The 115,343-nt window shown below is 35.1% G+C and carries 109 protein-coding genes, 4 pseudogenes and 1 riboswitch (1 of these 114 cut by a window edge); of the genes and pseudogenes, 93 read left to right on the top strand and 20 right to left on the bottom strand.

Annotated features, from left to right (window positions below; genetic code table 11):
* The first annotated feature begins 124 nt into the window (after positions 1-124).
* The 3 genes and pseudogenes from MKY90_RS19355 to dpaB all read left to right on the top strand — a co-directional run.
* Positions 125-373 (top strand): YlmC/YmxH family sporulation protein, encoded by a 249-nt coding sequence (locus MKY90_RS19355; protein ID WP_050000361.1) that lies wholly within the window; start codon positions 125-127, stop codon positions 371-373.
* Positions 374-545: 172 nt separating this feature from the next.
* Positions 546-1,448 (top strand): dipicolinic acid synthetase subunit A, encoded by a 903-nt coding sequence (dpaA, locus tag MKY90_RS19350; RefSeq protein ID WP_002088148.1) that lies wholly within the window; start codon positions 546-548, stop codon positions 1,446-1,448.
* Positions 1,445-1,870 (top strand): annotated as a pseudogene (dpaB, locus tag MKY90_RS19345) (dipicolinate synthase subunit B); the annotation flags it as partial. The gene dpaA and the pseudogene dpaB, both read left to right, overlap by 4 nt.
* A 32-nt stretch (positions 1,871-1,902) precedes the next feature.
* On the opposite strand, the gene MKY90_RS19340 reads toward dpaB, so the two are convergent.
* The 5 genes from MKY90_RS19340 to MKY90_RS19320 all read right to left on the bottom strand — a co-directional run bounded on the left by MKY90_RS19340 (position 1,903) and on the right by MKY90_RS19320 (position 6,414).
* The gene (locus MKY90_RS19340) at positions 1,903-3,450 is read right to left on the bottom strand and encodes a recombinase family protein (protein ID WP_098167438.1); all 1,548 of its coding nucleotides are present in this window, start codon (positions 3,448-3,450) and stop codon (positions 1,903-1,905) included.
* Between the two features lie 102 nt (positions 3,451-3,552).
* Complete coding sequence (locus MKY90_RS19335) at positions 3,553-4,392, bottom strand: hypothetical protein (protein ID WP_341092375.1); 840 nt, start codon at positions 4,390-4,392, stop codon at positions 3,553-3,555.
* A 54-nt stretch (positions 4,393-4,446) separates the two neighbouring features.
* The gene (locus tag MKY90_RS19330; RefSeq protein ID WP_341092373.1) at positions 4,447-5,496 is read right to left on the bottom strand and encodes a hypothetical protein; all 1,050 of its coding nucleotides are present in this window, start codon (positions 5,494-5,496) and stop codon (positions 4,447-4,449) included.
* A gap of 42 nt (positions 5,497-5,538) precedes the next feature.
* Entirely contained in the window at positions 5,539-5,967 is a 429-nt protein-coding gene (locus MKY90_RS19325) for an ImmA/IrrE family metallo-endopeptidase (protein ID WP_098167441.1), read from the bottom strand.
* Between the two features lie 12 nt (positions 5,968-5,979).
* Positions 5,980-6,414 carry a helix-turn-helix domain-containing protein gene (locus tag MKY90_RS19320; protein WP_098167442.1) on the bottom strand — a complete coding sequence of 145 codons (435 nt, stop codon included), beginning with the start codon at positions 6,412-6,414 and terminating at the stop codon, positions 5,980-5,982.
* Between the two features lie 155 nt (positions 6,415-6,569).
* Between MKY90_RS19320 and MKY90_RS19315 the strand changes: the two genes are divergently transcribed.
* From MKY90_RS19315 to MKY90_RS19270, 10 genes are all read left to right on the top strand, one after another.
* Positions 6,570-6,758 (top strand): helix-turn-helix transcriptional regulator, encoded by a 189-nt coding sequence (locus tag MKY90_RS19315; protein ID WP_016092218.1) that lies wholly within the window; start codon positions 6,570-6,572, stop codon positions 6,756-6,758.
* Between the two features lie 52 nt (positions 6,759-6,810).
* Complete coding sequence (locus tag MKY90_RS19310) at positions 6,811-7,059, top strand: hypothetical protein (protein ID WP_071718869.1); 249 nt, start codon at positions 6,811-6,813, stop codon at positions 7,057-7,059.
* A 90-nt stretch (positions 7,060-7,149) separates the two neighbouring features.
* On the top strand, positions 7,150-7,737 hold the full coding sequence (locus MKY90_RS19305) for a sporulation sigma factor-processing peptidase (protein ID WP_098167443.1): 588 nt from the start codon (positions 7,150-7,152) through the stop codon (positions 7,735-7,737).
* Positions 7,738-7,750: 13 nt separating this feature from the next.
* A complete protein-coding gene (locus tag MKY90_RS19300; RefSeq protein WP_098167444.1) occupies positions 7,751-7,972 on the top strand; it encodes an RNA polymerase subunit sigma in 222 nt (73 codons plus the stop codon).
* Positions 7,973-8,153: 181 nt separating this feature from the next.
* Positions 8,154-8,438, top strand: coding sequence for a hypothetical protein (locus MKY90_RS19295; RefSeq protein ID WP_098167445.1), 285 nt, complete (start codon positions 8,154-8,156; stop codon positions 8,436-8,438).
* A gap of 278 nt (positions 8,439-8,716) precedes the next feature.
* On the top strand, positions 8,717-9,667 hold the full coding sequence (locus MKY90_RS19290) for a DnaD domain-containing protein (protein WP_098167446.1): 951 nt from the start codon (positions 8,717-8,719) through the stop codon (positions 9,665-9,667).
* Positions 9,664-10,986, top strand: a complete 1,323-nt coding sequence (gene dnaB, locus MKY90_RS19285; protein ID WP_098167447.1) for a replicative DNA helicase — start codon at positions 9,664-9,666, stop codon at positions 10,984-10,986. Before MKY90_RS19290 ends, dnaB begins: the two co-directional genes overlap by 4 nt.
* Before the next feature lie 2 nt (positions 10,987-10,988).
* Positions 10,989-11,177: a hypothetical protein gene (locus MKY90_RS19280; RefSeq protein WP_016512402.1), complete on the top strand. Its 189-nt coding sequence runs from the start codon at positions 10,989-10,991 to the stop codon at positions 11,175-11,177.
* Positions 11,152-11,514: a cell division protein SepF gene (locus MKY90_RS19275; protein WP_098167448.1), complete on the top strand. Its 363-nt coding sequence runs from the start codon at positions 11,152-11,154 to the stop codon at positions 11,512-11,514. The genes MKY90_RS19280 and MKY90_RS19275 overlap by 26 nt, the downstream gene beginning before the upstream one ends.
* 69 nt (positions 11,515-11,583) lie before the next feature.
* Positions 11,584-11,775, top strand: coding sequence for a DUF3954 domain-containing protein (locus MKY90_RS19270; protein ID WP_098167449.1), 192 nt, complete (start codon positions 11,584-11,586; stop codon positions 11,773-11,775).
* Between the two features lie 301 nt (positions 11,776-12,076).
* Here MKY90_RS19270 and MKY90_RS19265 read toward each other — a convergent pair whose 3' ends face one another.
* Positions 12,077-12,394 (bottom strand): hypothetical protein, encoded by a 318-nt coding sequence (locus tag MKY90_RS19265; RefSeq protein ID WP_098167450.1) that lies wholly within the window; start codon positions 12,392-12,394, stop codon positions 12,077-12,079.
* A gap of 178 nt (positions 12,395-12,572) precedes the next feature.
* Entirely contained in the window at positions 12,573-12,812 is a 240-nt protein-coding gene (locus MKY90_RS19260) for a hypothetical protein (protein ID WP_000063060.1), read from the bottom strand.
* Between the two features lie 170 nt (positions 12,813-12,982).
* Here MKY90_RS19260 and MKY90_RS19255 point away from each other — a divergent pair, with 170 nt between their 5' ends.
* Positions 12,983-14,113 carry a lipase family protein gene (locus tag MKY90_RS19255; RefSeq protein ID WP_098167451.1) on the top strand — a complete coding sequence of 377 codons (1,131 nt, stop codon included), beginning with the start codon at positions 12,983-12,985 and terminating at the stop codon, positions 14,111-14,113.
* The gene (locus MKY90_RS19250; protein WP_042516336.1) at positions 14,110-14,388 is read left to right on the top strand and encodes a hypothetical protein; all 279 of its coding nucleotides are present in this window, start codon (positions 14,110-14,112) and stop codon (positions 14,386-14,388) included. Before MKY90_RS19255 ends, MKY90_RS19250 begins: the two co-directional genes overlap by 4 nt.
* 194 nt (positions 14,389-14,582) lie before the next feature.
* Here MKY90_RS19250 and MKY90_RS19245 read toward each other — a convergent pair whose 3' ends face one another.
* Positions 14,583-15,173 carry an excalibur calcium-binding domain-containing protein gene (locus MKY90_RS19245; RefSeq protein WP_255256099.1) on the bottom strand — a complete coding sequence of 197 codons (591 nt, stop codon included), beginning with the start codon at positions 15,171-15,173 and terminating at the stop codon, positions 14,583-14,585.
* A 312-nt stretch (positions 15,174-15,485) separates the two neighbouring features.
* On the opposite strand from MKY90_RS19245, the gene MKY90_RS19240 reads away from it, so the two are divergent.
* The 25 genes and pseudogenes from MKY90_RS19240 to MKY90_RS19120 all read left to right on the top strand — a co-directional run bounded on the left by MKY90_RS19240 (position 15,486) and on the right by MKY90_RS19120 (position 41,084).
* On the top strand, positions 15,486-15,965 hold the full coding sequence (locus tag MKY90_RS19240) for an ArpU family phage packaging/lysis transcriptional regulator (RefSeq protein WP_088040028.1): 480 nt from the start codon (positions 15,486-15,488) through the stop codon (positions 15,963-15,965).
* On the top strand, positions 15,965-16,507 hold the full coding sequence (locus MKY90_RS19235) for a site-specific integrase (RefSeq protein ID WP_098167452.1): 543 nt from the start codon (positions 15,965-15,967) through the stop codon (positions 16,505-16,507). The genes MKY90_RS19240 and MKY90_RS19235 overlap by 1 nt, the downstream gene beginning before the upstream one ends.
* A 330-nt stretch (positions 16,508-16,837) precedes the next feature.
* Positions 16,838-17,119 (top strand): hypothetical protein, encoded by a 282-nt coding sequence (locus tag MKY90_RS19230; protein ID WP_098167453.1) that lies wholly within the window; start codon positions 16,838-16,840, stop codon positions 17,117-17,119.
* A gap of 325 nt (positions 17,120-17,444) precedes the next feature.
* On the top strand, positions 17,445-18,434 hold the full coding sequence (locus tag MKY90_RS19225; protein ID WP_341092353.1) for a GTP pyrophosphokinase: 990 nt from the start codon (positions 17,445-17,447) through the stop codon (positions 18,432-18,434).
* 626 nt (positions 18,435-19,060) lie between these two features.
* Positions 19,061-19,333, top strand: a complete 273-nt coding sequence (locus MKY90_RS19220) for a hypothetical protein (protein WP_341092351.1) — start codon at positions 19,061-19,063, stop codon at positions 19,331-19,333.
* Positions 19,334-19,368: 35 nt separating this feature from the next.
* The gene (locus MKY90_RS19215; RefSeq protein ID WP_341092349.1) at positions 19,369-19,797 is read left to right on the top strand and encodes a DUF2971 domain-containing protein; all 429 of its coding nucleotides are present in this window, start codon (positions 19,369-19,371) and stop codon (positions 19,795-19,797) included.
* A 42-nt stretch (positions 19,798-19,839) separates the two neighbouring features.
* Positions 19,840-20,070 carry a hypothetical protein gene (locus MKY90_RS19210; RefSeq protein WP_341092348.1) on the top strand — a complete coding sequence of 77 codons (231 nt, stop codon included), beginning with the start codon at positions 19,840-19,842 and terminating at the stop codon, positions 20,068-20,070.
* On the top strand, positions 20,067-20,402 hold the full coding sequence (locus tag MKY90_RS19205) for an HNH endonuclease (protein WP_341092345.1): 336 nt from the start codon (positions 20,067-20,069) through the stop codon (positions 20,400-20,402). Before MKY90_RS19210 ends, MKY90_RS19205 begins: the two co-directional genes overlap by 4 nt.
* Positions 20,403-20,526: 124 nt before the next feature.
* A complete protein-coding gene (locus MKY90_RS19200; protein WP_341092343.1) occupies positions 20,527-20,838 on the top strand; it encodes a P27 family phage terminase small subunit in 312 nt (103 codons plus the stop codon).
* Positions 20,835-22,502 carry a terminase TerL endonuclease subunit gene (locus tag MKY90_RS19195; RefSeq protein WP_341092342.1) on the top strand — a complete coding sequence of 556 codons (1,668 nt, stop codon included), beginning with the start codon at positions 20,835-20,837 and terminating at the stop codon, positions 22,500-22,502. Before MKY90_RS19200 ends, MKY90_RS19195 begins: the two co-directional genes overlap by 4 nt.
* Before the next feature lie 11 nt (positions 22,503-22,513).
* Positions 22,514-23,656, top strand: a complete 1,143-nt coding sequence (locus MKY90_RS19190) for a phage portal protein (RefSeq protein WP_445661551.1) — start codon at positions 22,514-22,516, stop codon at positions 23,654-23,656.
* Positions 23,656-24,390, top strand: coding sequence for a head maturation protease, ClpP-related (locus MKY90_RS19185; RefSeq protein ID WP_341092337.1), 735 nt, complete (start codon positions 23,656-23,658; stop codon positions 24,388-24,390). Before MKY90_RS19190 ends, MKY90_RS19185 begins: the two co-directional genes overlap by 1 nt.
* A 3-nt stretch (positions 24,391-24,393) precedes the next feature.
* Positions 24,394-25,551, top strand: coding sequence for a phage major capsid protein (locus MKY90_RS19180; protein ID WP_079246092.1), 1,158 nt, complete (start codon positions 24,394-24,396; stop codon positions 25,549-25,551).
* A gap of 5 nt (positions 25,552-25,556) precedes the next feature.
* Positions 25,557-25,850 (top strand): hypothetical protein, encoded by a 294-nt coding sequence (locus MKY90_RS19175; RefSeq protein ID WP_341092334.1) that lies wholly within the window; start codon positions 25,557-25,559, stop codon positions 25,848-25,850.
* A gap of 1 nt (position 25,851) precedes the next feature.
* Complete coding sequence (locus MKY90_RS19170; protein ID WP_341092332.1) at positions 25,852-26,205, top strand: phage head closure protein; 354 nt, start codon at positions 25,852-25,854, stop codon at positions 26,203-26,205.
* Between the two features lies 1 nt (position 26,206).
* On the top strand, positions 26,207-26,548 hold the full coding sequence (locus MKY90_RS19165) for an HK97 gp10 family phage protein (RefSeq protein WP_341092330.1): 342 nt from the start codon (positions 26,207-26,209) through the stop codon (positions 26,546-26,548).
* The gene (locus MKY90_RS19160) at positions 26,548-26,877 is read left to right on the top strand and encodes a hypothetical protein (protein ID WP_341092328.1); all 330 of its coding nucleotides are present in this window, start codon (positions 26,548-26,550) and stop codon (positions 26,875-26,877) included. Before MKY90_RS19165 ends, MKY90_RS19160 begins: the two co-directional genes overlap by 1 nt.
* Positions 26,878-27,471 (top strand): major tail protein, encoded by a 594-nt coding sequence (locus MKY90_RS19155; RefSeq protein WP_002088089.1) that lies wholly within the window; start codon positions 26,878-26,880, stop codon positions 27,469-27,471.
* Between the two features lie 6 nt (positions 27,472-27,477).
* Positions 27,478-27,840 (top strand): hypothetical protein, encoded by a 363-nt coding sequence (locus tag MKY90_RS19150; protein WP_341092326.1) that lies wholly within the window; start codon positions 27,478-27,480, stop codon positions 27,838-27,840.
* Positions 27,841-28,071: 231 nt separating this feature from the next.
* Positions 28,072-29,280: pseudogene (locus tag MKY90_RS19145) on the top strand (DUF2207 domain-containing protein); the annotation flags it as partial.
* Between the two features lie 260 nt (positions 29,281-29,540).
* Positions 29,541-31,943 (top strand): annotated as a pseudogene (locus MKY90_RS19140) (DUF2207 domain-containing protein); the annotation flags it as partial.
* Between the two features lie 41 nt (positions 31,944-31,984).
* Entirely contained in the window at positions 31,985-33,439 is a 1,455-nt protein-coding gene (locus MKY90_RS19135; protein WP_341092323.1) for a distal tail protein Dit, read from the top strand.
* Positions 33,436-39,663: a phage tail spike protein gene (locus MKY90_RS19130; RefSeq protein WP_341092321.1), complete on the top strand. Its 6,228-nt coding sequence runs from the start codon at positions 33,436-33,438 to the stop codon at positions 39,661-39,663. Before MKY90_RS19135 ends, MKY90_RS19130 begins: the two co-directional genes overlap by 4 nt.
* Positions 39,664-39,702: 39 nt before the next feature.
* Positions 39,703-40,128: a phage holin family protein gene (locus MKY90_RS19125; protein WP_341092318.1), complete on the top strand. Its 426-nt coding sequence runs from the start codon at positions 39,703-39,705 to the stop codon at positions 40,126-40,128.
* Positions 40,128-41,084, top strand: a complete 957-nt coding sequence (locus tag MKY90_RS19120; RefSeq protein ID WP_341092317.1) for an N-acetylmuramoyl-L-alanine amidase — start codon at positions 40,128-40,130, stop codon at positions 41,082-41,084. Before MKY90_RS19125 ends, MKY90_RS19120 begins: the two co-directional genes overlap by 1 nt.
* 383 nt (positions 41,085-41,467) lie before the next feature.
* On the opposite strand, the gene MKY90_RS19115 is transcribed toward MKY90_RS19120, so the two are convergent.
* The 4 genes from MKY90_RS19115 to MKY90_RS19100 all read right to left on the bottom strand — a co-directional run bounded on the left by MKY90_RS19115 (position 41,468) and on the right by MKY90_RS19100 (position 44,275).
* The gene (locus MKY90_RS19115) at positions 41,468-41,800 is read right to left on the bottom strand and encodes a hypothetical protein (protein ID WP_341092315.1); all 333 of its coding nucleotides are present in this window, start codon (positions 41,798-41,800) and stop codon (positions 41,468-41,470) included.
* A 172-nt stretch (positions 41,801-41,972) separates the two neighbouring features.
* Positions 41,973-42,740, bottom strand: coding sequence for a hypothetical protein (locus MKY90_RS19110; protein WP_159146992.1), 768 nt, complete (start codon positions 42,738-42,740; stop codon positions 41,973-41,975).
* Positions 42,741-42,802: 62 nt separating this feature from the next.
* The gene (locus MKY90_RS19105) at positions 42,803-43,663 is read right to left on the bottom strand and encodes a hypothetical protein (protein WP_176523465.1); all 861 of its coding nucleotides are present in this window, start codon (positions 43,661-43,663) and stop codon (positions 42,803-42,805) included.
* A gap of 54 nt (positions 43,664-43,717) precedes the next feature.
* The gene (locus MKY90_RS19100) at positions 43,718-44,275 is read right to left on the bottom strand and encodes a hypothetical protein (RefSeq protein WP_159146991.1); all 558 of its coding nucleotides are present in this window, start codon (positions 44,273-44,275) and stop codon (positions 43,718-43,720) included.
* A 400-nt stretch (positions 44,276-44,675) separates the two neighbouring features.
* Here MKY90_RS19100 and MKY90_RS19095 point away from each other — a divergent pair, with 400 nt between their 5' ends.
* The 35 genes and pseudogenes from MKY90_RS19095 to MKY90_RS18925 all read left to right on the top strand — a co-directional run bounded on the left by MKY90_RS19095 (position 44,676) and on the right by MKY90_RS18925 (position 86,554).
* Positions 44,676-45,554 carry an exosporium leader peptide-containing protein gene (locus MKY90_RS19095; RefSeq protein WP_341092312.1) on the top strand — a complete coding sequence of 293 codons (879 nt, stop codon included), beginning with the start codon at positions 44,676-44,678 and terminating at the stop codon, positions 45,552-45,554.
* Positions 45,555-45,656: 102 nt separating this feature from the next.
* Positions 45,657-45,845 (top strand): annotated as a pseudogene (gene spoVFB, locus MKY90_RS19090) (dipicolinate synthase subunit B); the annotation flags it as partial.
* Positions 45,846-45,994: 149 nt separating this feature from the next.
* Positions 45,995-47,041 (top strand): aspartate-semialdehyde dehydrogenase, encoded by a 1,047-nt coding sequence (gene asd, locus MKY90_RS19085; RefSeq protein ID WP_002014577.1) that lies wholly within the window; start codon positions 45,995-45,997, stop codon positions 47,039-47,041.
* Between the two features lie 23 nt (positions 47,042-47,064).
* Positions 47,065-48,297, top strand: coding sequence for an aspartate kinase (gene dapG, locus MKY90_RS19080; protein WP_033731191.1), 1,233 nt, complete (start codon positions 47,065-47,067; stop codon positions 48,295-48,297).
* A gap of 11 nt (positions 48,298-48,308) precedes the next feature.
* Positions 48,309-49,187: a 4-hydroxy-tetrahydrodipicolinate synthase gene (gene dapA, locus MKY90_RS19075; RefSeq protein ID WP_002014579.1), complete on the top strand. Its 879-nt coding sequence runs from the start codon at positions 48,309-48,311 to the stop codon at positions 49,185-49,187.
* 608 nt (positions 49,188-49,795) lie between these two features.
* Complete coding sequence (locus tag MKY90_RS19070) at positions 49,796-51,466, top strand: ribonuclease J (RefSeq protein ID WP_002014581.1); 1,671 nt, start codon at positions 49,796-49,798, stop codon at positions 51,464-51,466.
* A gap of 102 nt (positions 51,467-51,568) precedes the next feature.
* Positions 51,569-52,318, top strand: coding sequence for a translocation-enhancing protein TepA (gene tepA / locus MKY90_RS19065; RefSeq protein WP_002014582.1), 750 nt, complete (start codon positions 51,569-51,571; stop codon positions 52,316-52,318).
* Complete coding sequence (locus MKY90_RS19060; protein ID WP_002088064.1) at positions 52,315-52,518, top strand: YlzJ-like family protein; 204 nt, start codon at positions 52,315-52,317, stop codon at positions 52,516-52,518. Before tepA ends, MKY90_RS19060 begins: the two co-directional genes overlap by 4 nt.
* Positions 52,519-52,732: 214 nt before the next feature.
* A complete protein-coding gene (locus tag MKY90_RS19055; RefSeq protein ID WP_033731189.1) occupies positions 52,733-55,117 on the top strand; it encodes a DNA translocase FtsK in 2,385 nt (794 codons plus the stop codon).
* Between the two features lie 203 nt (positions 55,118-55,320).
* Positions 55,321-55,422: riboswitch (purine riboswitch) on the top strand.
* 233 nt (positions 55,423-55,655) lie between these two features.
* Positions 55,656-56,381, top strand: coding sequence for a GntR family transcriptional regulator (locus tag MKY90_RS19050; protein WP_002088063.1), 726 nt, complete (start codon positions 55,656-55,658; stop codon positions 56,379-56,381).
* A gap of 90 nt (positions 56,382-56,471) precedes the next feature.
* Positions 56,472-57,548, top strand: coding sequence for a BMP family lipoprotein (locus tag MKY90_RS19045; RefSeq protein WP_002190493.1), 1,077 nt, complete (start codon positions 56,472-56,474; stop codon positions 57,546-57,548).
* Positions 57,549-57,668: 120 nt separating this feature from the next.
* Positions 57,669-59,201, top strand: coding sequence for an ABC transporter ATP-binding protein (locus MKY90_RS19040; protein WP_012261536.1), 1,533 nt, complete (start codon positions 57,669-57,671; stop codon positions 59,199-59,201).
* Positions 59,194-60,255 carry an ABC transporter permease gene (locus MKY90_RS19035; RefSeq protein ID WP_098168957.1) on the top strand — a complete coding sequence of 354 codons (1,062 nt, stop codon included), beginning with the start codon at positions 59,194-59,196 and terminating at the stop codon, positions 60,253-60,255. The genes MKY90_RS19040 and MKY90_RS19035 overlap by 8 nt, the downstream gene beginning before the upstream one ends.
* Positions 60,252-61,211 carry an ABC transporter permease gene (locus MKY90_RS19030; protein ID WP_002190490.1) on the top strand — a complete coding sequence of 320 codons (960 nt, stop codon included), beginning with the start codon at positions 60,252-60,254 and terminating at the stop codon, positions 61,209-61,211. The genes MKY90_RS19035 and MKY90_RS19030 overlap by 4 nt, the downstream gene beginning before the upstream one ends.
* 210 nt (positions 61,212-61,421) lie before the next feature.
* Complete coding sequence (gene yfmF / locus MKY90_RS19025; protein ID WP_098168956.1) at positions 61,422-62,696, top strand: EF-P 5-aminopentanol modification-associated protein YfmF; 1,275 nt, start codon at positions 61,422-61,424, stop codon at positions 62,694-62,696.
* Positions 62,697-63,983: an EF-P 5-aminopentanol modification-associated protein YfmH gene (gene yfmH / locus MKY90_RS19020; RefSeq protein WP_098168955.1), complete on the top strand. Its 1,287-nt coding sequence runs from the start codon at positions 62,697-62,699 to the stop codon at positions 63,981-63,983.
* Positions 63,984-64,100: 117 nt separating this feature from the next.
* Positions 64,101-64,814 (top strand): elongation factor P 5-aminopentanone reductase, encoded by a 714-nt coding sequence (gene ymfI / locus MKY90_RS19015; protein ID WP_098168954.1) that lies wholly within the window; start codon positions 64,101-64,103, stop codon positions 64,812-64,814.
* Positions 64,815-64,890: 76 nt separating this feature from the next.
* Positions 64,891-65,139, top strand: coding sequence for a DUF3243 domain-containing protein (locus MKY90_RS19010; protein ID WP_000114449.1), 249 nt, complete (start codon positions 64,891-64,893; stop codon positions 65,137-65,139).
* A gap of 139 nt (positions 65,140-65,278) precedes the next feature.
* Positions 65,279-66,064: a DUF3388 domain-containing protein gene (locus MKY90_RS19005; protein ID WP_000574107.1), complete on the top strand. Its 786-nt coding sequence runs from the start codon at positions 65,279-65,281 to the stop codon at positions 66,062-66,064.
* 21 nt (positions 66,065-66,085) lie between these two features.
* Complete coding sequence (locus MKY90_RS19000; protein WP_341092301.1) at positions 66,086-67,021, top strand: helix-turn-helix domain-containing protein; 936 nt, start codon at positions 66,086-66,088, stop codon at positions 67,019-67,021.
* A gap of 63 nt (positions 67,022-67,084) precedes the next feature.
* Complete coding sequence (gene pgsA, locus MKY90_RS18995) at positions 67,085-67,663, top strand: CDP-diacylglycerol--glycerol-3-phosphate 3-phosphatidyltransferase (RefSeq protein WP_002014596.1); 579 nt, start codon at positions 67,085-67,087, stop codon at positions 67,661-67,663.
* A gap of 20 nt (positions 67,664-67,683) precedes the next feature.
* Positions 67,684-68,922, top strand: coding sequence for a competence/damage-inducible protein A (locus MKY90_RS18990; protein WP_033731186.1), 1,239 nt, complete (start codon positions 67,684-67,686; stop codon positions 68,920-68,922).
* A gap of 142 nt (positions 68,923-69,064) precedes the next feature.
* The gene (recA, locus tag MKY90_RS18985) at positions 69,065-70,096 is read left to right on the top strand and encodes a recombinase RecA (protein ID WP_002014599.1); all 1,032 of its coding nucleotides are present in this window, start codon (positions 69,065-69,067) and stop codon (positions 70,094-70,096) included.
* Between the two features lie 483 nt (positions 70,097-70,579).
* The gene (gene rny, locus MKY90_RS18980; protein ID WP_002014600.1) at positions 70,580-72,145 is read left to right on the top strand and encodes a ribonuclease Y; all 1,566 of its coding nucleotides are present in this window, start codon (positions 70,580-70,582) and stop codon (positions 72,143-72,145) included.
* 179 nt (positions 72,146-72,324) lie between these two features.
* Positions 72,325-73,119 (top strand): TIGR00282 family metallophosphoesterase, encoded by a 795-nt coding sequence (locus tag MKY90_RS18975; protein WP_002014601.1) that lies wholly within the window; start codon positions 72,325-72,327, stop codon positions 73,117-73,119.
* 149 nt (positions 73,120-73,268) lie between these two features.
* Positions 73,269-73,529 (top strand): stage V sporulation protein SpoVS, encoded by a 261-nt coding sequence (gene spoVS, locus MKY90_RS18970; RefSeq protein ID WP_000404341.1) that lies wholly within the window; start codon positions 73,269-73,271, stop codon positions 73,527-73,529.
* Positions 73,530-73,588: 59 nt separating this feature from the next.
* Positions 73,589-74,512 carry a dipeptidase gene (locus MKY90_RS18965; RefSeq protein WP_341092299.1) on the top strand — a complete coding sequence of 308 codons (924 nt, stop codon included), beginning with the start codon at positions 73,589-73,591 and terminating at the stop codon, positions 74,510-74,512.
* A 227-nt stretch (positions 74,513-74,739) separates the two neighbouring features.
* Positions 74,740-76,497, top strand: coding sequence for a 2-oxoacid:acceptor oxidoreductase subunit alpha (locus tag MKY90_RS18960; protein WP_016092174.1), 1,758 nt, complete (start codon positions 74,740-74,742; stop codon positions 76,495-76,497).
* Positions 76,484-77,350 (top strand): 2-oxoacid:ferredoxin oxidoreductase subunit beta, encoded by an 867-nt coding sequence (locus MKY90_RS18955; protein WP_002088040.1) that lies wholly within the window; start codon positions 76,484-76,486, stop codon positions 77,348-77,350. The genes MKY90_RS18960 and MKY90_RS18955 overlap by 14 nt, the downstream gene beginning before the upstream one ends.
* Positions 77,351-77,782: 432 nt before the next feature.
* Positions 77,783-79,312 carry a tRNA (N6-isopentenyl adenosine(37)-C2)-methylthiotransferase MiaB gene (gene miaB, locus MKY90_RS18950; RefSeq protein ID WP_033731185.1) on the top strand — a complete coding sequence of 510 codons (1,530 nt, stop codon included), beginning with the start codon at positions 77,783-77,785 and terminating at the stop codon, positions 79,310-79,312.
* A 3-nt stretch (positions 79,313-79,315) separates the two neighbouring features.
* Positions 79,316-79,747, top strand: coding sequence for a RicAFT regulatory complex protein RicA family protein (locus MKY90_RS18945; protein ID WP_002033698.1), 432 nt, complete (start codon positions 79,316-79,318; stop codon positions 79,745-79,747).
* 127 nt (positions 79,748-79,874) lie between these two features.
* Positions 79,875-80,417, top strand: coding sequence for an outer spore coat protein CotE (cotE, locus tag MKY90_RS18940; RefSeq protein WP_002014610.1), 543 nt, complete (start codon positions 79,875-79,877; stop codon positions 80,415-80,417).
* A 180-nt stretch (positions 80,418-80,597) separates the two neighbouring features.
* Positions 80,598-83,270, top strand: a complete 2,673-nt coding sequence (mutS, locus tag MKY90_RS18935) for a DNA mismatch repair protein MutS (RefSeq protein WP_033731184.1) — start codon at positions 80,598-80,600, stop codon at positions 83,268-83,270.
* A gap of 8 nt (positions 83,271-83,278) precedes the next feature.
* A complete protein-coding gene (mutL, locus tag MKY90_RS18930; RefSeq protein ID WP_033731183.1) occupies positions 83,279-85,213 on the top strand; it encodes a DNA mismatch repair endonuclease MutL in 1,935 nt (644 codons plus the stop codon).
* A 354-nt stretch (positions 85,214-85,567) separates the two neighbouring features.
* Entirely contained in the window at positions 85,568-86,554 is a 987-nt protein-coding gene (locus tag MKY90_RS18925; protein ID WP_215599412.1) for a choloylglycine hydrolase family protein, read from the top strand.
* A gap of 523 nt (positions 86,555-87,077) precedes the next feature.
* Here MKY90_RS18925 and MKY90_RS18920 read toward each other — a convergent pair.
* Positions 87,078-87,263: a hypothetical protein gene (locus MKY90_RS18920; protein WP_000461142.1), complete on the bottom strand. Its 186-nt coding sequence runs from the start codon at positions 87,261-87,263 to the stop codon at positions 87,078-87,080.
* 485 nt (positions 87,264-87,748) lie between these two features.
* Between MKY90_RS18920 and MKY90_RS18915 the strand changes: the two genes are divergently transcribed.
* Positions 87,749-90,532: a dynamin family protein gene (locus MKY90_RS18915; RefSeq protein WP_098168951.1), complete on the top strand. Its 2,784-nt coding sequence runs from the start codon at positions 87,749-87,751 to the stop codon at positions 90,530-90,532.
* Positions 90,533-90,631: 99 nt separating this feature from the next.
* Here the strand turns inward: MKY90_RS18915 and MKY90_RS18910 are convergent, their stop codons facing one another.
* The 3 genes from MKY90_RS18910 to MKY90_RS18900 form a co-directional block, all read right to left on the bottom strand.
* Positions 90,632-92,551 carry an LTA synthase family protein gene (locus tag MKY90_RS18910; protein WP_098168950.1) on the bottom strand — a complete coding sequence of 640 codons (1,920 nt, stop codon included), beginning with the start codon at positions 92,549-92,551 and terminating at the stop codon, positions 90,632-90,634.
* Positions 92,552-93,101: 550 nt separating this feature from the next.
* Positions 93,102-94,439, bottom strand: a complete 1,338-nt coding sequence (locus tag MKY90_RS18905) for an NAD(P)/FAD-dependent oxidoreductase (protein ID WP_098168949.1) — start codon at positions 94,437-94,439, stop codon at positions 93,102-93,104.
* Between the two features lie 304 nt (positions 94,440-94,743).
* Entirely contained in the window at positions 94,744-95,541 is a 798-nt protein-coding gene (locus MKY90_RS18900) for a cell wall hydrolase (RefSeq protein WP_098168948.1), read from the bottom strand.
* A gap of 381 nt (positions 95,542-95,922) precedes the next feature.
* Here MKY90_RS18900 and MKY90_RS18895 point away from each other — a divergent pair, with 381 nt between their 5' ends.
* The 10 genes from MKY90_RS18895 to MKY90_RS18850 all read left to right on the top strand — a co-directional run bounded on the left by MKY90_RS18895 (position 95,923) and on the right by MKY90_RS18850 (position 104,237).
* A complete protein-coding gene (locus MKY90_RS18895; protein ID WP_098168947.1) occupies positions 95,923-96,912 on the top strand; it encodes a phosphatidylinositol-specific phospholipase C in 990 nt (329 codons plus the stop codon).
* Positions 96,913-97,117: 205 nt separating this feature from the next.
* Positions 97,118-98,527: a glycoside hydrolase family 1 protein gene (locus MKY90_RS18890; protein ID WP_098168946.1), complete on the top strand. Its 1,410-nt coding sequence runs from the start codon at positions 97,118-97,120 to the stop codon at positions 98,525-98,527.
* A 30-nt stretch (positions 98,528-98,557) separates the two neighbouring features.
* Complete coding sequence (locus MKY90_RS18885; protein ID WP_098168945.1) at positions 98,558-99,265, top strand: GntR family transcriptional regulator; 708 nt, start codon at positions 98,558-98,560, stop codon at positions 99,263-99,265.
* A gap of 193 nt (positions 99,266-99,458) precedes the next feature.
* The gene (locus MKY90_RS18880) at positions 99,459-99,653 is read left to right on the top strand and encodes a hypothetical protein (protein WP_002014626.1); all 195 of its coding nucleotides are present in this window, start codon (positions 99,459-99,461) and stop codon (positions 99,651-99,653) included.
* 32 nt (positions 99,654-99,685) lie between these two features.
* A complete protein-coding gene (gene bshB2, locus MKY90_RS18875) occupies positions 99,686-100,366 on the top strand; it encodes a bacillithiol biosynthesis deacetylase BshB2 (protein WP_098168944.1) in 681 nt (226 codons plus the stop codon).
* Positions 100,366-101,163 (top strand): alpha/beta fold hydrolase, encoded by a 798-nt coding sequence (locus MKY90_RS18870; protein WP_063219192.1) that lies wholly within the window; start codon positions 100,366-100,368, stop codon positions 101,161-101,163. The genes bshB2 and MKY90_RS18870 overlap by 1 nt, the downstream gene beginning before the upstream one ends.
* A 67-nt stretch (positions 101,164-101,230) precedes the next feature.
* The gene (gene pdxR / locus MKY90_RS18865; protein WP_002033714.1) at positions 101,231-102,664 is read left to right on the top strand and encodes a MocR-like pyridoxine biosynthesis transcription factor PdxR; all 1,434 of its coding nucleotides are present in this window, start codon (positions 101,231-101,233) and stop codon (positions 102,662-102,664) included.
* A 33-nt stretch (positions 102,665-102,697) separates the two neighbouring features.
* On the top strand, positions 102,698-103,054 hold the full coding sequence (locus MKY90_RS18860) for a CidA/LrgA family holin-like protein (RefSeq protein WP_002014630.1): 357 nt from the start codon (positions 102,698-102,700) through the stop codon (positions 103,052-103,054).
* 23 nt (positions 103,055-103,077) lie between these two features.
* On the top strand, positions 103,078-103,749 hold the full coding sequence (locus MKY90_RS18855; protein WP_078204506.1) for an LrgB family protein: 672 nt from the start codon (positions 103,078-103,080) through the stop codon (positions 103,747-103,749).
* Positions 103,750-103,814: 65 nt separating this feature from the next.
* Positions 103,815-104,237, top strand: coding sequence for a YfmQ family protein (locus MKY90_RS18850; protein WP_002088014.1), 423 nt, complete (start codon positions 103,815-103,817; stop codon positions 104,235-104,237).
* Positions 104,238-104,299: 62 nt separating this feature from the next.
* Here MKY90_RS18850 and MKY90_RS18845 read toward each other — a convergent pair whose 3' ends face one another.
* Positions 104,300-104,989, bottom strand: a complete 690-nt coding sequence (locus MKY90_RS18845) for a Crp/Fnr family transcriptional regulator (protein ID WP_098168943.1) — start codon at positions 104,987-104,989, stop codon at positions 104,300-104,302.
* Positions 104,990-105,067: 78 nt separating this feature from the next.
* Between MKY90_RS18845 and MKY90_RS18840 the strand changes: the two genes are divergently transcribed.
* Positions 105,068-105,823: an HAD-IIB family hydrolase gene (locus MKY90_RS18840; RefSeq protein ID WP_098168942.1), complete on the top strand. Its 756-nt coding sequence runs from the start codon at positions 105,068-105,070 to the stop codon at positions 105,821-105,823.
* Between the two features lie 53 nt (positions 105,824-105,876).
* Here the strand turns inward: MKY90_RS18840 and MKY90_RS18835 are convergent, their stop codons facing one another.
* A complete protein-coding gene (locus MKY90_RS18835) occupies positions 105,877-106,290 on the bottom strand; it encodes a CBO0543 family protein (RefSeq protein WP_141507020.1) in 414 nt (137 codons plus the stop codon).
* Complete coding sequence (locus tag MKY90_RS18830) at positions 106,265-107,443, bottom strand: DUF2515 domain-containing protein (protein WP_002128677.1); 1,179 nt, start codon at positions 107,441-107,443, stop codon at positions 106,265-106,267. The genes MKY90_RS18835 and MKY90_RS18830 overlap by 26 nt, the downstream gene beginning before the upstream one ends.
* Before the next feature lie 467 nt (positions 107,444-107,910).
* Here MKY90_RS18830 and MKY90_RS18825 point away from each other — a divergent pair, with 467 nt between their 5' ends.
* From MKY90_RS18825 to MKY90_RS18810, 4 genes are read left to right on the top strand one after another with little or no spacing between them, the layout of a single operon-like run.
* Positions 107,911-108,897, top strand: a complete 987-nt coding sequence (locus MKY90_RS18825; protein WP_002142824.1) for a UDP-N-acetylglucosamine 4,6-dehydratase family protein — start codon at positions 107,911-107,913, stop codon at positions 108,895-108,897.
* Complete coding sequence (locus tag MKY90_RS18820; RefSeq protein ID WP_002128673.1) at positions 108,894-109,802, top strand: NAD-dependent epimerase/dehydratase family protein; 909 nt, start codon at positions 108,894-108,896, stop codon at positions 109,800-109,802. The genes MKY90_RS18825 and MKY90_RS18820 overlap by 4 nt, the downstream gene beginning before the upstream one ends.
* Positions 109,802-110,146 carry a DUF6572 domain-containing protein gene (locus tag MKY90_RS18815; RefSeq protein ID WP_170935245.1) on the top strand — a complete coding sequence of 115 codons (345 nt, stop codon included), beginning with the start codon at positions 109,802-109,804 and terminating at the stop codon, positions 110,144-110,146. Before MKY90_RS18820 ends, MKY90_RS18815 begins: the two co-directional genes overlap by 1 nt.
* 49 nt (positions 110,147-110,195) lie before the next feature.
* A complete protein-coding gene (locus MKY90_RS18810; protein ID WP_098168940.1) occupies positions 110,196-111,260 on the top strand; it encodes an undecaprenyldiphospho-muramoylpentapeptide beta-N-acetylglucosaminyltransferase in 1,065 nt (354 codons plus the stop codon).
* 107 nt (positions 111,261-111,367) lie between these two features.
* On the opposite strand, the gene MKY90_RS18805 is transcribed toward MKY90_RS18810, so the two are convergent.
* On the bottom strand, positions 111,368-114,088 hold the full coding sequence (locus MKY90_RS18805; RefSeq protein ID WP_141507019.1) for a putative bifunctional diguanylate cyclase/phosphodiesterase: 2,721 nt from the start codon (positions 114,086-114,088) through the stop codon (positions 111,368-111,370).
* Positions 114,089-114,514: 426 nt separating this feature from the next.
* On the opposite strand from MKY90_RS18805, the gene MKY90_RS18800 reads away from it, so the two are divergent.
* Both MKY90_RS18800 and MKY90_RS18795 read left to right on the top strand, forming a co-directional pair.
* Entirely contained in the window at positions 114,515-114,904 is a 390-nt protein-coding gene (locus tag MKY90_RS18800) for a VOC family protein (protein WP_098168938.1), read from the top strand.
* 224 nt (positions 114,905-115,128) lie between these two features.
* Positions 115,129-115,343 carry the 5' end (the start) of a histidine phosphatase family protein gene (locus MKY90_RS18795; RefSeq protein ID WP_341092273.1) on the top strand. It continues 361 nt past the right edge of the window, so the window shows 215 of its 576 coding nt (coding positions 1-215); its start codon is at positions 115,129-115,131; the stop codon falls past the right edge of the window.

Below are 115,343 nucleotides of genomic sequence, written 5' to 3'. Positions count from 1 at the left end.
ATTCATTCGCTTTCGGAAATAACCGTATCTCTTTTATATGAGATACGGTTATTTTTTTTATATATGCAGAATAAGTACTTATTATAGGATAACCTTCATAAAAAGTAGGATAGGGGGAGATTTAATGCGTTTAAGTGAATTAAGTGGCAAAGAGATTGTGGATTTAGAAAGAGCAGAAAAAATGGGAGTTTTAGGTCATGCAGATTTAGAAATTGATGAGAGAGATGGAAAAATACAAGCGCTTATTATACCTGCTGGGAAATGGGGAGGTTTTAAAAGAGAACAGCAAGAAGTGAGAGTAGAATGGAGAAAAATAAAGAAGGTTGGAAATGATATGATACTTTGCGATCTTACGAACCATTCAAGATCATAGTGAAAGATGACCATTTTGGTTGTCTTTTTTTTATCTTTATATAAAGAAGATAAATCACGTGTGCTTTTTGTTTTTCAATCACCTCAAACTCGTACATTACATATGATGTGGAGGAAAAAGAAAAAGTAGGCATTTTTCTTATAAATGAAAGAAAAAGAAGGTGAATTAGGGAATGTTGACTGAGATGCATATTGCTGTCATAGGAGGAGATGCACGGCAGCTAGAAGTAATTCGCAAGCTAGTCGAACTGGACGCGAAACTTTCATTAATAGGGTTTGAACAGTTAGATCATGGCTTCACAGGGGCAGCAAAGGAAAGTATACAAGATTTAAATTTCACTTCTTTAGATGCAATTATTTTGCCGGTTGCAGGGACGAATGCCAGAGGAGAAGTAGATACTATTTTTTCAAATGAGAAAGTTTCCATAACGAAAGAACAAATTGAAAAGACGCCAGAAAACTTCACTATATATTCAGGTATTGGTACACCTTACTTGGAAAATCTCGTAGCTACTACAAATCGCAAACTTGTAAAATTATTTGATCGTGATGATGTTGCCATCTATAACTCTATTCCGACCGTAGAAGGTACACTAATGATGGTTATTCAACATACTGATTACACAATTCATGGATCGAATGTAATGGTTTTAGGATTTGGTAGAACTGGTATGAGTGTTGCAAGAGCCTTTCAATCATTAGGAGCACATGTCAAAGTTGGAGCGAGACGTTCGGAACATATTGCTCGTATTACAGAAATGATGTTTTCTCCTTTTCATATGCAAGACATAGAGAAAGAAGTAGGTAATATCGATATTGTTATTAATACAATTCCGCATCTTGTTGTGACAGCGAATGTTCTTTCAAAAATGCCAGCTCATACGCTAGTTATTGATTTAGCTTCTAAGCCAGGTGGCACGGACTTTCGCTATGCGGAGAAGCGTGGAGTAAAGGCACTATTAGCACCTGGTCTTCCTGGGATTGTTGCACCGAAAACAGCAGGACAAATATTAGCGAATGTTCTTTCTCAGTTATTAATAGCAGATGCAATCGCAAAGGAGGATGATGAGAAATGAGTTTGAAGGGAAAACGAATTGGTTTCGGATTTACAGGGTCACATTGTACGTATGAAGAAGTTATGCCACATTTAGAGAAGTTAATTGCAGAAGGTGCAGAAGTACGTCCCGTTGTTTCTTATACTGTCCAATCAACAAATACTAGATTTGGCGAAGGGGAAGAATGGATTAAAAAGATCGAAGAAATAACCGGTTTTAAGGCAATTAATTCAATCGTTGGCGCAGAGCCACTAGGACCGAAAATTCCACTAGATTGCATGGTGATTGCACCACTAACAGGGAATTCGATGAGTAAATTTGCAAATGCAATGACAGATTCTCCAGTATTAATGGCAGCAAAAGCGACGCTTAGAAATGGGAAGCCTGTCGTATTGGCTGTTTCGACGAATGATGCTTTAGGGCTTAATGGAGTAAATCTAATTACACCAACAAGGTGACGACAAAGCATAAACGCTTATATGTCGCCATCTTGAGGGAGCTTAGGGTAAAGCACAAGTTCGAAATCATCGAGCCTTTGCCACTTTTCCTTTTTATAAACAGCCTTTTCTAAAACTGACTTTAGGAGGCTGTTTTTCTTTTTGGGATCATCTGTTTTAAAGTACAGATCAAGAACATGCTCCACTTGAGGTATTGTATCTTTCTTGACTTTTTCCTTCTTAATTTCTGTTTTAATTTCTTTCTTTAAGTTTTCCATTGTGGAAGTAATTTCAGTAATGCGATCAGAAATTACATTCGATCGTTCTAAAAACATATCGACAGTATAAACGCCGCGTTCTAATAAATCATGTAAATTATTTTTTTGTTTTTGGACATCCACTAATTCTTTTTCAAGCTTGCGTAATGCAGCTTCATTCATTTGAATAACTTGTGTTTCTTTTAATTTGTCATCTTGCTTATGTTTTTCAAAATCAGCTTTATAATTGATGTACCATTCTTTTAATGCCTCGAGTAAACGCTTCTCAATTAATTCAGTATAACTTGATTTGTTTTCACAGCCACGGTGTTTACAATCCATCGTTTCTTTTCGATTCTTTGGATAACGTTGTACCATACTGTAACCACATTTAGCGCATTTAATAATACCAGCCAATGGATTCTTTATTCCGTTCGTATTGTAGGGAATGTGATATCTTGAGTTTAATTTTTCTTGTACTTGCTCAAATAAGCTTTCGGGTATGATGGGCTCATGTTTTCCATCAGCAATAATCCAATCTGATTTATCTTGTCTTGCACAGCTACGTTTTACAGCATCAGGCCGTTTTACTTCTTTTCGCTTTTGCCATGTTACTTTTCCGATATAAACATTGTTTTTTAATATATCCAAGATGCTGTAGGGGTTCCATTCATTACCTAGCTTACTTTTGTAGCCAAGATCATTTAACTTGCTTCTAATTGCATTTGCTCCCATATCCTCATTTGCATACCAATCAAATATCATTCTTACAACTGAAGCTTCTTCTGGATTAATCGTTAAAGTACGTTCGCGCTTATTTAAGCGATGGATATCATATCCGAATGGTGCATGTGTACCAAGATAATTCCCGGCCTCTACACTGGCGACACGACCTCGTTGCATACGTCGTGTAATAATCTTTAACTCCTTACGAGCCATAAATGCTTCAAATTCGCTGTATTCTTCATCCCACTCATCATTAAGGTCATAAGTCTTCCTAGGCGTCATAATCTTCGTATTCGAGCGTTTAAACGTCTCTAAAATGATTCCTTGTTCTTTCATACCACCACGACCTAAACGGTCCATATCCATACAAAGAACAACATCATATTTGTTATCTTCAATTTCTTCAAGCAATGCTAACATCTCAGGTCGTTTCACTAAACTCTCACCAGAAACGATTTCCTCACGAACAGTTAAAATATTTAAGTTCATTTCCTTGGCAATTTTCAGCAGGGTAGAGCGGTGTTTTGCTAATGTTTCGCCTTCGCCGCGTGCTTCGGCTTCGAGATCCGCGCGGGATTTTCTTAGGTAGATTGCGGTTTTCATAGTTAGACCTCCTTGTTAATAGTTATTATACGGGAAGTAGATAAATAGTAGAAAAAATTAATAACAAAAGAAAAGCTCCAGGAAGGAGCTTAATAAGTTTTTTTAAGTTCTTTTATTATAAATTTTTCGATTTATCTTTTGATTAGTTGAGGAGAGTGCAAATTTATTATCCTCATCCTCATCCTCATCCTCATCCTCATGTTCTTTTTCTTTTTCATATTTTAGATAAATCTCAGCAGAAAAGTCGCATAAATAGAATATATCTTTGTCTGTAGAATCTTTAGGGAAACAAATAGTTCTCTTTTCATCAATTATATGCCCGTGGATTAACTTTTCAATTTTTAGTTTGTCTTCACTAATGGGCTTTATACGATACTTGATGGGCAACTTTTGAGCATTAATTTTGGAAAAAATAAAAGAATATAAGGAAACAAGTACTAAAGGTAAGAGTACTACTATAGAAAGATTATTTAGATCAACCTTGATATATGTTATTTGATTAAATACAAAGCAGTAAATTACTAATCCTAGTATCATGTTGAACATAATTAACAATATAATTATACGAGTAAATTTTTTGAACTTCTTCACAATCGCTGGACTTAAAAGTACAATTAAAAGTGAAATAAAAAAAAGTATAAATGACCAGAATAATAAATTATGGAAAAACCCTGACTTGGCAAAATCAACTTCATTAAATGAATAATTAAATGCTAATCCACTTCCAGCGAACAGGATAGTAAAGTATATTGCAGCTGTAAGGAAATGCCATATTTTTAAATTTACTTGTTGAACCTTGCTTAAAAAAAGTTTATTTATTTCATCTGTAGCTAATACTTGAATTAAACGCGTAGCTATAAAATAAGTTAGGGCAACTAAACCACTGACAAGCGCAACGAATCCTTGTGGAGATTTTAAAAAACTATCAATCCAAACGAGCAACTGTTATCCCTGCTTTCATAATAGTTTTATGATATTAATTATTTTTATAAAGAATTATTGAACAACAACAAATTGCGTGAAGAATGCCTTACGTTTTGTCTTATCATATACGTATGGATCATTAAATTTCTTGACCCAAGACTTGTCTTCAACTTTTAAATCTTCGATTTTAAAGCCTAAGTGTGAATTTAATGATTTTCTATCCAAATTGATATTGTATGTTTTCCCTTCAAATGGAAGAGTCATTTTTACAGCATTTAAATCTGGAAATTGTCTTAGTAATCTAGCAGGTTCACTTACAAATATTTTTTCAATAGCATCCCCTGTTGAAAAATATTGTTTATATACTTCTTCAGTAACGTTGCTATCTGCTTTTGCTGATTTATAAGATGCAAATGAATCATGGAATGTAATTTCAGCATCTTTATTATTAAGTTTCATATCCTTAATAAAATTTCCACCTCTGATGTTTTGGGCATAGGAAGTAAATTCTTTTTGTTTTTCTTCAGCCTTTTTTTGTTCCTCAGCTAATTTCTTCTCTTCAGCTTTTTGTTTGTCTTCAGCTTCTTTTTGTTCTTTAGCTTTTTGTTTCTCTTCGGCTTTTAGCTTTTCCTCAGCTTCTTTTTGTTCTTTAGCTTTTTGTTTCTCTTCGGCTTTTAGTTTATCCTCAGCTTCTTTTTGTTCTTTAGCTTTTTGTTTCTCTTCGGCTTTTAGTTTATCCTCAGCTTCTTTTTGTTCTTTAGCTTTTTGTTTTTCTTCGGCCTTTAGCTTTTCCTCAGCTTCTTTTTGTTCTTTATTTTTTTGTTTTTCTTCTGTCTTTAGCTTTGCATCAGCCTCTTTTTGTTCTTTATCTTTTTGTTTTTCTTCAGCTTTTAGCTTTTCTTCAGCTTTTTGTTTAGCGAGAATTTCTTGTTTTTCTTGTGGTGTCATGTTCATGTTAACTACAATTAATGAAATGATAGATAAAACAAAAGCTATACCTGTAAGCTTAAAGTATTTCTTAGTGGTTGGTTTCTTTTTTAAACGAAACACCAATGATGTAATTAGTAAAATAAACGTGGCTATCATTGCTATTGCGAATAGAAATGAGAAAAATATTTTCATCTATGTAACTCCTAACTTATAAAGTTGTATTTTAAATTCATATTAATAGGTTTTTAAACGAGCAAAATTTTCTGGAATTCCATAGATTTCAGCTACTTCTTGAATGGATAGATTAGTATCTTGATATTCAGAAATCATTTCATCAGGTAATAAGAGCTCGACTGCAAATGTATTTGCTTCAATCTCTAACCGATCCACAGAATACAGAGTTTTATTTCTTAAAAATGGAGTATTTGCTTTTGGGTGTAATAGGGCATGTCCAAGTTCATGAGCACACACAAAACGTTGAGTAGTTTCGTCGATTTGATTATTAATATGAATGAATTTAAAGCGTTTGTATGTGTTGTAAAAACCAAGAGTATTCCCAAGGTCTTCAAACAACACTATAATATTTTTTCGTCTAGCAATTTCAAATGGATTTGTTGTTTCATGCTTTTCTACGATTTTGAGTGCGTATTCTTTAATTTCCATTTCTCGCCCCGTTCAATCTTTTTTATACTTGTTTGGAGTGAATTTTTGTTTTGCTAATTGTTTTGCCATGCGCATTGAGTTCTCCAGAGAAATACGAATCATTTCTTTTGTATGGTCGTCTATTGGTTCTCCATCAAACATTAACGCTTCATCACTGTTTTCTAAATCCTTTAATGTTTTTTCTAGGTCACGTGCAATATCACGACTATCTTTTTTTGTTAAGTTAGGAAGTGTATTGGATACTCTTGATTCATCTTCTCTTCCTAATAAATAATCTGTTGTTACTCCTAAAACATTAGCTAAATCTTTTAGCATTTCGTTTGAGGGAGTACTATGACCATTCTCATAGTTACTAATGGTGCCTTTAGTTGTATTTACTTTATTGGCTAATTCTTGTTGAGTGAGTTTACGTGTTTTACGTGTTTCTTTTAATCTTTGTTTCAACATTTTTAGCACCTCCTGTTAATAAAAAGTACAAATATATTGTACATTATATAGATGAAACATCAAACTTTGTACAAGAAAATTGTACAAATGCATTTACGTACAAGAATCTTATACTTATAATAAAAGTACAAATAACTTATACAAGGAGCGAGACAGTGAACAAAAATATCAAGTTAATTAGATCCAGGAAAGAAAGTAAGTTAACGCAACAAGATCTTGCAGGTAGAATGCAAGTTACAAAATCTACAATAAGTAATTGGGAAAATGGCTATAGTAATCCAAATCTTGAAAAAGCTATAAGGTTGGCTGCTATTCTTGGGTGTGATGTAAAAGATTTAATTTGATGTATGTGAGTACAAGAATCTTATACTTTTTGACTAGGAAGTAGGTGAGAAAATGCCATCAACTAACATGGCAGTACCAACAGATCAGTCGCATAAACATATAAAAAGCACTTCAAGAGGTGACACCATGAGCCAACAAGAAGAATATGCGGCGACTTATGAATTCGGAAAAACGAAAGTCCATGTTGTGGCTCCTGAGCCAAAATCGCAAAAGGATATTGATAAACTCCTTCAAGCATATTACAAGGCTGGTTGGGCCATTATCAAAGAAATGCAAGTGAAAGAAAACATTGAGGAATAGTTCCTCTCTTTTTACATGAAAAATAGACAAGTTATATATGTACTAAATTCATTGTAACCATTTGAAAACTAAATATGGAGGCGAACAGATATGGGAACAAGCATATACTGCAATTCAGCAATAGGGGAATTATTACAGAATGCTAGAGAATGTTGTGAAAATGTTCAGCTGAAAACGAAGAAAGGACTATCTAGGTACCTTGGCATTACACATGAACGCTTAACTCGTATTGAATCTGGACTTTCTAAACCAGAATTTGAGCTTGCGATGGATTGGTGCCATGCAACAGGAGCAAAGTTGAATCAACAAGCGATTAAACATATTTATGGTGTTGGGTTACCGCCTACAGATCCACGTTTAACTCAAGATGTAAATCTACAATTGATGAACTACATTAAACAAGCTGAAGAGGGGATTATAGCAGCGAAGGAAATCATGAACTTACAAGTCGCAACAAGGTCATGGAAGCTTGATGAAAAAAAGAAACATGAATACGCAGTTCATGCAAAAGAAATCTTCGATACAATCCAAGCTACTCAATGTGTAGTACAAGCTCTTGAGCAAGTTCATTTTGGCATTATGGAACAAATACAAAGAAGTTGGTTGCAAAAGGCTATGGCGGAGAACGTTATTATTCAATCGGTGGATAGTTTAATGAATTTAACAAAGGTGCTGTAAAGGGGGAAGAAAAATGACAGTAGATTATAAGAAACCGAGTCTAAGAGAATATAAGGAATTAATTCGTTATGATGCAAAACTAACTGGTGAAATTAAAATAGCAGAATTACTTAATGAGGATTTAAAAACAGTGGAGTTAAAGCAAGAGAAGAAATTGTTGGGGATTCGAATCAAGATTATTGAAGCGTCATTCATTTTGAAACATAAATGGGCAAATAAAAAAGCTACCGCCTAGACAACAGTAGCTCTGAAAAATATCGTAAAGCAATTATAACATTATATAAATCATTTGGACAAGCCACTGTGCTTGTCGTTATGACCAGAAAGGGATTGTTCCTCCCATACCCCCTACAATGTTCCTTTCTGGTTGTAACGATGCGTACAGCATCAATTTAATTAGAAAGGAGATGTCATTCATGAATGATAAAAACAATCGTCTTCATGATCTAGTTCTTCCAGGGGATTTCTCATTCGCTAATAAACTTCATAACTGTATGGCTGCATGTATTCATAACATGTTTAATGCAGAATCAACCGAAGAATCAAATCACTGGGAAGAAGAGCTGGAGCGATGTATGAGGGAATTTAAAATGCTTCGTGATACAAAAGAGGAACATGAGGCATCGATGAGTTATCGTGTAGTGATTAAAGATTTAAGAGCAAGAGGAGTTAACGCTTCGTTAGTAACACGTAGAAAATAAAAAAGTCTATCACTTGGCAGAGTGATAGATAAATGGTCTTGCAAAGATCTTAGTATTAATTATATCAAATTAGCATTCGTATAACAACGGAGTGTGCCGTATGCTTTTAAACAAATCATCACATAGAGTGTTGCTGAACCCTAAAGTGTTTCAACAAGCAACATCAGAGCAACACCTAATTTACTTAGTAAAACAATATCTCAAAATAGGATACAAGAATTATCGCTTATTACGTGTAGAGGACGGATTCGCGATATGTAAACGGGAGGATGAATAATATGGCAGTTTATAGACCAGTACACGTTTCATTTTGGCAGGATTCATTTGTTTTAGATCTTACACCGGAGGAGAAGTATTTCTACTTATATTTGATGACAAACAGTAAGACGTCTCAATCAGGAATCTATGAGCTTCCACTTCGTATTATTGAAACTGATACAGGATACAATCGTGAAACTGTTATGAAGCTACTAGAACGTTTTGCTGAGTACGGAAAAATTAATTACAACCAAAAAACAAAAGAGTTGTTTTTAATCAACTGGTTGAAATTCAATCCGATTAAAAATGTAAACATTGAAAAGTGTGTTTTAAAAGAGATTCAATCTGTGAAGGACCAAGATTTTTTAGCTGATTTCTATGAAACATGTTTGCAATTAGAACGAGAACAAGATTTTAAAATTCCTCGTATTAAGGAGTATTTATCAGTCCGTTTGGAGGGTCTTATAAGGGGCTTCCAAGACCCTAGCAAGGAAGAAGAAAAAGAAAAAGAAGAAGAAAAAGAACAACAACAAGACGAACGCGCAGGCGCGAAAGAAGTTGGTGAGGTTAATCCAATTTCTTTTTACGAACAAAACTTCGGATTTATTACACCTTTTATCGCAGATGGTATTTATGCTTGGATAGATGATTTAAATGCAGAGCTAGTTATTAAGGCTATGGAGATTGCTTTAGAGAAGAATACGAGAAACATGTCTTACGTAAATACGATTTTAAGAGATTGGCATCTTAAAGGCTTTAAAACAGTAACTGATGTTGAGGCAGCTGATAAAGCATTTCGTGCTCAACGATTAACAAAATCGCAGCAACAAACACAAGCACCTGATCAACAAAAAGGTCTATCGGAATCTACTAAAAACGTAATACAGCAGCAACAAGCATGGGAGCAGAACATCCCAACAGAAGAAGAACTTGCAGTACTTAACCAACAGAATGCGTGGTTGGCCAAATGAGTAACGATATGATTCGTAATGTAGAAGCTGAACAAAGTGTTTTAGGTAGCATAATCCAAGAAGGTGATTTAATTAAAGATTGCCAGCTAAAGGAAAAACAGTTTTCTTTATCAACACACCAAGTGATTTTTAAAGCGATGAGAGAGTTGGAGGATGCTGAGGTTCCAATAGACCTTGTCGCTCTCATGGGGAAATTCGATGAAAGCTTTATGAATCAGATTGGCGGAATTGAATTCTTTGTAAACCTGACAGAAGTTGTAACAACAACTAAAAACTTCTCGTATCATGAAGGTTTAGTGATTGAAGCTTGGAAGATGCGACATGCTCAAGAGGTTGCTGGTAATTTATATAATCGTCTTCAGCATGAAAGAGATATGAGCGCTATTAGTACATCGATTGATGAATTAAGCGCCATTGAGGAGACGGGTTATTCAGATGAATTTAACCTAAAGGAAACCTTAGTCGATCTGTATAAGAACATGCAAATTGATGTAGGGGATTTAACCGGTATACCAACTGGTTATGACGACTTAAACAGAATGACCGCAGGATTGCAAGAAGGTGATTTAATTATTATCGGTGCCCGCCCTTCGATGGGGAAAACAGCATTTGTATTAAACATTGCATTCCATGCAGCAAGCGCTCATACAGCAACAGGGGTCTTTTCTCTAGAGATGGGCGAAGAACAGTTACTTAAGCGTATGATCTCAAGTACTGGGAATATAGATGCTACGAAATTAAAGAACCCTAAAAAGCTATGTAATTTAAAAGATTGGGAAAAGATTAGTCAGGCTATGGGCTTGATAAATGATTTACCATTAGAAATTTACGATAAAGCAAATGTAACGATGCAAGAGATTTACGCAAAGACTAGGAAATTAAAGCGTAAGTATCCTGATAAAAAGGTGCTAGTCGCAATTGATTACTTGCAGCTTATTGTAGGTGATCCGAAGCATAGAGGAAACCGCATGCAGGAGATTGGGGAGATTAGTCGCAAGTTGAAACTTATGGCACGAGAACTAAATGTATGTGTAGTTGCTCTATCACAATTAAGTCGTGCTGTTGAGAGCAGACAGGATAAACGCCCGTTACTATCAGATTTACGTGAGAATGGTCAAATTGAGCAAGATGCGGACTTGATTGCATTCTTATATCGTGAAGATTATTACGACCGTGAAACAGAGAATAAAAACATAACAGAAATCATTTTAGCGAAACAGAGAAATGGCCCAGTTGGTGTAGTTGAACTAGCATTCATTAAAGAATTTAGTAAGTTTGTAAATTTAGAGCGTAAGTTCAATCATCAACAGGAGGCTTAATCATGTTGTTACGGCAAGAAGTAGAACGTAGAAAACTAGCAATTATTCGTAAATTATTGGGATTAGGATTAGCTGAAATTAACGGACAAACATTAGATCAACTAACGTTAACGCAGCTTGAAGGGATTTTAATAGCAAGTTTGCAGGTGTTGGAGGGAACAAGCGATGACAAAGCAGCTAACAATCTTTGATGTTGAACCAGTTGTGTCATTTGATTCTAAGAAAGCTCATGTTCATCGGTTAAATTCTAAACTACGTTTTGCTGACGTTGTTGTACAAATACCACGTCAAGCCAAAGCGATTGATGAATTAAAACCAACGACAGCGCCTGATGAGTGTTACGAATTATTTGAGGATTATACAATTGGGATTTGGCGTTATAAGCGAGTGGAGGATAAACAGTTTGATTGGGAAGAAGCTGAAGAGATATGTAAGCGAGCAAGGGATAGCAAAGAGCCGATTCCAATACGGCTTCATCTATCCTTGGAACAATCATTTGTTCCAGAGAATGTTGTGCAGTATTTATAAGCAAATAAAAAAGCCGAGAATACTCCCGACTACTTTTGACAAAGTAATTATATCATGGGAGTGGTGAATGTGGTGATTATTAAAGAAGATATTGCAGAAATGAGAGCGGAAATTTCGCTTGTTGAAAATATGATTTATGTCGTTAAAGACGGACAAGTACATCCGATTGAGCCGCCTACAAGTGGTCATGGTGAACAGTCCTTTGTATATAAAAGTGGAAAAGTAACTCGTATGGATGAGAGGAAGACGAGATTAATTTAATATTATTTTAGAAAAGATCGAGATTTATAGGGAACATGGGGCTGAATTTATGAGTTCTTTATTTTCAAAAAAGTATGTTTTAATTTGCGAGGGTGATAGGACTGTGAAAAGGTTCATGCGAATTGATATGAAGTAGAGGGAATAATTGTTTATTTTGATTGTAAAGCAATTGAATGAATGGGAGAGTATGAAACACAAGGCCCAGACAAAGTTTAACTATAATCTTTATCTGGGTTTTGTCTATGTATTTGATATTATAGAGGGTGAAAATGCTATTAGAGAAAAAAGTCAATTTGTAATGTTAATAACCTATACTACCAACTGTATAATCATTACTGTAATCTATACTTGCAGAAACCTTCTTCTTTTTGTCACCAGATATATAGCCAGATACCTCAAGCCTACTACGAGAGATATCTGTAGAAAATTCTACTTTTGTCACTGTAATATCCCAATTTTTCTCCTTTTTAAAATACTCGATAGCGGCTTGTGATGCTTTTTCTTTCATTTCATTTTTTTCTTTTTCACTATAAGGGTGGGTAGCCTTATAAATTTGATAAATAGTGCACGAACCTAAACCTAAAATAACCAATAACGTTATTAAAAGGAGTTTTTTCATTTCTTACCACCTCTATTTTTCATTCGGTTTTGAAGCTTGGACATCCCTGTTTAGGTGGCTATCTGAAATCACATAGGTTTCTTTTTTCATAGAAAACTCCCCTCCATAGTAAACAGATCAAGGTGATTTCTTTTTACTGTCTGCTATAAGGGGAGCGTATCAAATCTAGGTCTCTTTTTTATGGTGAGGAAAGTTCTCTTACTTCGTAATCATTGGTAGAAGATACTACAACAGAAAAAGTTTTATTTTTATCATTAGAAATATATCCGTTAACAAAAAGTTTTAATCCGCCCAATTCACTTGAAAATTCAGTATCTGTAATAGTAACATCAATATTTTTTTCTTTCTTAAAATATTCAATCGTAGCTTTGTTTGCTTTATTTTTAATTTCTTGCTTTTCTTGGGGAGTCATTGACATTAAAGGATTTGCTGTATGTATGAATTTTATAACTGCGCAAGAAGCCATACCGACAAGAATTACACTGATAATTATTGTAATTTTTAGTGATTTTTTGATTGCAATTCACCTCCCGCTATTATTATACTTATATTACCAAATGAATGGGATTAAGGAAAGAGGGAGAAGGGTTGACTACTACTATATCAGATTCAACTTATAATAAATTATCTGAGGCTGCATATCAAAAAGAAGATAAAATAGACATTGCCGGTTGGAAGCCAATACACCCAAAAGGCGCAAAATTGCATGACCCTGAAACAGGTTTCGATGCAGTTGTTTTTCAAAATGAAACAACTAAAGAAATTGTTGTTGCTTATAGAGGAACGGAAGGGAAAGAATCATTAGATAGATCGGTGCCTGATTTTTTAACTGATGCAAAATATATATTAATGGGTAAGAATCCGATACAAGATGGTGAGAAAATAAATCCGTATGATAAAAGTCAAGTAATAGCAGCTAACCAGTTTACACAATCAGTATCACTTTTAGAAATAGTAAAAAATGAATATCAGGGTGCGAAAATTTCAACTACAGGACATTCTTTAGGTGGTGCCAATGCTCAATTTGCTAGTGCAATATGCGGTGTACCTGCTGTTACTTACAGTGCCCCTGGCATTTATGATATGCTTCCAAAGGACATAAAGAAAAAAGTAGATGCAGGAGAATATAAAGGACAAATAACTAATTATATTAATCCGAAAGATTCAATTTCTGGTGGTGCTCTAAGAGAAGATAAAACACATATTGGTGATACCTATATGGTCAATTCTGATTTTAAAACAGCAAATAATGACTATGGGATGCATCAAATTGATAGGTTTTTAGATTCAATAGGAGCAAAGGATTATCACGGTCTAGGAAATTATCACTTTGATAGTTTCGGTAATATTAATAATTCCATGTTAGTAGACGTAAACACGGGTCACAAATTATATAAGTCTCCCAGATATTCAATACAGCATGGTGAAATCAAGATAGTCATGGAATACTTAGAAGAATCAGCAAAAAAAATGCAACAAAGTGCGGAAGAATTTCAAAATCAGATACCACGAGTAGTTTCAGAAGTAATGCAGCATCTTAGTTCAACTAAGAGTCAACGTCTGGAGAGAAGGATTGAAGAATTGTATCATTGCTTAGATCAAACCAGTAGAGTATATGCGACAAAAGCCGGGGAAGTATCAGCTTTTATTAAGAGAAAAGCCGATGAATATAAGGCAGCAGATGAAAATTTTCAAGGATTTGAGTGGTTAAAAAAATGAGACAAATGTATTTTAATGAGGAACATATAGAAGCAGCATTAGGGCGTTTAACAAATTTGATTATAGATATAAATAAAAATCAAGAGAGAGTAAATGATATTTATAATCTTATACAAGCAGGTTGGTCGCAAAATGGAGCTGGAAAGAAAGCGATTGAGGATTTGGAGTATTTACGAAAAGAACTAAATCACTCTGTGAATGAAATTGAAACAAAGAAAAAGAGGTTGAGAGATGATTGGGAGCTTATTAAAGCAGTAGACAGGAGTTATAAATGAATATATGAAAATATTCAGAGCCGAAAGGCTCTATAGTTTTGCTTTAAAATGAAATTTTTATAGGAATTTCATTTTGTCATAAATAAAAAGGCGGTTGTTTCCATAACCACCTTTTAGTAAAATAAAGTACTTTTTCAGAAAAAAATATTGAAACAATTCAAATCCGCATTCCTAAAAATAATTCTTACTATCCCTTAATTACAAGCAATGCCGTCTCCATTTCTATCCAAACGATGGTCTCCAAATCCAGCTGCCTTTGATTTCTTCATAAATTCAGTTGCTTCAGAAGCATTCCTAAAATCGGGACAATCCCTATCTTCTTTAAAATTGTAATTTGGAGTAGATGAGTTTTTCTCTTTTTCGCTGTTCTTAGATTTGTCTTCTTCCGCTTTTCTTTTTGCAGATTCTTCCTTTGCTTCATCTTGAGCTTTCTTCGCATCTTCTTCCATTTTCTTTATGTACTGGTTACCTTCAATTTCTCTTTGTTTTTCTTCTAACTCTGTTTTTTCCATTTGAGCAATGTGTCGTTGGTAAACACAGGGGCCAATAGACCAAACTGCCAACAAAATTAGTATTATTAGTATAAGGATTCCTTTGATATATGTTTTTTCTTTTTTCTTTCTATAATAGCACCATAATATTACGAGAATAATTGCAAGAAGTAATAAGAGGTTCCAAATTGAACTCACAATGCATTCTAATATAAGCATAAATGCATAAACACAGCCCACTATAAGCAATAATTTTAGTACTTTTATAAAATCCTTAAATTCCTTTTCTTTCATTTTGTTCCCCCATTAATAATTTAATCAATTAGTACTAATCAATTTTATTTGTAAGCATTCGATAAGTAAATCAGAAAAATATTCCATAAAAAGTAATGTTATGGAATATAGATGTGGTTTTCAAGTTATTAAATAAACTCTTTAAAAAGTTAAAAATAAATAAGAAAATGATATAATAATAGCAATTAAATATTTAGTCCTACTGGAAGAACCAGCGGACACTGAACTACAAAGAGCATTAGGGATATTGCTCTGTAGTTTGGTGTCCGCTTTTTGTATATTATTAGCCAAACAGACAAGGAGCGTATATATATGAATCAATTAACTTTCTTATCTAAAATTGATCGCACAGCAACACAGGAGAAATTAGAGGGTCTTCTTGAAGAAGTGCGTATTTACAAACAGTTCGGAATGGTTCGAGAAGAAATGAAAGTCACTCCTTCATATGAAGTGAGATATCATGGCCCTACAAATACAGTGGGAAATCCATTAGAAGATGTAGCTTTAGAAAATATAAAGCGTAGTGAACGTGAACAATATCTTAAAAATATGTCATTCTGCATTGATCAGTTTTTAAGTCGTTTAGGTAATGGGCGTGCGGGAAAGATTCAGAGGGATATCATTAATAAGCGTTATTTAGAAGAAGAAGACATATGTGATTATATGATTTATAACGAAATTGGAATGGCTGAACGTACTTATCGCCGTTGGAAGTCTAGAGCGTTTTATAATTTAGCTTTTGCTCTTAGATTAGAAGTATATGAGGCAGAAGAAACTGGAGGTAATGAATAATGAATTTTGTTCAACCAATACGTGATCCAGAGCAAATACAGCAGTTAAAAGAGTATTTTAAGGAAAAGAGCTTACGTAATTACATTCTCTTCATTATGGGTATTAATACAGGCCTCAGAATCTCAGATGTTTTGAAATTGAAAGTAGAGGATGTTAAAGGCAGTCATATATCTATGCGGGAAAAGAAAACAGGGAAACAGAAACGAATACAAATTACTGCAGCACTGAAAAGAGAACTTAAATGGTTTATTATAGAAAGAGAAGACAATGAGTATTTAGTGCAAAGCAGACAAGGTAAGAATCGTCCAATTGGTCGTAGCATGGCATATAAGATATTAAGCGGAGCAGCGGCAGAGTTCGGGTTAGATGAAATAGGAACACATACGTTAAGAAAAACATACGGGTATCACATGTACATGCAAACGAAAAACATAGCATTACTCATGGAGATATTCAATCACTCATCAGAGAAGGTCACGTTACGCTATATAGGTGTAAACCAAGATGCAATGGATAAAGCAATGACTAGGTTTAAAATCTAATCATTGCTTATTTCTTTTTAAATCTAGGGTTATTGCAGCATTTTGGAAAAAAAACTAAGCTAAGAGTATGCAAGATTTTATACAGTTCCAGTAACAAACAAGAACCCTAAAACCGCGCTAGGATAGGAATGTATAAAAAAATGCATAGATCCATAGAACAAAAAAAGAAGGTTCCTTGGTGAACGTACGGTTTCCTCTTTTCATTGCTACCGATAATAGGACGTTATGTTAACCTTACATGCATACGATATTCACTGTTTTTTAAATAGGGTCTTATGAAAGCTATAACGGAATAAAATGATATACAAGGAGGAGAATATTCTGTTTAGAATGTTGTTTAAAAAGTTTATAAAGAAAAAATATGTTTGTTTAGTTTGTGGCTACGATCAGTTACCGGGACCACTCTATAATGAAAAAGGAATCCCCGATGTAAGTCTAATATGTGCTTGTTGTGCTTTTCAACCAGGACATGACGATGAAGAAATTGTATGGACTATTGAAACATATCGTAAGAATTGGCTTCAAGAAGGATCTCCTTGGCTAGATACTAAGGAGAAACCAAAACATTGGGATTTAAAGCAACAATTAGCCAATATTAATATAAAAGAGTAACTGCCAATAACGATAATTATGTAAATAAGCTGTCCGTATGGGCAGCTTATTTTATTTTTCCACATAGCGTAGGTTATTTTGCAAAATGTTGGTGGTATCCCTATACAGTTACTCATAATTTTTGTACTGTGTAACTCAAAAGAGAAAGTTAAATGAAATCAATGGTACCAAGAGATTTCACGATAGGGTCAGTTACACACAATATAAGATATGGGTAAGTCAATTGTAATTATGATGACATGTAGATTAATATATTATAAACTTAAGGAATTAGTAAGATATGGTAAGTAAATATGTGAAACTAGATAATGAGGATGGTATAGGAATGAAGTTTGAGATTTCTGAAAAAACATATGATAAACATTGTGAAAAATATAAAAATTTGGGTGAGAACTTACAAAGTTCCTTGAAAATTTTATTGAAAGATGCTGGTATTAGTTTCTTAGATGTTAATTATCGAATAAAAGAGTACAATTCTTTTTTAGATAAGATAGTGAGAAAGGAATATCAAAATCCTTTAAATGATAATGAGGACTTTTGTGGTATGAGAGTAATCTGCTTCTTTCCAAGCGATATCGAAAAAATTGGTGAGGTTATTAATAATGAATTTATTGTTCATCACTCTGAGGACAAATCTGATAAAGAAATAGACAGGTTTGGTTATAGATCTTATCATTTCGTTGTTTCGGTAAAAGAAGAATGGCTGTCTGTACCAAGTTTTCGAAATTTAAAAGATGTAAAAGCTGAAATACAGGTAAGGACAATTTTAATGCATGCATGGGCAGACATTGAACATAAGTTACAGTATAAGAAAAAAGAGCATATACCTAAAGTTATACAGAGAAAATTTTATCAACTTAGTGCATTGTTTGAACTTGCTGATGAGCAATTTGAAGCCTTAAGGGACAAAAAAGAAGAAGTATACAAAAATTCTCTTCCTGAGAATCCAACTGAATTTGATACACAACAAGAAATGAATGCTGATACGCTACAAGCATTTTTAGATTTAAATTGTGGTGAAAGACTAATATCTGAAGAACATACTGGCGATTTATTAGATGAATTATTGAAACACAAGATTACCTTCGATGATTTAGAAAGTATGTTAGATAGATATGGTAAAGAGGAATGTGAAAACATAGAAAGAGAAGCCGCAGAACATATAAATCTTTCATCAGAAGGATGGGCTCAAGTAGGTTTAATAAGATTCCTGCTGGATTTAACTCATGATGAGTATTGGAATAGTAGAAAACCATATTTTTCAGGAAATGACGTGTTAATTAGGGAAGAGTTAAGAAAACGATACAAAAATTGAAGTGTCATTAAGTAATGAGAGATTAGCTGAGCATTCTTCCTTTGAAGAATGCTCTTTTGCTGAAAAAGAAAATGAGATGGAAACGAAAGTGGAAAATTAGAAATGTGGCAGAGTCGTGACCGCTTTTTGGCAGAAAGTGTGCCGTTTGTTTTGGAATTATCGTGTTATATTTGTATTGTGAGAAGTGGCGGAAAACACAACTCATATAAATTTCTTTACACGTATGTCTAAACGGTTTCATTATGACGGCACATAAAATCCGAAACCAGCAGATGGTAACGATTGAATGCTAGCGTTATTAAGGAGAGCTTTTGCTCTTCTTCCAGTTACTTAATAATGTACAAACATATTGTTGTAACTACATTAGGTGATTGGAAGAAGAATAAAACTTCATTTACCGTAATTGAAGTACAAACAAATAATTGATAACAAAGCATCCATTCGGGTGCTTTTTATTTTGGAAGGGAAATTTATATATACAGTTGATGCATTAATATCTCGTTTTTTTGTTTCTAATAGAGCTTGTATAGTTTGTAGATCCATAAGCGGCATAATAAGATTTTTGGGTTTAATTTATGGTAAAATAAGGGTCTATCAATTATCATAAATTAAAAGGGGGAAGTGATATGTTTGAGCCACACATATGTTTTAATACACCGAGGGATGATATGAAAATTTGGCGTTATATGGATTTTACTAAATTTATGAATTTGTTAGATACACAGTCTCTATTTTTTGTCAGATCAGATAAGTTTGATGATCCTTTTGAGGGATTATTTCCTAGAGCGAACAAGGGATGGTGGACGGTTGGTAATAAAGGTGAATATGATCATCGTAAACAGATGGAATTGATAAACGCTTGGCATAGAAAACATACAACGATAAACGTTGGCATATGAATAATTATGAATCAGCCGCTATGTGGGATTTATACTTGAAAAATGGTGATGGAATTGCTATTCAATCAACAGTATTGAATTTTAAAAATAGTTTAAATGTAACAGATAAGGTAGTTTATCTAGGGGAAGTGAATTATATAGACTATTATGATCAATTAATCCCTAGTGAAAATATATACGCACCATATACATATAAAAGAAAATCCTTTGAGCATGAACGTGAAATTCGAGCGGTATATACTGTGCCAAACAAGTATGAGGAACCAGGTGTTATTAATGTGCATGAAGATTCACCAGTTGAATTTGGCACTCTAATTGAATGTAACATAGAGACTTTAATTGAGAATATTTATGTTTCACCTAATTCTCCTAAATGGTTTGAAGAATTAGTTAGATCAGTTTGCAAAAAGTATGGATTAGAAAAAGAAATTATAAAATCCCAATTATATGAGGTTACATATTAAAGCATCCATTTGGGTGCTTTTTATTTTGGAGGAGGATGAAGGATGGATCTGACCAAATTAACCAAGCAAGAACAAGCAGTTGCGATTGGTACATTAATTCCATTGCTTGGACAAAATCTTGTCAACGAACGTATCGATAAACAGAAATTAGAAAGTGCAATTCTAGTCTTTAATGCAATGGAAGACAACACAACGCCAAAGCAAAGAAGAGAAGCAATGATTAGTTTGCTCGATAAAACAATGGATGAGTTCTTGGTAATGGACAAACGATGAATGAATACAAAACCAAACAACAGAAGCGTAAGTTCTATGACAGTGTTGAATGGAAGAGAATACGAGAACAAGTAAAGAAGCGTGACAACTATGAATGCCAAGAGTGTAAGCGTAACGGTCGTGTTCAAACAGACACCGATGAATACAGTGAGAGTGCAAAACGTAAGAAGATTCAGCTCGTTGTCCATCATAAAAAAGAACTGGAACATCATCCAGAACTTGCGTTAGAAATGGACAATCTCGAAACAGTCTGCGTGGATTGCCATAATAAAGAACATGGAAGATTCTTTGAAAAGAAACCGAACAAATGGGAAAACGATGAAAAGTGGTAAAAAAGAATCAACAATAACATCCCCCCCTTAAAAAATTTCATCAAAAAATGCTCTAAGGGGCACCGGAGGAGGGGGTTAACTGTCAGGTTTTTTTCAAAATTACGCACGTAAGGGGGGTGGGTAGATGGCTGTTAGTATTGTAAGGTTAAAAGAACAGCTTATGAACAGTATTGATATTGCAGATTTAGTCGAAGTTGAAAAGGTAGAACGATACATTGATCTTGTTAAAGCATTTAGAAAAATAAATAAAACTATCAATAAAGAAGGGGAGTCTGTAACAATAAAAAACGGTTCTCAAGTTTTTGTTAAAGCCCACCCTCTTATAAGTGAGAGGAATAAAATTAACAGTTCTTTAATTGCGTTAGGAAGAGATATAAAGTTTGCTCCTAAAGTTGGTGCTACTAATTCGGGATATAGTCCAAGTGATTTAATATGATTAGGCAAAAGTATGTTGAGGAATACATTGAACTTTATAGAAGCGGAAAAATAAAGTTCAACAAAGAAAGAGAACTGTTAATTGAATATCTAGAAAAACATGTTTTGAACAGAGACGATTTATATTTTGATGATGAAATGATTGAGAAGTGTATCCGCTTTGGTGAGAAGTGGTACTTTCCATTACAATCTTTTCAGAAATTCTTAATAGCATTCGTCTTTTTATTTTACAAGAAAAATGGTCGCGTATTTTATCGTAAATTCCTATGGATGCTTGGACGTGGTGGTGGTAAAAACGGATTAATATCAGTCATCATTCACTTTTTAATTAGTGAAATGCATGGTATTCCGGAGTATAACATTTCCGTTGTTGCAAACAGTGAAGAACAGGCGAAAACAAGTCCTGATGAAGTTCATAAATGCGTTAAACGAAATGAAATATTGCAACGAGCATTTAAAACAACATTAACTCAAACCGTTTCTAAAGCAACAGGAAGTATATTGAAGTTTAGGACATCAAACGGAGATACAAAAGATGGCTTGCGTGATGGTGCGGTTGTATTTGATGAAATACATCAATATGAAAGCAATAAAGATGTTCGAGTCCATATCAGCGGTTTGGGGAAAAAGAAAAACCCACGAGAATTTTATATTGGAACAGATGGATATGTACGTGATGGTTTCTTAGATAAGCAAAAAGAAAAAGCGATGAAGGTTTTAAACGGTGAAGCCCGTCCAAACGCTATATTTCCATTCATTTGTAAATTGAATGATGAAAAAGAAGTTGATGATTCGGATAATTGGGAAATGGCAAACCCTATGTTATCGCATCCTTTAAGTGAGTATGCTGAAGGATTGCTTGAAACAATCAAGGAAGAATACGAAGATTTAGAAGATGATCCGAGTAACCGAGAAGAGTTCATGACGAAGCGTATGAATTTACCAGTTACAAATTTAGAACGTTCTGTTGCAAAGTGGTCAGAAATTCTTGCTACAAATCGTCCATTCCCTAATTTGTATGCTCAAGAATGTATAGGAGCATTAGACTTTGCGAGTATTAGAGATTTTGCAGCATGTGGCCTTTTATTTAGACAAAATGGTGAGTACATTTTTAAAACGCATTCCTTTGTCCGAAAGGAATTTGTTGATATCTATTATGGATATTCTAAAAAAGCAGGTGAGTTTAAAAAACAGAAATTTGCTCCAATAAAAGAATGGGAAGAACAAGGACTACTAACGGTTGTGGATGAACCGACTATTAACCCTCAACACATTGTTGATTGGTTTGTAGAAATGCGCGAGCAATACGGAATTAAAAAGATTATAGCGGATAATTTCCGTATGGAAGCAATAAGGCCTTTATTAGTTGCGGAAGGTTTTGAAATAGAAGTTATAAGGAATCCAAAAGCAATTCATAGTTTACTAGCACCTCGTATTGAAATGGCGTTCGCAAATAAACAAATTATGTTTGATGATAATCCGCTAATGCGTTGGTATACGCAAAACGTGCTGGTTGTTATCAAAGGTGATGGTAATAAAATATACGAAAAGAAAGAGCCGGTTCGTAGAAAGACTGATGGATTCCAATGTTTCGTTCATGCTCTTTATCGAGCGGACGAGATACAAGAAGCAACCGACTTTATACTAAGCGATATCAAATTCTAATAAAGGGGGTGATGACCATTGGATGGTTAGGTTCAGTATTCAAAAGAAATAAAGAGTTAGAATTTATGGTTGATCTGGATTTGATTGCTGATACAGCAAACAGGGTTCATATGAAACGATTAGCAATTGATACATGCGTATCATTTTTAGGAAGAACGATTAGTCAATCTGAATTCAGAGTAAGAAACGGTAAAGCATTTGAGAAGAATGAGCTTTATTATCGATTAAACGTTAGACCGAACAAAAACATGACGGCCAGCACCTTCTGGGAAAGATTTATTCGCAAACTTATTTATGATAATGAGTGTTTAGTTATACAAGCAGATGATGGTGATTTACTTATTGCTGATGGATTTCAACATAACGAATATGCTGTGTTTGAAGATACTTTTACCGAGGTAATAGTAAAGGATTATACGTTTAAGAGAAGTTTTAAGCAAAGCGAAGTCATTCATTTAAAGTATCGGAATGATAAATTGTCTCCACTTATTGATGGATTATTTGCAGATTACGGGGACTTATTCGGTAGGCTATTAAACTCTCAAAAACGTAAGAATCAAGTTCGTGGAACAGTTGATATGGATATTATCGGTGCTAAAACAGAAGAACAGATAGCCAAGTTACAAGAGTTTATTGACAATATGTATAAAGCAATTGGTACGAAAGATATCGCTATTGTTCCACAACAAAAGGGTATTAATTATAACGAAATATATAATGGGGTTGCGAATGGTCCTAGTGTGGAAGAAATCAACAAAGTAACCAATGGTTTTTTAAATCAAGTAGCAATGGCTATTGGTATTCCAACAGCTTTGTTATATGGCGAAATGGCTGATGTAGAGAAGCAAACGAAAAATTACATGCTTTTTACAGTAAGGCCATTATTAAAAAAGCTATCTGATGAAGCGAATGTTAAATTCTTTGAAATGAATGAATATCTTTCAGGACAAAAGATTGAAGTTAAAGCTGTTTCTTATCAGAGTATATTTGACCTTGCAACAAGTATTGATAAACTCATTTCTTCAAGTGCATTTACAGGAAATGAGATTCGTTCAGAAGTAGATTATGAAGGTTCTGATGATCCAAACTTAAATATCCATCATATTACGAAGAACTATACGAAACTAAATGAATCTGAAGGAGGTGATAAATGATGGAACATTTGAACATGAATAAGCTTTTAAATTTAAAACGAGATATTCGCTTTGAAGCTAAAGGTGAGAATGAGTACAAATTAACCGTTTATGGATCAATCGGTGGATGGTTTAGTGAAAATAACGCTGAAGCTGTAAGAAGAAAAATCCAAGATGTAAAAGCAGAAAAAATTCACGTTCATATTAATTCGGGTGGAGGTTCCGCATTTGATGGTGTAGCAATTTGCAATCTGTTAAAGCAGCATGATGCCGAAATTATAGTTCATATTGATGGTTGGGCCGCTAGTGCCGCGTCTGTAATTGCGATGGCTGGCGATAAAATTATCATGCCTAGTAATACCATGATGATGATTCATCAAGCTAGTACCATTGAATATGGAAATGCAGATCTTTTTGAAAAAACAGCAAGAGATTTACGAAAAATCGATTCGGCTTTAGCGGCATCTTATAAAAAACGTTTTGTTGGAACAGACGAAGAATTAAAACAGCTTTTAAAAGATGAAACTTGGCTAACAGCAGAGGAAGCAGTTGCTCTTGGTTTAGCTGATGAAATTGCTGATGAAATCGAAATAGATGATACGCAAGAAGAGGAAGTTGTAGAAAATTTTAAAGAAGATTTAGTAGCTAAGTATACGAAACAGCCAAATAATCAAAAACCAAAAGAGCCTATTCAAGAGCCTGTTAAAACAAAACAGAATCTGAGTACGCTCTTTTTAAATTTAGGAGGAAAATAAATTATGGTAATTAAATTTAATAACTTTGAAGAGAAAAAACTAGCTTTTGCGAAAGCAACGCAGGAAGGAACACCAGAAGAACAAACAGCGGCTTTAAATTCCATGATTGAAGCACTCGCTACAGATGTTCGTTCGGATATCTTGAATCAAGTCAATGAATCTATTGTAGACCGTTCTATTATGCAGTCTCGTGGTTCTAACGTATTAACGAGTGAGGAAATGAAATTCTTTAATGCAGTCGTTCAAGATGGTGGATTTAAAGATACTGAAACATTACCTAAGACAACACAAGAACGAATTTTTGATGATTTAGTTCAAGGTCATCCGTTGTTAGAACATATCGGATTAGAAAACTTAGGTGCTGTGACAGAATTTATCTATGGAGATCCAGAAGGGGCAGCTGTATGGGGACCATTATTCGGTGATATTAAAGGACAACTAAATGCTACATTCCGAAAAGAGTCTATCTCTCAACTTAAATTAACGGCATTTATCCCATTGGCAAATGACATGCTTAAACTTGGTCCAGTGTGGGTGGAACGCTATGTTCGTACAATGATTTCAGAAGCTATGTCTGTAGGTTTAGAACGTGGATTCGTAATTGGTACAGGTAAAGATGAACCTATTGGATTGTTAAAAGATCCAAGTGGAAGTGTTGTTGGAGGAGTATATCCAGATAAAAAAACAGCAGGGACTTTAACGTTTGAACCAGGTCGCAAAACAATCAATGAATTAAAAGGCGTTGTTAAATTACTGGCTAAAAAGCTAAATCCTGATGGTAAAACTGATGCAGACAGACCAAAAAATATTGCTGGGAAAGTAGTTATGGTAACAAATCCGTTTGATACTTTTGATATCCAAGCAAATGCAACAATTCAAAATGCGGCTGGAGTGTATGTGACAAGCTTACCTTTCAATCCAACTCCTACAGAATCAGTGTTTGTCCCTCAAGGTAAGGTCCTGTTTTTTGTTAAAGGAGAGTATATTGCAGCGATGGGCGGAACTGAACCAATTAAAAAATATGAAGAAACATTAGCTTTAGAGGATGCGACACTTTACATCGCTAAACAATACGCTACAGGTAAGCCGAAGGATAAATATACATCTCAAGTTTACACATTAAAACTTGAAGAAGCACCAACTCCACCAGCTCAAGGGTGATGTGAATGGATACAGTAATTTCAAATGAAATATTGCAGCAATTCAAAGATAGGATGCGATTAGGCGACGATGAAGACGATAACCTAAGACGCATCCTTTCTGCATCTAATAAAGCTTTAATAAAAGATTGTGGATCATATGACATAAACGAAGACGAGACGTTCAAAGAATTAGTTTTTGAACGATCTCGCTATGTTTATAATGATGCACTAGAGTATTTTACTGAGAATTTTTTAACGGAAATTAATAGTTTTGGCATTCAAAAAGCTTTAGAAGAAATCAAACTGGACGGTGATTAAAATGCGTCCTTTTCAGTACAAAAAACCACTGAATACAGGTGATTTTAGGCATCGAATTATTATTGAACAGCCTGTAGTAATAAAAGATGAATTAAACCAAGTAATTGAAACAGATGATTGGAAGGAAGTTAAAAAAGCCTGGTCGATGATAAAAACGGTGAAAGGCTCCGAGTACATTGAAGCTTCCGCTTCACAGGCTACACGGGTTTATCGTTTTGTAATTCCTTATACTTCTGGTATTACGGAAGAAATGCGAATTAATATGAAAGGTCGTATATTTGATATCATTGAGCCACCAATGAATGATGATGAAATGTATCAAACATTGACCATTATCGCAAAGGAGCATACTTAATATGAATGATTTTGCGAGTGAACTTGCTAGAGAACTACAAAGATATGCGAATGTTGTGGAAGAAAAATTGGAAAATGAGATCGATGAAGTAGGAGATATTGCTGTTGGTAAATTAAAGCAAGGTAGTCCTAAAAAAACAGGTGCTTATCGTAAAGGATGGCGCAAGAAAAAAGAAGGTAAGGGCGTTGTCCTTCATAATACACAAGGACAACTAACACATCTTTTAGAAAATGGACATGCGAAAGTTGGTGGCGGTCGAGTACCAGCGCAAGTGCATATTCGTCCTGTTGAAGAATATATAAACGATGAATTGCCAAGACGTATTGAAAGGGCGCTTGAATAATGACATTAGGTGAATTAACAAAAATTCTTGAAGCTATAGGTTATCCTGTGGCTTATTCGCATTTCACAGCAACACCAACTAATCCAGTTCCAGCGCCACCTTATATTTGTTTTCTTGTGGATGGTTCAGCGAATCTCATGGCTGATAACAAGGTTTATCACAAGATAAATGATTTAAATATAGAGCTTTATACAATTAAAAAAGATTTAGTTGCTGAAGCCAAATTAGAACAAGTACTAGATGATCATGAGATTCCTTATGAATCATATGGGACTTTTATTGAAACTGAAAAACTATTTCAAAAAATATATGAAACGAGGTTGTTATAAATGAATGAAAACAAGGTAACATTCGGTTTAAAAAATGTACATTATGTACCATTAGATACTAAGGATTTTTTAGTTAAATTCGGGACGCCAATTCCATTACCTGGTGGAGTTGAACTAACTTTTGAGCCACGCGGTGATTTAATTGAATTCTATGCAGATGACATGCTTTATTACGCGGCAAGTAATAACCAAGGTTACGATGGAGCATTAAATATTGCTACTATCCCAGAGCAATTTGCTATTGATGCACTTGGTGAGGAATTAGACGAAACAGACGGCGTATTAAACGAATTGGCTGATGCAAAAGGAAAACCATTCGCATTATTATTTGAGTTTGATGGTGATGTGAACGCAACTCGACATGTTATGTATAACTGTTCAGCAAGTCGCCCAACAATTGCATCTAAAACAAAAACAAGTTCTGCTGAACCAAATACAAATGAATTGAAGTTTGTTTCTAGTCCAATTGTTCTAGCGCCTGGTGGAAGACCGATGGTTAAAACAAAAACAACTGCTAAAACAACACAAGCAATTTATAACGACTGGTACAAAAAAGTATATGTAAAAACACCAGCAGCACCAAAAGGAGCGTAATTATAAATGGAAAAGACAATTACTATAGACGGTAAACAAGTCCGATTAAAGAGCACAGCAGCAACGGTTAAACGTTATAAAGCACAATTTAGACGCAATTTGTTTGCAGATATGATGGGGTTAGGAGCAATTAATGCATTAACTTCACCAGATGGATCACAACAACCTATTGATATGTCTAATTTTGATATAAGTAAAGTGGATTTTGAGCTTATTTATGATTTGACTTGGTTATACGCTAAAACAGCTGATCCAAGCATTCCCGACCCTATGGTGTGGCTAGATGGCTTTGAAGAATTCCCTATGGAAGAAATCATGCCGGAAATTATGGAGTTAATCCAAGTCACTATGGGAGCAAAAAAAAAATAACAGAAAATGATGAAGAGCAAGGGACTTTCGGTGATGAAGAGTTAACAACCGATACGTTCCTTGCTCTTTGTTATAAAGCGAAGTTAACACATGGCGATTTAGAAGAAATGACCGTTGGCGATTGCTTTGATTATATTGCTGAATTTGCTGAAATGGAAAATCCAGATAAAGAAAAAGTAAGAAAAGCGAATCAAAAAGATTACGATTCTTTCTAAGAAATGAGGTGAGAATATGGCAGGAAGAATTAAAGGTATCACGGTTGAAATTGATGGAAATACAGTCGGCTTACAAAATGCTTTAAAAGATGTTAATAAACGAAGCAATGATCTAACAAAAGAATTAAAAGATGTAGAACGTCTTTTGAAATTTGATCCAGGTAATGTGGAAGCATTAGCGCAAAAACAAAAATTATTAACACAACAAATTGAGAATACAACTGAAAAACTAGATAAGTTAAAGGCTGCTGAACAACAAGTACAGGCCCAATTTCAAAACGGTAAGATTTCTGAAGAACAATATCGAGCGTTTAGGCGTGAAATTGAATTTACAGAAGGGTCACTTAATGGTCTTAAAAATAAATTAGGAAGCATGAAAGCCGAGCAAGAAAATGTAGCAAGTTCAACTAGACAATTAGAAACATTATTTAGAGCTACAGGAAAAAGTGTTGATGATTTTGCAGGAGCGTTAGGAAATCGTCTTGTGAATGCAATTAAAAGTGGAACGGCTACAAGTAGACAGCTAGAGCAAGCAATTGGAATTATCGGCCGAGAAGCATTAGGGACAGAAGCAGATATTGAAAAGTTACAACGTGCTCTCAGATCTGTGGACGACGGTAACTCGATACAACAAGTTCGAAATGAATTAAAAGATTTACAACAAGAAGCTCAAAGAACACAAAAAGAATTTAAAGAATTAGATATCGGTTTAGAAAATGTACTTGGAGCTATGGTAGCTGGTGGCGGTATTGCCGGAACAATCGAACAAGCACTTGATATGTCAAAGTTAAAGACAAAAATCGATATCACTTTTGATGTTCCAGAGTCTTCAAAAAAGTCAGTTGAAGAAGCTGTAAGGGGCATTACTGCTTATGGTGTGGATGCAGAAGCATCTTTAGAAGGTGTACGTCGCCAATGGTCGTTAAACAAAGGTATAAGTGATGAAGCGAATGCAGCTGTTGTTAAAGGTGCAGCAGCAATAGCTCAATCCTATGAAGGTATAGATTTTACTGAATTAATACAAGAGGTTAATGAAATAGGAAGTGAATTAGGTATATCGCAAGAAGGCGCTCTTAGTATGACGAACGCTTTACTTAAAATAGGTTTTCCACCAGAACAATTAGACATTATAGCAGAGTATGGAGGGCAGCTAACTCGTGCTGGTTACAATGCTGAAGAAGTCCAAGCGATTATGGAAGCTGGGGTTGAAACGGGCACCTGGAATTAGATTATAGTTCCCTTGTATGGCGACATACAATGAAAAACTCCTTTAATTCAGTGAAACTCTCAAAAGAGACAATACTGAGCGAAGCCTTTTTATTAAGGAACGTGCAACGACTAGTCGAAAGACGTAGGGTGTAAGCAAATGACACTCGAAATGGGGAGCAACTCAAGTAGTTGAAGATATAGTCTAATCTATGCGGTGACGTATAGCAGTTCATAAGAGAACGGGCGTGACGTTGCGAATCATGTTGAATATAAATGATTGATAATCTCTTAGATGGACTGAAAGAAGGTCGTATTAAAGCGGCTGAATTCGGTCAAGGTGTCGATAAAGCTATGAAGGAAACCCTTGAAGGTACTAATATCTCAGCTGAACAATTGCAAAAATGGGGACAAGCTGTAGCTAATGGCGGTAAAGAAGGTTCAGCCGCTATGACTGATATTGCTCTAGCATTATCACAAGTTGAAAATGAAACGAAGAAAAACGAATTAGGTGCAAAACTATTCGGTACGATGTACGAAGACCAAGGCCAAAATATAATTAATACATTGCTAGGTGCAAAAGAAAAAACAGTTGATTTTAAAAATAATCAAGATCAATTGAATGACTCAATAAAGAAAATGGATGCGAATCCAGCTGTTAAAATGCAAAAGGCTTTAGGTGATTTAAAGATGGCGCTAGAACCAGTGTTATCAGTTGTAGCTGATCTGGTATCTAAATTTGCTGAATGGGTTACTAATAATCCAGCACTTGCAGCGACACTTGCAGCCGTAGCAACTGCCATTGGTATAATTTCGGGTGCAATTATGGCACTTGCGCCTATAGTTGTAACGGTGATGAGCATTTTTGGAGTCGGGGCGGCAGTAGCGGCTGGAATAGTTGCCATTGTTCCTATTATCATAGCCGCTATAGTTGCTTTAGGTGTAGCCATTTATAAAAACTGGGACGATATCAAAAATTGGACAATAGAAACCTGGAATTCTATTAAAGAATACTTAATAGGACTGTGGGACAGTATAGTTCAATTATCTAGTGAAGTTTGGGCTTCATTTTTAGAAACAATGCATGCATTTTTTGATCCCATTGGTCAATTTTTTAGTGATTTATGGACAGGTATAGGTCAGATATGTAGTGATACATGGAATTCCATAGTTGAATTCTTTTCTGGGGCGTGGGCTTCATTCACAGAAATGATGCATAGTTTCTTTGATCCAATAGGTGAATTCTTTAGTAGCTTATGGTCTGGAATTGTTGAAACGGCTTCCTCTTGGTGGACATCTTTAGTTACAACGGCATCCGAATTGTGGGGAATGCTAACACAAGCATGGCAAGAAACGTGGAATACCATTCTTACTGTTTTAGATCCAATTATTTCAGCAATTTCAACAATTTTAGAAGCAGGATGGTTACTTATTCAGGCGGGAGTACAAATTGCTTGGGCGGCAATATGTCAATATATTATTCAACCAATCCAAGAAGCTTACGATTGGGTAAGTACAAAAATTGGCGATTTAGTTAACTGGCTTAGTACACAATGGGAGATAGCAAAGGCCGCCGCTCAAATTGGATGGGGTTTATTTAAACAATATATCACTCAACCAGTAAAAGAAGCATGGGACTTAGTGAAAGAAAAGTTTAGTGATTTAGTTTCTTGGTTAAGTTCAAAATGGGAAGAGATTAAATCCTTTACTTTAGCAGCTTGGAACTTAATCAAACAGTATGTTATTCAACCAGTTCAAGAATTGTGGAATTGGACGAAAGAAAAGCTTGGAGATTTAGTATCATGGATTAATGCGAACTGGGAAAAGTTAAAGTCCTATACACTTACAGCATGGCAGTTAGTTTATAAATATATCATTGATCCGATTATTTCGACTTATAATGCAGCGAAAGAAAAATTCGAGAGTTTATATAATTCAGCAAGAGAAAAATTTGACGCTGTAAAAAATGCAGCACAAGAAAAATTTGAAGCAGCGAAAAGATTTATTATGGATCCAATAAGGGATGCAGTTGATGGCGTGAAGGGATTCATTGATAAAATCAAGGGATTCTTTGAAAATCTGAAACTGAAAATCCCAAAACCTGAAATGCCTAAAATGCCACATTTTAGTCTGCAGACTGGCACGAAAAATATTTTAGGTAAAGATATTGAATATCCATCTGGAATCAACATAGATTGGCGCGCGAAAGGTGGTATCTTCACTAAACCAACTATCTTTGGAATGAATGGTGGAAACTTGCAGGGTGCTGGTGAAGCTGGACCAGAAGCGGTTTTGCCATTAAATAAAAAGACACTTGGATCTATTGGTGAAGGCATTGCTAAAACTATGATTGGTACTACCGGATCTATGAGTCAATTAATGGGTGATATGAGTCGCATGATGGATAGTTCTATGAGCCAGTTATCAGGATTAAAAACTGTTATGAGTGGTGTGTATGGAAGTATGTCAAATAGCAGACAAGCTATGACAAATAACACCACAAACCAAGCATTCAATTATTCGCCTGGTCAATCTGGTGTTAATGGAGCTCTACCAACACAAGGTGGTGATTTAGTAATTGAAGTTCCTGTTATTTTGGAAGGACGAGATGTAGCGCGCGGTACTTTTAAATATACAACCGAGTATCAAGATAGAGAAACAGCAAGAAACTCAGCCTTTTAGGTTTGGGTTTCTTTTATTTTATAAAGAAAAGAGGTGTTAACATGAGTTCTTTTACATTTAACAATCAACGAAAAAACTTTGTTCAAATAGAAAAAGGATGGAAAAGACCAGCATGGGCACCATTAAAAAGGAATTTTCTAAGTGTTCCAGGTTATCCAGGGGCAAGGTTATTAAACACACAAACTGACATACGTGTTCTTTTGATTCCTGTTGGAATTATAGTCCCTGATGGATTGGATTTAGAAACGCTGAAAGAAGAAATCGCAGATTGGCTTATTACAGAACAGCCAGTAGAGCTTATTTTCGATGTAGAGCCAAACAGAACATACCTAGCTGTTGTGGACGAGGGGTTTGATCCAGATGAATTCGTCACTCTGGGTAAAGGAATCCTTAAATTTATTTGTCCGATGCCTTATAAGTTAGGTCCTGTACAGAAGAAAATCATGGCTATTGATGGGGACGGCGACTTAAAAACTGAATTCCGTAACATTGGATCCGTAGATTCTAATCCTATTATAGATATCACTGTAGGAGCGATGAGTCCTTTCCTTGATGTATGGAACCGTGATGACTATTTCCGAATTGGCTATCCTACTGGGATTCAAAACAAGGTAGTCAAGAAGGAAGATATGGTCATTAAAGATGAAATGAACACGCTAACTCCTTGGACTAAAGCAACTGGGAAGATTGGCAACTATACATGTACTGGTGATATGGAAGTCATCAATAACGATTACTTCAAAACTAAGCTCTACGGAGACGGCACTGGCTGGCACGGTCCTATCTACACAAGAGACATTTCAAACGGTCCATTAACCGACTTTAAAGCGGATATGAAAGTAAAGCTATTCTCTTCTTACATGAACCAGGTAGGAAAAATAGTTTTAATGTTTCTAGCTCAGGACGGATCAGTTATCTCCGAGTTAAACATGAATGACGATTACGCTAGTCATGTTAGGACGAAAGCTAATGCTGTCATTGGTGGCACTAAAACGCTAGTAGATACAACTGGATTTTATGATACTACATTTAATGATTTCAGAGGTCACTATTCTATAGCAAGACGAGGCACGGAATGGAGTGTTTACTTCGCTAAAGCAGATGGACCAAACGGAGTAGACGGGACTTCTCTTGTGGAACGCTGGAATGATGTAGCTAAAGAGAATCCCGCAACGTCTAAGTCAATAGCGAAAGTAGCAATTGCTTTCCTGCAATACGGAGCTTTATCTACTCCTATGGATATGTGGATTGAGGATTTAAAAGTATGGAAACTTTACAGCGTAAACGTAGATGAAACTCCTTATATTTTCGATGTTGGAGACAAAATCCAAATAGATACAGAACGTTCACTTGTAACGATCAACGGAACAAATGCAATTGCATTAAAAGATATATTCAGTTCATTTCCTGTTGTAAAACGGGGACAAAATGAAATTATAGTACGTCCAGCCAATGTGGGAATAGCCGAATTAACGTATAGGGAGCGATTTAGATGAGAACACCAAGTGGGGACTTACATGTTGTTGATTTTAAAACAAGTCAAATCGTTTCGAATATACAGCCAAAAGACTACTGGGATGACAAACGACACTGGGAAATTAAGAATAATATCGATACATTAGAGTTTAGAGTATTTGAGAATACAGATTATGCTGCGACACTTGTGCAACAAAATTTAGTGTTAAAAGAAGTGCGTGGTGGTAGGATCGTTCCTTATGTAATTACTGAAGCAGAAAAAGATTCTAATGATAGGTCATTGATGGTTTATGCATCTGGTGAATGGATTCAGCTTGCTAAAGCAGGAATTATTGAACCACAAAAAATTGAAAGTAAAACATTGAAACAATGTATGGAAATAGCCCTTAAAGGGACGAAGTGGGAGATAGGTAAAACAGAACATGATGGGGCGCATTCATTTACCGTTGATGAGTTTATTGATCCATTGAGTTTACTTAAAAAGATTGCGGCTTCATTTGAGTTAGAAATTCAATATCGTGCCGAAGTTGTAGGTTCCCAAATAGTTGCTCGTTATGTGGACATGGTTAAGAAAAGAGGACGAGATACAAGGAAAGAAGTAACTCTCGGTAAAGACCTAATGGGAATTAAACGTATTGAAAACTCTCAAAATATTTGTACCGCCTTACTAGGTTACGTTAAAAAAGAAAATGAAGAATTCATTACAATCTCAGAAATAAATAATGGTGTGCCTTATCTTGTGGATGATGCAGCTTATCAACGTTGGAATGAAAAAGGAAAACATAAATTTGCTTTCTATACTCCACAAACAGAAGATCAAGATATGTCTCCACAGAGACTTATGACTCTCATGAAAACGGAAATAAATAAACTTGTAAATACTTCTGTTTCTTACGAAGTTCAAGCTCAAAGTATTGGTCGAGTATTTGGACTAGCTCATGAGCTAATTAATGAAGGAGATACAATCCGAATTATAGATACAGGTTTCATACCTAAGTTATATCTTGAAGCGCGCGCGATTGCTGGTGATGAATCATTTAAAGACCCTACACAAGATAAATATATGTTTGGTGACTATCGTGAAATTGTTGATCAAAATGATGAGTTGCGAAGATTGTATCAACGTATTCTATCTAGCTTAGGGGATAAGGTCCCAAAAGAGCTATTCGATGAGCTATCTAACCGTGTAGATAATACAGAATTAACTTCTGATGAAGCTAAGAAGAGAGCTGAGAAAGCGGAGAAAGAATCAAAAGTAGCAAAAGACTTAGCTGAAGCTACAGCTGACTACTTGGAGAAGAACACGGCTAATGTTATTGAACAGCCTACAGCTCCCATAACTGGCTTAAAAGATGGGAAAACGATATGGATTGACAATTCTAATCCAAATGAAAGAGTGCAAAAGCTTTGGAAAAATGGTCAATGGGTGAGAATTACGCCTGATACACAGCCATTAAAGGACTCTATTGCAAAAGCGCAACAGGACTTAACTAAGGCACAGCAAGACCTAACTAAAGCGAAACAAGATATTACCACAGCTCAAGGAGACCTGACTAAAGCGAAACAAGATATTGACGCAACGCAACAAGAGATTACTAAAGCGAAGCAGGACATTGCCACTACAAAGACTGACTTGACGAATACTAAAACTCAGCTTCAAGGAGAAGTTAATAAAGCAAATGAAGAGATTACCGCACTACAAACTTCTGTAAAAGATAAAGTAGATGCTACTTGGGTAAACAAGCAAATTGAAGGCAAGGCTGATAAGTCAGGCGTGTACACAAAAGAGTACATTAACGATAACTTAGTAGGGAAACAGGTCTATGAAACTGACAAGCAGGGTAATGTTAAGAAATTTACTGACATGAACACGGCTATAGAGCGCAATGCTACAGCTATTACTTCTAAGGCTGAACAATCAAGTGTTAATACACTTAACGATAACCTGACAGGCGTTACTAAGCGTGTTACTAGTGTTGAGCAGACAGCTACAGGGCTTACTACTCGTATTACTTCAGCAGAGGGCAAGATTAATACTGCTACTGGCGATATTACAAGCCTACAAACTAAAACTAACGAGATTAAAAACACTGTAGATATGAATAAACAAGAAATCTCAAGCTTAACTAAAAAAACAGACAGTTTAGAATCTAAAACAAACACGATTAAGCAGACCGCTGACAGTAATACGCAGAAGATTACTAGTGTAGAGCAGAAGACTAATGTGCTTGACGGAAACATATCAGACCTTGCGAAGAAATCCAATGAGATTAAGCAAACCGTTGACAGTAACACGCAAACAATCACGAAGGTAGAACAAAATGTAACTACTGTAGGCGGTAAAGTTGATACTCTGACAAAGACTACTAACGAGATTAAGCAAACGGTTGATACTAACACCGCAACTATTGAGAAGATTGAGGGCTCATTCGTTAACGCCAACTATTTAGTAACTTCTTCAGCTAACAATGAATATCCTGAGTTTGCTGACGATAAAGGCGGTCACATTACAAATAGAGCTACTGGAGTCTTTGAAAACAACTACTACAAGTTATCTTCTACAGATGGACTAGACTCCTTTTATCAGATTGGTAGCTACAAGTTGAATAACTTGAGAGGTTTTACTATCGGAAAGGATTACACCTTATCAGCAGACCTCATTGGTAATGCGGGATATGCGCATTTAGTAGTATTTGAGCACAATGGGACTGGCTGGTCTGAAGCTGGACAGAATCCTATTAAGATTAATCCTGATACATTCACACGAGGAGCATTTACTTTCAAGTTGCGTCCAACTGCTAAAGCTTTTATGATTCGCATTCGTTTCCCTATGAGTGCAAATTCTACAGGTAAATACCTCTGCCTTAAAGATGTGAAACTTGAGGACGGATCAATCCCGACAAAATGGACTGACTCTATTGTTAGTAATACAGATTTTACTAAGACTACAAATGAGATTAAGCAAACTGTAGATGAAAACTCGCAGAAAATTACTTCTATTGAGGACAGAGGCTCTGTAGGTACTAACTTGATTTACAACTCGGATTTTTCTCAGCGAGATGGAGGACTCCCGCTAGGTTGGAACTGGGGAACTCCTGCAAAGATTTCTTATCAAGCTCCTTGGGATGATGACAAGCGAGCAGGAGTAGTCTTCTTTGACCGTCAAGATTTACCCGCAGGATCACCTGCCCAAATCATTAGCGGTTACTCTAGTAGATTCCCTGTCACTGTAGGTAAGGAGTACACTTTCAGTGTTTATGTATTTGTTTCTAAAGGGACAATGACAACTAATAAATATGCATTCATCTTAGAATTTTTCAATAATTCAGGGACTCGTGTGCAATATCAAGATATTAACATCACAGATAGTCAGATAACAGAGATGGAAAAATCAGGGTTCATTCGCATTAGTGCTACTGTAAAGGCTACTGCTACAGGCACTGTAGAGGGATGCATGCGGTTAGCTCTTTTCCATAATGGGCGTATCGCTTTTAGAATGCCTCAAGTTGAGCAAGGGAAATATGCTACAGGGTGGAACTTATCTGCAAATGACTTCTCTACTCGAAAAGGTCTTGATGATATTACTGTGAAAACAAGCGAAATTAAACAAACTGTAGATGGTCATACGCAATCTATTACAAGTGTGACACAGAAAGCAAACACGCTAGAAACGAAGACTAATACTATTGAGAACACTGTGAATAGTAACAAGCAAGCAATCACAAGTGTAACGGATAAAGCGGGCGTTTTAGAAAAGAAAACTTCTACGATTGAGCAGAACGTTAACAGCATTACTCAGTCATTGAAAAGTGTAACAGAGAAAGCGGGCGTTTTGGAAACGAAGACGAACACCATTGAAACTACTGTGAATGGTCACACGCAATCAATCTCAAGTATTACAGGTAAAGCTGATACATTGGAGGGCAAGACAGGAGCTCTAGAAACGAAGACTAATACTATTGAGAAAACTGTAGATAGTAACAAGCAATCAATCACGAGTGTAACGCAGAAAGCAAACACGCTAGAAACCAAAACAAACACGTTACAACAAACAATGGATTCTACAACGTCACAGATTAAAACAATTTCTACAACGCAAGGGAAACACGGAGATTTAATTACTGAACAAGGGACTTCTATTACACAGTTGAACAATCAAATTGGCTCTAAAGTGACTGAGAAGCAAGTCCAGGATTACGTAGGCGGGCTCGGTAACACTAACTTAATCATGAACTCCGCTTTTGAGAAGAGAGAGATTCACCCGACTAGCGGAACAATTACAAAGCGTACTCCTAGCTTTGATAAGTGGCTAGTTCCTACAGGAGCAACTGTAGATGTTGCGAGACATCATGACGGATATAGCTCTGCAAAGTTGGAAGTTACAGGTCAAACAAATCCCACTTACTACGGTATTAACCAAGTAGTCCCAGTAGTAAGCAGAAGTGGAATGTATGTTTACTCAGCATGGATTTACACAGATGCCAAGGCTACTTTTGAGGGACAAGGCGGAGTCATCAAAATGCAACTATGGAACGGTAGCACGGCTCTTGATACTGTACAGACAGAGCTTGAGCCTCTTCTAGTTAATGGCTCATGGGTATTCGTAAGTGTAAAACTAGGAATGCCTAATAAAGATGTGACGCACATTAGAGGGGAGATATGGGTACGTAAAAACGGTAGATTGTGGGTTTCACAACCGCAGCTACAACAAGGGTCAAACCCTTCTACATTCATGGAAAACCCTAAAGATATGGGGAACTATGATGAAATGATTGGCGAGATTGCTAAGAAAGTAGCTACTTCTGATTACAATCAGAAAGTAACTTCAATGGAGACTTCAATCAATCAACACACGAAGGAAATTAGCTTGAAAGCCGTTAAGACTGAAGTGTATACGAAAATAGAAGGTGACGGGCGTTACGGAAGTAAAGCAATCGTAGAACGTCATGAAGCGGAAATCAAAACACAAGCCGACCAAATCAACTTGCGAGTCCAAAAAGGTGATATCGCCTCTACGATTAACCAAACAGCTCAGTCTGTATTGATTCAGGCTGCTAAGATTAACCTTAGAGGGGCTGTAACTGCGGACTCAATCGACTCAGGTATCTTACGTGGAACGCAGATTTACACGAATGCAGATACATCAGGTAACTATCTGAAACTTGAGAAGCAGAATCTTACTTTAATGAAAAGCACTCAAGCTAGGGGATACTTTGGATTTATTGATCGTACAGATGCAGGGATACAATCTGCTTTAGTGTTAGGGAATGACTATACAGTTAATAAAACTCTTGAGGGCTCTCTTGTACTTGACCACGTTGTAGAAGGTAATGCGTGGACAAAGGCGCAAGCATCTATCGGTATTGCCTCAGGAGGTAAGACGGGCAATGAAATCAATATGAGCTCATACATTAAATTTCAACGCTACATGAATGCAATGTTTATAAGGTCTAAAGGTCCTATAGAGATGACCACTGAAGATGGTGATATCCGCATCTATGCTAAAGGTAGTTCAAACGGACAAGGTCTGATGAGGTTTGAATCTAATATAGGTACTGATTTTAAATCAAAATCAGGGACATGGACATATAGAAACTCTGACAAACAGCTCGCTGATACGTGGAGTATGAAAGTGTTAGATGATCCTAACGGATACGGCGATGTAGATATCAACATGGGAAATCAGATAACTTTACGTGTTCCTAGAATGTATCCGTACACTCAGGAAGGATTACAAATTAAAAATAACAAAGGAAATGACTACGCAAGTATCTCTTGTGCAACTGTAATCTACAGTTCCCTAAGTCAGCGCTCTACTCGCCAGTTAAAGACTGCAATTAAAGACATCGGAGCAATCGACCCGCTAGCTAAACTTATGGAGCTTACACCTCGCCAGTATTACATGAAAGCGGACGTAAACAAGCTCTATGAGAAGCGCCAGGAGATAATCGACAGTGGATCAGGTGAGAAACTACCAACTTATGAGGATATCCCTCATCAATATGGATTTATCGCTGAAGAAGTCCCCGAAGAATTTTCTACACCTCAAAGGAAAGCTGTCAATATGTATCCAATTATCACTATGGGTATTGCTGGCACTCAAGAAGTATACAAGAAGCATCTAGCTTTAGAGGAAACTGTCAAGGCGCAAGCTACTCAGTTAGCAACGCAAGAAGACAGAATCGCACGTCTAGAAGAATTATTACTACAACAATTAATAAATAAGAAACCAGAGCAGCCATAAGCTGGTCTTTTTTTATTGCCTAAAAAAGGAGAGGAAAAGATGGATCGTATTGATGTATTATTAAAAACGTTTATTGCCACTTTCGGTGGCTTCTGTGGATATTTCCTGGGAGGGTGGGATGAAACATTGAAAGTTTTAGTTACAATGGCCATCATTGATTACCTGACAGGGATAATCGCTGCAGGGTTTAATGGGGAATTAAAAAGCAAAATAGGTTTCAAAGGCATCGCCAAAAAGGTGGTGCTTTTTCTTTTAGTTGCAGCTGCTACACAGGCTGATGTGGTTGTGGGAACAAATAGTGCTATTCGTGAGGCAACAATCTTTTTGTTCATCGGAAATGAGTTGCTATCACTTTTAGAAAACGCTGGGCGTATGGGAATCCCTTTACCTTCAGCGCTAACAAATGCAGTTGAAATTTTAGGCGGCAAACAAAAACAAGAAGAGAAAAAAGGAGATGTTCAGTAATGGAAATCAAAAAAATGTTAGTACCAGAAAGTCGTTATTCAGTTTTATGCCCATATCCAATGAATCCAACGGAAATTACATTCCACAATACTTACAATGATGCTCCAGCATTAAACGAACGTAATAATGTCGCTAACAATAGTACAGGTACCTCGTTCCATATCGCTGTAGACGACAAAGAAGCTATCCAATTAATTCCGTTTAATCGAAATGCTTGGCATGCAGGTGATGGGAATGGACAAGGTAACCGTCATAGTATCGGCGTAGAGATTTGTTATTCTATGTCAGGCGGAGAAAGATATCGTAAAGCTGAATTGAATACAATTCAAGTGATTCGTCAGTTAATGGACATGTTCAATATCCCAATTTCTAAAGTTAAAACACACCAAGAAAGAAACGGTAAGTATTGCCCTCATAGAATGATTAATGAAGGGCGTGTGCAGTGGTTTAAACAACAATTAGTTTCTGGTGTAACAATTCAAATTCCAGAAACACCACAGATTCCAGAAACACCACAGATTCCACAACCATCAATTACAAGTGGGACAGGTGTTGTTTATATTACTGGTAAAAACGTGAACTTACGAAAAGGACCAGGTACTCAATATGATTCAATTAGAAAGCTAAATGCACCTGAAAACTATAAAGTATGGGGACGTTCTGGAGGATGGCTTAATTTAGGTGGCGATCAGTGGGTTTACGAAAACTCAGAGTGGTTACATTTCGAAGCGGATGGACAATCATCCACAACTTCGCAACCTTCAAATGATGGTGTAGGGGTAGTTACTATTACAGCAGATGTATTACGCGTTCGTACTGGACCAGGAACAAACTACGGTATTGTAAAAAACGTGTACCAAAGTGAAAGATATCAGTCTTGGGGATATAGAGATGGTTGGTATAATGTTGGTGGTGATCAATGGGTTTCAGATGAGTATGTAAAGTTTGAAAGGTAAAAAAATTATATGGATGTAAATGTGAAGTTCTTTTTTTACAAAAGAATAGTTTTATGAACAAAAATTATTATCTGGTTCTATATGTAGATAATTATATATTGATTTTCATCTTTATAGATGTTAGTGTAAAGGTACCGTTTCTTATTTATCTATGAACCAGTATCTGTAGAACGAATAGATTAATTTGAAAAAAATCCCCTTTTGCACCTATATGCAGAAGGGGATTTTTGTTTTTATGAGATTTAAAATTTACTTTTAGATAATGCCTTTAATATAGGATTTATAATTTTACTCAACAAACGAAATGCGTTAAATATTGAACGAACGACCTTCATAAAGTTAGAGTTCTTTTTCATTTGGTATGTACCGTCCTTTAAATCTGATTATAGATCAGATATCTTTCTAACTTCTTTTTCCTTCGCTTTAAATTCTCTTTTATATTGCTTGAAATCTTGTTTATCTACTCTGAACGTTTCCCCAGTAGCAACGTTTTTTACTAAATATGTTTTAAATGCAAATTCTCTTAATAAAAAATAAATCAAAAATAATAGCAAAGATATCCCAAGTGTAGGGATTGATAATAATATAGCGACAGCCGTTAATGCGATCTCTAATTTAGTATCGGTTCTTTTTAGAATTAATTTATTTCCAGCAGCAGCTTCAGCTTGCTTTAATTGCTCCATACGTTGTAGCGATGCTACAGTATCATAACTCATGAAATAACCACCTTGTTATATTGTTAGTTTACTTGATTAATATTCTTTGTCCATTTTTCGAAACTCTGACTGTGTAAGTCCATATGTCTCTGTTGTACAACCTGCTAACAACATAACAGGTAATGCTAAAGCTAACATTTTACGTTTCATTGTCACATACCCCTTTGAATACTTAATTTTGTGTGTCTCTTATCTCATTTAATGTAGAACCCATCGTGTCAATATACCCAAACATAGCCCCTAAGTTTGCTTCGGCTTTTTCTATATCATTTTCATCTAAACCTACAAATACTTGGTCTATTGACTGTTTAATTACTTTCACGTCGTCTCTTAATTGTGTTCGATAGTAATCATAATCCTTAGGCGGTTCTATAGCTGTTAGTTTGTCAAGATTTTCCTTGAATACCCCTAATTGTTGCTTTAATTCAACTTGATTTTCTTTTGAAGTTTCATCTTTTGCAAATATTGGTTTTGTAGCTTGTAACTCCTTTGCTACTTCTTTAGCAGTTTCATCTATATTTTCTTGATACTGTTTTAATGTTACAGGAGGAGTAACCTCTTTTATTATTTGTTTATCATCACTTGCTCGTTCTTCAGCTAATGTTCTATTTGCCTTTTCTTCTTCACTTGCTACCTTTTTAGTTTCTTCTTTAACTTCTTCTTTGACCTTTTTATCTTTATCTTTCATTTCTGACTCTGTTTCTTTTAGTGCTTTATCTAGTTCTTCATCCACAGTCTTCATGAAATCTTCTTCTCGTAGCTTTACTGTCTCCGATTCCTTCTTATCCTTTGACTCTGCATCTTTTAGGTTGTCAGTCTTTTTATAATCTTCAACTTTTACATTATCAGTTTTCTTCTCTTCAGCATTATCTTTAGAACATCCTACTCCTGCTACTAATATAAGCGGAAATGCTAAATATATTAGTTTCTTTGCTTTCATAATTCAAACCCCTTTAATATTAATAGTGTTATTATTCAGTTCAAACATACAAGTAGAGCCTTTTATTTCTTTGGTGTATAGTTAATTGATCCGTCTGTTGTACTTGATGTACCTTTTCCAAATGAATTATGATCCTGCTTAATAACATCTTGTTTGTTCTTAATTGCTTCTTTCAATGCATTAGGATCCTTATCGTTCATATCGGCAAAGAACGGTTGCCATGTATACATACCGCTATCTATCCCATCTAATGCACGTTCTACTTCTTCTTTTACTTTCTTTTTATCATTTCTAGGGTCTTCATACTTCTTAAATGCTTTCTCTACCTTAGGTAAATAGTCTCTTATATCTTCTATACCTTCTTTGATAATGTATTCATAGTCTGTATACTTTTTAGGTACTTCAACTCTTTCTAAACTATCTAATTGACTATAAATTTTTATAATAGTGTCCTTCGGTTCACCTTCATAGCTAGCTATTGAGAATGCATCAGACTCTTTCTTTAACGTTCTTATTGAATATTTAAGGTCTATTAATAAATCGAACATATAGTCAGGGAATTCTGTGGAAGATATAGGTATCGTATGCTTTTTATTAGTCTTATCATTACCTGACCTAGTTTCTTTCGCACTAGAATTTTCTTTTTCCTTATCTACCTCTGTCTGGCTTTCTGATTTCTTGTCAGACTTTTTCCCACTTCTTTGTTCTTCTTCATACTCCAATTTTGCTAATGCACCTCTGAGTTGCCTTTCTATTTCTTCGTCTTTATAATGCATTCTTTTCATATCTTCTATCATTTTATCTGCTTTAAACTCTTTGTCTACTTTTCGAAATTCTGCTTGTGTAAGTCCATATGTCTCTGTTGTACAAGCTGATAATAACATGATAGGTAAAGCTAACGTTACAAGTCTCTTTGCTTTCATTTTCTTATTACCCCTTATTGTGTTGTATGATTGTATGTAGTACTAAAAGTTACTTTATTTCTTTGCATGTGCCTCTATTTGCTTATCAAGTGCTTTAGCGTAAGCATCTTTGGTTTCTTGATTTAACTCATAAATTGCTTTATCCCACTGTTCACCATCTACACCTGACATATGTGGAGTGCTTTTTAGTAAGGCTTCTTGAATCTTCTGTTCATCTTCCTTATTAGCGTCTTTCAGTATCTTTGTTCCTTTTCTTGCGTCTTCTACCCCTTCTTGTACAAGTTTATGTATGTCATTATACTTATCAGGTACTTCTATGTTTTCCATACGGTCTAAGGCTTCGTCCATAGAATCTACTGTTTTTAGTACATCTTCATAGTTCTTCTTATCATTCATCGCCTTACCTGTTTTTAGTAACAGTGTATCCTTTTGGGTTTGAAACTCTAACAGTTGCTCACAAATATAATAAGGATACTCTTTTTCGGATATTACTGTTTTCGAAATGGCTTTACTAGTTTTCTCAGTCTTAGGAGTAGAATTTTTATCTCCTATCCCGCAACCGAACAATAATAGAACTGGAACTGTTAATGCTATGAGTTTCGTTGCTTTCATTATGTATTCCCCTTTTAGAAAGTATTGTAATTAATTAACATATTGTACCATAACATAAATTATAAATATTGGATATACAAATTTTCTATCTTTACCGTGGAATTCATTTATTGTATTAATGAAGAATACGATATACATGCTTGGAAATGAAAATAAATCTACAGACTGTGAAATGGACATATAATAGAAGAAAAAATATAATATACGATTCTCTTTCTTGGCAGAGTATGTAGATACAGGTGAGGAATTTACAATTGATGAGAAGGTAAATGTGGATGGTTCACTACGATTTAAGATACACAATAGCAAAGGGGAAACATATTATATAACGATAAATGAAACTTATGTATGGTAACTGTATATATTACTACAATACAGTATACTCATAGGAGGTAGGTATGTGTTTGATAAAAATGAAATAAAAAAAACAAATGAGGTACTTCAAGCTAATGCATTAGATCCAAATATAATTGGCCCTACACTTCCCCCTATTCCACCATTTACTTTACCAACAGGTCCAACAGGTCCAACGGGTCCAACAGGTCCAACAGGTCCAACAAGTCCAACAGGTCCAACAGGTCCAACAGGTCCAACAGGTCCAACAGGTCCAACAGGTCCAACGGGTCCAACAAGTCCAACAGGTCCAACAGGTCCAACAGGTCCAACAGGTCCAACAGGTCCAACAGGTCTAACAGGTCCAACGGGTCCAACAGGTCCAACGGGTCTAACAGGTTCAACAGGCCCAACGGGAGCAACTGAAGGCTGTCTTTGTGATTGCTGTGTTTTCCCTATGCAGGAGGTGTTACGACAACTTGTCGGGCAGACTGTGATTCTTGCCACTATTGCAGACGCACCAAACGTAGCCCCTCTTTTCTTTTTATTCAATATTACTTCTGTGAATGATTTTTTAGTTACAGTTACAGATCCAGTTAGCAACGCAACCTTCGTGGTTAATATTTCTGATGTAATAGGGGTAGGGTTTTCACTAACAGTACCACCTCTAACATTACTTCCACCTGCCGATTTAGGGTGCGAATGCGATTGTCGTGAACGACCAATTAGAGAATTACTAGATACACTGATTGGTTCTACAGTGAATCTTTTAGTTAGTAATGGCTCTATGGCAACAGGTTTTAATGTGGAACAAACAGCTCTTGGTATAGTGATAGGTACTTTGCCAATACCTATAAATCCACCTCCACCTACACTCTTTAGATTCGCTATTTCAACTTGTAAAATTACAGCTGTGGATATAACTCCTACTCCTACGGCGACATAGTTCATTTCTTTTAAGTGGTCCAGTTGCAATTTTTCTAAACTTGAGGAAAAATATATAATAGAAGAAAAATGAAAAATTTATTAGCTTTGTTATCACCCTGTTGGTAACAACCTCATGCGCCTAATGGCTACAAAAGACATCTACTTTGTACCATTTGGCCAAGATGCACCAGAGAAAAAACCGAACTCAATGGTAGCTCGTATGGAGTTACTTGAAGATACAGTATTGGAAGCGCTACAAGGAAAACAATTACAACCTGTTGTTGTAGAAAAATTCAGATATATGAATTAAAAAACGAAAAAAACGTACAATTTTTGTTGAAACCATCATTCTTACTGTAGAATATGATAAAATTAACGTTATTAAGATTAGAGGGGGCATTGTAAGCTCCTTCTAATTCTAAGTTATAGAAGGATTGGTATCTAGAAAGGGGCATAGTGATGGAAAAGCAAAAAACTTTTCATGTCGCTGTAGTTGGAGCAACCGGCGCAGTTGGTGAACAAATGTTAAATACTTTAGAGAAACGAGAATTTCCAATTGGGAAGTTAACGTTACTTTCATCTAAACGATCTGCAGGTAAGAAACTTGTATTTAAAGGCGAAGAATTTACAGTTCAAGAGGCAACTCCTGAAAGTTTTGAAGGAGTAGATATTGCACTATTTAGTGCAGGTGGATCTGTATCGAAACAATTAGCGCCAGAAGCAGCAAAGCGCGGTGCAATTGTTGTTGATAATACAAGTGCATTCCGTATGACAGAAAACGTGCCACTTGTTGTACCTGAAGTAAATGAAAATGATTTAAAAGAACATAATGGTATTATTGCAAATCCAAACTGTTCTACAATTCAAATGGTAGTAGCTCTTGAACCAGTTCGCCAGCAATATGGTTTAAAACGAGTAATCGTTTCCACATATCAAGCTGTATCAGGTGCTGGTGCGGCAGCTATTGAAGAACTTCATGAACAATCACAAGCAATCTTAAATGGCGAAGAAGTAAAGGCGAATGTTTTACCTGTATCAGGTGACGAAAAGCATTTCCAAATCGCTTTTAATGCTATTCCACAGATTGATAAATTCCAAGATAATGGATTTACATTCGAAGAAATGAAAATGATTAATGAAACGAAAAAAATTATGCATATGCCTGAATTAGAAGTAGCTGCGACATGTGTACGTTTACCAGTTGTATCGGGTCATTCCGAGTCTGTGTACATTGAAGTAGATAAAGAAGGCGTAACAGTAGAAGAAATGAAAAACTTACTTGCAAATGCAGAAGGTATTGTACTGCAAGATAATCCAGCAGAGCAGTTATATCCAATGCCAGCTACTGCAGTAGGTAAAAATGAAGTATTCGTTGGAAGAATCCGTAAAGATTTAAATAATGATAAAGGATTCCACCTTTGGGTCGTATCTGATAACTTATTAAAAGGCGCTGCATGGAATTCTGTTCAAATTGCAGAGCGCTTAGTAAAATTACAATTAGTGTAAACGGCTAAGAGAAGGTGCAAAATATGAAAATTATTGTTCAAAAATTTGGTGGTACATCAGTACGTGATGACAATGGGCGCAAGCATGCGCTTCACCATATAAAAAAATCGTTAGCTGCTGGTTATAAAGTAGTTACTGTTGTATCAGCAATGGGCCGTAAAGGTGAACCGTATGCAACTGATACGTTATTAAGTCTTGTAAATCAAGAGGAACCTAATATTTCTAAACGTGAGCAAGATTTATTATTATCATGCGGAGAATTAATCTCAGCAATTGTTTTCTCTAACATGTTGAATGAGAATGGTATAAAAGCAGCAGCATTAAATGGTGCGCAAGCTGGTTTTGTAACGAATAATGACTTTACGAATGCTAAGATTATTGAAATGAATTGCGATCGTATACATGAAGAGTTACAAAATGTAGATGTTATCGTCGTGACTGGATTCCAAGGTCAAACGAAAAATGGAGATACGACAACACTTGGACGCGGAGGTAGTGATACCTCAGCTTCAGCATTAGGTGTTGCGCTTCATGCTGAATATATCGATATCTTCACAGATGTTGAAGGTGTTATGACTGCGGATCCTCGTATCGTAAAAGATGCACGTCATCTTCAAACTGTAACATATAACGAGATTTGTAACATGGCTTATCAGGGTGCGAAAGTTGTTCATCCGCGTGCGGTTGAAATTGCGATGCATGCAAAAGTACCACTTCGTGTACGTTCTACGTATTCTGATAGTGAAGGTACGCTTATTGCGGCATATGATGGTGCTACAAAAGGGCAGGATGTAGAAGAACGTCCTGTTACAGGGATTGCCCATGTGTCAAACGTAACGCAAATTAAAGTGCTTGCAAAAGAAACTGCATATGATTTACAACAACATGTGTTTAAAGAAATGGCTAATGAAGGGATTAGTGTGGACTTAATTAACATTTCTCCTACTGGTGTAGCTTACACAGTAAAGGATAGTGTATCAGCGCGTGCAGTTGAGGTTTTAAAGCACCTTGGATATGATCCAGTGGTGACAGAGCATTGTGCGAAGGTTTCTATCGTTGGTGCTGGAATGGCAGGTATTCCAGGGGTTACAGCGAAAATTGTCACAGCTTTAGCGGAAAAAGGTATTCAAATTCTGCAATCAGCAGATAGTCATACGACAATTTGGGTTCTTGTAAAAGAAGCCGATTTAGTGGAGGCTGTGAATGCATTACATAGTGCATTTGAGCTTTCAAAAGAAAAGCAACTGGAACAATAAGGAGTGAGATCATGATAGATTTTGGGACAATTGCAACCGCGATGGTAACACCGTTTGATAAAAATGGTAATATCGATTTTGCAAAGACAACGAAATTGGTAAATTATTTAATTGATAACGGTACAACAGCAATCGTGGTAGGAGGGACGACTGGAGAATCTCCTACATTAACATCAGAAGAAAAAGTAGCGTTATATCGCCATGTCGTATCTGTTGTCGATAAAAGGGTGCCCGTCATCGCTGGAACAGGTAGCAATAATACGCATGCTTCTGTCGATTTAACAAAAAAGGCAACTGAAGTTGGTGTTGATGCAGTTATGCTAGTGGCACCGTATTATAATAAACCGAGTCAAGAAGGGATGTACCAGCACTTTAAAACAATCGCTGAAAGCACTCCGCTTCCGGTAATGCTATATAATGTTCCAGGACGATCTATTGTACAAATCTCCGTTGATACAGTTGTTCGTTTATCAGAAATAGAAAACATTGTTGCGATTAAAGATGCAGGCGGCGATGTATTAACAATGACAGAAATCATTGAAAAAACAGCGGACGACTTTGCAGTATACAGCGGTGATGATGGTTTAACATTACCAGCTATGGCAATTGGAGCAAAAGGTATTGTTTCTGTAGCATCTCATGTTATCGGGAATGAAATGCAAGAAATGATTGCTGCATTCCAAGCTGGAGAGTTCAAAAAAGCGCAGAAATTACATCAATTACTAGTAAAAGTAACGGATGCACTATTTATGGCGCCGAGCCCAACACCAGTAAAAACAGCATTACAAATGGTGGGATTGGATGTAGGTTCTGTACGTTTGCCACTTCTTCCATTAACGGAAGAAGAAAGAATAACGTTACAATCCGTAATGCAATCTATTCCTCGTTAATAAAAATGACCTAGTGTGAAACTAGGTCATTTTTATTTTGACTAACTATATGTAAGTGATGAAAATTAGCTATAGTTAATAGGCTGTAATAAGAAGGGGATGGCAGGGGGGAGAATTAGTAAGAAACTGATTACAGAGATAAGATTTTTTTAGTGAATATCGTTTCATGTTTATGTAAAGAATTTACATGAATATTTTTCCATCAAACTCTTATTACGTAGGGAAAATAGTAAAACTGATATGAATTTTGCCCTCTTAAATTATAATCTCATTTTAGTGTCTTCTCTTGTCTTTCGCATAATTTAACTTGTGTTCTATTTCTTGTATCAGTTATAATATGGCTAAGTAGCTTAGTACGGGTATGCTTAGCAAAATTGGTAAAAATTAAGATTTAATGAAATTTTCATATCATATCGAATAAGATATTTGATTTATATAATGAAAGAGAGGTGAAACCTGGTTTAAAAAATTAACAAGGACATGATATCGCATAACGGTAAGGACATTCGTCTTGGACGGTGAATATATGGTGGTTGTAGAGTTTCCCCTGGTGTCTCTGCAATTTTAGTGAAATCAGTGTTTGCAAGATTTTTAAACCAGGCAACAACATGAAGAGAAAAGAGAATGAGTCTGTTAAAGTATTTGCTCTTGGCGGAGTAGGTGAAATCGGAAAAAACATGTACTGTGTTGAAATTGATTCTGAAATCTTTATTGTAGATGCCGGATTGATGTTCCCGGGAGATGAAATGTTTGGGATTGATATTGTTATTCCTGACATTACATATTTAGTAGAAAATCAAGAGCGAGTAAAAGGACTATTTATTACCCATGGTCATGAAGATCATATTGGTGGAATTGTTTATGTGCTTCGTAAATTATCTATTCCAGTATATGCGACGAAATTAACGGTAGGACTTATACAAGAAAAGCTTGGCGAAGCAGGAATGTTAGGCCGTGTAGACTTAAAAACAATTGACTCGAATTCAACAGTAGAGTTTAATTCAACAAATGTGTCATTCTTCGGAACGACACATAGTATTCCGGATTCTGTGGGTGTTTGTTTCCATACATCAAAAGGTGCTGTAGTATATACAGGAGACTTTAAATTTGATCAAACTCCAATCGGAAATAGTGGAGCAGATCTTGGGAAAATGGCGCAAATTGGAAATGAAGGCGTACTTTGCTTGTTATCTGATAGTACAAACGCTGAACGTCCTGGTTATACAGGTTCGGAAAAAGAAGTTGGTATAGAGATTTCTAAAGTATTCTATAGTTCAGAAGGACGTATTATTGTTGCTTCATTTGCCTCCAATGTACATCGTATTCAACAAGTGTTTGATGCAGCTGCTGAAACTGGAAGGAAAGTAGCGGTAGTAGGACGTAGCATGGTGAAAGTGGTAGATATTGCAAGACGTCTTGGTTATTTAGATGTTCCAGAAGGTATGGTTATTTCATTACAAGAAATAGACAATTTCCCGGAAAAAAAGGTAGCTATCTTAACGACTGGTAGTCAAGGGGAACCGATGGCAGCCCTTTCTAGAATGGCGAAACAAGCTCATAAACAAATTTCAATTCGTAAAGGTGATACTGTTATTATTGCAGCTTCTCCAATTCCAGGAAATGAAGTATCTGTATCAAAAATTATTGACTTGTTATTTAGATCTGGTGCTGAGGTTATTTATTACGGTGAAAGAAAAGTTCACGTTTCAGGTCATGGTAGCCAAGAAGAATTAAAGCTGATGATAAATTTAATGAAGCCGAAGTATTTTGTACCCGTACATGGTGAGTTCCGTATGCAAAAAGCACATGCGTATTTAGCGGAAGATGTAGGTATTGCGAGAGAGAATATCTTTATCGTAGAAAAAGGCGATGTAATTGCTTTTGGTGACGATGAAGCAAAATTAGCTGGTAAAGTGCAAGCTGGTAATGTTTTAATTGATGGATTAGGTGTAGGTGACGTCGGTAACATCGTTCTTCGAGATAGAAAGATGTTATCTCAAGATGGAATTTTAGTTGTTGTTGTAACACTTGGTAAGGATGAAAAGAAAATAATCTCTGGTCCAGAAATTATTTCACGCGGCTTTGTATATGTTCGTGAATCAGAAGCATTAATCGAACGATCCACAGATATTGTACGTATGATTGTTGAACAATCAATTAAAGAATATACAATTGAATGGTCTATGTTGAAACAAAATATTCGTGAATTATTAGGGCAGTTCTTGTACGAAGAAACGAAGAGAAAGCCAATGATTTTACCGATTATTATGGAAGTATAAAGAAGGTCACCTTTACAGGTGATCTTTTTCTTTTTTAACCCTATCGAATGAAATTCATAACTTAAGAAATAATAGTTATATACGAGTGAAAGGGGATGCGATATGACAGAACGTGATCGTTATACAAATGAAGAAAAAGAAGCTGAGCCGAAAGAAGTTCCAAAAGAGGCTTCTATAGTGGAGAAAATTCAGCAACTTGGACAGACAAATGTACCACAAATGAATGAATCGCGTATTCATTGCTTAACAATTGTTGGGCAGGTGGAAGGTCATATTCAGTTGCCACCACAAAATAAAACAACAAAATATGAACACATCATTCCGCAAATTGTCGCGATTGAACAAAATCCAAAAATTGAAGGTTTACTGTTAATATTAAATACAGTTGGGGGTGACGTTGAAGCTGGATTAGCGATTTCTGAAATGGTGGCTTCGCTTTCAAAACCAACTGTATCTCTTGTTTTAGGAGGAGGGCATTCAATCGGTGTACCGATTGCGGTCTCAACTGATTATTCATTTATTGCCGAAACAGCGACGATGACAATTCATCCAATTCGTTTAACAGGTCTTGTTATAGGTGTGCCACAAACATTTGAGTATTTGGATAAAATGCAAGAAAGAGTCATTCGATTTGTGACAAAGCATTCGAAAGTAACGGAAGATCGTTTTAAAGAGCTTATGTTTGCAAAAGGGAATTTGACGCGAGATATTGGGACGAATGTAATAGGTGGAGATGCAGTGAAGTATGGTCTTATAGATGGTGTCGGTGGTATTGGTAGCGCACTTCGAAAATTAAACGAATTAATTGATGAACGCAAGGATAATAGTACAGAAGGGACAATGCTACAATGATTTTATATACAATTATGCCAGAGCAACTTGTGTATCCGGCCGATTATTCACAATGCGAAAGCCAAAAAGTTGTGAATATAAATGGCGTGGAATTAGTGGTTTCTGAGGAGGATAATCAATGTTACTCTATTGTACGTGTATTAAGTACGAATCCGTCTCACTACCTAGAGTTTGAGCCTGGACAGAAAATTACCTTTTAGCAAAAAGAAGGATTTTGTTTAGGAGCTATGGTATAATATAAAAAACAAGACGGTTGAGCAGCCATGAGTAGGCTGCTTTCTTCTGTTTATTTAACATTTTACAAGAAGTGTAAAAATAGAAGATATAAAGACCTGAAAAATAGAGAGAAAGACATGTAAGTAGATCTTTTTTATAAGAAAGTTGTACTTAATTTCTAGAACACGAGGTGAAGAAATGGCAAAACAAAAGCAAAGAGGGACGAAGGCTAAGGCAAGACGTACGATAAAGCCAACTTTGTATTATGAAATCGTCGGGTTGACTCTTTTTGCACTTTCGATTATTACGATTTTACAGCTAGGTGTTGTAGGGAAATCGTTTGTGTTATTTTTTCGCTTCTTCTTTGGTGAGTGGTACATAATTGGTGTGTTAGGTGTAATAGCTTTATCTGTTGCGTTTGTAATAAAGCGGGGATGGCCCAACCTTTTAAATAAACGGCTAATAGGTGTTTATTTAATTGTACTAGCAATATTAATGTTTAGTCATATTACATTATTTAACCTGCTTACGAAAGATGGAGCTGTGCAAAATACTTCTGTAATTGTTAGTACAAAAGATTACTTCTTCCTTGAAATGAAAAAGGGCCCGGATAGTGTTCATTTAGGTGGTGGTATGTTCGGTGCATTGATGTTCGCAACGTGCTACTTCTTATTTGACGAAGTAGGGGCATATATCATTGGAATTATTTTAGTTATTCTTGGAATACTTTGTATAACAAATAAACATATTGGAGAAGTACTTGCTCCGGTAGGGAGAATTCTTAGAAGTCAGTTTCAAGTAATGCAAGGGGATTATAAAGATTGGAAATCTCAAAGGGTCGCCGAGCAAACTGAAAAGAAAAAAACAACAAGAAGCAAGAGGCGTGAACGTGTTGCTGAACAAGAAGAAGCTATTGAGCCAGTAGAAGAAATAGAAATTGGTCCACCAATTATTTCGAATTTTACTGAGAATTATCCAGTACGTGAAGAGACGGAAAAGCAGATAGAAGAAAATGATTTAATCACTCCTCCGTTTATTGAAGAGGCAGTTCCGCCTGCGCCAGAAGAACAACCTCACAAGAAACGAGGAGAAAAAATCGTTGAATCGCTAGAAGGTGAAACGAAAGCACCTCCTATGCAATTTTCTAATGTGGAAAATAAAGATTATAAGCTTCCTTCGCTTGATATATTAAAGTTTCCCCAAAATAAGCAAGTTACAAATGAAAATGCGGAAATTTATGAAAATGCTCGTAAATTGGAACGTACATTCCAAAGTTTTGGTGTGAAAGCGAAAGTAACAAAAGTACATAGAGGTCCTGCAGTTACGAAATATGAAGTGTATCCTGATATGGGAGTAAAGGTAAGTAAAATTGTTAGTTTAAGTGATGATTTAGCGCTTGCTTTAGCAGCGAAAGACATTCGTATTGAAGCACCTATTCCCGGGAAATCAGCTGTAGGGATTGAGGTTCCGAATTCAGAAGTTTCTATGGTAACGCTGAGAGAAGTTCTTGATTCAAAGGCGAATAACCACCCAGAAGAGAAGTTATTAATCGGTCTTGGACGTGATGTTACAGGAGAGGCTGTATTGGCACGTTTAAATAAAATGCCCCATTTATTAGTAGCTGGTGCGACTGGTAGTGGAAAGAGTGTATGTATTAATGGAATTATTGTAAGTATTTTAATGCGTGCAAAACCGCATGAAGTAAAATTAATGATGATTGATCCGAAAATGGTAGAGTTAAATGTATATAACGGTGTTCCGCACTTATTAACACCAGTCGTAACTGATCCGAAAAAAGCATCACAGGCTTTGAAGAAAGTTGTGAGTGAAATGGAGCGTCGTTATGAATTATTCGCGCATAGCGGTACGCGTAACATTGAAGGATATAATGATTATATTAAAGAACATAATAGCCAATCGGAAGCGAAACAACCTGAATTACCATATATTGTAGTAATTGTGGACGAGTTAGCTGATTTAATGATGGTTGCTTCTTCGGATGTAGAAGATGCGATTATGCGTTTAGCGCAAATGGCACGTGCTGCTGGTATTCATTTAATTATTGCGACTCAGCGCCCGTCAGTTGATGTTATCACAGGTGTTATTAAAGCGAATATTCCATCGCGTATTGCATTTGCTGTATCTTCCCAAATAGATTCTCGAACGATTCTTGACGGTGGTGGTGCAGAAAAGTTGCTAGGTCGTGGAGATATGTTATTCATACCAATTGGTGCATCGAAACCTGTTCGTGTACAAGGGGCATTTTTATCAGATGATGAAGTTGAGAGAGTCGTAGAAGCTGTTATTGCGCAGCAAAAAGCGCAATATCAAGAGGATATGATTCCACAAGATGTTCCTGAAACAAAGCAGGAAGTAGAAGATGAATTATACGATGAAGCGGTTCAGCTTGTAGTAGAAATGCAAACAGCATCTGTTTCTATGTTACAACGTAGATTTAGAGTAGGATATACGCGAGCAGCTCGTTTAATTGATGCCATGGAAATGAATGGTGTAGTAGGCCCTTATGAAGGTAGTAAACCAAGGGGAGTACTCATTAAAGATGTGCAAGAAAAAAGTTCTTAAAAAAAGCCTAATTGTTTTTACAATTAGGCTTTTTTATATGCTGTTTTTGTTATATACTATAGTCACTGGCTAAGAAAGGGCTTACATTTTTAAGGGTCCTTTAGAATACGAATGCTTATCGTTTTGATTTTCAAAACGTTCGATATTTAATGTAGAAAAATGTTGAAATCTGTTGACACATATGGGAGCAAGTGGTAAGATTACTTCGAAAAGAATCACTGCCTCATATAATCTTGGAGATAAGGTCCATAAGTTTCTACCTGGCAACCATGAATTGCTAGACTATGAGGGGAAAAGTGTGTAACAAAGGATGTAAGGAATCTTTGTGCCGAACTTTTTCTCTATATGAGAAATGTTTATGGTACAAAGTTTTTTTTATGGAATAAAGTGTGAAAATTTCATCTTGAAAAATTATTAATATTTATTCGATAATTACGCTTATTTTTAGTATTTAGTAATTTATACTATGTTGTAAGTTGAAAAAAGAGAAAAGAAGTCTTACATCAGAGGTCGAATAATTGAAATGCGGGGGAGTCTTATGTCAGTAAAATCCGATAGTCGTCACCTATATTTGCGGGTGATTGATCACATCAAAGGAAAAATTAAAGATGGGGCTTACAAAGAAAAACAAAAGTTACCTTCAGAGTTTGATCTAGCGAAAGAACTTGGTGTAAGTAGGGCAACTTTAAGGGAAGCACTACGTATTTTAGAAGAAGAAAATGTTGTTATTCGTAGACATGGTGTAGGGACATTTGTAAATGCGAAGCCGTTATTTTCTTCCGGAATAGAGCAACTTTCTAGTATTACAGATATGATTTCTAGTGTGGGGAAAACACCAGGAACAATCTTTTTATCATCATCTACAACAACTTTAACAGAAGAAGAAAAAGAGAAATTTAATTGTGAAGATGCTTTTAGCGCAGTAATGATTGAACGTGTTCGTACAGCGGATGGGGAACCAGTTGTATATTGTATTGATAAACTGGCAAAAGAGATATTACCAGATTTATCGGGATACAATGAGGAATCGCTGCTTACAGTAATACATAATAATACGCACAAGCGTATCACATACGCAGTTGCTCACATTGAACCGATTGGTTATCACCCGAAAATTTCACCGATTTTAGAATGTGAACCTGAAACGGCACTGCTAGTTTTAAAACAAATGCACTATGATCAAAATGATGAGCCAATCTTATATTCTATTAATTACTTTAGAGCTGATAAGTTTAGCTTCCACGTATTAAGAAAACGTATGTAGGGAAGTTCCTTTTTAGGGAGGTGACAGCAAGAAGTAAGGGACAGCAGCGTATGAATCATTAGACAAAACATTTCAGGAGGGGTTTCTAGTATGAAGAAAAAAACAGGTCTTTTATTATCGTTAACGTTAGCAGCAAGTACAGTGTTAGGTGCATGTGGTAACTCGGATAAAGCGGATAGTGACAAAAAAGGGGATAAAGAGTTTAAGGTTGGTATGGTTACAGATGTTGGGGGCGTTGATGACAAATCATTTAACCAATCTTCTTGGGAAGGATTACAACAGTTTGGTAAAGATAATGGATTAAAAGAGAAGACAAATTATCGTTATCTTCAATCTGAAAAAGAAGCGGATTATATTCCGAACTTAAAGAAATTTTCAAAAGATAAGTATGATTTAGCTTTCGGTATTGGGTATAAATTAGAGGGAGCAATTAAAGAAGTAGCAAAAGAATCTCCAAAACAACAATTTGCAATTGTTGATACTGTTGTAGATGCACCAAACGTAACAAGTATTACATTTAAAGATCATGAAGGGTCATTCCTTGTAGGTGCGGTGGCAGCTATGTCAACAAAATCGAATAAAGTAGGATTTGTTGGTGGAATGAAGAGTGATTTAATTAGTAAATTCGAGAATGGATTTAAAGCTGGTGCTAAGGCAGTGAATCCAAATATTGAAATCGTATCTGAATATGCTGAAGCATTCGATAAGCCTGAAAAAGGTACAGTTCTTGCGTCAGCAATGTATGGTCAAGGCGTAGATGTTATTTATCATGCTGCTGGTGGTACAGGTAATGGTGTATTCACTGAAGCGAAAAACCGTAAGAAAAAAGGTGAAAACGTTTGGGTAATCGGTGTTGACCGTGACCAAAATCAAGAAGGTATGCCTGAAAACGTAACATTAACTTCAATGGTAAAACGTGTTGATATCGCTGTACAAAAAGTAGCAAAAGAAGCGAAAGATGGAAAATTAAAAGGTGGTAAAATTGAAGCGTTTGGCTTAAAAGATGACGGTGTTGGTATTGCAAAAACAACTGATAACGTGAAAAAAGTTAACCCTGAGATTTTAACAAAAGTAGAAGAATTTGAAAAGAAAATTACAGCTGGAGAAATTAAAGTACCAGCTACAGATAAAGAATATAAAGAATATGAAGCTTCTCTAAAAAAATAAAGATAGAGAAATAGCAAAGGTTAGTTCTTAGAACTAACCTTTGTATGTATAAAACTTCCAAATTGCTTAATAAGTTAATAGTGTAATAGGGGAATGTTCCCTGTTAAAAGGAGGAACGAAATGGAATACGTAATTGAGATGAATAATATTACGAAAGTATTCCCAGGCATTGTAGCGAATGATGATATTACGCTGCAAGTAAAACAGGGAGAAATACATGCTTTACTTGGAGAAAATGGTGCAGGGAAATCCACATTGATGAATGTACTATTCGGTTTGTATCAGCCAGAACAAGGTGAAATTAAAATTAAAGGAACACCTGTAAAAATTACAAATCCGAATATTGCGAATGATCTTGGTATTGGGATGGTCCATCAACATTTTATGCTTGTTCATAATTTTACAGTTACAGAGAATATCATTCTCGGTAATGAACCGAAGAAAAAAGGGAAAATAGCTGTTGAAGAAGCTGCTAAAGAGATTCAAAGGTTGTCTGAACAATATGGTTTAGCTGTAGATCCATACGCGAAAATACAGGATATTTCTGTTGGTATGCAACAGCGTGTTGAAATTTTAAAAACACTTTACCGTGGAGCGGAAATTTTAATATTTGATGAACCGACTGCAGTGTTAACACCACAAGAAATTCATGAATTGATTCAAATTATGAAAAAGCTTGTGCAAGAAGGAAAATCTATCATTCTTATTACTCATAAATTGAAAGAAATTATGGAAGTTTGCGATCGTTGTACAATTATTCGCAAAGGAAAAGGGATTGGAACTGTTGACGTTGCAAATACGGATGAACATAAACTTGCAGAATTAATGGTCGGACGTCAAGTGAATTTTAAAACAGAAAAAATAGACGCTACGCCCAAAGAAGAGGTACTTTCTATTGCAAATCTTGTTGTTCACGATGCACGCCAACTGCCTGCTGTAAAAGGCCTTGACTTAACTGTTCGTGCGGGGGAAATTGTTGGTATTGCAGGAATCGATGGAAATGGACAAAGCGAATTAATAGAGGCAATTACTGGTTTACGAAAAGTTGAGTCAGGTTCTATTGCAATTAAAGGGAAAGAAATAACGAATTGGCCTGTTCGAAGAATTACAGAAGAAGGAATTGGTCATATTCCAGAAGATCGTCATAAGCACGGACTAGTTCTTGATTTTTCTGTTAGAGACAATATAGTTTTGCAAACGTACTATAAAAATCCATTTTCAAAGAAGGGGATTTTAAACTTTAGCAAAATCACAGGGAAAGCGAAGGCACTTATTGAACAGTTCGATGTACGTACACCTAGCGAACAAACATTAGCGCGTGCTCTATCTGGTGGGAATCAGCAGAAAGCTATTATTGCACGTGAAGTAGATCGTAATCCGGATTTATTAATTGCAGCACAGCCAACACGTGGTTTAGATGTAGGTGCAATTGAATTTATTCATAAAAAATTAATCGAGCAGAGAGATAATGGGAAAGCGGTTCTTCTTTTATCTTTAGAATTAGAAGAAATTTTAAATGTGAGTGATCGGGTTGCGGTTATCTATGAAGGGAAAATTGTAGCAATTGTGAATGCGAAAGGCACAAATGAACAACAGCTTGGTTTGCTAATGGCTGGAGGAACAGAGAAAGAGCAGGTGGGTACAAATGGCTAAAAAACTTTTAACAGAGCGAACGATAAATATTTTAGTCCCAGTACTATCCGTTATTTTTGGTTTAATTGTTGGAGCGATTGTAATGCTGGTTAGTGGCTATGATCCAATTGTTGGTTATAGTGCGCTTTGGACAGGTATGTTCGGCAGTGCTAGTGCGATTGGTGAGACACTTCGCACTATGATACCACTTATTCTTGCTGGATTATCGGTGGCGTTTGCATTTCGTACAGGTTTATTTAATATCGGGGTAGAGGGTCAACTATTAGTTGGTTGGCTTGCGGCAGTTTGGTTCGGTTATGCGGTCTCACTACCAGCGTTTCTTCATATTCCATTATCTATTTTATTTGCAGCAATGGTGGGTGGAATATGGGGCTTTATTCCTGGTTATTTAAAAGGGAAGTTTAAGGTTAATGAAGTTATTGTAACAATAATGATGAACTATATCGCGTTATATGTAACGTATGACATAATTAAACGCTTTTTACATGAGGGCAATGATAAAACATACGATATTAAAGCGAGTGCATCTTTATCTTCAGATTGGTTAGCTGCAATAACTGATGGTTCACGTCTTCACTGGGGAATTATTGTAGCAATTTTAGTAGCAATCTTAATGTGGTTCTTATTAGATCGAACAACTCTAGGTTATGAATTAAAGTCAGTAGGATTTAATCAACATGCTTCTCAATATGCAGGTATGAAGGTTTCTCGTAATGTAGTATTCTCCATGACAATTGCTGGTGCATTTGCTGGGATTGGTGGAGCAATGGAAGGGCTAGGAACATTCCAAAGCATGACAGCAATGTCTTCATTTACAGGGATTGGATTTGACGGAATTGCCGTAGCGCTTCTTGGAGGAAATAATCCATTTGGTATTATCCTTTCAGCATTGTTATTTGGTGGTTTGAAAAGTGCTTCCCCTCAAATGAACTTTGAGGCAGATGTACCATCAGAACTTATTAACGTAATTATTGCATGTATTATCTTCTTTGTTGCATGTAGTTATGTTTTAAGATGGGCGCTTACACGCATGAGCAGGAGGGGAAATAAATGAGCTTTTTAGATATATTAGCCATTCTTGTGACAGGTACGTTATATACATCAGCACCTTTAATTTTTACAGCATTAGGTGGTGTATTTAGTGAACGATCAGGTGTTGTAAATATTGCGTTAGAAGGACTAATGCTATTTGGTGCATTTGTTGGAATTGTTACAACCTTATTAATGGGTGATACTTGGGGAACGATGACTCCATGGATTGCATTACTATTTGCGGCAATTGGTGGTGGATTATTTGCATTACTTCACGCGGTAGCATCTATTACGTTCCGTGCTGATCAGGTTGTAAGTGGTGTAGCGATTAACTTCTTATCTCTTGGTTTAACAGTATTTGCGATTAAGAAGATTTTTGATAAAGGGCAGACAGATTTTATTCAATACCGTATTGAAAAAATCGATGTCCCAGGTCTATCAGATATTCCAGTTATCGGAAAAATATTTTTCTCAAACGTACCGTTAACATCGTATATTGCCATTATTTTAGCATTTGTTGTTTGGTACATTATTTATAAAACACCGTTCGGTCTTCGTCTACGTGCTGTTGGTGAACATCCAATGGCAGCAGATACGATGGGGATTAATGTATATAAAATGCGTTATATTGCAGTTTGTATATCTGGAATGTTTGCAGGAGTGGGTGGTGCGGTCTTCGCAATGTCGATTTCTGGTAACTTCTCAGGTGCTACAATTACTGGACAAGGTTTCTTAGCACTAGCAGCTATGATCTTTGGTAAATGGAATCCACTTGGTGCTCTTGGAGCCGCACTGTTCTTCGGATTTGCTCAATCACTTGGGATAACAGGTGGTACAATTCCTGTATTGAAAGAAATTCCAAGTGTATTCTTAACGATATTACCGTATGTATTTACAATATTAGCACTTGTTGGTTTTGTAGGCCGATCTGAAGCTCCGAAAGCATTAGGAACGCCTTATGAAAAAGGAAAACGATGAGTATTTAGAAAGTATAAAAAAAGCTCGCACATTAGTGCGGGCTTTTTTACATAGAATATATTTAATACGGAATTTTACTATGTTCCTTACATATTAAAGTTTTTAGAAAGACTCAAATGTAAGCATAATAAGGAAGAAAAGTTGATTTTTTATTTCTAAAAACTGTATATTGAAGAGGAATATTCCTACATACGTAAAGGAGGGCTATTAATGAAACTAATGGAACAGCAACTGCATGAATTAGGTGGCTTGCGAGTACATATTATTCCGACTGATAAATTTAAAACAAATACCTTTGTATTTCGTTTTAAAGCACCTTTAAATGAGGAGACGGTGACAGAGCGTGCCCTATTGCCGTACGTATTGCAAAGTGCGACAGAAAAACTGCCTTCTGTAATTCGTCTTCGTCAATATTTAGAAGAATTATATGGATCTTCTTTAGCGGTAGATGTAAGTAAAAAAGGGGAAGACCATATCATCTCTATTTATGTAGACATTGCAAATGAAACATATTTACGCGATGCACCACCGTTATTTGAAAAAGCGATTTCTATGTTATCTGATATTGTTTTACATCCAGCAACAGAAGGGGACGGTTTTCTATCTTCTATTGTAGAAAGTGAGAAACGAGCACTCTTGCAACGAATTGAAGCTACTTATGATGATAAAATGCGTTATGCAAATGAGCGTTTAATTGCAGAAATGTGCAAAGTAGAACCATATCGCTTAAGTGCAAATGGAAAAAAAGAAAGTGTTGCTTCTATTACAAATGAAAGTTTGTATCAATATTATCAAAAAGTGTTAGCTGAAGATGAAATGGATTTATATATCATTGGTGATATTTCAGAAGATGCTGTGGGGCTTGTAAATAAGTATTTTTCGATTTCACCTCGCGCTATGAAAGAGAGAAATGTACTTCTTCATAAACGAAATAATGAAGAAAAAGAAATTGTTGAAAAACAAGAACTAAAGCAAAGTAAATTAAATATCGGCTATCGCACATTCATTACGTATAAAGATGAAGATTATTTTGCATTACAATTGTTTAACGGATTATTTGGAGGGTTTTCTCATTCGAAGTTATTCGTAAATGTCCGTGAAAAAAATAGTTTAGCGTACTATGCAGCATCGAGATTTGAAAGTCATAAAGGTTTGCTCTTCGTTATGTCTGGAATTGAAGCGAAGAACTTTGAAAAAGCTGTTGAAATTATTAAAGAACAGATGAAAGCAATGCAAAGCGGTGATTTTTCAGAGGAAGAGATTCAGCAAACGAAAAGTGTAATTCAAAATCAAATCTTAGAGGCAATTGATACACCACGTGGTTTTGTTGAAATGCTTTATCACGGGGTGATTTCAGAGCGTACGCGTCCAGTTGAAGAATGGCTAACGGGCATAGAAAGCGTGACGAAAGAAGAGATTGTGAAAGTTGCTAATAATATTGAACTAGATACAATTTACTTTTTACATGGAACGGAGGGAGAATAAATGGAGAAAATTGTGTATGAGCAATTAAAAGAGACGCTATATTATGAAAAACTTCCGAATGGATTAGACGTATATATCTTACCGAAACAAGGCTTCAATAAAACATTTGCAACATTTACGACGAAGTACGGTTCTGTTGATAATACATTTGTACCGCTTGGAAAAGAAGACATGACTCGTGTACCAGATGGAATTGCTCATTTCCTTGAGCATAAATTGTTTGAAAAAGAGGACCATGACGCGTTTCAATTGTTTAGTAAACAAGGTGCTTCAGCGAACGCTTTTACATCTTTTACAAGAACCGCTTATCTCTTTTCCTGTACATCAAATGTAGAGAGAAATTTAAATACACTGTTAGACTTTGTACAAGAACCGTATTTCTCTGAAAAAACGGTTGAAAAAGAAAAAGGTATTATCGGTCAAGAAATTCAAATGTACCAAGATAACCCAGACTGGCGTTTATACTTTGGATTAATCGATAGTTTGTTTGTGAAACATCCAATTAAAATTGATATTGCAGGGACGATTGAGTCTATTAGTAAGATTACAAAAGACCTACTGTATGAATGTTATGAGACTTTTTACCATCCGAGCAACATGTTATTATTTGTTGTTGGAGCGATTGATCCTGAAAAAACAATGGATTTAGTTCGTGAAAATCAAGCGAAAAAAGATTACGAAAATCAACCAGAAATCGTTCGCTCTTTTGAAGAGGAACCAGAAGAAGTAAATGAAAAGAAAAAGATTATTTCAATGCCTGTTCAAACTCCAAAATGTTTAGTTGGTATTAAGGCAACGAATTTAAAAGAAAAAGGGCAAGCTCTGTTAAAACAAGAAATTGCGCTTACATTACTTTTAGATTATTTATTTGGAAAAGGGTCAGTTCATTACGAATCTTTATATAATGAAGGTCTTATTGATGATTCGTTCTCGTATGACTATACAGAAGAAAATAACTTCGGTTTTGCAATGGTTGGTGGAGATACGAAGCACCCTGATGAATTGGCAGAGCGATTAAAAGGTATTTTACTACAAACGAATTATGATCAGTTAGATGAGACTGCGCTGGAACGGGTGAAGAAAAAGAAAATTGGTGGATTTTTACGATTGTTGAATTCACCTGAATATATTGCAAATCAGTTTACACGATATGCGTTTAATGAATCTAGTTTATTTGATGCTCTTACAGTGTTAGAAGGATTAACTGTTCAAGACCTACAACAAGCAGCAAAAACATTATTAGTTGAAGAGAAAATGAGTGTCTGCCAAGTGTTACCAAAAAAATGAAGTGATATGTGAATAAAAAACGCAGTATCTATATCCCTCATCTAACGTTTGGTTATTGCCAAATGGTAAGATGAGGGTATTATTTATTTATACATAAAAAGATAAGAGAGGGAATTTATGAAAAAGTATGCATTAGTAACTGGAGGAAGCGGAGGGATTGGCTCTGCTATTTCGAAGCAGTTAATCGAGGATGGTTATACAGTCTATATTCATTACAATAAAAACGAAGAGAAGATAAGGAGGTTACAAAAGGAGTTTGATGCAGTGATTCCTGTGCAAGCAAATTTAGCTTCTATCGATGGAGCAGAGAAATTGTGGGGACAAATTGAACATCCTATTGATGTTATTGTATACGCAGCTGGAAAGAGTATATTTGGATTAGTAACGGATGTTACGAATGAAGAATTAGATTATATGGTGGAGCTTCAAGTGAAGAGTGTATATAGACTTTTATCGATGGCGCTTCCACCGATGATCGGGCGGAGAAGTGGTAATGTTGTTGTTATTTCATCCATTTGGGGGCAAATAGGAGCGTCTTGTGAGGTGCTGTACTCAATGGTGAAAGGTGCACAAAATTCATATGTGAAGGCTTTAGCGAAAGAAGTTTCTCTAAGTGGATTGCGCGTTAATGCGGTAGCGCCAGGTGCGATCGAAACAGAAATGTTAAATGTATTTTCAGAAGATGATAAAAATGAAATTGCTGAAGATATTCCATTAGGTAGAATAGGACTACCCGAAGAGGTAGCAAAAACAGTCTCCTTCCTCGTTTCGCCAGGAGCTTCTTATATTACGGGGCAAATTATCGGAGTGAATGGCGGTTGGCATTGCTAAAAAATTCTTACATAAAAAACAAGAAATTGTACAAATTAAGCATGATTCTATTACTAAAATAGTGAGGTGCTTAAACATGTCAGTGTTAGATAATTTTGATCAGTGGAAGAGCTTTTTAGGAGAACGTTTAGAACAAGCGGGGGGAAAAGGGCTTGATGGTGGTGCCGTATCAGATATGGCATTTCGTGTTGGTGATTATTTAGCAAATGAAGTAGAAGCGCGCAACGATCAAGAAAAATTATTGTCTGAGCTTTGGAAAGTTGCTGATGAACAAGAGCAACATACAATTGCAAATTTAATGGTGAAGTTTGTACAACATAAGTAAAAGTAGAGAGGAGCTTCTCCTCTCTACTTTTTTTGTATAGTAATTAGGAGGAATAGATTATACATTTAGCTTCCCTATTAAGGTGAAATCATATAATATAGTACGTAGGTGTAAAGTAAGCGTAGGGGAGTGATCTTGGATGATTGAATGGTATTTTGAATATGAAATACATAAAAACCGACCTGGCTTACTTGGTGACGTTTCTTCGTTAATCGGTATGCTTGGCATCAATATTGTCACAATTAATGGTGTAGATAATGCACGACGTGGACTTTTGCTTATGTGTGATAATCAAGAACAAATCTCTAGACTTGAATCAATTTTAAATACGATGGATAATATAACGGTAACGAAATATCGTCCGCCAAAGCTTAGAGATAAGCTAGCAGTTAGACATGGTAGGTACATACAACGAGATGCAGATGATAAGAAAACATTTCGATTTGTGCGTGATGAATTAGGATTGCTTGTAGACTTTATGGCGGAGATAATGAAAAAAGAAGGTCATAAATTAATTGGGATACGAGGAATGCCTCGTGTCGGAAAAACAGAATCTATTGTTGCCGCAAGTGTTTGTGCAAATAAGAGATGGTTATTCGTATCATCTACTCTCATTAAGCAAACTGTTCGTAGCCAATTGATTGAAGATGAGTATAGCGACGATAATATTTTCATACTAGATGGAATTGTGTCGACAAAGCGTGCAAATGAAAGACACTGGCAGCTCGTTCGTGAAATCATGAGATTGCCTGCAACGAAAGTTGTGGAACATCCGGATGTGTTTGTGAGTCAGTCAGAATACACATTGGATGATTTTGATTATATTATCGAATTGCGTAACGATTATGATGAAGAAATTCAATATAATTTAGTAGATGAAATTGAGCAAGGTACGCAAAACAATTTCTCTATGTTCGACTTTTAAAGAAATATTGAGGTGTTAGTAGTGACGGAATTAGGACAAAAGCTGACAGAAGCAAGAGAAGCGAAAGGCTTATCTATTGATCAGCTGCATGAGATTACAAAAATTCAAAAACGCCATTTAGTAGCGATTGAAGAAGGCAATTATGATGTGTTGCCAGGAGCTTTTTATGCGCGTGCATTCATTAAACAATATGCAGATGCTGTTGGATTAAATGGAGAGGAATTGCTTGTGGAATATCAGAGTACGATACCACAGTCTGAAAAACGTGAAGTTCCACAAGTATCAACTGGACAAAAAACACAAGAAACAATGCAAAAATCTTCATCATGGCCAATTGCGGATCATATGCCCAAAATTTTGATTGCGTTGTTAGTAATCGCATTTGGAGTGGTAGTCTGGTTTGTTATTCAAGCGTTAACTGGAAAAGATGATAGGCAAGTTCAAAATGCTCAAAGTGAGAAAATTGAGGTTCAAAAAGCAAAAAATTCTCCGTTAGATACGAAGAAAGATGAAGCGAAAGCGGAAGAACCAAAAAAAGAAGAACCAAAAAAAGAAGAACCAAAAAAAGAAGAACCAAAGAAAGAAGAGCAACCAGCGCAACCAACGCAACCAACTGGACAACAAGAAGTGAAGGTAGTTGGAACGAGTGGTAAGGTATCTACTTTGGAAATTCATAATAATAAAACATTAGAACTGGAAATTTCGGCGAAGGGTGCAAGCTATGTAGATGTTAAAGATGATGCGGGTAACGAAATTCTAAACACTACAGTACAAAGTGGTCAAACAGAAAAACGTGATTTATCAACAGTAAAAGAAGTGCGGCTTAATATTGGAAGTGCACCAAATGTTGAAATTAAACTGAATGGCCAAGTGGTTACTTTCCCATTAGATCCAGCAAAAGAATATCACCAAAGATTGGTGATAAAAAACCAAGGGATAGGGCAAGCTGCGCAATAACAGTCATCGCTTCGATGACTTTTTTCAATGAACAAATGTTTTTGACATGATGGAGGAATAGCTGTGAATTTACCAAATAAAATTACAATATCTAGAATCTTCTTAATTCCAATTTTTATGGTAATTATGTTAGCGCCCTTTGAGTGGGGCTCATTTATAATTGGTGATGTAGAGTTACCAATTCAACATTTAGTAGGGGCACTTATCTTTATTATTGCTTCGGCTACAGATTGGATTGATGGACATTATGCAAGAAAGTATAATCTTGTAACGAATTTAGGGAAATTCCTTGACCCGTTAGCAGATAAATTACTTGTTTCGGCAGCACTTATCACATTGGTAGAAATGCAATATGTACCTGCTTGGATCGTTATTGTAATTATAAGCCGTGAGTTTGCAGTAACAGGTTTACGCCTTGTACTTGCTGGGACAGGAGAAGTAGTTGCAGCAAATCAGCTAGGGAAAATTAAGACATGGACACAAATTATTGCGATTGCAGCATACTTATTACATGATGTACCGTTAAATCTACTTCATATTCCAGTTGCAGATATTTTCATATGGATTGCGTTATTCTTTACCGTTATTTCAGGATGGGATTATTTCTGGAAAAATAAAGATGCTTTTGTAAACTCAAAATAGAAGTTTATGGGGGAATTGGGATGAATGCTGAAATTATTGCGGTTGGAACGGAATTATTACTTGGACAAATTGCAAATACAAATGCCCAGTTTTTATCTGAAAAGTTAGCTTCAATCGGAATTAACGTGTACTACCATACTGTTGTTGGGGATAATAACAAGCGATTACAGAAGGCAATTGAATTGGCTGAAGAACGAGCTGATATGCTCATTTTCACAGGTGGATTAGGACCGACAAAAGATGATTTAACGAAAGAAACAATAGCGTCTAGTTTAGATGAAGAGCTTGTGTATGATGAAAAGGCATTAACATCGATAAGCGATTATTTTAAGCGTACAGGCCGTGAATTTACGGAGAATAATAAAAAGCAGGCGCTCGTTTTAAATGGATCGACTGTATTTGCGAATGATCACGGTATGGCGCCTGGTATGGGATTAAATACGAACGGAAAAGTTTATATTTTATTACCAGGACCACCAAAAGAAATGAAGCCGATGTATATAAGTTACGTAGAGCCTTTTTTATGTAAGTTTACAACGGGGGAAAATATTTATTCTCGTGTTCTTCGTTTTTTTGGTATTGGGGAATCTCAATTAGAGGTGAAAGTTCAAGATTTAATTGATGGACAAACGAACCCAACCATTGCACCACTTGCAAATGATGGAGAAGTGACATTACGTTTAACTGCCAAACATTATGATGCTGATGAGGCGGAGAAACTGATTCAGCATGTGGAAGATTTGATTTTAGAAAGAGTAGGAGAATTTTTCTACGGATATGACCAAGATTTCCTTCATTACAAGGCAATAAGGCTATTGAAGGAAAAAGGGTTAACTTTAGCGTGTGCAGAAAGTTTAACAGGTGGTCTTTTTGGAAATCAAGTAACAGAAAATGCTGGTGTTTCGTCTGTATTTAAAGGCGGTGTCATTTGTTATCAAAATGATGTGAAGCAACAAATTTTACATGTACCTGAAGAAGTGTTACGTACTGATGGCGCGGTTAGTAAACAGTGTGCTCGCTATCTTGCTGAAAATGTAAAGGAACTGTTAAAAGCAGATATCGGAATTAGTTTCACTGGGGTGGCTGGACCGGATGCTTCAGAGCATAAAGAACCAGGAACAGTATTTATTGGATTGGTGATTAAAGATGAACCAGCTGTAGTCTTCTCGCTTAATTTAAGTGGAAGTCGTCAACAAATTAGAGAACGCTCTACAAAATATGGATTTTATCATTTATTTAAAAAGCTAGAAGAGATATAAATTTCTTCTAGTTTTTTTTGTTGGAAAACCTAGTTTTATTCGATATAAAATAAAAAAACGAATAAATGTTCGATTTTTGTTGGCAAATTGAATTGAAAATAGGTATAATAAGATTAGCAATTTAGTTAAGGAGGAATTTTGAATGAGCGATCGTCAAGCGGCATTAGATATGGCGTTAAAACAAATAGAGAAGCAATTCGGTAAAGGTTCAATTATGAAATTAGGAGAACAAGCGGAGCGTAGAATTTCTACAATTTCAAGTGGTTCTTTAGCACTTGATGTGGCACTAGGGGTAGGCGGATACCCACGTGGCCGTGTTATTGAAATTTATGGACCTGAAAGTTCAGGTAAAACAACAGTTTCATTACACGCAATCGCGGAAGTACAGCGTCAGGGTGGACAAGCAGCGTTCATTGATGCGGAACATGCAATGGATCCTGTATATGCACAAAAATTAGGTGTTAACATAGATGAATTACTATTATCACAGCCTGATACAGGGGAGCAAGGACTAGAAATCGCAGAAGCACTTGTACGAAGTGGAGCGGTTGATATTATCGTAATTGACTCTGTGGCAGCTCTTGTACCGAAAGCTGAAATCGAAGGGGACATGGGTGACTCTCACGTTGGTTTACAAGCACGTTTAATGTCACAAGCACTTCGTAAACTTTCAGGTGCAATCAACAAATCAAAAACAATCGCAATCTTTATCAACCAAATTCGTGAAAAAGTTGGGGTTATGTTCGGGAACCCAGAAACAACTCCAGGTGGTCGTGCGTTGAAATTCTATTCAACTGTCCGTCTTGAAGTACGTCGTGCTGAGCAGTTAAAGCAAGGTAACGATATTGTTGGTAATAAAACGAAAGTAAAAGTAGTTAAAAATAAAGTAGCACCACCATTCCGTGTTGCTGAAGTTGATATTATGTACGGAGAAGGTATTTCAAGAGAAGGTGAAATCTTAGATATGGCTTCTGAACTTGATATCGTTCAAAAGAGCGGTGCTTGGTACTCTTATAATGAAGAACGCTTAGGACAAGGTCGTGAAAATTCGAAGCAATTCTTAAAAGAGAATACGGATTTAAGAGAAGAAATTGCCTTCTTTGTTCGTGAACATCACGGAATTGGTGAAAACTCTGGTGTTGAAGACACGGAAGATTCAACTCGTCAAGATTAAAAAATAAAAGACACGGTCCCGTGTCTTTTATTTTTTAATCCACTATGAAAGCGTTATATATAGCTGGAGATAAAATATTTATTCTATCCAAAAGGCTATGTGTAAAGGGGAATATTCATATATTTTAAGTGAATGAATTGGGATTTTCTAAGGTTTTCCAGGATAATATGCTGTCTGTTTTTTAAATCCATATAAGATTCAGGGCTTAAGGTAAAGAAAGTAAAAGTAGACAACGCTTGACAATGAAAATTGCGATAGATACAATGAGAATGTATATTTTTTCTTATATACGATATACTCTTCTCAAGAAGAGAAGTAATATTCGGAGTAAGACTTAAATCTTGCCGAAATAATAATATGACATTTTAATTGTGAAATGAAGAAAGTCCCTTAAAAAAGCGGGACGACGGTCTTTGCTGTACGTTGTAATTCAATGTACATGCCGACAGTCTTTTTTCATTCATAGCAAGGGGAGGTGAAATCATGAGTAGTAGTACAGTTTGGATACTCATCTCCATTTTGCTTGCAACAGTCGGTGCAGTTGTTGGCTTTTTTGTTCGAAAGTCTATTGCTGAAGCGAAGATTAATGGTGCAGCTAATGAAGCAAAACGTATTCTAGACGAAGCGAATCGTGATGCTGAAGCACTTAAGAAAGAAGCGCTTTTAGAAGCAAAGGATGAAATTCATACACTTCGTACAGAAGCTGAATTAGAAATTCGTGACCGTAGAAGCGAATTACAAAAACAAGAAAATCGTTTAATGCAAAAAGAAGAGAACCTTGATCGTAAAGACGAAACGCTCGATAACCGCGAGCGACAGTTAGAAAAGAAAGAGGAATCTCTTGTAGCGAAACAACAACAGATTGAAGAGTTGGAAAGCAAAGTGGGAGAGTTAGTTCAAAAGCAACAAACAGAATTAGAGCGCATTTCCAATCTGACCCGCGAACAAGCGAAAGCAATTATTCTTGGTAAAGTGGAAAGTGAAGTTTCTCATGAAATTGCCGTTATGGTAAAAGAAAGTGAAGTTCGCGCGAAAGAAGAAGCGGATAAGAAGGCAAAAGAGATTTTATCTCTTGCAATGCAAAGATGTGCAGCTGATCATGTTGCTGAAACAACCGTTTCGGTTGTAAATCTTCCAAATGACGAAATGAAGGGACGTATTATCGGACGTGAAGGTCGTAACATTCGTACGCTAGAAACGTTAACAGGTATTGACCTTATTATCGATGATACACCAGAAGCTGTAATTCTATCTGGATTTGACCCGATTCGTCGTGAAACAGCTCGTATCGCTCTTGATAAACTAGTACAGGACGGACGTATTCACCCAGCGCGTATTGAAGAGATGGTCGAAAAATCAAGACGTGAAGTGGACGAGTATATTCGTGAAGTCGGAGAGCAAACAACGTTTGAAGTGGGTGTTCATGGCTTACATCCAGATTTAATTAAAATTTTAGGTCGTTTAAAATACCGTACAAGTTACGGACAAAACGTCTTAAAACACTCTATGGAAGTTGCATATTTAACTGGACTTATGGCAGCGGAGCTTGGTGAGGATGAAAAACTAGCAAGACGTGCTGGTCTATTACATGATATCGGAAAAGCAATCGATCATGAAGTAGAAGGTAGCCACGTTGAAATTGGTGTTGAACTCGCAACGAAATATAAAGAGCATCCTGTTGTAATAAACAGTATCGCATCTCACCATGGTGACACAGAACCAACTTCTATCATTGCAGTTCTAGTTGCTGCAGCAGATGCATTATCAGCTGCAAGACCGGGAGCTCGTAGTGAAACGCTTGAGAATTACATTCGTCGTCTTGAAAAGTTAGAAGAAATTTCAGAGTCTTATGAAGGCGTAGAAAAATCTTTCGCAATTCAAGCAGGACGTGAAGTTCGTATTCTGGTAAAACCAGATACAATTGATGATTTAGAAGCTCATCGTTTAGCTCGTGATATTCGAAAACGTATTGAAAATGAACTGGATTATCCAGGACATATTAAAGTAACTGTTATTCGTGAAACACGTGCAGTGGAATACGCAAAATAAAGTGGTGAAACACCACTTTATTTTTTTGTGTTGGAATTGGGTAAAATAAAGAAAATTATTTATGAGCAGTATGCAAGTGAAAGAAACTTATAATAGATAAATTGTAACTGTTGTAAGGAAATAGCTTTAAGGTTATAGTATGGTAATAAAAAATGTAGTACATAGAAAGGGTAAGACATATGAGAATATTATTTGTTGGGGATGTAGTAGGATCTCCTGGTAGAGACATGATTCAACAGTACGTACCGGCATTAAAGAAGAAATATACACCGACAGTAACAATTATTAATGGAGAAAATGCTGCGGGTGGACGTGGAATTACGGAAAAAATATATCGAAACTTTTTAGAGTGCGGGGCACAAGCGGTTACGCTTGGAAACCACGCTTGGGATAACCGTGAAGTATTTGAATTTATCGATGATGCAAAATATCTTGCAAGACCAGCTAACTTCCCAGAAGGAACGCCGGGAAAAGGGCTTATCTTTGTAAATTGTAATGGAACAGAAGTTGCAGTTATTAACTTACAAGGACGTACTTTCCTTCCTCCAATTGATTGTCCATTCCGTAAAGTGGATGAGTTAATCAGTATTGCAAAAAAACGTACAAACATTATCTTTGTTGATTTTCATGCTGAAACAACAAGTGAGAAGCAGGCGTTAGGTTGGTATGTAGACGGTCGTGCTACAGCGGTAGTAGGTACACATACACACGTTCCTACAGCTGATAATCGTATTTTACCAAGCGGAACAGCTTATATTACAGATGTTGGTATGACAGGCCCATATGATGGGATTTTAGGTATGGATCGCGAAGCGGTATTGAAGAAGTTTTTAACGAACTTACCAGTGCGTTTTGAAGTGACGAATGGTAGAACACAATTAAGTGCAGTGTTAATTGATGTGGATCCTAATACAGGGAAAGCAAAGAAAATTGAGCGCATTTTAATTAATGATGATCAGCCATTTTTTGACTGATTTTTAACGAAAAGTTAGAGAATTCGTTATATTTTAATTTTTTAGAAAAATTACAGAGATTTAGCAGGAATACGTGCCATTCCTCGTGAATATAAGTTAAAGTGAAATAATTGCTATTACTTTTTATAGAAACGAGGAGGAAACGCGGAATGGAAATATTAAAAGTTAAAGCAACGTCGGTCCCTAATTCTGTAGCTGGTGCACTTGCAGGTGTTATTCGCGAACGCGGAACAGCAGAAATTCAAGCTATTGGTGCAGGTGCATTGAACCAAGCGGTAAAGGCAGTAGCGATTGCAAGAGGATTTGTAGCGCCTAGCGGTTTGGACTTGATTTGTATCCCAGCGTTTACAGATATTATGATTGATGGTGAAGAGCGTACAGCGATAAAATTAATTGTAGAACCTCGTTAAGTTGAAACAACCTGTTTGCATGTATGCAAACAGGTTGTTTTTGTAATGGAGGAATGAAAATGAAAATTTTTGATGCACATTGCGATGTACTCTTTCAGTTATGGAGTGCAAAGGGAAAAAAAGACTTTCAAAACGATTCACAATTACATATTACATTTGAACAATTAATGAAAAGAAAAGGAAGTATACAATGCTTTGCTATATATATACCAGAAACAGTAGCGTATGAAAAGCGTTTTGAAGTTGCGCTGCAAATGATAGATATTTTTCATAATGAAATTCTATCGCTACCAGGAATGAAGTTTATTCAGACAAAAAACGATATTAGCATGCTAAAACAGGACGAGGTTGGAGCATTATTAACATTAGAAGGATGCGAAGCAATTGGAAAAGAGGCGATGAAATTACGTTTGTTTTATCGCTTAGGTGTACGTTCCTTTGGATTGACATGGAACTATGCCAATCTGTTAGCTGATGGAGCGCTAGAGGCACGTGGAGCAGGTTTAACTACATTTGGTAGACAAGTTGTACAAGAACTTAATACGTTACATTTATGGACCGATGTGTCTCACTTAAATGAAAGAAGCTTTTGGGATGTTATTGAAATTGCTAAAAACCCAATTGCATCTCATTCAAACTGTTATCAACTTTGTGGGCATCCACGCAATTTAACCGATGAACAAATAAGAGCCCTTATAAAGAAAAATAGCATTATTGGTATTACTTTCGTACCGCAGTTTTTAACGAATGAAAGACAAGCGAATATAGCAGATATATTAAGGCATGTGGAATATATTTGTTCATTAGGTGGAGAAAAAAATATAGGATTCGGTTCTGATTTTGATGGGATTTTAGAAACTGTTGTAGGTGTAGAAGCATATAGGGATTATGAAAATATAATGAATAAACTGTGTAAAAAGTATAATGAATCAACTGTAGAGCGATTTTTGTATAAAAATTTTGTTGACTGTATAACGTTCTAAAGAATATGTTTTAAAAATTCAGAAAAATTAAAATAAATTTACTTGAATTTATTGATTTTTTTAAGACCTAATACTAGAATGGTAAACGAAATAGCATTATACTAAAGATTAAGGGAAATCAGAAGAGGCATAATTTGCGTCCATTGTAGTTTATTTGCATAAAAAATGCTAAACTATTACTGTAAAAAAATACACTACAATGAATGCAGCCAAAAGGGGTGTAGGAGATGATTAGTCAACTTTCATGGAAAGTTGGAGGCCAACAAGGTGAAGGAATTGAAAGTACAGGAGAAATCTTCTGTATTGCATTAAACCGATTAGGATATTACCTATACGGTTACCGCCACTTCTCATCACGTATTAAAGGCGGCCATACAAATAATAAAATTCGCGTAAGTACAACAGAAGTACGTGCGATCTCAGATGATTTAGATATTTTAATTGCTTTTGATCAAGAAACAATTGATTTTAACTTCCACGAACTACGTCCGGGCGGAATTGTAGTTGCAGATGCGAAATTTAATCCGACAATACCTGATAATACAGATGTAAATCTATATGTGATACCGTTTACGGATATCGCTTCAGAATTAGGCACATCTTTAATGAAAAACATGGTTGCTGTTGGGGCATCTAGTGCGGTATTAGGATTAGACGAAACAGCTTATTTAGAGGTTGTTGAAGAAATCTTTGGTCGTAAAGGAGAGCAAGTCGTTCAAAAGAATATGGAAGCAATTAAACGCGGCTCTCAATACATGAAAGAATTGCTTGGTGAGAAAGTAAACATGATGCAGCTTGAAAAAGCTGATGGTCAGAAACGCATGTTTATGATTGGAAACGACGCAATCGCATTTGGTGCGGTAGCTGGTGGTGCTCGCTTTATGTCTGCATATCCAATCACACCTGCATCTGAAATTATGGAATATTTAATTAAAAAGTTACCAAAAGTCGGCGGAACAGTAATCCAAACTGAGGATGAAATCGCAGCTTGTACAATGGCGATCGGTGCAAACTACGCTGGTGTTCGTACATTAACAGCATCTGCTGGTCCTGGTCTTTCTTTAATGATGGAAGCAATTGGTTTAGCAGGTATTACTGAAACACCGCTAGTTATCATTGATACACAACGCGGTGGCCCAAGTACGGGCTTACCAACAAAACAAGAGCAGTCTGACTTAATGGCTATGATTTACGGAACGCATGGTGAAATTCCAAAAATCGTAATGGCGCCAAGTACAGTTGAAGAAGCTTTCTATGATATTGTAGAAGCGTTTAACTTAGCAGAAGAATATCAAGTGCCTGTTATTTTCTTAACAGATTTACAGCTTTCTTTAGGAAAGCAAACAGTAGAACCACTTAAGTTAGATAAAGTGGAAATTCGTCGTGGTAAGCTTGATTTAGAAGTAGAATTACCAGAACGTGAAAATAAAGCATACTTCAAGCGTTATGAAGTAACAGAAGATGGGATTTCACCACGTGTTTTACCTGGTATGAAAAATGGTATTCACCATGTTACAGGTGTAGAACATGATGAAACGGGTAAACCATCTGAATCAGCGTTAAATCGTAAAGATCAAATGGACAAACGTTTCCGTAAAATGGCGAATTTACAGTTTAATACCCCTATTTACAAAAATGCTAAGCATGATGACGCAGATGTATTGTTAGTAGGCTTTAACTCAACTCGTGGTGCGATCGAAGAGGCAATGCAGCGTTTAGAACAAGAAGGAATGAAAGTAAACCATGCCCATGTACGTTTAATTCATCCGTTCCCAACAGCTGAAATCGATCCACTTGTGAAAAAAGCGAAGCGTGTTGTAGTAGTAGAAAACAATGCAACTGGTCAGCTTGCTAACATTATGAAAATGAATCTTGGCAATGGTGAGAAAATTTCTAGTCTTTTAAAATACGATGGAAATCCATTCTTGCCGAAAGAGATTTACAACGAATGTAAAAAAGGGGTTGTATTAAATGGCAACATTTAAGGACTTTCGTAACAGTGTAAAACCAAACTGGTGCCCAGGTTGCGGAGACTTCTCGGTGCAGGCTGCGATTCAGCGTGCGGCAGCTAACGTTGGTTTAAATCCAGATGAGCTAGCTGTTATTTCTGGTATCGGCTGTTCCGGTCGTATTTCAGGGTATATTAATTCATATGGTTTGCATAGTATTCACGGACGTGCTCTTCCGATTGCACAAGGTGTGAAAATGGCAAATCGTGATTTAACAGTTATTGCATCCGGTGGTGACGGTGATGGTTTTGCGATTGGTATGGGACATACAATCCATTCTATTCGTCGTAACATTGATATTACGTACATCGTAATGGATAACCAAATTTACGGATTAACAAAAGGTCAAACTTCACCACGTAGTGAAGCTGGATTTAAAACGAAAAGTACACCACAAGGTTCAATTGAACCATCACTAAATGTTATGGAAATGGCTTTAACAGCTGGTGCGACATTTGTGGCGCAAAGCTTTTCAAGTGATTTAAAAGAATTAACGCAAATTATTGAAGCTGGTATTAACCATAAAGGCTTTTCATTAATTAATGTATTTAGTCCATGTGTTACTTATAATAAAGTAAATACTTATGATTGGTTTAAAGAGAATTTAACGAAACTAAGTACAGTAGAAGGATATGATCCATCTAACCGCATGATGGCTATGCAAACATTAATGGAAAAGAACGGGTTAGTAACAGGTTTAATTTATCAAAACACAAAGCAGCCTTCTTACCAAGAGCTTGTAAAAGACTATAGTGAAAAACCTTTAGTGCAAGCTGATTTGAATATGGATCAGAAAATGTTTGATGAGCTTGTTGCTGAATTTATGTAATAATCGGAGAGAAGGTTGCCGCTTGGTAACCTTCTTTTTGAGTGAATAAAAATAATTAATAGATTTGTTTACTTAGAAAATTCAGAATGATAAAATAATATATAAATCGTTGTATAAAAATAGCATGTTCAATAACTGTGAAATGAAATATAGGATAAGAAGCCTTCTTCGTTAAAGTTGGCTAAAGGCTCTATACTATGATAATGTGTATAGGGATAAAGCAATATACTTTTGGGTAGGACAAGATGAAATAAAAAAAGGGAATGTCTATTTGTGTGGGGAAGACTTCATTCTTACGGATGATTAGATCGATTACTCAAGTTTCAAAGGGCAAGTTATCTCTCATGCTATCTAACATCATTGAGATGGGTCTAAGCGCATTAAAATGGACTACAGAGTGTGTGTATAGTTAAGGGTGAAAGGAGATTACCGATGAACGAGCAACAACGATTAGCAAGTCGACAAGCAAATTCCTCTACGAAAAAAGAAGAGAAAGATTATAGTAAATACTTTGAAAGTGTATACCAACCACCTTCCTTGAAATTGGCGAAAAAGCGTGGGAAAGAAGAAGTTAAAATTGAAAGAGATTTTGGCCTACCTAAAGAGTTTCGCGATTTTGGCGCAGGAAGAAAGTTTTACATTCGTACATATGGCTGTCAAATGAATGAGCATGATACAGAAGTAATGGCTGGGATTTTTACAACACTTGGATATGAGCCAACCTTTTCAACTGAAGAGGCAGATGTGATTTTATTAAATACTTGTGCAATTCGTGAAAATGCTGAAAATAAAGTGTTCGGTGAACTTGGTCATTTAAAATCATTAAAGCGAAGAAATCCGGATCTTATAATTGGTGTATGTGGTTGTATGTCTCAAGAGGAATCTGTTGTAAATAAAATTATGCAAAAAAATCAGCATGTAGATATGGTGTTTGGTACACACAATATTCATAGATTACCGTATATTCTAAAGGACGCAATGTTCTCAAAAGAGACGGTAGTTGAAGTTTGGTCAAAAGAAGGGGATGTAATTGAAAACCTTCCGAAAGTACGTCGTGGTGATATTAAAGCTTGGGTAAATATTATGTATGGCTGTGATAAGTTTTGTACATATTGTATTGTACCGTATACACGCGGAAAAGAGCGCAGCAGACGTCCAGAAGATATTATTAAAGAAATTCGCCATTTAGCTGCGAACGGTTATAAAGAAATTACGTTACTTGGACAAAACGTAAACGCATACGGTAAAGACTTTGAAGATATACAATATGGTCTTGGCGATTTAATGGATGAACTTCGTAAAATCGATATCGCGCGTATTCGTTTTACAACAAGCCATCCACGTGATTTTGACAATCATTTAATTGATGTTCTTGGAAAAGGTGGTAACCTAGTAGAACATATCCACTTACCGGTTCAATCTGGTAGTACAGATATGCTTAAAATTATGGCGCGTAAATATTCGCGAGAACACTATTTAGAGCTTGTACGAAAAATTAAAGAAACAATTCCGAATGCAGTGCTAACGACTGATATTATCGTTGGTTTCCCTAATGAAACGGATGAGCAGTTTGAAGAGACGATGTCGTTATATCGTGAAGTAGGATTTGATACGGCATTTACATTTATTTATTCTCCGCGTGAAGGTACACCAGCTGCAAAAATGCAAGATAATGTTCCGATGGAAGTGAAGAAAGAGCGATTACAACGCTTAAATACACTAGTGAATGAATATGCAGTTAATAAGAATAAGCGTTATATAGGTCAAATTGTAGAAGTATTAGTTGAGGGAGAAAGTAAGAATAATCCTGAAGTACTTGCGGGATATACACGTACGAATAAACTTGTAAACTTTGTTGCTTCAAAATCTTTAATTGGTCAGCTTGTGAAAGTAAAAATAACGGAAGCAAAAACTTGGTCTCTTAACGGGGAATTGGTTAAGGAGCCGATTGAGGTGAAATAATAGATGAAAGTATATACGAAAGATGAAATTGTTGAGCAAGCGAAAGAATTAGCGAAAATGATTTCTGAAACAGAAGAAGTCGATTTCTTTAAGCGAGCAGAAGCACAAATTCATAAAAATGAAAATGTAAAGCGAGCAATTGATGAAATAAAAGCTTTGCAAAAACAAGCAGTAAACTTGCAACATTATGGGAAATGGGAAGCTTTGAAAAAAGTAGAAGCTGAAATTGATGCACTTCAAGATAAGTTAGATAATATCCCAGTTGTACAGGAGTTTAAATCTTCACAAACGTATGTAAATGACTTACTACAGCTAGTTGCTAGTACCATTTCTAACAATGTAACAGATGAAATATTAGTTTCAACTGGCGGCGATGTGTTGAAGGGTGAAACTGGTGCAGCAGTAGAAAGTAAAAAAGGAAATTGTGGTTGTTAAAGAGATGTCTTATTGACATCTCTTTTTTTAGTGGGTTATATCGGAAATTCTTCTCAAAAAAAAGAATGACACATTCCGCTATTGTCACGCATATGATTAAGTGAATAGTGATTGAGGAGGGTTACGAATGTCCGAATTTAGAGAGATTATTACAAAAGCAGTGGTTGGAAAAGGACGTAAGTATACAAAGTCAACGCATACATGTGAATCGAATAATGAGCCAACAAGTATTTTAGGGTGCTGGGTAATTAACCATTCGTACGAAGCGAGAAAGAATGGAAAACATGTGGAAATTGAAGGTTTCTATGATGTAAACACTTGGTATTCATTTGATGGAAACACAAAGACTGAAGTTGTAACAGAACGTGTTAACTACAATGATGAAGTAAGTATTGGGTATCGTGATAAAAACTTCTCTGGTGACGATTTAGAAATTATCGCTCGTGTAATTCAGCCGCCAAATTGTTTAGAAGCTCTTGTATCGCCAAATGGTAATAAAATTGTTGTGACGGTAGAACGTGAATTTGTAACAGAAGTAGTTGGGGAAACGAAAATTTGTGTAAGTGTAAATCCTGAAGGTTGCGTAGAATCAGACGAGGATTTCCAAGTCGATGATGATGAGTTTGAAGAATTAGATCCGAACTTTATCGTCGATGCAGAAGAAGAGTAAGAGAAAGCTAGGGAGAAGTTCTTCCTAGCTTTTTACAGTACATAAGTGGTTCTGCATCAACATGATTCCTTATGAAATGTGCTATAATGAGAAAAGACTCCTGGAATAGGAGATATGGATGTCCGTGAAGTGTGACATATATGAATATAGATTATTATGTAAGAATTATGGAGGAAAGACATGACGCAATATACGCCTATGATACAGCAATACTTAAAGGTTAAGGCAGACTATCAAGATGCCTTTTTATTTTTCCGATTAGGTGATTTTTATGAAATGTTCTTTGAAGATGCGGTTAAAGCAGCTCATGAACTTGAAATTACATTAACGAGCCGAGATGGTGGTAGTAGTGAACGTATACCGATGTGTGGTGTACCGCATCATGCAGCTAAAAATTATATTGAACAACTTGTTGAAAAAGGATATAAAGTAGCTGTTTGTGAGCAAGTGGAAGACCCAAAAACAGCTAAAGGTGTAGTACGTCGTGAAGTAGTACAACTAATTACGCCAGGAACGATGATGGAAGGGCGTACAATAGACGAGAAGGAGAATAACTTCTTAGCAGCATTAACACATTTCGAAGATGGATCTTATGCGCTAGCTTGTAATGACTTAACGACTGGACAAAATACAGTGACGTTATTAACTGGTTCAGTAGAAGATATTTTATTAGAAGTGTATGCGACTGGTTCAAAAGAAATTGTTGTAGATTCTACATTTTCAAAAGATGAATTAAATAAGTTAACTGAAACATTAAAAATGACGATTTCGTATGAAGATACAACAACTATTCCAGAAGGATTAGAACATCTTGTGAAAAGTGTTTCCCAAGCAAAATTAATTAAAGCAATTGGACGCTTATTTAACTATGTGATAAGAACACAAAAACGTTCGTTAGATCACTTGCAACCAGTAGAAATTTATTACACGAATCAATTTATGAAAATTGATGTGCATTCAAAACGCAATTTAGAGTTAACAGAGACTCTTCGCACGAAGGAAAAGACAGGCTCATTATTATGGCTATTAGACAAAACAAAAACGGCTATGGGTGGGCGTATGTTAAAACAGTGGATGGAACGTCCACTTATCCAGAAAGAAAAAGTTGAAGAGCGTTTAGAAATGGTTGAAACGTTTGTAAATGATTACTTCTTACGTGAAGATTTAAAAGAAAAGTTAAAAGAAGTATATGATTTAGAGCGTTTAGCAGGGAAAGTTGCATTTGGTAATGTAAATGCACGGGACTTATTACAATTAAGACGTTCTTTACTGCAAGTACCAGCTATTTTAGAAGCGATTAGTCTGTTAGATAATGCTTATGCAGCAAGGTTAATTCAAGGTGCAGATCCATGTGAGAGCTTAACTGAATTACTAGGAAGAAGTATTCAAGAAAACCCACCGCTTTCTATTAAAGATGGAGATATTATTAAAGATGGCTATAATGATAAGCTTGATCAATATCGTTACGTTAGTAAAAACGGAAAAACGTGGATTGCTGAGCTTGAAAAACGAGAGCGTGATATTACAGGGGTTAAATCATTAAAAATTGGGTACAACCGTATTTTCGGCTACTATATTGAAGTGACGAAGGCTAATCTTGCAGCACTTCCAGAAGGGCGCTATGAGCGTAAACAAACACTTGCAAATGCAGAGCGTTTCATAACAGATGAGCTAAAAGAAAAAGAAACATTAATCTTAGAAGCAGAAGAGAAAATTGTACAATTAGAATACGATTTATTTACAGTACTTCGCGAAGAAGTAAAAGTATTCATTCCGAAATTACAGCATTTAGCGAAAGTAATTAGTGAACTAGACGTACTGCAAAGCTTTGCGACAGTTAGTGAAGAAGAGCAGTTTGTAAAACCTGTTTTAACAAATAAGCGCGAAATCTTTATTAAAGATGGTCGTCATCCTGTCGTTGAAAAAGTATTGAACGGGAAATTGTATGTACCGAATGATTGTATTATGCCGGAGAAGATGGATGTCTTTTTAATTACAGGACCGAACATGTCTGGTAAAAGTACGTATATGAGACAATTAGCACTTGTTACTGTTATGTCACAAATTGGTTGTTTTGTACCAGCGACAGAAGCAGTATTACCTGTCTTCGATCAAATCTTTACGAGAATTGGTGCAGCGGATGATTTAATCTCAGGTCAAAGTACATTTATGGTTGAAATGTTAGAAGCGAAAAATGCAATTGCAAATGCATCAGAGAGAAGTTTAATTTTATTCGATGAAATTGGACGCGGTACATCTACGTATGATGGTATGGCACTTGCGCAAGCAATCATTGAACATATTCATGACCAAATTGGTGCGAAAACATTATTCTCTACACATTATCATGAATTAACAGTGTTAGAAGAAAGTTTAGACCAACTAAAGAATGTACATGTTTCAGCAATTGAAGAGAATGGAAAAGTAGTTTTCCTTCATAAAATTCAAGATGGAGCGGCTGATAAAAGTTACGGAATTCACGTTGCTCAACTTGCCGAGCTTCCAGAGAGCTTAATCGCTCGCGCGAAAGAAGTGTTAGCACAACTAGAAGGACAGGAAGAAATTGTTATTCCGAAACGAGTAGAAGTGAAAGTGCCAGAAGTCGCTCCAGAACCAGTTGTTGTAAAAGAAGAACCAGCAGAAATACAAGAGACGAAAGTAGAGACTGAGGAAGAATCGCAATTATCATTCTTTGGTGGAGAACAGTCTTCGAAAAAACAAGACAAGTCAGTTCTAGATGCAAAAGAAACGGCAGTACTTGCACAAATTAAAAAGATTGATTTACTCGATATGACGCCTTTAGAAGCGATGAATGAACTGTATCGTTTACAGAAAAAGTTAAAGAAAGGATGAGTAAGTAGATGGGGAAAATTCGCAAACTCGATGATCAACTCTCTAACTTAATTGCGGCAGGGGAAGTAGTAGAGCGCCCTGCCTCAGTTGTAAAAGAACTCGTGGAAAATTCCATCGATGCGAATAGTACATCTATTGAAATCCACTTAGAAGAAGCTGGATTATCGAAGATTCGCATCATCGATAATGGAGATGGTATTGCTGAAGAAGATTGTATCGTTGCATTTGAACGACACGCAACGAGTAAAATTAAAGATGAAAATGATTTATTTCGTATAAGAACGCTCGGTTTCCGCGGAGAGGCCCTGCCGAGTATTGCCTCAGTGAGTGAATTAGAGTTAATTACGAGCACAGGTGATGCGCCTGGTACACACCTTAGTATTAAAGGTGGAGACATTATAAAACAAGAGAAAACGGCAAGCCGAAAAGGAACAGATATTACTGTACAAAACTTATTTTTTAATACACCAGCGCGCCTTAAATATATGAAAACGATTCATACAGAGCTTGGGAACATTACAGATATCGTGTATCGTATTGCAATGTCACATCCAGAAGTATCGTTAAAACTGTTTCATAATGAAAAGAAATTGCTTCATACATCAGGAAACGGTGATGTAAGACAAGTACTTGCATCGATTTACAGCATTCAAGTTGCAAAGAAGCTTATTCCGATTGAAGCTGAGTCTCTAGACTTTACAATTAAAGGTTATGTAACATTACCAGAAGTAACGAGAGCGTCGCGTAACTATATGTCAACGATTGTAAATGGCCGTTACGTTCGAAATTTCGTATTAATGAAAGCAATTCAGCAAGGATATCATACGTTATTGCCAATCGGAAGATACCCAATCGGCTTCTTATCAATTGAAATGGATCCAATGCTTGTTGATGTCAACGTACATCCAGCAAAATTAGAAGTACGCTTTAGTAAAGAACAAGAATTGCTAAAGCTTATCGAAGAAACATTGCAAGCTGCATTCAAAAAAATACAACTCATTCCAGATGCTGGTGTAACAACGAAGAAAAAAGAAAAAGATGAAAGTGTGCAAGAACAGTTTAAGTTTGAGCATACAAAACCGAGAGAATCATCTATGCCTAACATCGTTTTACCAACAGGAATGGATGAGAAACAAGAAGAAACAACGACTGTAAAACAACCAGTACAACTGTGGCAACCGCCGAAGCAAGAATGGCAACCACCACAGTCACTCGTAAGAGAAGAGCAAAGCTGGCAGCCATCCTCTAAGCCGGAAACGGTTCGGGAGGAAAAGGAATGGACTAGCAACGATGACGATTTTGAATTAGAGGAATTGGAAGAAGAAGTCGGGGAGATAGAAGAGATTGAAATGAACGGTAATGACTTACCGCCGCTTTATCCAATTGGACAGATGCACGGAACATATATTTTCGCTCAAAATGATAACGGGCTATATATGATTGATCAGCATGCTGCGCAGGAGCGCATCAATTATGAATATTTCCGTGATAAAGTGGGACGAGTTACGCAAGAAGTACAAGAATTACTTGTACCGTACCGCATCGATTTATCTCTTACCGAATTTTTACGTGTCGAAGAGCAGTTAGAAGAATTAAAAAAAGTCGGACTATTTTTAGAGCAGTTTGGCCATCAATCCTTTATCGTTCGTTCGCATCCAACGTGGTTCCCGAAAGGACAAGAAACAGAAATCATTGATGAGATGATGGAGCAAGTCGTAAAACTGAAAAAAGTAGACATAAAAAAACTACGCGAAGAAGCAGCGATTATGATGAGCTGTAAAGCTTCAATTAAAGCAAATCAATATTTAACGAATGATCAAATATTCGCTTTACTTGAAGAACTTCGTACAACAACAAACCCATATACATGTCCGCATGGAAGACCGATTCTGGTGCATCATTCTACTTATGAGTTGGAGAAGATGTTTAAGAGGGTTATGTAGGGTTAATGTCCAAAGAGAAAAAGTTCGTTCCCAGTTATTTGAAACGGTTTGAAAGTGCCTAGTATTATTTATATGTGTTGAAAGAAAATAAAATAAATATGTAATAGCAATGTTCTCTACAGTTATTTTAATAAAATATAGAGAGAAATAAAAAGGGGCGATAGTAACAAGTCGCTCCTTTTTAATATAATTCTTTTGCAACTATATTTTAAAAATTCATTTATAAACTAGAGATAACCTATTTGTAATTTATATGTGCTTTCTCATTTTTTTTGTAAGGAAAGGGGCTTTTAATTTACAGATTTATCAGAATTATGTAAAGTGTATATAAAACCATAAAATGGGGTGTTCTTTATGTGTACTAGTTTGACATTACAGACAAAAAACGGTCAGCACCTTTTTGCAAGAACGATGGATTTTACATTAGATTTGAATCAAGAAGTAATAATCATTCCTCGACATTACCAGTGGAATAATATAACTGGTGAAATCATTAATACGAAACATGCTACGGTCGGAATGGGGATTAATCATCAAGGAAGGGTCATTATGGCGGACGGAGTAAATGAAGCAGGTATGACATGTGCAACACTCTATTTTCCAGGATTCGCTACTTATAGTAAAAGTATAGATAATAACAAAACGAATTTGGCTCCATTTGATTTTGTGACTTGGAGTCTCACACAATTCAATTCTGTCAAAGAGTTAAAGAAATCTGTAGATAGCATTACCTTTTTGGATATACCATTACCGGATTTAGGACTTACGCCGCCACTCCATTGGATTTTAGCGGATAAATGGGGAGATTGCATTGTACTGGAGCCGACAAATGAAGGATTAAAAATGTATGACAACCCACTAGGAGTGATGACTAATAGTCCGGAGTTTAGTTGGCATTTACAAAATTTAAGACAATATATTGGCCTTAAATCGCAGCCATTCGCGCCAACAGAGTGGAGTAATGTACCATTAAGTGCTTTTGGTCAGGGCTCAGGTTCAATGGGACTTCCAGGGGATTTCACCCCACCATCAAGGTTTGTGCGGGCAGCATATGGCAAACAAAACATTCAAGATATAGATAGCGAAGAAGAGGGAGTATCGGCCCTTTTTCATATCTTATCAAATTGCGAGGTTCCTAAAGGCGGAGTAATAACAGAAGAAGGTACATTAGATAATACCATATATACAAGCGTAATGTGTATGGAGTCCGGAACATATTATTATCATACCTACGATTGTAGACAAATTATAGCTATTCATTTATTTCATGAAAATTTAGATACAGATGAGATTAAAGCCTATTCGTTCCAACGGAAACAAAAAATATTTTATGAAAACTAAGTAGCTTTGAAACAACGCTTAGTAAATTTTCAAATATATATAATAGAGCAATAATGACCTATAAAAAGTAGGAATCGGAAGGGATAATTGATAATCTAATAAGTAACCCGAATAAATATCCCTTAAGAAAAAATAGACGCAAAATATTCAAGGTATTATATAAATTCAATACAATGACTCCTACCAGTAAAATTCTGCTGGTAGGGGCAGGGGCATTGGCTAAGAAACTTATTTTTTCATTAAACTAGCTTTTATTTCTTCTAGAAGGCCCATTAAAGTGCTATTAGGTAAAATAAACATGGACGTACTACTCCATTTATAAATAGCAAAGAACAAAAAAGGTGTGGAAAATATCCATACCTTTTTTGTTCTTCTATTATCTATGTATAAAAAAGCGCCGTATATCAGCACTTTTTAAAAGTACATGAGTTGTATAAGAAAGATTTATACATTACTAAAAACATAACTATGCAAGGTCTAATATAGATTCTTCTTTGGCACATTGTTACAAGGATCTATACGGTTATTTATTTTTATTATTATTAATTTTTTCAGTATATAAAACCTGCTCTTTATAATGCTTTTTAATTGGGAAGTTATGTGTACCAGAGCCGTTTTTGAAAGTTTTATTGATGGGGTTTTTTAGAGGGACTGTTGTAGTTTCAGTAAATTCATATGGGTAATTTATTTTAGATTTATCTTCAAACATGAAAATGCCTCCTTTTTAGGATTTCCTGAATTCTTTACTATAACATGATATGCATATAGATTTTTTTTGGACTAGTTATTTATATAGGTTAATGGAATTTAATTACGTAACTACTGAAATATTTCAAAGGAAAACAATGTGAGAAATATATTATAATGATTTCTTTTATTTATTAGCGAAGGGAATCTTGCATATATATTCGTTATAGATTGTTTTTATAATGTAATGTATATATAGTTTTCCTGATAATATAATGTGGAATGTTATAGTGTTATTAGGTTATTAGGAACATTTAATGTTGTTTCACAACTGAAAGGGAATTGCAAAAAAACTGAAACTTTTCTCATAAAAATTCAATCTTACTTGAAAAATGAAAGGAAAATGAAATTTTCTAAAAGGAATTCTTTGTTAAGATAAAAAGCATACATACAAAAAAGTATTGACATATCTCAAAAATGTATTTTCGAGATATAGTGGGGGAAAAGATGAGATTAGAAAAACAATTAATAAAAAAGATGTATTATGAAACATTCCTAATGGAGAATGAAACACACCCACCTCTTCAAGTACTTGGAGAAGCTTATGTAAACGAAGAAAAAAATGAGATTTCTGATGGATCTTATATTCGTTTTGCACAAGGTGAATTTTATTATCACCATCAAGATTTTGAAGCAGCTATTTTTAAATGGGAGAAAGTTAGTAATGAATTAGCGCCATGGGCACAAAAAAATATTGCGGATGCTTACTTCGAACTTACCCAATTATCAGTTGCTGAAAATGTGTATACTTCCATTACTACTGATAACAAAATACTTATGACCGAAATTGTACTGCAATTACTGTCTCTTTACATCGAGCAAAATAATTTTGATTCAGCTTTCGCTGTTATAAAAGAAGCGGTTTCTTTAAATCCCGATTATCCAAACGTCACAACAATTGCCCGTTCCTTTTATGAAGAACAGCAAGATTTTGATAGTGCAGTAGAGCTTGCTGTGAACGAGTTAATTCGAACAGAATCTTATCCGTGGTTTGAGGTTCTAAAAGAATATATCGATAAAGGATTTACTAAAAATATTTCACCAGACTATTTTTATAAAGTATTAGTTACATTAAATAATGTAGATCAAGTACAATTTACGCAAATTGTTTCATCACTTTGGCACAGCTATAAAGATGAACAAAATTACTTATTATGGCTCAACACAATAAATGAATTTTTCATACATATCGAAATACATTCGTCCGATATATGGGACGAAATTTCTTCTCTTTACGAAGAAACATACTTTGAATTAATTCAAGGTCAATATATGCTTAGACAATTACACGATATCATTCCAAACCTGTTAACAAATTGGTTAAAGGTAGTCAATCCCTCTCATGCTGTATTTCCATCTGCAGCAGTATTGGCATGGGATGAGATTTTTCCTTCTAAAATAGATTCAGCGGATATAAAAGATGCAGAAGACCTACTGTCATATTCTATTAATCATGTGAATGGCTTAGAGTATAGTTTACATCTTTTTGAATCTATTACACACTGGGCACAAGAACATGATTTAGAAATGGGTAACCGATTTAGCTGGTTAGTTGGTGAGCTTGCAGATTTAAGAACAAATCGCCTATTAGTAACTGGAACTTCAGGGAACGGAAAAGCTTCATTTATTAACTCTATTTTAGGAGAAAATATATTAGAAAACTCAATCTCAAATGTAGTTGTTTTTAAAAATGACGCTTATACAGAAATTAACGCTATAACAGATTCGGAAATTACAACAACTGAGAATTTCTCTGATTTCCATAACATGATGGCAGTGCATCGTCAAACATATAGAGATAGAGCGTGTGTTGAATTTAAATTACCATGCAGGTTTTTAAGTAAAAATAAACTTACATTCGTTGTTACACCTAGCTTTAATAGGAACAATGACGCGAGAGATGAGGTGTTTGAATATTTAAACTCTGTAGATGAATTATTATTCGTATTGAATACGGATTCACCTTTTACTGACAAAGAACGTGACATTCTATTAAGTATCCAAGAACATACACCAAATCTACAAGTTCATTTCTTATTAAATAAAATCGATAACATTTACAATGAAGCAGAAGCAAAAAGAGTTATACAAGATACGCAAGTGAGAATAAATACATATTTCCCTAATGCAAGAGTTTTCCCTTATTCTTCGTTATATACAAATAGTAAACAACTAAACGATTTAACTGAGTTTATTCATTTTAACTTTAACCATAAAAATATCGATGTAGAACGTACTGAAAAGCTATTGTTTTTCATTCGAAAAACAATTACATATCTTTTGGATAAACGCGTCGAGAGGGAAAATAATCTAGTGGATTCTATTAATTGGAATGAAGATATGTTAGTTAAACTAAATGCTTGTATTAATAACCTTACTGCTTTTGAGAAGGAAAAAATTCATTTAATTACAGAAACATATCGTACAATGAAAAACGAAATTACTAATGATCTTACAGAACATATTCCGAAACTATTGCAGAGTTGTTCCGATTTAATTAGTGAAGAAAGTGATTTTGGGCACATTGATATTGAACTAAATACAGCGATGAATGAAAGGGTGCAACAATATCTAGAACAAACTGTATTACCTAATCTTGCTCGCTCGATGCAAAATTGGATTGCGACTTCTAATAACGAGCTCCTTCAAAGTCAATTGTACTTAGCAGAAACCAGTGAAGGACTTAATTCTTTATTTGGAGAAAAGCGAATACAGTTAGAATGTGACTTTAAAGTAATTGATGACTGGCGCAGAGATACTGATAGAATGACAACTAGAATACAAATGGAAGAAGTAAATATTTTACGCCGATTTACACCAGCACAATTTTTACTGAAAAGTGCCGGTAAATTATTTGGAGTTCTTCCTAAAAATAAAGCTATGCTATATAACAAATACAAACAGTATTTAGAAAATGAAGATTATACCGATGTAACGGCTTCTATTATGAAGAAATTTTTCTTGCAGTTTGAGCTATTTGAAAACACACAAGAGCGGGATATTAATATGTTCTTTAGAAATCCATTTGGCTCGTTGGAACAAGCTGTAAAAAACACTCATTTAGAAATAAAAGAAAAACAAGATAAACTGCATAAAATGAAATCAAACCCTGAAGTTTATCATGATCCTATAACGCTCTTTGAATTGAGATTACGTCAATGTGAAGTAATCTTAAATATAGGTGATGATAATGCCTATACAGATTTAACTTTAGAAACAAGCGTAGAATAAAAGTAAAATATATCAAGTTTTTTATATGAAATTGCATCATGTGTTATAAGAGGGGAAAAGGGAGCAACCGTAATGAGTTGCTCCCTTTCTTTATATAGATTACTTTTCAGTTTCTTTAATTTTAGTTTTTACTTCTCCAGTTTTAATTTTATTACTTTCTGAGAAACGTAATAAATCGCCTTCAATAATTTTGTCAGACATTCGTAACTCATTTTGTGCACGGTTAATGAGTGCTTGTGCTTCTTTTTTTGGTAAATCTATAATTTGACCTGTTATGCGGTCATAGAAAGTATTGTTTTTGTATGCATACTTGTTTGTAATAAAGCTACCATCACGTAAAACAACAAAACCGGTATATTCATCTGAAAACATATCATGGCCAAAACGGATATCGTTAGTAGTATCAATCCCTAATAAATTTAGAATAGTAGGTTTCATATCGATTTGTCCCGTAGGCTTTGAAATAGTTTGACCTTCTGTTTGGCCAGGGATATGAATATATAAAGGTGTGCGTTGTAAATTTAAAGTATCAAATTCTGTTATTTGATCTTTTTCTAAAAACTGTGCCATTGCGCGATTATGTTTTTCAGAAATGCCGTAATGATCACCGTATAACACAATAATAGAATCATCATACATTCCCTCGGCTTTTAAACGCTCAATAAATTTTTTGATTGATTCGTCTAAGTAACGTGCTGTTACGATGTAGCGATCAAATACGCCATTACCAGAGTTGTATGGTTCAATGAATTTTGTATCTTCATCATACGTAAATGGATAATGGTTTGTTAAAGTAAGGAAACGAGCGTAAAATGGTTGATCAACAGTTTTTAATATATCTACGGATTGATCAAAGTATTCGATATCTTTTAATCCCCAATTTAAATTTGTTTCGGGTGTAATTTTGTAATCAAGTTCATTATAGTAACGATCATAACCGAGAGCAGAGTACATAATGTTACGATTCCAAAATGTTGCGTTATTCGCATGGAATACAGAAGTGAAATAACCTTGCTGACGTAAAATTTCTGGAGTCGCAGTATAATCGTTGTTACCGTGCGTGAAAAATACAGCTCCTCGATTTAATGGATACAACGATGTATCTATTAGAAATTCAGAATCTGATGTTTTTCCTTGACCAGTTTGGTGGAAAAAGTTATCAAAGTAATAGCTTTCATTTATGAATTCATTCAAGAACGGTGTAACTTCTTGACCATTGACGGATGCACCTATTAAAAAGGTTTGCAAGGATTCAAGAGTAACGACAATTACGTTTTTTCCTTTCGCTGCACCAAACATATTAGGATTTGGTTCGCTATGGTTTGCCTTTACGTAGTTTTCAGTTTCTTGTAATTTACTACTATCTGCAAGTGCCTTTTGGGATCCAGCTTTTACTTGTAGTGTTAAATCATATACTTGATGAGTATATAGTCCTAAATTTTTAACAAGCATTACTCGGTCGAAGGATCTCGTTAATAATTCAGGGCGCTCTTTTTCTGCAAGATGTAGATTCGCAAAAAATACAGCAATCGTTAAGAGAAAATATAACAAGCGTGCAGAATGAGTTACACGTTCTGTTTTAAAGACTATTGCTTTCTTTTTTAATAAAATAAAGAAGAAAATAATGTCTACGAATGCGAGTATAATTTTGTAGTTCAATATTTCTATAATACTGCCTCCTAATTGGCCGAAGTTTGATGTTTGTCCAAGTACTGGTAACGTAACGAAATCATTATAAAAATCATAGAACATTACATTCCCAGCAAGTACGATTGTTAATAAGAGATTAATACATAGCGCTATATAATTTCTCTTTTCACCGGTTGCAAATAATGCTAATCCAACAAATGCTAACGATGCAGCGAGAGGGCTAATAAACAAAATAAGTTCTTGTGTAGAAGACTCAATTTTTAAATCAAAACTGAATCGCGTAATAAGATATGTTTTTAACCATACTGCTAAAGCAATTATTATAACAAAGCTTATATTTTGCAGTTGTAAATTTATTTTATTCTTCATTTTTACACCTTCTTTATAGAGTTTATTTAACTAATGTTATATATTATATTTTTATAACTATTAGAGTATGGTGAACCATTTAGATTATATTTTTCTAAAGGTAATAATTTGAAGTATTCATATACATACAATGGAGAATTTTAAAGCGAAGTAACATAAATCTAATTTTTTTAGAAACGGAGCAGAAAAAGTCATAGTCGTAGTAAAAAATACTTATAGACATCCTAACATATTAAACACTACGGCGATGTTACAAAATATCGAACAAATAAAAGTGAAAATGAATAGATGATTTTTAAACTATTGACATTCAACCAGTTTGAATTTTCAGAAAAGTAAGCTTGAAGAAAACAGTTATATTAATTAGTAGAAAACTACATTCTATATAGAATGTAGTTTTTCATGTGTTTTCAATATATCCCGTAAAATCCTGATTCTTTGTGGCTTAATCATCAGCGGGGGAGGGATAATAATTTCGTTAAAGCTATTACTACATAAGTAAAGTACTGGTGAAACTCAAAATGTTTGATTGGTATCTAAATTATAGCAATTAAATGTCAGACAAGTATTTTCCAACATACAGGCCACTTGCAGCTGCTTGAGATAATGAATGAGTGACGCCTGAACAATCTCCAATTAAAAATAGCCCATTCATACTTGTTTCAAAATGGTTATTGATTTTTATTGTAGGAGCGTAGAACTTGCCATCAATTCCATATAATAAAGTATCTTGATCGATAGGTTCTTGGATAAATTGTTCTAAACGTAATAAAAATTTTTTGAGTCCTTCAATATATAGTGGAGGAATTTCTTTATTCAAGTCTCCATAATCTCCGTGTAGTGTAGGCTGTATACGATTATGTTTCATGTTGTTCTCGGCTGTAGGTTGTTTCTTTATTAAGTCCTCTAAACGCTGTATAACAATCCGATCTCGTCCTTGGTTAATGCTTTTAATAATTGAACTTGCGTATACATTTGCTTCTTTGAGAGTTGGAAAATAGCGTGGGATAAATAAAGTGAAATTTAAGTTAGAAGTGCCAGTTCCTTGCTCTCGAAAATTTTGACCGTCAGGCATAACTAAACCTTCTTCGTACTTTCGAATAATGCGTCCTTTTGGATTCATACAGTAAGTAGTAGCCGTGAAATGTTCATGCTGATAAGAAAGTTTCGTCTCAAATGTATCTTTTAATATAGAACGTAATTGATGTTCTTTCATCTCTACCCTAATACCTAAATCTATACGGGTTTGTTCCTGTGCAATTTCAAGGGAAGAGCACATTTCTTTTAACCAATCAGCCCCGGAACGTCCTGTTGCAAATACGAGTTGCTTAGATTGAACTATCCCTTGATTTGTAGCTATTCTAAAATGATCTTTCTGCCTTATGATATGCTCTACATCTATATGAAATCGGATATTTATTTTCGTAAGTAAAAATTCGTAGAGCTGCTGAAAAATGTTACTTGAAAGTGTAGTGCCAAGATGCCTTACTTCTGTTGTGAGCATTTGTAAACCACACGCTTCAGCTCTCTTAGTGAGATTTAGATTTTCTGTAGAATATTTTGAAACGGAACTTCCACCAAACTGACATAGAATTTCATCTACTTCAGCCATGAGTTGTATAAAAGCTTTTTTACCTACTTTTTGCTCAAGTTCCCCACCAAATCCATTTGTATAATTAAATTTCCCTTCAGATTTTCCTAAACCACCAAATCCGAAATATTTATCACATGTAGTACAATTACACAATTTTCCTTGGTCTAAAGGACAATGGCGATCTTTTAGCGCTTTACCTTTATCAAGAATTAAAATCTTTTTGTTACTTTGGGCTAATGAATAAGCCATAAAGATGCTACTTACTCCAGCTCCGATAATTGTAACATCATACATATTCTTTCACCTGCTAACGAATAGTTTGTTTTTTATTTTCTTAGTGTATAACACTTTTATGAAGTTAAGAAATAGCTTGTATTAATAAAGTCATAGTTGTGGATTTGATACTTTCTCAATTACTCTAAATGATGAATGAGATACAACAGTTTTTTATTTAAAAAGAGAGATACTTTTAAACAATCATTTTATCATATGGTTAATAAAAAGCTTAAATATAAAAAGAACAGACCTTTTAAGTAAAGAGGTCTGTTAATCATTTGAAATAGTTGTTAAGTGCATAAATTTGAAGGGAATTATAGTTTTATTTAGCGAAGACGTGGTTACCGATTACTGCTACTGTTTGACGTGTCGTAATCCATTTGTCTGTTGATGTTTTTGGGTTGTAGAAATAAAGCCAATCAGAATGTATTCCACTTGTGGAGATAGCCTCTTCTACAGCCATTTTTGCTTCAGCGATTGCAGGCTGATTAATTCTTCCATCAGTAACAGGAGTAAATGCATATCCGTATTTAATAGGTTCATAAATAACACCTGTTATTGTATTTGGAAATCCTTTTGCATTTACTCGATTTAGGATAACTTTTGCTACAGCTACTTTTCCTTTATATGATTCGCCACCTGCTTCCGCGGTAACTAAGCGTGCCATTAAGTCTTTTTCTTTTTCGGAAATACTGGAATTAATTTTCAAATGTTGTCCTGTATAAAGCTTGTTACCGACTGTGTTGTTAATTTGTTTTATAGATTGAACGGTTACGTTGTAGCGCTTTGCTATCGTTTCTAATGAATCTCCCGGTTGTACTTGGTAAATAATTTGTCCAGAAGTGTTCGTAGTTTTTTCGTTTTGATGAACTGTAACCTCATTTGATTTCATAGATCCTGGAATATGTAACTGTTCTCCAATAAAAGCTTGATCGTTTCCTTTATGATTCGCTTGTTTAATGGCTTGTATGGAAACGCCATATTGCTTACTGATGCCCCAAAGTGTATCATTCTTTTTTACTGTATGTGTGGTGGAAGCTTCAGCTGTACTTTGATTACATACGAATGTAAGTGCTACTGCAGATAAAGGAATTATATGTTTTATTTTTAATAATTTCATTGTAAATCCCCCTAATAAAAAATTAAGTTTTAACTGTTGAATAATGTAGTTCAGAGTATATAAGGTACGTATTTATATTTTAATATAAATATATTAGCACGTATGGAATAAATAATCATCATAAGTTTTTTATTTATATCATGTAGGACCCAAATATGAAATATTGCATATGAAAGCCCATTGAAGTTCGAGTTGTTGCTTACTATAATTTATCTAGTGAAAAGGGATATTAAATTTTTTTAATGCATTGAGATGAGAATATGTGGATGTTTTTAAATTTTACTTCTATGCAATATTCCATATTTATGAAACATTATTTATTAAGTAGCTTATACTATATTCAATAAGTTTGATATAAAACAGAAAAAGAGAGGGATAAAAATGAGCAATAAGAAGTTTATTTTGAAATTATTCATATGTAGTACTATACTTAGCACATTTGTATTTGCTTTCAATGATAAGCAAGCAGTTGCTGCTAGCGCTGGTAATGGGCTTGAAAACTGGTCAAAATGGATGCGACCTATACCCGATAACGTACCGTTAGCACGAATTTCAATTCCAGGAACACATGATAGTGGAACGTTCAAGTTGCAAAATCCGATAAAGCAAGTATGGGGAATGACGCAAGAATATAATTTTCGTTACCAAATGGATCACGGAGCTAGAATTTTTGATATTAGAGGGCGTTTAACAGATGATAATACGATAGTTCTTCATCATGGGCCATTATATCTTTATGTAACATTGCATGAATTTATAAATGAAGCGAAACAATTTTTAAAAGATAATCCAAGTGAAACGATTATTATGTCTTTAAAAAAAGAGTATGAGGATATGAAAGGGGCAGAAGATTCATTTAGTAGTACGTTTGAAAAAAAATATTTTCCTGATCCTATCTTTTTAAAAACAGAAGGGAATATAAGACTTGGAGATGCTCGAGGAAAAATTGTGCTACTAAAAAGATACAGTGGTAGTAATGAATCTGGAGGATATAATAGTTTTTATTGGCCAGATAATGAGACGTTTACGACAACTGTAAATCAAAATGTAAATGTAACAGTACAAGATAAATATAAAGTGAGTTATGATGAGAAAGTAAAATCTATTAAAGATACGATAAATGAAACGATTAACAACAGTGAAGATTGTAATCATCTATATATTAATTTTACAAGCTTGTCTTCTGGTGGTACAGCATGGAATAGTCCATATTATTATGCGTCCTACATAAATCCTGAAATTGCAAACTATATGAAGCAAAAGAATCCTACGAGAGTGGGCTGGGTAATTCAAGATTATATAAATGAAAAATGGTCCCCAATACTTTATCAAGAAGTTATAAGAGCGAATAAGTCACTTGTAAAAGAGTAAAGATTGTCATAGTAAGAAGCGATGAAATACATCGCTTCTTTTTTGTTTTCTAAAAATTAACATCAAATATAGCTTTACATATCGTACGTTCATGATAGAAAAAAATCGAAACTTAAGCTATAATTACTACATATAAAATTTATACCTATAAATTTTACATGTAGTAATGAATTTGATTTATTGTAATGAAACGGAGGTATATATTATGAAGTTTCCACATGATTTTTTATTCGGGGCTGCTTCAGCTTCTTATCAAGTAGAAGGTGCATGGAATGAGGATGGAAAAGGTGTTACGAATTGGGATGAGTTTTCAAAAATTCCTGGCAAAACATACGATGGAACAAATGGTGATATAGCGGTTGATCATTATCATCGATATAAGGAAGATGTTCGTTTAATGGCTGAGATGGGATTGGAATCGTATCGTTTTTCGATTTCTTGGGCGAGAATATTGCCGACTGGAGATGGAGAGGTAAATGAAAAAGGAATTGAATTTTATAACAATTTAATTGATGAATGTTTAAAGTACGGGATTGTACCGTTTGCCACTTTATATCATTGGGATCTACCATTACCGTTAGAAAAAGATGGTGGGTGGACGAATAAACGAACAGCAGAGGCTTTTGTAAAGTATGCAGAAATTTGCTTTAAGGCATTTGGTGATAGAGTGAAACATTGGATTACTTTTAATGAAACAGTAATGTTTTGTGGATTAGGCTATTTAAAAGGTGCACATCCACCAGGAATACAAAATGATGTTCCAAAGTATTTTCAAGCGACTCATTATGTATTTTATGCGCATGCGAAAACAGTTGCGGTGTACAAGCAGCTGAAACAGTATGGGGAGATAGGGATTACACATGTTTTCTTACCTGCTTATAGTGTGGATGATCAAAAAGAAAATATACTAGCAGCAAATCATGCGAATGAATATGAAACGTATTGGTACTACGATCCAGTTTTAAAAGGTGAGTATCCGTCTTATGTTGTACAACAATTAAAGGAAAATGGGTGGACTCCTAATTGGACGGTTGAAGAATTAGAAATCATTAAACAGAATGCCGAAAAAAATGATTTTATTGGCTTGAATTATTATCAGCCAATACGAGTAGAAAGATATGATATGGATATAAAGAGCGAGGAGCATTCTCGAGAAAACTCAACACTTGCTCCAGGTAATCCTTCTTTTGATGGTTTTTATCGAACAGTAAAAATGGATGATAAAACATATACCAAATGGGGTTGGGAAATATCTCCCGAAGGCTTCTTAGATGGATTGCATATGTTGAAAGCGCGTTACGGTGACATAAAGATGTATGTAACGGAAAATGGACTTGGTGATGAAGATCCAATCATTGACGGAGAAATTGTAGATGTTCCGCGAATTAAATTTATTGAAGAGCATTTAAAAGTAATGAAGCGTGCAATTCAAGAGGGAATTAATTTAAAAGGTTATTATGCATGGTCAGTTATTGATTTGTTAAGTTGGTTAAATGGATATAAAAAGCAATATGGCTTTATTTTTGTCGATCATAATGATAACTTAAAACGTAAGAAGAAACTTTCGTTTCATTGGTATAAACATGTGATCGAAACGAGAGGAGAAGAGTTATAACAGATAAAAGAGTATTTTAGGAGAAAGTGTATGAGTGCAAAGTATAAACAAATTGTAGATGTGTTAGAGCAAAACATTCGAGATGGGCTTTTTAATGAAACGAAAAAATTACCTACAGAAGAAGCGTTGATGAATCGATTTGAAGTAAGCCGTAATACGATACGTAAAGTAATTAGTCAGCTTGTGAATAGAGGTTATATTTTTCAAGTGCAAGGTAGTGGTATGTTTTTACGTGAAACTTCTGTAACAGATTACATTAATTTAGGAAGTTTACGTGGATTAACGAAAAATCTCGTTTCACAAAATATTGAAACGAAAGTGCTAGAGATTGAAGTAATAGAGGCAAATGAAGAGATAGTAGAACGGATGCAATGCGAGATTGGAACTAGGTTATATTTCTTGAAGCGCGTAAGAATTGTAGATGGGAAACCATTCTCTATTGAAGTAAGTTATTTCAAAAAAGATATCATTCCTTATTTGAATGAAGAAATAGCATTAAGTTCTGTATACAGTTATTTCATTGAGGATTTACGATTAAATATTGGCTTTGCCGATAAAGTTATTAGTTGTGAAAAAATAAATAAAGAAAATGCAAAGCTTTTAGAACTAAATGAAGGTGATCCAGCGCTTCTTATTGAAAATACAGTTTATCTTGTAAATGGAACAATTTTCGAGCTATCTCAATCAATGTTTCATTATGAAAAGACCAAACTTTTAAATCGAATTAATTTTAATTGAAAATGAATATAAGTAGCCTTGTAAAAAAGCAACTGGTCCTAAGTGAGCAGTTGCTTTTTATTTTTAAAGTGGATGAGCAAAAAAACACAAAAGTGGTTGGTCCGTTTTTTACAAACTTCTATTATGATAAGAGAAGAAAGGTAGTATTTTATTCATGCTTTAAAATAGACTGGCCTTAGAGAGGTGGAAGACAATGAGTTTTGCGATTTCACTAGTTGTTATTATTGTAGTTGTATCACTATTTGGGACCGTACTAGTCGCACGAAATGTAGAAGAGAATTACGGTAAGTCTACAAAGAGGAATGTAAAAAACTTATCTGCTATCTATATCATTCTTCTTTTAGGGCTTCTTGTGGGAGTTACTTGGTATGCGGTCGTTATTTTATAGAGTGTGTATATGATGAAGGAGTTAATGCATTGATGAAAAATGAGCGCCATGTTTTAGTTGTTTTCCCGCATCCAGATGATGAGTCGTATTGTGTGGCTGGCACAATTTTGGCTTATACGGAGCAGAAAGTCCCTCTTACCTATGTTTGCTTAACACTTGGTGAAATGGGGAGAGCGATGGGGAATCCACCTTTTGCAACTCGTGAATCTTTATATACAATTAGAGAGAAAGAGTTAAAGCGAGCTACAAATATTTTAGGGATTGAAGATTTACGTATGATGGGATATCGTGATAAAACTCTTGAATTTGAAGAGCCTGGAAAATTAAGAAGCTTGATTCAAAACTGTATTGAAGAATTGAATCCTTCTATAGTTATTTCTTTCTATCCTGGGTATGCAGTTCATCCGGATCACGATGCAACAGGGGAAGCAGTAGTAGAGGTCTTAGCTAATATTTCGGAAGGTAAACGACCAGCCTTTTATGCTGTAGCTTTTTCGAAAAATCATGAAGACGAAATAGGACCTCCAGATTTTAAAAATGAAGTGAAAAAATATGTTTCGAAAAAATTGGAAGCATTACGAGCACATGCATCACAATTTACAACTAAAGTGGATGAGCTGGAAAGGGAGTATGAAGACGGTATTTCAGGCACAGTTGAGTGGTTAGAAAGAGAACCGTTTTGGATATATTCATTCAAAGATAAAAATATGTGATGCTACATCTGAAGGTGATGAATATGTATTTTGAATATAAGAATCGAAAGATTTTTTACAATATAGAAGGATCGGGTCCTGTCATATTGTTTTTACACGGTCTTGGAGGAAATTCGAATAATTGGTTATATCAAAGAAAATACTTCAAGAAGACATGGACCGTAATCTCACTCGATTTACCTGGGCATGGGAAATCCGAAGGGATGGAAATTAGTTTTAAAGAATATTCAAATGTTTTATATGAGTTATGTAATCATTTAAAGCTAAAATCAGTAACAATTTGTGGTCTTTCAAAAGGAGCTAGAGTGGGTATCGATTTTGCTATTCAATATCCACGTTTTGTTTCTAGCTTAATTGTTGTAAATGCATTTCCCTATTTAGAACCGGCAGATCGTAAAGAACGACTTGAAGTATATGATTTACTTAGCTTGCAGGATAAAGGGAAAACTTGGGCTGATACGTTATTGAGAGCAATGGGAGTAGAAGATAATGATGCAATTGTCCGAGGATTTCATCAATCCCTACAAACGATTCATCCGACGCATATTCAAAGGCTATTCGCTGAATTAGTTGATTACGATCAAAGACCATACCTCTCTAACATTGCATGTCCTGCATTAATAATACGAGGAGAGAATGATTATTTTGTTCCGGAAAAGTATGTGAGAGAATTTGAAAAACACCTGAGAAACGTGACCTTCGTTGAGTTGGAAAATAGTGGGCACTTGCCTTATTTAGAACAGCCTACTAGCTTTAATGTGACGGTAGAGGCATTTTTAAATCATGCGCTTGATTAATACCATTTTTGCAGTGAATACTGTTATTAATGAGTTCAGGGCACCAGCTTGGAGAGGAGGGAACTAAATGGAATGGCAACCGAATCGTGAAGATAAGATACCAGTTTATAAACAAATTGCTGATTACATTGAAAGAGGCATTTCTACCGGTGAATTCCCTTCTGATAGAAAATTACCTTCCGAGCGTATGTTAGCACAGAATTTACAAGTGAACCGGAGTACGGTCGTAGCTGCTTATGAGGAATTGAAATCACTTGGGGTAGTAGAACGGAAAAAAGGAAGCGGCACTCGGGTGAATACAGATATATGGGGTGTGTCACATAAACGAATACCGAACTGGGGTAGGTACGTTGAGGATGGATCGTTCTTACCTAATGTACCACTTGTTCAACAAATTCGAACGGAAACACAAAAAGATGATTTAATCAATTTAGCGAGTGGTGAATTGTCATCAGATTTAATTCCGAGTGATAGATTTCGAACAATTTTGTCGGAGAAAACATTTATGGGAAATCTCGGTTATGACCATCCGCTTGGAAATGAAATGTTGCGAAAAACCATTGCGGCACATGTCGAGCAATATAAACAAATAGAAGCAGATTCAAGCTCTATTCTTATTACATCTGGAGCTCAGCAAGCACTTAATCTTATCGTTCAATGTTTGTTAAAGCCTGGAGATGCGATTGCAATTGAGGATCCCTCCTATTGTTATTCACTTCCCATGTTTAAATCAGCAGGTTTAAAAATATTCCGTTTACCAGTTGATCAGCATGGTATGAATCCAGATGACTTAATCGATTTGCACAAAAAGCATCGCATTCGTATGGTGTTTTTAAATCCGGATTATCAAAATCCAACTGGAACGGTACTTTCATTGGCAAGACGTAAAAAGGTTTTAGAACTATCTTCTGAATTTGGTATACCGATTGTAGAAGATGATCCGTATAGTTTGACTTCTTTTAATGGAGAAGTGAATCCAACATTGAAATCGATGGATCAAAATGGGAATGTTCTTTATGTGAGCTCATTATCAAAAATTGTTGCATCAGGATTACGTATTGGTTGGGTAATTGGCCCCACGCGCGTAATTGAGAGATTGGCAGATGCGAAGCAGCAAGTTGATTTCGGTCATAGTGTATTTACACAGTGGGTAGCGAACCAATTTTTAGAATCTGAGGATTTTCATACGCATATTACGTTGCTTCGTGGACAACTGAAACAAAGAAGAGATGAGTTAATTAGAAAGCTTGAAGAAATATTAGGGGATCAGATTGAATTTTTTGTTCCTGAGGGCGGAATACATTTATGGTGCAAAGTGCAAGGAACGTTTGATGAATATCATTTACTAGGTGAATCTATACAAAATGGTGTAGCATTTGTCCCAGGAAGCGTCCTAGGTTCGAAAAGTGAATATGTCCGATTTACTTTTGGCAGAGCGAATGTAGAACAAATTCAGCTTGGAGTTACAAGGTTTGCGGAAACATTAAATGAGATTTCATAATAGTGAAGCGTAATATGGAAATGAGGGAAAGAAATGAAGTACGTGACGCTTTTACTTCAAGTAGGCGTGCTATATGTGTTTAGCTTAGCTGGTACGTGGATTCAAGGAGTATTCCATCTGTCGATGCCAGGAAGTTTAATAGGGATGTTAATATTGTTTCTACTCCTTTCTACTCGTATTTTTCCATTAAAGTGGTTTGAGGTAGGGGCAGAAAAGTTAATAGTATTTTTGCCGTTATTTCTAATTCCTTCGACAACAGGATTAATGGAATATGGATCTTTTCTTTTAAGTAAGGGGAGTGTTATATTCCTTTTGGTAGTTGCAAGTACGGTAGTAACATTGATTGTTTCAGGGTATGTAAGTCAATTATTAGTAACATCAAAAAAATAAAATCGACAAGGTGCACGATTCAAATGGTCTTAATTATTATTACTGTAGTAATTTATTTATTGGCGACAAAGTTATATAAAAAATTTACGTTTCCATTTACGTTACCGGTATTAACAGTTACAGCAATTATGATTTGCTTATTTTTGATATTTGGTATTTCTCATCATGAGTATAAGGAAAATGGGGGAGACATTCTTTCAGGTTTTTTGAGTCCTGCAATTGTAGCGTTAGCCATACCTCTATTTAAAGAGCGAGAGATACTTATGAAAAACTTTTTAGCGATACTAATCGGCGTAGTGATAGGTATAGTGGCTTTAACGAGTATGAATGTAGTGATTGGTGAAATTTTAAATATAGATAAGGAACTTATATTAACAACTTTACCACAATTAGCGACAATGCCTATTGCCATTTCATTAGCGGATCAAATTGGTGGCATTCCATCTATGACTTCTAGTTTTGTAGTTGTTGCAGGAATAACAGGTGCTATTATCGGACCGACAGTACTTAAGTTTTTCCGAATAACAAGTACGATTGGAAAAGGAGTGGGGATGGGCTGTGCATCACATATTATTGGTGTGAGCCGTCTAGTGAAAGAAGGAGAGAAAGAGGCAACTATCGGTTCGGTAACAATGATTGTAACAGGGATACTTATTAGTATATTAGTACCTTATGGAGTGAAATTTTTATTTTGAAAATTAATGAATCGTAATAAGGAGCATAACACTACTCATTTTAGAGCGTAATGGAGATGATTAAAATGACAACATGGTTTATAGTTACATTATTTATTTTTGGTGCTCTTAAAGTACTAGTTTCTAGTATGCCAACTTCTGTTGTAGAATCAATTATTAGTAGATTTGAGTTACACCAAAAACTTGATGAGGAAAATACTACTGTAACGGTAGATGGGGAAAGTATAGAAGGAGAAATGAAACTTCAAGTTATTCATGAATTTAACGAGGCTTTATTTTTAGATAAACATTATTTTCCGCCGCAAGGGAATGGTACACCGATAGTCATGGAGACGAAGAAAGGAAAAAGAGAGATTAGATTTTCTATATATAGCTACGAGGAACACGTTGATGTAGTAAAGCAATATAAGAAGAAAGTAGTTGCATATCGTTTGCGATCAAAAAGCCTTCAAAGTCGTTCAGTAGCAGTGACTGAAGATTATGCTTAAGGAGAGACCGTTATTATAACGGTCTCTTTATTATAGGTAGGGTCTATATAATTATTAAACTTTTATTCATATCGTAGTCCATTTGAAAGTTCTTCAATAGCTTTCCAATCATCAACAATAATTTGCTTATTATTTTTATGAATTATATTGTTAGTTATTAGTTTTTCAATGACTCGATTAAGATGACGGGTAGTTGTCCCGACTAATGAGGCAATTTCATGATGATCTTTAGTATGAATTTCTCGCCCAAATAAATTAGAAGGATTTCGGGCTGTACATAAATAACTAGCAAAGCGTGTCTCCACAGAAGCCAGTAAATTGATACGTGAAGCTGTTGTGCAAGTTTGAAGCTTATAAGTGACATGATGAATTAGCTCTTGAAGAAAGACTACATCGTGTAATAAGTAACTTGTTACATAATTTTTATCGATAAAAAGAAAATCAGACTGTTGTTCGGAAGTTACATGAGATTGTATGTCTACGGATTGAATTAATTCAATATCCCCCATGATAGAAACTGCAGAACAAAATCGTAGTAATAATGCTTTACCTGTAATTACACTTGAAGTTATTTTTGTACGTCCTGACATTTGAATATAAAGGCCGTCGATAGCTGCACCTTCTTGTAATATAGTTTCTTTTGCTGCGTATCTGCGAATCTCAAATGGATGATTGAATTGTTGGAATAGCTTCTTTATGTACTCATTATTTAAGTAGCTTAATAATAAGGTATTATCTGCAATCTTTTGCATAATGTTTCTCCTTTTGGGACATCTGTCCTATCTATTATAAAATAATTCATATACATTAAAAAGAAAGGAGTGATGTATATGAAATTTATTTTTGATATTGATGGTACTATTTGTTTTAAAGGAAACGCAGTAACGAAAGAGATTATTCAAGCGCTAGACGTTTGTCATAGTATAGGACATGAGATTATATTTGCATCTGCTAGACCAATTAGAGATTTATTACCTGTTCTACCAACTCATATGCATCATTATTCAATGATTGGTGGAAATGGTGCTTTTATCGCAAAGGATAGAGAAATTGTTGAAGTTATACGTTTTGACATTGAAACAGTAAGTGCTATGCGTTCAATCATAGAAAAGTATAGTCTTTCCTATTTGGTAGATAGTCAATGGAACTATGCTTATACAGGAAGTGAGAGTCACCCTATCTACAAAAACATAGACCCTAATCAATTGGCTATTAATATGAATATTGATGAAATTGGTGAAGTAGTAAAAGTGGTTTTATTTCCTGATAATAAAAAAAAAGAATTAATCATAAATGCGTTGGAAGAACTTCCTATAAGAATATATGAGCACGATAAAGAGGGGATTATTGATATAAGTCCGCCACATATTGATAAATGGGAAGGTTTAAAACGATTAGGTATAAAAGAGGGAGAATTCGTAGTGTTTGGTAATGATTCGAACGACTTATCAATGTTTATACATGCTAAGGAAAGTATTTGTGTTGGGAGTCATGAAGTATTAATAAATCATGCGTCCGTATGTTTAAAGGTTGACGAGCAAAGTATTGTTGATAAAATTATTGAGTTAGCAGAGTCATATGCATAAAAATGTGTATGTGAAACATAATAAAAACGGGTACTAAAAGGATTGTTAGCCTTTTAGTACCCGTTTTTATTAATAATTGACTGATAGACTTTCCGTATGAAAAATAAAAACAACATATATCCAAACAAAGAATAACTATGCTGCCAATCCGTACTATGTACAAATAAGCCTAGCCTCTCAGCAATTTGTTCAAAAATGCTAGCGCAAACGCCTATTGAAATAATAAATAGAGTTCTAGAAACGGTAGATAATTTCTTTGAAATTTGAATAAAAGAGGCTGTTAAAATCGGTAGTACGAGTAACGTGAAAGCTATGTTAACTGAAAATGTGGATGAGAAGGGTCTAACCGGAAAAGAATATATTTGTTTATTAACAAAGAAAGCATCTAAACAAGTTCCAATAATAGCAGAGAAAAAAACTGTAATTATTAAAGCTAGAAAATCATTCTTCTTCTCGAAGGAGGACATTTTTCTTTGCGAGAATTGCGAGTTCAATTTTTTCGAGTGTTTTGCAGTAGTCTTCTGTAATTTTTCCATTTATATTTTCCTCCTTATCAACTAAATAATTTACAACTTGCCAATCGTTAAACCAATCTTCATTTTCAACTTCTTCATGTTTCATATCCCGCCATGCATAGATGAGTGCAGGGCTGTATATACGATACGCGTCACTACGTAACTGGCATTTCTTTATTCGGCGTTTATAAAACTCACGTGAAAAAGATTCATTTACACTAGAAAATAAATGAGGCCAGTAATCTTTTCTTGAGCCTGTATGTGGATGGTGATGGACCCAGTTTATTATTTGAGATAAAATATGTGTATCCCGAAATAACAATGAATACAACCGTTTTCCAAGTGAAATTCGTTCATGCAAAGAAGTGAAATGTTTCATTGTATCACCAAATAGTAATACTTTTTGCTTTTTATCATTTTCGTAAAATGGGAAAAGGATATGATTAAACTGAAAAAAATCAAAGAGTTTAAATCCAATACTATTTAATACAGTCTTTTTAAAGTGTGCATTTTGAATAACTCTTTTTTCTAAGTAGTTTTGTTCATTAATAATAGTTGCGATCGCTAATGTTTTTTTGTTACCTGTTTTCCAAAAATCGTTCCACATTGTTTCCATAAATGTAGAAACATTTAAGTGAGTGAGAAGGTGAAATAGCTTTTTTGATTTTTTTACACTTTGCTCATATAGTAAAAATTGAGGATATACATCTTGGAAAATGAGCCAATTTCCTCTTTCTAAAAAAGAGAAAAATGTAATTTGATCTTTCTCGGATAAAAGCCTCGTATATAAATCTCCCTTTAAATCTGTCATATTCCAGCCACCGTTACGTGATACGATATGCCCAAGTAGTGCCCAATGTATTTCTGGATATTGAATGTAAAATTGGTAGTATGCACGTGTTCTTGTGACGTTATTTTTATTTAGTTCTTTTGTCTGAGCTTTAATTTTATCGATGATAAGTTGCTCTTCTTTCGTTAATTTATATATGGTAACAGAAGAGATGAGATCACTTTTTTGTTGTAACTCGTTTTTCACGTCGAATAGGGAGAGAGGGAGTGCTTTTGAGAATTCTTTAGATGTATTGTTTGAATTGCTTTGGTACATTCCATTACCTCCCTTTTCTATGAGTTTAAATGTGGTATTGGTTATGAATCATTCCATTTATCTCGCTATTAACGAGCAGTAAGACTCCCATCTCAAAAGTCGGCTAAAGCAAAGATGTTAGGTGAGGGTGGGGCTGCTCGTAAAAGCCCGACTGATTCAACTAATAATCAGTCGGGGATGGACAAAATCCCCACTAATTAAAGTTTCACTTTATTTTATTACGAGCATAAGAAATAAATGAGCGGTGTTTTTTAAACCAGTAATATAGTTATCATTCAAACAGTATAAAGAAAATCTAATTGCTAAGAAGTGAAATGAAAAACAGAAACTATTAAAAAATAGTTTCTGTTTTTTTATTTTGTCAATTAAATGTAACAAACGACGATTATGATTTGAATCAATTGAAAATAATTCAATAACCTTAATAAATACAATTTGAATTGAAATATATGGTAGGAGGAAAAGGAATGCTTAATAAAATAATTTTAATTACTGGTGGTACAGGTTCGTGGGGACATGAACTTATAAAACAACTATTAGAAAAATCACCGAAAGAAATTAGAGTTTTTTCAAGGAATGAAACGGTTCAGTTTGAAATGCAGCAACAGTTTATAAATGAAGAGAGATTGAAATTTATTATTGGAGATATTCGTGATAAAGAGCAACTAGTATATGCTTGCCAAGGTGTACATTATGTATTTCATCTTGCAGCTTTAAAGCATGTTCCAGTATGTGAATATTATCCTTATGAAGCTATAAAAACAAATATACATGGTACGCAAAATGTAATTGAAGCATCTATCCAGAATCAAGTTGAGAAAGTTATATATGTTTCAACTGATAAAGCGGCCGATCCATCAAATACGTATGGGATGACAAAAGCAATTGGTGAAAAATTGATGGTTCATGCGAATGTGCAAACGAAGAAAACAAAATTCATTTGTGTTCGTGGCGGAAATGTTTTAGGAACGAGTGGAAGTGTGGTACCGCTTTTTAAAAAGCAAATTAAGCAATCTTCAAAAGTAGGGATTACCGATGCAAATATGACTAGATTTTTCTTAACCATTGAAGATGCTGTTGGATTGTTATTTAAAGCAGCATCTGAAGGAAGAGGAGGAGAAATCTTTGTTATGAAAATGCCAGCATGTAAAATAACGGATTTAGCAAGAATATTGATTGAAGATTCAAAAAAAGAAAACGTGAAGATAAAAGAGGTAGGGATAAGACCTGGTGAAAAATTAAGTGAAATGCTTTTATCTGAGGTAGAGAGTAAAACAAGTATTAGTTTTGATCAAAATTATTTTGTGGTACTACCGACTATTCCTATAGAAGGACTTCAAGAATATTATGCTAGTTATCCGCTTGTGGATGTGAAGAGTTTTAGTTCTCAACAAGACTTACTTACAAAACATGAGGTGAAACAAATGTTAGAAAAAGGAGGGTTTTTACGATGAAAAGAAATGCGAGCCTTTTAATAACTGGTGCAAATGGCTTCACAGGACGTCATGCTTGCCAATATTTTTTAGAGCAGGGCTTTCATGTAATTCCTATGTTTCAAAATCGTTCACATAGAGAAAAAATCGAAAATGGTATTACTTGTGATTTAACAAATAAGAGTGAAGTAATGAAGGTAATTAAACAAATAAAACCAGACTATGTATTGCATTTAGCAGGAAGAAACTCAGTTAATGAGTCTTGGACAGCTTCTCTGGAATATATAGAGATTAACGTAATAGGGACTTTATATTTATTAGAAGCCATTAAGCAGGAAGCCTCGCATTGTAAAACATTAGTTATAGGATCTGCATTGCAAGCAGATAGTATGAAAAACATAAAAGTTTCAAATCCATATAGTTTAAGTAAAACTATGCAAGTCATTATTGCGGAGGCTTGGGGCGGATTAATGGATTCAAATATTATCATTGCAAAGCCCTCAAATTTAATTGGTCCAGGAGTATCGAATGGTGTTTGTTCAATTCTCGCAAAAAAAATGATAGATATAGAATCAGGTAGAAGTAAAGCGATTATTGAAGTAAACAGTTTGAAAGATAGTAGAGACTTTCTAGATGTACGTGATGCAGTTAAAGCGTATCATGTGTTATTACGTGATGGTATAAATGGAAAACAATATAATATTGGATCAGGAGTAAAACGCTCTTTATTAGATGTATTGGAACAATATAAAGGATTAACACAGTTGAATTTTACTATAAAAGAAACAGAGAATAGTGAGAGCGGCTCAAATGAAAGTTTAGTATTAGAGGATATAAAAAAGTTAGGTTGGGTTCCAGAAATCCCATTTCAGCAATCATTAAAAGATGTACTTGAGTATGCGAAGTGTAGTGACATCTGCATTTAATGAAAAATATAAAAGGATGTAAGAAATATATGAATTGTTATGAGACTATAAATAATCAAAATATGCTATCGCTTTCGATTGTTGATACGCTGGATTGGAAAGATGAAGAAGAACACGTTTTGCGCATCTATGAGGCGATAAATACATGTCGAGCATATGTGGAAAAGGTTAATCGAAACCCCAAAACAATATATACAGGAACTAGGCCTGTAATCCAAGTCTTTACTCAGTATGAATGTAGTGAGTATGGAAATGATTTTTATGAACTCATCAAAGATCTTTTGCAAGACATAGGTCTGGAGTTAAAGATTTATATAAATCATAGTAAGTTAATGTACATTTGAAAGATTACTATAAAGCTAGACTTTTAATGATAAAGGTGGGATATAAGCTATGAATAAAACGATTCTCTTTACTGGGGGCGGTACAGCCGGACACGTAATGATTAATATGGTATTGATTCCTAAATTTATAGAAAAAGGATGGGGAGTTGAGTATATTGGATCTCAAAATGGAATTGAAAAATTATTAGTTCAAAATGTTAAGTACAATAGTATTTCAACGGGGAAGCTTCGGAGATATTGGGATTGGGAGAACTTTAAAGATCCTTTTAAAATTATAAAAGGCTGCTTACAAAGTTATAAATTAATTAAGAAAATAAAGCCTGACGTTATCTTTTCTGCAGGAGGATTTGTTTCAGTTCCTGTAGTTGTAGGGGCATGGTTAAATAGTGTACCTATCGTAATACGTGAACCAGATAGCACGTTAGGACTTGCAAATAAAATAGCATTACCTTTTGCTACAAAACTATGCACAACATTTCCTCATACAGGGAAGAATGTAAGTAATGAGAAAAAGGTTTATGTAGGACCAATTGTAAGGGAAGAAATTGAGAGAGGTAACGTATTACGAGGAAGAAGGTATTGTGAATTTCAGCAAGATAAGCCAGTATTGTTAATAATGGGTGGGAGTCAAGGTGCTAAGTGGATAAATGATATGGTAAGGAAAAGTTTAGATACATTATTATTAAGTTTTAATATTGTTCATATGTGTGGTAAAGGGAAGGTGGATCCTTCTATCGGAATGGAAGGTTATATGCAATTTGAATATATAGGAGAAGAGTTGCCACATATACTGAATATGGCAAGTGTTGTAGTTTCCAGAGCGGGTTCTACTGCTATTTCTGAATTGTTATTTTTGAAGAAACCGATGTTGCTTATTCCGTTAACTAATGGTTCCAGTAGAGGGGATCAAGTTTTAAATGCTGACTATTTTTCTAGGCAAGGGTATGCGGAAGTATTACTTCAAGATAGAATAAGCACCAGTACATTTACAGATGTGTTAAATAAGTTGTATGTAAATAAGGAGAGATATATTCAAAACATGAATGGATTTAAGAAAACAAATGAGGAGGGAATTCATCAATTAATAGATTTAATAAATGAAGTAGTTAAATAATAAAAAAAGGAAAGAAATTATTTTCTTTCCTTTTTACTATAGTTGTTCAAATTCATTATTACCTATAACGATTACATTCAGTATAGAGTTATATGCATTTTGATTTACTATGGACGAATACCGTTTTCTAACAGCTTAGTAAATGCATTGGCATAAATAGGTTTACTGTAATAGTAACCTTGAATAAACTGACATTTATTTTTTTGAAGGAAATTTACGTGTTCTTTCGTTTCTACGCCTTCAGCAATGACGGACATTCCTAATGTATTTGCTAGTGTGATGATTGTTTTAATGATTTCCATTCCATCTTCACACGTTTCAGACATTGTAATAAATTCTCTTGGGATTTTTAACGTATCGATTGGATATAAAGGTAAGTAGGCTAGGGAAGAATAGCCTGTACCAAAGTCGTCGATTGAAATGTGAATCCCTAAATTTTTTAGTGTACGCAGTTTTATCAATGTTTCTCTCTCATCCATCATTGCAATTCGTTCTGTTAATTCTAGATCAAGGGAACTTGCTGGTAAGCCTGTAGTTGCTAAAGTAGAAGAAATAGATTTTACAAATCCTTCTTGTTCAAATTCTTTAGCAGATAAATTTACCCCTATTTTTAAATGCGAATATCCGAGTGCATGCCAACGTTTCATTTGCTCACAAGCCTGCTGTAATGTCCATTTTCCTATTGGAATAATTTGTAGTGTTTCTTCTGCAATCGGAATAAACTCGTATGGAGAAATAACACCTAATTCAGGATGATTCCACCTGATTAAAGCTTCTGCACCGATAATTTTATTAGATTCACTATCAACTTGAGGTTGATACAAAAGGAACAATTCTTCATTTTGTATTGCGTTTGGTAAATCTTTTTCTAATCGTAATCGTCTTTCGATTTTTTTAGCGATTACATCGTCATAAATAGAGACAGAGTTAAGCTCTTTTGCCTTTGCATCATACATTGCAACATTAGCGTTTTTCAGAAGTGTAGCGGTATCGATTCCGGAATGTGGATAAATGGAGATACCGATACTCAGTGATAAAGTTAATTTATGCTCATGTATGACAAACGGCTTTTCCATGCTTTCAAATAATTGGTTACATAACTCGAATAAGGAATATTCGTCAGTATAGTTTTCAATTAAGATTGTAAACTCATCACCACCGATTCTTGACAGATGAGTATGTGATGGAAGACATGATTGGAATCGCTTTGCTACTTCTTCTAATATGTAATCACCTGACGAATGTCCAAGTGTATCGTTAATTACTTTAAAGCGATCTAAATCTAAATATAATAATGCAAACTCACTTTGTGTTGTTTGAGCATTTTTTATAAATTTTCTTAGCTTCCTATGGAAAAAGGATCGATTCCCAATTTTCGTTACAGTATCGTGGAATGCTAAATATTTTATTTCTTCTTGTTGTTTTTTTAGTGCGGTAATATCCTTTACCATAATATAGCTTCCTGAAATTTGTCCATCTATCATAATAGGAACGATGGTAACGTATAAAAAATAAGTAAAGCCATCTTTATATTGAGAACTAAGTTGTAAGGATGCTGATTCTTGTTGTTTAACTTTTTCTAATGCAGATATCAGTTTATGTTTATCTGCATCTAAAATAATAGAAAAACATGTCTCACCAAGTAACTCGTTCGTTGGTGCTCCAAGTAGTATGCTTCCTGCTTTATTTACATTTAAGAATATTCCATTTAAATCAATCGTAAAAATGGGATCAGGATGATATTCATATAATGATTTGAATTTTTGTTGTTTCTGAGATAGGGCCTCTGATTTATGGACTAAATCAGAAGTTCTTAAAGTAACTTTTTCTTCTAGTTGAGCATTAAATACTTGTAAACGTTTTGTTAGGGTGTCGTTTTGCATACGCACAATAGAATGGCGAATAAGTACGAAAACAAAAGCGATACAATTTCCTGTAATGAGAGTTGAAGACGATGTTTGTTCTTTTAATGTAAACCCGATTAGTATTGCAACAGCAAGATAGGGAAATACGACTAAAACTTTCTTTCCTAGTATAGGGTTTACAATGAAATAATTTTTATGGCTATTATCATCTTCTGAAATAGACCCAGCTATTGCGATAAGCAATATAGGTATTCTATATAAAAGACGTAAAAATGTTATAGTGTCAGTTGATAAATGGGTATTTAAGTAAAAATAAATATAGTTAAAAGTTGCAGAACTAATTAATACAAAAATAAAGATATAAATTTTCCGCTTGGACTTAAAAATTGTTGGGCGGAAAAAGAGACTAACACCTAGTAGAAGAAATAATAGATCTGCAATTGGATATAGAAATGAAAGGAAAATATCTGCGAGTGAAAGTGAGAATATATTTAAATTTGGCTGATTAAATAAATACCATTCTAATGTGAATATGGAAGTAAGTACTATACATATATCACAAATAAAGAAAGCTTTTTCCCATTTATTGCATTCTTTTAAGATCTTATAGCAAAAAGCGATAAGGCAGAAGAATAGAAAAAACATGTAAAATACATCAGAAATAGTAAAATGATGTATTGGAAGTTCGAAAAAGGTATCTTGATACGTATATACTACTTTTCCTAATAAAAAACTACCAATTGCAATTGTAATACATATCCAAAAAGGATTTGAACTAACTTTTTTAGAGTATATAGAGTAAATTAGCGATATAAATGTAATGACTTCAACGATGAGTGAAGCGAAGCGTACATTGAAATTTGAAAAATTAGTAGGGAACAGAAAGAAAAACATAAAATAGATTGAATAGCATATTAATGTTGTGATTAATATACATAGCTGTAAATTTTTATTTAATTTCAAAAAAATCACCTTCTTTAAGTATGTACTATATTCGTAATATCTATACGTAATAATATTACTTAAGGATTGTATCAGATTTCCTTATAAAAAGCATGCTTATAAGGAAAAAAACAAGAGTGCAATAATTCTTGAAAATGAAAAAACACTACATTTAATGATTTTTAGTGTATCAAGATTTTAGATGGGAATTGTATATTTAGTCATCCAGTATATTTTAAAGGTTTTTTAGTGCTTTGCAAGTGGAGATGCAAATTTGCATATAAAATGATGGGATTTTCTTTCTAGGTGAGTTTTTGATTGTTATAGGCTAGTAAGGAACACCTTTGTATGTATCTATTTTCATACTAATGAGGGATTTCAAAAATGTTTTAAGAATATACAATAAAATATAGTCATTCATTACGTTTTTAGTATGGGAGGAAAAGCATGAAAAATTGGGTGAAGTTTCGAATAGCACGTCCAACAGATAAGTTTGAAGAGGTTATAGCATTCTATGAAAAAGGATTAGGTTTAAAGCGTATAGGTGAATTTTACGGTCATGAAGGTTACGATGGCGTCATGTTTGGACTACCAGATGAAGAATATCATTTAGAATTTACAAGATATATAGATGGGAGCCCATGTCCAGATCCAACAAAAGATAACTTACTTGTATTTTACATGCGAGAAGATAGTGAAATGAAAAAAGTGAGTAAAAGGCTGCATACAATGGGGTATGGTGAAGTAGAACCAGAAAATCCGTATTGGAAAGAAAAGGGGATAACGATAGAAGATCCGGATGGTTGGAGAATTGTATTGATGAAAATAGAAGAATGAGGTGTGGCGAAACTAGAGGAGAAAGACGTTTCGAGTTTTGATAGTGTAAAAGAAAATATATATAAGCTTCCTTGAAGGGGATAAAATCAAGGGGAAGCTTTTTTGTGAATTTATCTGAAAATTAACATTTGATAATTTGTTCTGGAAAGATATGAAATAAGAACGTATATTCTTATGGGTTGATAGTCATGTCTTTAAAGAGGGATATAGAAAAGGGAGGAATTATGAATACATATATCTATATGGTTAGGCATGGTGAATCGCCAAAATTAGAAGGAAATGAAAGAACACGTGGATTAACTGAGAAGGGAATTTTAGATGCTCAAAGAATAACTGAGATATTAGAAACAGAGGGAATTAATACTTTCATTTCAAGTCCGTATAAGAGGGCTATGTTAAAGATAGAAGAGTCAGCGAATCTCCATGAAAAAGAAATGTT

It is taken from the genome of Bacillus sp. FSL P2-0099 (assembly GCF_038007445.1).
Taxonomy (GTDB): Bacteria; Bacillota; Bacilli; order Bacillales; family Bacillaceae_G; genus Bacillus_A; species Bacillus_A mycoides.
The sequence above is the reverse complement of the archived record's forward strand: the minus strand, read 5'-3'. Positions and strand labels throughout refer to the sequence as shown.

What these genes read in the sequence shown, in the direction of transcription:
- MKY90_RS19355 (WP_050000361.1), top strand. Translation starts at nt 125, where the DNA reads ATGCGTTTAAGTGAATTAAGTGGCAAAGAGATTGTGGATTTAGAAAGA.
- dpaA (WP_002088148.1), top strand. Translation starts at nt 546, where the DNA reads ATGTTGACTGAGATGCATATTGCTGTCATAGGAGGAGATGCACGGCAG.
- MKY90_RS19340 (WP_098167438.1), bottom strand. Translation starts at nt 3,450, where the DNA reads ATGAAAACCGCAATCTACCTAAGAAAATCCCGCGCGGATCTCGAAGCC.
- MKY90_RS19330 (WP_341092373.1), bottom strand. Translation starts at nt 5,496, where the DNA reads ATGAAAATATTTTTCTCATTTCTATTCGCAATAGCAATGATAGCCACG.
- MKY90_RS19325 (WP_098167441.1), bottom strand. Translation starts at nt 5,967, where the DNA reads ATGGAAATTAAAGAATACGCACTCAAAATCGTAGAAAAGCATGAAACA.
- MKY90_RS19320 (WP_098167442.1), bottom strand. Translation starts at nt 6,414, where the DNA reads ATGTTGAAACAAAGATTAAAAGAAACACGTAAAACACGTAAACTCACT.
- MKY90_RS19310 (WP_071718869.1), top strand. Translation starts at nt 6,811, where the DNA reads ATGCCATCAACTAACATGGCAGTACCAACAGATCAGTCGCATAAACAT.
- MKY90_RS19305 (WP_098167443.1), top strand. Translation starts at nt 7,150, where the DNA reads ATGGGAACAAGCATATACTGCAATTCAGCAATAGGGGAATTATTACAG.
- MKY90_RS19300 (WP_098167444.1), top strand. Translation starts at nt 7,751, where the DNA reads ATGACAGTAGATTATAAGAAACCGAGTCTAAGAGAATATAAGGAATTA.
- MKY90_RS19295 (WP_098167445.1), top strand. Translation starts at nt 8,154, where the DNA reads ATGAATGATAAAAACAATCGTCTTCATGATCTAGTTCTTCCAGGGGAT.
- MKY90_RS19290 (WP_098167446.1), top strand. Translation starts at nt 8,717, where the DNA reads ATGGCAGTTTATAGACCAGTACACGTTTCATTTTGGCAGGATTCATTT.
- dnaB (WP_098167447.1), top strand. Translation starts at nt 9,664, where the DNA reads ATGAGTAACGATATGATTCGTAATGTAGAAGCTGAACAAAGTGTTTTA.
- MKY90_RS19280 (WP_016512402.1), top strand. Translation starts at nt 10,989, where the DNA reads ATGTTGTTACGGCAAGAAGTAGAACGTAGAAAACTAGCAATTATTCGT.
- MKY90_RS19275 (WP_098167448.1), top strand. Translation starts at nt 11,152, where the DNA reads ATGACAAAGCAGCTAACAATCTTTGATGTTGAACCAGTTGTGTCATTT.
- MKY90_RS19265 (WP_098167450.1), bottom strand. Translation starts at nt 12,394, where the DNA reads ATGAAAAAACTCCTTTTAATAACGTTATTGGTTATTTTAGGTTTAGGT.
- MKY90_RS19260 (WP_000063060.1), bottom strand. Translation starts at nt 12,812, where the DNA reads ATGTCAATGACTCCCCAAGAAAAGCAAGAAATTAAAAATAAAGCAAAC.
- MKY90_RS19250 (WP_042516336.1), top strand. Translation starts at nt 14,110, where the DNA reads ATGAGACAAATGTATTTTAATGAGGAACATATAGAAGCAGCATTAGGG.
- MKY90_RS19245 (WP_255256099.1), bottom strand. Translation starts at nt 15,173, where the DNA reads ATGAAAGAAAAGGAATTTAAGGATTTTATAAAAGTACTAAAATTATTG.
- MKY90_RS19240 (WP_088040028.1), top strand. Translation starts at nt 15,486, where the DNA reads ATGAATCAATTAACTTTCTTATCTAAAATTGATCGCACAGCAACACAG.
- MKY90_RS19235 (WP_098167452.1), top strand. Translation starts at nt 15,965, where the DNA reads ATGAATTTTGTTCAACCAATACGTGATCCAGAGCAAATACAGCAGTTA.
- MKY90_RS19230 (WP_098167453.1), top strand. Translation starts at nt 16,838, where the DNA reads ATGTTGTTTAAAAAGTTTATAAAGAAAAAATATGTTTGTTTAGTTTGT.
- MKY90_RS19225 (WP_341092353.1), top strand. Translation starts at nt 17,445, where the DNA reads ATGAAGTTTGAGATTTCTGAAAAAACATATGATAAACATTGTGAAAAA.
- MKY90_RS19220 (WP_341092351.1), top strand. Translation starts at nt 19,061, where the DNA reads ATGTTTGAGCCACACATATGTTTTAATACACCGAGGGATGATATGAAA.
- MKY90_RS19210 (WP_341092348.1), top strand. Translation starts at nt 19,840, where the DNA reads ATGGATCTGACCAAATTAACCAAGCAAGAACAAGCAGTTGCGATTGGT.
- MKY90_RS19205 (WP_341092345.1), top strand. Translation starts at nt 20,067, where the DNA reads ATGAATGAATACAAAACCAAACAACAGAAGCGTAAGTTCTATGACAGT.
- MKY90_RS19200 (WP_341092343.1), top strand. Translation starts at nt 20,527, where the DNA reads ATGGCTGTTAGTATTGTAAGGTTAAAAGAACAGCTTATGAACAGTATT.
- MKY90_RS19195 (WP_341092342.1), top strand. Translation starts at nt 20,835, where the DNA reads ATGATTAGGCAAAAGTATGTTGAGGAATACATTGAACTTTATAGAAGC.
- MKY90_RS19190 (WP_445661551.1), top strand. Translation starts at nt 22,514, where the DNA reads ATGACCATTGGATGGTTAGGTTCAGTATTCAAAAGAAATAAAGAGTTA.
- MKY90_RS19185 (WP_341092337.1), top strand. Translation starts at nt 23,656, where the DNA reads ATGGAACATTTGAACATGAATAAGCTTTTAAATTTAAAACGAGATATT.
- MKY90_RS19180 (WP_079246092.1), top strand. Translation starts at nt 24,394, where the DNA reads ATGGTAATTAAATTTAATAACTTTGAAGAGAAAAAACTAGCTTTTGCG.
- MKY90_RS19175 (WP_341092334.1), top strand. Translation starts at nt 25,557, where the DNA reads ATGGATACAGTAATTTCAAATGAAATATTGCAGCAATTCAAAGATAGG.
- MKY90_RS19170 (WP_341092332.1), top strand. Translation starts at nt 25,852, where the DNA reads ATGCGTCCTTTTCAGTACAAAAAACCACTGAATACAGGTGATTTTAGG.
- MKY90_RS19165 (WP_341092330.1), top strand. Translation starts at nt 26,207, where the DNA reads ATGAATGATTTTGCGAGTGAACTTGCTAGAGAACTACAAAGATATGCG.
- MKY90_RS19160 (WP_341092328.1), top strand. Translation starts at nt 26,548, where the DNA reads ATGACATTAGGTGAATTAACAAAAATTCTTGAAGCTATAGGTTATCCT.
- MKY90_RS19155 (WP_002088089.1), top strand. Translation starts at nt 26,878, where the DNA reads ATGAATGAAAACAAGGTAACATTCGGTTTAAAAAATGTACATTATGTA.
- MKY90_RS19150 (WP_341092326.1), top strand. Translation starts at nt 27,478, where the DNA reads ATGGAAAAGACAATTACTATAGACGGTAAACAAGTCCGATTAAAGAGC.
- MKY90_RS19135 (WP_341092323.1), top strand. Translation starts at nt 31,985, where the DNA reads ATGAGTTCTTTTACATTTAACAATCAACGAAAAAACTTTGTTCAAATA.
- MKY90_RS19130 (WP_341092321.1), top strand. Translation starts at nt 33,436, where the DNA reads ATGAGAACACCAAGTGGGGACTTACATGTTGTTGATTTTAAAACAAGT.
- MKY90_RS19125 (WP_341092318.1), top strand. Translation starts at nt 39,703, where the DNA reads ATGGATCGTATTGATGTATTATTAAAAACGTTTATTGCCACTTTCGGT.
- MKY90_RS19120 (WP_341092317.1), top strand. Translation starts at nt 40,128, where the DNA reads ATGGAAATCAAAAAAATGTTAGTACCAGAAAGTCGTTATTCAGTTTTA.
- MKY90_RS19115 (WP_341092315.1), bottom strand. Translation starts at nt 41,800, where the DNA reads ATGAGTTATGATACTGTAGCATCGCTACAACGTATGGAGCAATTAAAG.
- MKY90_RS19110 (WP_159146992.1), bottom strand. Translation starts at nt 42,740, where the DNA reads ATGAAAGCAAAGAAACTAATATATTTAGCATTTCCGCTTATATTAGTA.
- MKY90_RS19105 (WP_176523465.1), bottom strand. Translation starts at nt 43,663, where the DNA reads ATGAAAGCAAAGAGACTTGTAACGTTAGCTTTACCTATCATGTTATTA.
- MKY90_RS19100 (WP_159146991.1), bottom strand. Translation starts at nt 44,275, where the DNA reads ATGAAAGCAACGAAACTCATAGCATTAACAGTTCCAGTTCTATTATTG.
- asd (WP_002014577.1), top strand. Translation starts at nt 45,995, where the DNA reads ATGGAAAAGCAAAAAACTTTTCATGTCGCTGTAGTTGGAGCAACCGGC.
- dapG (WP_033731191.1), top strand. Translation starts at nt 47,065, where the DNA reads ATGAAAATTATTGTTCAAAAATTTGGTGGTACATCAGTACGTGATGAC.
- dapA (WP_002014579.1), top strand. Translation starts at nt 48,309, where the DNA reads ATGATAGATTTTGGGACAATTGCAACCGCGATGGTAACACCGTTTGAT.
- MKY90_RS19070 (WP_002014581.1), top strand. Translation starts at nt 49,796, where the DNA reads ATGAAGAGAAAAGAGAATGAGTCTGTTAAAGTATTTGCTCTTGGCGGA.
- tepA (WP_002014582.1), top strand. Translation starts at nt 51,569, where the DNA reads ATGACAGAACGTGATCGTTATACAAATGAAGAAAAAGAAGCTGAGCCG.
- MKY90_RS19060 (WP_002088064.1), top strand. Translation starts at nt 52,315, where the DNA reads ATGATTTTATATACAATTATGCCAGAGCAACTTGTGTATCCGGCCGAT.
- MKY90_RS19055 (WP_033731189.1), top strand. Translation starts at nt 52,733, where the DNA reads ATGGCAAAACAAAAGCAAAGAGGGACGAAGGCTAAGGCAAGACGTACG.
- MKY90_RS19050 (WP_002088063.1), top strand. Translation starts at nt 55,656, where the DNA reads ATGTCAGTAAAATCCGATAGTCGTCACCTATATTTGCGGGTGATTGAT.
- MKY90_RS19045 (WP_002190493.1), top strand. Translation starts at nt 56,472, where the DNA reads ATGAAGAAAAAAACAGGTCTTTTATTATCGTTAACGTTAGCAGCAAGT.
- MKY90_RS19040 (WP_012261536.1), top strand. Translation starts at nt 57,669, where the DNA reads ATGGAATACGTAATTGAGATGAATAATATTACGAAAGTATTCCCAGGC.
- MKY90_RS19035 (WP_098168957.1), top strand. Translation starts at nt 59,194, where the DNA reads ATGGCTAAAAAACTTTTAACAGAGCGAACGATAAATATTTTAGTCCCA.
- MKY90_RS19030 (WP_002190490.1), top strand. Translation starts at nt 60,252, where the DNA reads ATGAGCTTTTTAGATATATTAGCCATTCTTGTGACAGGTACGTTATAT.
- yfmF (WP_098168956.1), top strand. Translation starts at nt 61,422, where the DNA reads ATGAAACTAATGGAACAGCAACTGCATGAATTAGGTGGCTTGCGAGTA.
- yfmH (WP_098168955.1), top strand. Translation starts at nt 62,697, where the DNA reads ATGGAGAAAATTGTGTATGAGCAATTAAAAGAGACGCTATATTATGAA.
- ymfI (WP_098168954.1), top strand. Translation starts at nt 64,101, where the DNA reads ATGAAAAAGTATGCATTAGTAACTGGAGGAAGCGGAGGGATTGGCTCT.
- MKY90_RS19010 (WP_000114449.1), top strand. Translation starts at nt 64,891, where the DNA reads ATGTCAGTGTTAGATAATTTTGATCAGTGGAAGAGCTTTTTAGGAGAA.
- MKY90_RS19005 (WP_000574107.1), top strand. Translation starts at nt 65,279, where the DNA reads ATGATTGAATGGTATTTTGAATATGAAATACATAAAAACCGACCTGGC.
- MKY90_RS18990 (WP_033731186.1), top strand. Translation starts at nt 67,684, where the DNA reads ATGAATGCTGAAATTATTGCGGTTGGAACGGAATTATTACTTGGACAA.
- recA (WP_002014599.1), top strand. Translation starts at nt 69,065, where the DNA reads ATGAGCGATCGTCAAGCGGCATTAGATATGGCGTTAAAACAAATAGAG.
- rny (WP_002014600.1), top strand. Translation starts at nt 70,580, where the DNA reads ATGAGTAGTAGTACAGTTTGGATACTCATCTCCATTTTGCTTGCAACA.
- MKY90_RS18975 (WP_002014601.1), top strand. Translation starts at nt 72,325, where the DNA reads ATGAGAATATTATTTGTTGGGGATGTAGTAGGATCTCCTGGTAGAGAC.
- spoVS (WP_000404341.1), top strand. Translation starts at nt 73,269, where the DNA reads ATGGAAATATTAAAAGTTAAAGCAACGTCGGTCCCTAATTCTGTAGCT.
- MKY90_RS18965 (WP_341092299.1), top strand. Translation starts at nt 73,589, where the DNA reads ATGAAAATTTTTGATGCACATTGCGATGTACTCTTTCAGTTATGGAGT.
- MKY90_RS18960 (WP_016092174.1), top strand. Translation starts at nt 74,740, where the DNA reads ATGATTAGTCAACTTTCATGGAAAGTTGGAGGCCAACAAGGTGAAGGA.
- MKY90_RS18955 (WP_002088040.1), top strand. Translation starts at nt 76,484, where the DNA reads ATGGCAACATTTAAGGACTTTCGTAACAGTGTAAAACCAAACTGGTGC.
- miaB (WP_033731185.1), top strand. Translation starts at nt 77,783, where the DNA reads ATGAACGAGCAACAACGATTAGCAAGTCGACAAGCAAATTCCTCTACG.
- MKY90_RS18945 (WP_002033698.1), top strand. Translation starts at nt 79,316, where the DNA reads ATGAAAGTATATACGAAAGATGAAATTGTTGAGCAAGCGAAAGAATTA.
- cotE (WP_002014610.1), top strand. Translation starts at nt 79,875, where the DNA reads ATGTCCGAATTTAGAGAGATTATTACAAAAGCAGTGGTTGGAAAAGGA.
- mutS (WP_033731184.1), top strand. Translation starts at nt 80,598, where the DNA reads ATGACGCAATATACGCCTATGATACAGCAATACTTAAAGGTTAAGGCA.
- mutL (WP_033731183.1), top strand. Translation starts at nt 83,279, where the DNA reads ATGGGGAAAATTCGCAAACTCGATGATCAACTCTCTAACTTAATTGCG.
- MKY90_RS18925 (WP_215599412.1), top strand. Translation starts at nt 85,568, where the DNA reads ATGTGTACTAGTTTGACATTACAGACAAAAAACGGTCAGCACCTTTTT.
- MKY90_RS18920 (WP_000461142.1), bottom strand. Translation starts at nt 87,263, where the DNA reads ATGTTTGAAGATAAATCTAAAATAAATTACCCATATGAATTTACTGAA.
- MKY90_RS18915 (WP_098168951.1), top strand. Translation starts at nt 87,749, where the DNA reads ATGAGATTAGAAAAACAATTAATAAAAAAGATGTATTATGAAACATTC.
- MKY90_RS18910 (WP_098168950.1), bottom strand. Translation starts at nt 92,551, where the DNA reads ATGAAGAATAAAATAAATTTACAACTGCAAAATATAAGCTTTGTTATA.
- MKY90_RS18905 (WP_098168949.1), bottom strand. Translation starts at nt 94,439, where the DNA reads ATGTATGATGTTACAATTATCGGAGCTGGAGTAAGTAGCATCTTTATG.
- MKY90_RS18900 (WP_098168948.1), bottom strand. Translation starts at nt 95,541, where the DNA reads ATGAAATTATTAAAAATAAAACATATAATTCCTTTATCTGCAGTAGCA.
- MKY90_RS18895 (WP_098168947.1), top strand. Translation starts at nt 95,923, where the DNA reads ATGAGCAATAAGAAGTTTATTTTGAAATTATTCATATGTAGTACTATA.
- MKY90_RS18890 (WP_098168946.1), top strand. Translation starts at nt 97,118, where the DNA reads ATGAAGTTTCCACATGATTTTTTATTCGGGGCTGCTTCAGCTTCTTAT.
- MKY90_RS18885 (WP_098168945.1), top strand. Translation starts at nt 98,558, where the DNA reads ATGAGTGCAAAGTATAAACAAATTGTAGATGTGTTAGAGCAAAACATT.
- MKY90_RS18880 (WP_002014626.1), top strand. Translation starts at nt 99,459, where the DNA reads ATGAGTTTTGCGATTTCACTAGTTGTTATTATTGTAGTTGTATCACTA.
- bshB2 (WP_098168944.1), top strand. Translation starts at nt 99,686, where the DNA reads ATGAAAAATGAGCGCCATGTTTTAGTTGTTTTCCCGCATCCAGATGAT.
- MKY90_RS18870 (WP_063219192.1), top strand. Translation starts at nt 100,366, where the DNA reads ATGCTACATCTGAAGGTGATGAATATGTATTTTGAATATAAGAATCGA.
- pdxR (WP_002033714.1), top strand. Translation starts at nt 101,231, where the DNA reads ATGGAATGGCAACCGAATCGTGAAGATAAGATACCAGTTTATAAACAA.
- MKY90_RS18860 (WP_002014630.1), top strand. Translation starts at nt 102,698, where the DNA reads ATGAAGTACGTGACGCTTTTACTTCAAGTAGGCGTGCTATATGTGTTT.
- MKY90_RS18855 (WP_078204506.1), top strand. Translation starts at nt 103,078, where the DNA reads ATGGTCTTAATTATTATTACTGTAGTAATTTATTTATTGGCGACAAAG.
- MKY90_RS18850 (WP_002088014.1), top strand. Translation starts at nt 103,815, where the DNA reads ATGACAACATGGTTTATAGTTACATTATTTATTTTTGGTGCTCTTAAA.
- MKY90_RS18845 (WP_098168943.1), bottom strand. Translation starts at nt 104,989, where the DNA reads ATGCAAAAGATTGCAGATAATACCTTATTATTAAGCTACTTAAATAAT.
- MKY90_RS18840 (WP_098168942.1), top strand. Translation starts at nt 105,068, where the DNA reads ATGAAATTTATTTTTGATATTGATGGTACTATTTGTTTTAAAGGAAAC.
- MKY90_RS18835 (WP_141507020.1), bottom strand. Translation starts at nt 106,290, where the DNA reads ATGTCCTCCTTCGAGAAGAAGAATGATTTTCTAGCTTTAATAATTACA.
- MKY90_RS18830 (WP_002128677.1), bottom strand. Translation starts at nt 107,443, where the DNA reads ATGTACCAAAGCAATTCAAACAATACATCTAAAGAATTCTCAAAAGCA.
- MKY90_RS18825 (WP_002142824.1), top strand. Translation starts at nt 107,911, where the DNA reads ATGCTTAATAAAATAATTTTAATTACTGGTGGTACAGGTTCGTGGGGA.
- MKY90_RS18820 (WP_002128673.1), top strand. Translation starts at nt 108,894, where the DNA reads ATGAAAAGAAATGCGAGCCTTTTAATAACTGGTGCAAATGGCTTCACA.
- MKY90_RS18815 (WP_170935245.1), top strand. Translation starts at nt 109,802, where the DNA reads ATGAAAAATATAAAAGGATGTAAGAAATATATGAATTGTTATGAGACT.
- MKY90_RS18810 (WP_098168940.1), top strand. Translation starts at nt 110,196, where the DNA reads ATGAATAAAACGATTCTCTTTACTGGGGGCGGTACAGCCGGACACGTA.
- MKY90_RS18800 (WP_098168938.1), top strand. Translation starts at nt 114,515, where the DNA reads ATGAAAAATTGGGTGAAGTTTCGAATAGCACGTCCAACAGATAAGTTT.